This is a genomic window from Paenibacillus humicola (genome assembly GCF_028826105.1).
Taxonomy (GTDB): Bacteria; Bacillota; Bacilli; order Paenibacillales; family Paenibacillaceae; genus Paenibacillus_Z; species Paenibacillus_Z humicola.
The window spans coordinates 1,405,612-1,520,954 of sequence record NZ_JAQGPL010000001.1 but is presented as its reverse complement, the minus strand read 5'-3'; the positions used below and the strand labels follow the sequence as shown (position 1 = coordinate 1,520,954).

Below are 115,343 nucleotides of genomic sequence, written 5' to 3'. Positions count from 1 at the left end.
CCGCATTTTTTCCGATTCCGCCGATAACTGGGCCATTTTCGCCTCTTCCGCCAGCATCACGCGAGCGACGGCAATGGCGGCCAGCCCCCCCAGCGCTTCCAGCAGACGGCGGGTTTCCGGCGAAAGCGCGGCGTCCGCGCGGTCAAGCTTCACCGCCAATACGCCGTAAACCCGGTCCTCCGCAGCCATGGGCACGTAAAAGCCCGGCGTTTCCCGCAGCATGCCGGTGCCTTTCCCCGCCGGCTCTCCGTGCCGGTAAACCCATTTTGCAATAACGAGCTCCGATTCATCCAACCCCAAACCGGCAGAACCGGAGGAAGAGGCGGTCAGGGCCAGTTCCCCTTCGCGATCGGGCAAATATAAGGCTGTCTCCGCATGAACCATGCGCGAAACTTGAAGCGTTACGTTTTCCAGCAAGGAGCGGATGTCGGTAATGGCGCTCATTTGCCGGCTCAGCGCATAAAGGGCGGCCATATGGGCTTCTCTTCGCTTCGACAACCGCAGCTGCTGCTTCAATCGGGCGGCCAAGCTACCGGTCAGCGAGGCGACCGTCATAAACACGGCAAAGGAAATCAAATAGCGCAGATCGGAAACGGTGAAGCTCAAATAAGGCGGGACGAAGAAGAAGTCAAACGACAATACGCCCAGAAACGCCGCGTAAAAAGAAGGCCAGATCCCCCCAAAGACGGCGCTCAATAAAACCGGAATCAAATAAAGGAGCGAAATATTGACCAGATCGAACGTTTGCCCGAAAGGGTGAAGCAGAACGGTCAATGCGGCAATCAGCGCCGTGATCGAGAGATAGGGCTTCCAGGAAAAAAAAGCCGCCGCCTTTGCAGGCGCTTCCTCCTCCGGATTCGGCTCCGGATTCCCCTGCCCGGACGGAAGGCCGCCGCGCCGCGCGGACCCGCGCTTCTCATTCCTTGTTCCCACATGCATTCACATCCTGCGGTTGATCTGATCCTTCTATTATAGCGCAAGGTTCGGGTCGTAATCCGCAACAATCAAGACATCCCGATGCCGGGACAAGCGGATCAGCCGGGTAACGACGGAACCATTCCGCAGTTTTTCCCGGAAGCTCGGCTTCGATTGCCCGATGACCAGCTGCGTCGCTTCCAGTTCGTCGGCTTTCGAGGACAATATCCCGGCGATTTGCTTGGAGCGGCGGCCTTCATGGATCATGAAGGTTCCTCCCAGACGAGCGGTTAATCGCTCCAGCTCGTCGAGACGTTTCCGCAGCTCCTCCGTCATCGCGCCGATATGAACGTAATGGACGTACCAGGCGGCCTTCAGCCGATAGGCGGTCCGGAAGCCGCGGCGTATCAAGCGGTCGGCGTGAGGCGTCGCATTGACGCAAACGAATATCGTTTCCCTGCGCCGCCACGGGCCGCGAAGCGAGCTTTTCCGCTCCCACGATTCCAGGCGCTCATCGACGTCGTCGGCGATTTCCCGGAGGGCAAGCTCGCGCAGCGCGATCAGATTCCCTGTTTTAAAAAAATGATCGAGCGCTTGATCCACCTTCGGCAGGGCGTAGATTTTGCCCTCTTTCATTCTTTGCCGCAGCGCTTCCGGCGAGACGTCAATGAGCTGAACCTCGTCCGCCAAACGAAGGATGCTGTCGGGCACCGTTTCCCGGACGCGTATGCCCGTCATTTCTTCGACCGCATCGTTCAGGCTTTCTAGATGCTGAACGTTAACGGTCGTAATGACGTTTATCCCCGCGTCCAAAATTTCCAGCACGTCCTCGTAGCGTTTCCGGTTCCTGCTTCCGGGTACGTTCGTATGGGCCAGCTCGTCGATGAGCACGACTTCGGGACCGCTCCGTATCACCGCTTCAGTATCCATTTCCTCAAGCGTCACGCCTTGATACACGCGGCTTGCTCGCGGAATGATACGCAGCCCGCCGACTTGGGCGATCGTATCCGCACGATTGTGCGTTTCAAGCAATCCGATTCGGACATCGACCCCCTTCTTCAACAGATCGTTGCCTTCGCGAAGCATCGTATACGTTTTGCCCACGCCCGGTGCCGCTCCGATATAGACCTTGAATTTGCCTCTTGTGATCGTGCTGATCCTCTCGGCGACTTCCTGCTCGCTCAGACGGCGGTATTTTTCGAATTGCGCGCTTTCCCTGCTTTTCGCCGGCAAAATTCGTTCTCCTTCATGCTCCGCCCTGTCGGCGACGAGAAAAACATCGATATTTTTCGTTTTTTTCAAAATGCCGTTCACGACGGAGCCATGCAGCAGCTCCTGCCAGCCGGTATGTTTCGTGTGCCCCATCACCATTCGCGTCACGTTAAGCCGGACAGCATAGCGAACCAGCTCAGCCGGGATGTTCCTGCGGCTTCGAAGAGGCAGTTCTTCCAATTCGCAGCCGATTTTCCGGGTGAGCTTCATCATGCTTCGGCGAAAGGCCGACGCTTCTTTGGAGAGCGGTTTTTTCCGATTGCGAAAAATAACGACGATTAAATCCCCCCCGAGCCTTTTGGCGATTTGCTCGCCGCGGCGGATATAGATGGACCCGTTCCAGTGATATTGGGTGGATACGAGAATGCGCTCCGCGATGCCGGGCGGCCCGGCAATGCCCATCTCCACGCGATGCTCGTTCAAGGAGCCGTTCACGTCCCCCGCAACCAGCCGAAGCGCCAGCTCCCGCAGCACGCCTAAATTCCCCCGTTTGAAGACGGACGCTTCTTGATTGGCCTTGAATTGCCCTTCTGCAAGACGGTTTAAAATCGTTTCCGGCGTGACATCAATCAGGCGCACCTCGTCGGCCACCTCCAGCGTATCGGCGGGAACCGTCGCCCCGGCTTCGATCCCGGTCATCCTTTGAGCGATTTCCGTATAGCCTTCAAGTTCATAGACGTTTACCGTCGTAATGACGCTGATCTGATGTGACAGCAGGAATTTGATGTCGTCCAAACGCGTCGGAAATTTCGCATGGGGCCGGTTACGGTGCGCGAGTCCGTCGACGAGGACCACTTCAGGGTTTCGTTCCAACAGCGCATCTAGGTTCAAATCTTTGAATTCCGTGCCGCCATTCCGCCAATGGATGCTTGGCACGCGCTCCAAATCGCCGAGCTGCTCCACGGTCTCCGGCCGCTGCAGCGTGGAAACGGCGCAAATCACAACATCGATTCCCTGCTGTTTTAAGGCGTTCCCTTCACGGAGCATGTGGTACGTCTTGCCGGAGCCGCTGACCGGGCCGATATAGATTTTCAAGGTGCCGCGGTGCAGCTTGGAGATGGAATGAAGGATCTCCTCCGGCGTTTTCCTGCGAAAGTTTTCCATCGCGAGTCTCCTAAGGAAGCCGCTCCCGGACCTTAAGGAGCGGCTGTACAAAATTTATGGCTTGATCCGTTTCAACAACGCGATATTCAAGTCCAAAACATTGACGCGCGGCTCTCCGAATACGCCGAGCTGCCTGTTCCGGATGAGCGAGTCCGCCAGCTGCCGCAGCTGTTGTTCCGATAAGCCGGAAGCTTTGCTGATACGCGGAATTTGAGCCATGGCCCCCTCTGGCGATAAATCCGGATCGAATCCGGAGCCGGATGTCGTGACCAAATCGGCCGGAATATCGCTCAGCGCCGGATCTTCCTTCTTCAAGGCGGCGATTTGTTCGGCGATCCCTTTGACGTAATCGCTGCTGCCGACAGCCCGATTGGAGCCTGCCGAGGCCGCCGGGTCGTATTTCGCCGCGGACGCCCGGGGATGAAACAGCTTCGGCGACAGCGTGCTTTGCGCAAGCAATTCGGAGCCGATGACGGTACTCCCGGAGCGAACCAAGCTGCCGTCCGCTTGTCCCGGGAACAGAACTTGAGCAAAGCCGGTCGTCACGGCCGGATAAATCAGGCCGCATAGAATCATTAAGACGACGGATACGCGGATCGCGGTCAGAGTCGTTTTCAACCTGTATTCCCCTTTCTTCGATTACACGATATGCAGGCCGTGAAGCGCCATATCGATGATTTTAATCCCAATGAAAGGAACGATTACGCCGCCCATGCCATAAATAAGCACATTGCGGCCGAGCAGTCTGTCCGCCGACATCGCGCGGTATTTCACGCCTTTCATGGCGATCGGGATGAGCAGCGGAATAATGATCGCGTTGAAAATCAAAGCGGATAAAATCGCAGACTGCGGCGAGGCAAGGCGCATGATATTCAGCGATTGAAGCTGCGGCATCGCCACGATGAACATCGCGGGAATAATCGCAAAATATTTGGCGATGTCGTTGGCGATCGAGAATGTCGTCAGCGCGCCGCGGGTGATGAGCAGCTGCTTGCCGATCGAGACGACGGACAGCAGCTTGGTCGGGTCCGAATCGAGATCGATCATGTTGGCGGCTTCTTTGGCGGCCATCGTTCCCGAGTTCATGGCGAGTCCGACATCCGCCTGGGCCAGCGCCGGCGCATCGTTCGTCCCGTCGCCGGTCATGGCGACCAGCTTGCCCTCCTGCTGCTCCTTCTTGATCGCGGCGATTTTATCCTCCGGCTTCGCTTCCGCGATAAAGTCGTCGACGCCGGCCTCGAGCGCGATGGTCGCCGCCGTCAGCGGGTTGTCGCCCGTACACATGACGGTTTTGATCCCCATCGCCCTCAGTTCGTCGAACCGCTCCTTCAAACCGGATTTGACCGTATCTTTCAAGTAAATAACGCCATAGATCCGATTGTTCACGGCCACCGCAAGCGGGGTCCCGCCGGCTTTGGCAATGCGGCTCGCCATTTCCTCCAGATCGCCGGGAACTCTGCCGTCCATGGCGTTCGCATATTTGACGATCGCATCGACCGCTCCTTTGCGAATCGCGGTGCCGCCGGCAAGGTTCAGCCCGGACATCCGGGTTTCCGCGCTGAACTCGACGACCTCCGCGCCTTCATACTCCGCGGACGGCCATGTCGCGCCCTGCTTCTCCGCAAGCTCGACGATCGATCGCCCTTCCGGCGTTTCATCTTTGACCGATGCCTGCAGAGCGGCCAACGTCAATTCCTTTTCCGATATGCCCTTCACCGGGGTAAATTCGAACGCCATCCGGTTGCCGTACGTGATCGTTCCCGTTTTATCCAGGATAAGCGTGTCGATGTCGCCTGCGGCCTCGACGGCTTTGCCCGACATGGCAAGCACGTTGAACTGCGTCACCCGGTCCATCCCCGCAATGCCGATCGCGGACAGCAGGCCGCCGATCGTCGTCGGGATCAGGCATACGAGCAGCGCGATCAGGGTGGCTATATCCAGCCGGACACCCAGGTATCCGGCCATCGGGACCATCGTGATGATGACGAACAGGAAAATGAGCGTCAATACGGCGAGCAGCGTGGTCAAGGCGATCTCGTTCGGCGTCTTCTGCCGCTTCGCCCCTTCGACGAGCACAATCATCCGGTCAAGGAACGATTCGCCGGGATCGGTCACGACTTTCATCACGATATAATCGGAAGCGACTCTCGTCCCGCCCGTTACGGAAGAGAAATCGCCGCCTGCTTCCTTTATCACCGGAGCCGATTCGCCGGTAATCGCCGATTCGTCGATGGAAGCCAGACCTTCGACGATTTCGCCGTCGGTCGGGATCATTTCGCCGGTATCCACGCGGACGATATCGCCTTTTTTCAGCTGGGTCGACGACACGTGCTTATAGCTCCCGTCTTTTTGCACCAGCTTGGCCATCGTATCGGATTTGGTCTTGCGGAGCGTATCCGCCTGCGCTTTGCCGCGGCCTTCCGCAAGCGCCTCGGCGAAATTGCCGAACAGCACGGTAAAAAGCAAAATCAGGAATACGGCGATATTATAGCCCCTGCCTGCGCCCGATGCGCCAAAGAGGCTCGGATCGAAGGATAAGAGCAGCGTAATGAACGTTCCGACTTCGACGACAAACATCACCGGATTCTTCATCATGATGACCGGATTCAGCTTTTTGAACGCATCCAGCATCGCTTGAGCCACGATGTCTTTCGTCAGCGTTTGATGACGGACTGTAGTCATAGGGTTCCTCCCTCTTTATGAAAAGCGGCAATCAACGCGGCATGGCGAGTTGTTCGGCAATCGGTCCGAGCGCAAGAGACGGGAAAAACGTCAGCGCCCCGATTACGAGAATGATCATGAGGAGAATTCCCGTAAACAAGGGAGTGTTGGTTCTCAGCGTCCCTGTCGTTACCGGAACGATCCGTTTCGCCGCGAGCGACCCGGCGATGGCAAGCATGGCGATGATTGAGATATATCGGCCGGCCAGCATGACGAGTCCGATGCCGATATTGTAGAAGTTCGTATTGGCATTCAGGCCGGCAAAAGCGGAGCCGTTGTTCGCCGCGCCCGACGTGAAGGCATACAACACTTCGGATAAGCCGTGCGGCCCCGGATTGGAAATCGAAGCGATCGCTTCGGGGCGCAGGAGCGCAAGCGCAGTGGGCACGAGAATGATGACGGGATGAACAAGAAGCGCGATGGAAGCCAGCTTGATTTCCTTGCCCTCGATTTTTTTGCCGAGAAATTCCGGGGTTCGTCCCACCATGAGCCCGCAAATGAAGATGGACAGGATCAGATACAGCAGCCCGTTAAGCAGTCCGACGCCCTTGCCACCGAAGACGTTATTGAGCATCATTTCGGCCAAAGCCGTGAAACCGCCCATCGGCGTTAACGATTCATGCATGTTGTTTACCGAGCCCGTCGTCGCCGCGGTCGTCACCGCGGTAAACAAGGCGGATTCGGACAGGCCGAACCGCACTTCTTTGCCTTCCATATTGCCGTGAACGCCCATCGAGTCAAGAGCCGGTACGCCCCGGTACTCCGCAACGAATACGGTCGCCAGCATCGCCAGGAAAAGGATTCCCATCGCCGAGAAAAGCGCCCAGCCCTGCTTCTTGTTCTTGATCATCAGGCCGAATGCATACACGAGAGCGGTCGGCAGCAGCATCATGCAGACGATATGAACCAGATTCGTCAGCGGCGTCGGATTTTCGAACGGATGCGCCGCATTCGTGCCGAACCATCCCCCGCCGTTCGTTCCGAGATGTTTAATGGATTCCAGCGATGCCACGAGGCCTCTTGTGATCGTCTGCTTCGCTCCTTCCAAAGTGGTCGCGTCTACCGCGCCCTGGAAGGTTTGAGGAACCCCTTGGAACACGAGGAACAGCGCAACGAGAAAACTAAGCGGCAGGAAAATACGCGTAATCGAACGAACCAGATCCGCATAAAAGTTCCCCAGGTTATCCTGACGGCCGATCAGCCCCCGAATGAAAGCGACGGCCACGGCAAACCCGGTCGCCGCCGACGCGAACATCGGAAAGGTGACCGCCAGCATCTGGGACAAATAGGACAAGGCGTTTTCACCGCTGTAGGACTGCCAGTTCGTATTCGTAATAAAAGATGCGGCCGTGTTAAAAGCCTGCGCCGGCGGCATGTTCCCGATTCCGTCCGGATTGAGCGGCAAAAACTTTTGCAGCCTTAGGACGAGAAACATCAGGATGAACATGATGAAATTGGTCAGCAGCATCGCGCCCAAATACGCTTTCCAGCCCATCGCTTCGTTTTCGCGGACACCTATGGCACGGTAGATCACGCGCTCGGCAGGACCGAACACACGGTCCAAACCCGTTTTTTCATGGGCGAATACTTTTACAAGATAGATGCCTGCCGGCTTGACCAGCAGCATGATGATGATCAATGTAATTGCAACCTGCACGAATCCCATATTCATGCCAAGATATCCTCCTCAGGTAAAGTGCGGCGACGGTCGGCTGCATCAGAACTTTCCGGTTTAACGAGCACGAATCCGAGATATACGATCAGCGCAAGCGCAATGATCCCCATCACGACCATGGAACTTCCTCCTTAGGCCTTTTCGCAAAATTGGACGAATCCCCAGAAACCGAGGAAAAAGATGAGAAATAATAAAATCATGGTGAAATCGTTGACCATGCCATGACCGGCCTCCTTAAAAAACGACCGAAATAAATTCCGAGCTGTTCATGATTTACTCCTCCATGGCCCCAGTTCTCCGGTCCATTGGCATTCCGCATCGACTCCCCCTCCCTCGGCCCAATGAAATTCTAATACAGGCAGAAGTAAAAACGGCGTAAAGAAAAGGGCGCAAGGGGTAAATAAAACCTAAAAACGAGCCGGGACTTGCGACGATAACGGCCAATCGCCGGCCTCGCGCTTTAGCGTTTAAAACAAAACCGCCGAAAGCGGTCGCTTTCGGCGGTTTTGATTGAAGTTCCAATGCGCGGCAAAAAATACCCGCTTACGGAAAAGGAGAAATCGGTTTATTCGGCGTTCCCGGAGAAGGCTTCGGGCGCCGGAGTGATCGGAATGACGCGCGGTTACGGCTTGCCCGGGTGCTCCGGTTTGCCCGGATGATCCGGCTTGCCCGGGAACTTATAATCCTTCCACGGAGCGAGCGTTGCGTAGCCTCCGAAATAACGGTTATACGCGTTTTCGGCCTTCGCCCCTTGATCGTCGAACGGATCGTCGTTCAGGTAGGCGTCGGTTTCGGGCGGCATTTTCTTGCCGTAGAAATAATGATCCAGGTACTCGGCGGTCCGCTGCCGCTGCGGCGTGTCCTCGGCGTGCTCGCGGGTGGCGGCGAACGGACGGACGTTGAACTTCACCAGGTCGTCGGCGTCGTAGCCGAGCGTCTTGTACACGAACTTCGCGGCTTCCAGGCCCAGCGGATCGCTCTCCGCCCCGTCGCCGTAGTCGTTCACGGTGTTGTGCAGCACGATTGCTCTCGGCGCCAGCGTCGCCACCAGCTCATGCTGATCGAACGGGATGCGGTCGCCGTAGCCCCAGGCGCCGTCCAGGCGTTCATAGAAGCGGCCCGGCGTCAGGAAGCGGCGAAACAGCTCGGTGGTGCGGCCCGGATTGTGGCGGATCGTATCGCCCAGCATTTCGGTGCCGCTTGCGGTGCCCCAGCTGTATTGATGACCAATGTAGACATACCGGTACGGGGAGGGGCCGGTTGCGCCCGCCGCGCTCGGAATGCACACGTCGATCCGGTCGTCGAAGACGGCGGAAACGAAGGCGTATTTGCCATAAATGGAATGGCCCGTAACCGCCAGCTTGCCGGGATCGATCAGCTTGTTTACGCCTTTGCCGTATTTATTTCCCGATTTGGACAGCAGCTCCAGGGCGTCGATGGCCCGGGACGCTCCCCAGGCGGCGCCCATCTCGTTGCTGATCTCAAGCGGGTCGCCGTTGCGGGTGTACGGGAAAAACGTGCGGAACGTGCCGCTGCGGGCGCCCCACGGGTCGTTCCGGTCGTCCGTCGTAACGCTGGGCGGAACGGCCAGAACGGCATAGCCGGCATCCGAGTACTCGGGGATGAAGCCGCCGAAGCTCATGACGACCGGCACCGGCCCTTTATGGCCGGCCTTCCGCTTGGCCTCCTCCGTCGGAGGGTATAGCGTAAAGGTGATCGGAGCGGTCGTTTTGCCGTACGTCATGGAAACGGTAATGCCGAGCCCCGCGGGAGACGGCGGAACGATGTATCCGATTCCATCGACGAAGACGCCCGGACTAGCCGGAACCGGCGCAACGTCCGTAATCGACATTTTGTCCGGCGCGCCCGGCTTGTAGCCGTATTCGTAGAACTGGGCCAAATCCAAAATTTCGTCGCGGCGGCCGCCTTTGCGGAACCAGTCGCCTTTGCTTTTGACCTTGCTGCCGTCAAAATACGTCCACGGGTCGGGAAGCGTAAATTGGGACGGCAGGTCCATCGGGTCCGGATATTTGGTATCGGCCCAGCGCAGCGCGGCAATCGCGTCCTGCAGACGTTTGGCCGCTGCGTCGACGGCCGCTTGATCGGTGGAACCGACCGTCGCTTTGGCTGCCGCCAGCGCCGCATTCAGCTCCGATTCCGTCGCCGGGGTCCACACGCCTTTGACAAGTGAAGGCGATTCGACCCAGCGGATCGTGTTACGGAGCACCCAGTCGCTGAACTTGAACGGATCCGTACCGTTCCAGCCGGCGAGCATCACGGTGCCCCAGTCGACGGAGTGGTCCTGGCTGAGCGCCGTATACGCATTGTTGTCGTGGCTCCAGAACACGTAGCCGGTCCGGGATACGCCCTCGGCGGGCGAATCGCTGATCGCGACGTCGACGCCGAACTTGGTGCCGTTCTGGAGCTTCGCGCCTTCGATTTGCAGCGCCAGCTCGACATTGTAGCCGTCCGGCGTATCGGTCGCGGCATAGCTCTTGATCCGGTTCGTGTATTCGCGGTCCTGCGGGTAAGCATGAACAGACGAGTGATTGTTGACGGCCGTATTGAACTCGTACGTCAGGTTCCCGTTGGAGCTGACGGTGAAGATGCCGTCGTCGTCCTGGAATTTGTCGACCTTGTCGTTCCAGAAGTCCAGCATGAAGACCACGCTGTCGCGAATCGCGGGATTGTTGGCGTCGTCCTGCCTCAGACCCGTATCGGTTGCGGCGCTGCGCGACTTCGTTTTGTCGTGCACCTGGACCAGCAGGTAAAGCACCGGACCGTCCCAGACGGAGCGAAGCTCGCCGTATGTATCGGCCGCGAGGTCCGCGGTCGCGGCCGCGTTTTTCCCGTGCGCGATCCTCGAAGGCACGGCGGCGTCGTACGCGGCATCCGGCTTACCGTCCACAACGATGTCCTGGATCGTAAATTGCGAATTCAGCTGCTCCGACGGCATCGGTCCTGCCGGATCGGGCGCGAAATTCGATGCCGCCGTCGCCGTTCCGAACACCCCGAAGAGCATCAATGCGGCGGCGAACGGCACAATCCATCGTTTATACATGATTCAACCTCCCCATAAATGGCATACACCTTCATCGTAGAGGAGGAAGAACGACGTGAACATAAATAAAAGTAAGGGTTTCGTTAACAAAAGTTAGCAGTTGCAGCTTGTGCGCATGACAAAGCCTCCCCGCCCGCATTCAGGCGAGGAGGCTTGTAAGCGAACTTATTAAATCGGTAAACCCCGAAGACGAAGCCCGAAAACGCCGGGCACCTCTTCCGCCGGTTCACGGCTGAACTTAGGCGGCGGGATGGCCCGGCGTCTTACCACTCCGCGACCGTTCCGTCCTCGTTGCGCCAGACCGGGTTGTGCCAGTCGTGGCCTTTCTTCGCCAGCTCGCGGATTTTGTCTTCGTCCACTTCGATACCAAGCCCCGGACCTTCCGGAACGGCGACGAAGCCGCCCTCGTAGCGGAGGCTGCCCGCATCCTTCACATAATCGAGCAGATCTCCGTCCGCATTGTAATGGATGCCAAGGCTCTGCTCCTGGATGAACGCGTTCGGCGAGCATGCGTCGACCTGCAGGCAGGCCGCCAGCGCTACCGGTCCGAGCGGGCAGTGCGGCGCCAGCGCCACGTCGTAAGCCTCCGCCATCGCGGCGATCTTGCGCGTCTCGAGAATGCCGCCGGCATGGGAGACATCCGGCTGGATAATGTCCGCGACGCCCTGGTGCAGCAGCTCCTTGAAGCCCCATCGCGTATACATGCGCTCCCCGGTCGCAATCGGCGTCGAGGTGTGCCGCGCAATTTCCTTCAGCGCCTCGTTATTTTCCGGAAGCACCGGCTCTTCGATGAACATTAGCCGGTACGGCTCGAGCTCCTTGACGAGAATTTTGGCCATCGCCTTGTGCACCCGCCCGTGAAAATCGATGCCGATGCCGAAGGACGGCCCTCCCGTCTCCCTGACCGCCGCGACCCGCTCGATCACCTGCTGCACCTTGTCGAACGAATCGATGTAGTGAAGCTCCTCGGTGGCATTCATTTTGACGGCCGACACGCCGGAGGCGATCTGGCGCTTCACCGCGTCGCGCACGTCGGAGGGCCGGTCGCCGCCGATCCAGTTATAGACCTTGATTTTGTCGCGGCACGCGCCGCCGAGCAGCTCATATACCGGAGCGCCGTAAAACTTGCCTTTAATATCCCACAGCGCCTGCTCGATGCCCGAAATCGCACTCATCAGAATCGGGCCGCCGCGGTAAAAGCCGCCCCGGTACATGACCTGCCACAAATCCTCGATCCGCCGCGGATCTTTCCCGATCAGATCTTGCGACAGCTCCTCGACCGCCGCCGCAACCGTATCCGCTTTCCCTTCGACGATCGGCTCGCCCCAGCCGGAAAGCCCGTCGTCTGTCGTTATTTTCAGAAACAGCCATCTCGGTGGAACTTTAAACAATTCCAGCTTTGCGATTTTCATGACCCGCGAACGACTCCTTCATGCGTGAAAATGGTCCGGCGGCCGCGGCCTGCGCGCACCGCCCGAATAGCTAAAATATAGCACGGCTCCCCTTTCGGCTGAAGGGCCGTACCCTTTTTTTATGCACGGATGCGCGATTATTATAGAACGCTTTCATTGCGCCTTCGGGAGCTGAGCGACGCCGCCCGCCTCGCATGGTTCGGGCAGGCGAGCTAAGCCGCGGACGATTTGACTTTGCCCGCCGCGATTGCTGTAATGAAAGGTAAGATTTGCGATCGGAGGAGGACGCCTATGCGGCTTATCGACAACCGGGATATCCACGACCCCGCGCTCAATCTCGCCCTAGAGGAATACGCGCTGCGCAGCCTTCCGGCGGATAAAACCTATCTGCTTTTCTATGTCAACGAGCCGTCCATCATCATCGGCAAAAACCAGAATACGATGGAGGAAATCAACGACAGCTATGTTCGCAGCCGCGGCATACACGTCGTTCGCAGGCTGTCGGGCGGCGGCGCCGTCTATCACGACCTCGGCAATTTGAATTTCAGCTTCATCACGCAGGACGACGGCAGCTCCTTCCGCAATTTCGCGAAATTCACCCGGCCGGTCATCGAAGCGCTGCGGGGGCTCGGCGTTCAGGCGGAGCTGACCGGGCGCAACGACATTCAGGTCGGCGAGCGGAAAATTTCCGGCAATGCGCAGTTCAGCACAAAGGGGCGCATGTTCAGCCACGGCACGCTGCTGTTCGACTCGAAGATGGACAGCATCGCATCCGCCCTGCGGGTAAAGCCGATGAAAATCGAATCGAAAAGCACGAAATCGGTGCGCGCCCGCGTGGCGAACATTTCCGAATTTCTGGACCGGCCGATGACGATCGGCGAGTTCAAAAACGAGCTGCTGCGCGCGCTGTTCGGCTGCGAGCCGGAGGAGGCGCCCGTTTATCCGCTGACGGAACGGGACTGGGAAGCGGTGCGGCGGCTGGCGGACGAGCGCTACCGCAGCTGGGACTGGAACTACGGCCGTTCGCCGAAATCCAACGTTCAGCATGCGTGCAAGTTTCCCGCCGGGATCGTCGACGTCCGCCTCGATGTGGCGGGCGGCCGGATGACCGGCGTTAAAATTTACGGCGATTTCTTCGGTATCGCCGACACGGCCGAGCTGGAGGAGCTGCTGACCGGCGTTCGCTACGAAGAGGATGCGATCCGCAAAGCGCTCGCGGAGGTCGATTTGAACCGATACTTCGGCAGCCTGTCGGCGGACGAGTTCGCCGGGCTGCTTCTGCTGCGCGACTGACGGCCGCCGTGCCGGGCTTACGGAGCGCTGCGGCAGCCTTACGCTGCCGCGCCCGCGCCTTAACCTTTGGACGAACATGATGCTGACGCCGTCGCGCCCGCCTCGCCTTCGCAGGGACGAACATGATGCTGACGCCGTCGCGCCCGCCTCGCCTTTGCAGGGACGAACATGATGCTGACGCCGTCCGCCCGGCTGCGTCAGCCTCGGGTTCGTCCTTTTTTGCTGCGGGCGGGGACCGCTTGTCCGCGAGGCGTTATTTTTCTTCCCGCTGCGATGTCAACACTTTCTCACGCATACATATAATGGAGTACGAGAGAAGGAAAGGGGGCATGTACGTGGGATGCAAAACGCGTAAGGTTGCCGTGATCGGCACCGGCTTCGTCGGCTCGAGCTGCGCCTATTCGCTCGTCAATCAGTCGATCTGCGACGAGCTTGTGCTGATCGACCGGACGAAGGAGCGGAGCCTCGCGCATGCGCTCGATCTGTCGCATTGTTCGGATTTCACCCATTCGAGGACGAAGGTGACCGCGGGCGGGTACGAAGCTTGCGGCGACGCCGATATCGTCGTGCTGTGCGCCGGCACCAAGCCGAAGCCGGGCGGGACGCGGCTCGATCTGCTCGAAGGCACGGCGGACATTTATAAATCGGCCGTCCCGCAAATTATGGCGAGCGGCTTCGACGGCATTTTTGTTAATGCGGCCAATCCCGTCGACATCATCACGTATGCGGTATGGAAATGGTCCGGTTTGCCGCGCGGGCGCGTCGTCGGCACGGGCACGTCGATCGATTCGTCCCGGTTGAAGACGCTCCTCTGCGAGCATTTGCCCGTCGACCCGCGCAGCGTGCAGGGCTACGTGCTCGGCGAGCATGGCGAATCGCAGTTTCCGGCCTGGTCGCACGTGACGATCGGCGGCAAACCGGTCCTCGATATTTTGGCCCAGCACCCGCAGCGGTTCGGGCACCTGAAGCTGGAGGAAATCGAAGCAAAGACGCGGGATGCCGGCTGGGAAATCATGCAGCGCAAAGGTTCGACGTATTACGGCATCGCCAGCGCCATCGCCGCGATCGTCCGCTCGATCCTGAACGACGATCATAAAATAACAGCCGTTTCCGCCGTGCTGGACGGCGAATACGGCTGCAGGGACCTGTGCGCGGGCGTGCCCGCCATCCTGAACAGGCAGGGCGTTGCCGAGCTGGTCGAGCTGAACCTGACGCCGGATGAGCAGGAGCGGCTGGCCCGGTCGTTCGCCGTGCTGCGGGAAGCGGCCTCGCGGCTGAAGCTGTAGCTGTCCGGCCTTTTTCCCTTTCATCCAGGCCCGTTCTTCCATCACAATCCGACAACCGCAGCCTCGAACGATGCGGTTTTTTTCACTTTACGGTGGCTTGTTTTTCCCCTACAATAAATCGTAACACTTACTATTAAGAAGGAGCCATAAGCGGATGATCCATTCCATCTACCGGTGGAGCCTGAATGCGGCGACGCTCGGCGTCATCGCGCTGATCCTGCTGCTGCTGACCGGAACCAGGCTGGGCTCCATCGCCGTGCCGCTTCATATTTCCGGCGCGCAGTGGCAGAGCCTGAAAACGGTGTTCGTCAGCATTTTTCTGGAGGCGCTGCCCTTCATCCTGCTCGGCGTTTTCATTTCATCGCTGCTCCACCTGTATGTATCGGATGAGCTGCTGAGGCGGCTCGTCCCCCGCAATCCGCTGCTCGGCGTCGCGTTCGCCTGCCTGCTCGGCATCCTGCTTCCCGTATGCGAGTGCGGCATGATTCCGATCGTCCGGCGGCTGATCGGCAAAGGGATGCCGCCGTACATCGGCATTGCGTACATACTCGCCGCGCCGATCATCAACCCGGTCACCTTCGCGGCGACGTATATGGCGTTCCGCACTGACGAAGCGATGGTTTATTACCGGCTGGGGCTCGCCTTCGCCGTTGCCGCGGCCGTCGGCCTCGCACTGTACTATGTAGGCGGCCGGAACCCGCTGAAGGAGGACGCGGACGGCCAAGGGCACGCGCATGATGATGGGCATGATCACGCTTTTGTTCACGAACAAGTGCATAAGCATGGACAAGCTCGTAGTCACAAACGCGGGCATGCCCATGATCACCTTGATACCCATCGTCATGATCATCATCGTCACAGCCTGCGTCATGATCATCCTCACGACCATCATCACGATCATCCCCGCACCTTTTCGGGAAGGCTGCTTTCCGTGTTCAGCCACGCGTCGGACGAGTTTTTCGAAATGGGCAAATATTTGATGATCGGCGCCTGTCTGACGGCGGCGATTCAGACGTTCGTCAGCCGGCAGGAGCTCGTATCCTTGAGCGGCGGGGCTTTCGGCGCGCATCTGCTCATGATGGGCTTCGCTTTTATCATTTCCCTGTGCTCGACGTCGGACGCCTTCATCGCGGCATCATTCAGCGGTATTTTCCCCAAAGGAGCGCTGCTCGCGTTTCTCGTGTTCGGCCCGATGGTCGATTTCAAAAGCACGCTCATGATGCTGTCCGTCTTCCGCTCCCGGTTTGTGCTGAAGCTGATCGCGCTGATCGCGGTCGTCGTATTCGTCGGCTCGCTGGCCGCCGGCCAGCTGTGGTCGAATTCATAAGAACGGAGGTCCCGTTATGGAAGCTGTAATGAAAGCCCCTTCCGAACGAAGGATGACCGCCCATCATCTGCTGCGGGCGGTCATCCTGGGCGGCATCGCCTTCTACATTGTCCGGCTGCAAATCGCCGGCAGCCTGACGCTGTATATCGCACCGCGGATGTCCGGCTATGTCAAGCTGGCCGCAATGGCTCTTTACGTCGTGGCCGTCGTCCAGGTTTATCAGGCGTACCGCTCCCGGATCCGCCGGACGGACAACTGCGGCTGCGAGCATCTACCGCCGCGCTCGTTCGTCCGCAGCCTGCTCGTATACGGCCTGTTCGTCCTTCCGCTCGCCGCCGGCTTTCTGTCGCCGGACACGATGATCGGCAGTGCGATGGCCGCGCAGAAAGGGATTACGCTCAGCACCTCGCAAGCGATCAAGGAGAAGGAAAGCCGCACCGGCGGGGAGGCGGGAACAACCGCCTCTCCGGCGCAAACCGCCGCGGCCAAGCCGGGCGCGCCGCTCACCGGCGAGGCGAAGCTGAAGGCGATGTTCCCGGCTGACGAATATACGGGGGCGTATGCCAAATACGGCATTCAGCTGTACCAGCAGCCCATCGTCCGCGTGAAGGAAAAGGATTACATGGAGACGCTCCGGCACGCTTGGCAAAACGGAATACAAAGGCCAGCAGATCATGGTGCTGAAGGCGGAGAACGTGACGAGCATCAAGCCTGCCAAAGAACCGTATATTTACCCGGATTACAACTTCGGTTAATGCCGCAGATTACCATTTCGATGCGCCGGGCTTCGGACAGCCTTTATCCGCCAGCTTCGCCCGGACATGCACGATACAGCCGCAATACGCGCACGTCGTGCCGTATTGCAGCGAATCGCACGACAGGCAGGCCGCGAGCCGCTCCGCATACCGCTCGTCCGGCACCAGATCGAACGAGCCCGCTTCGATCGCAGCCAGCATACGCGCGATTTGCCGCTCGGTGACGCGGACGTCGGCCTGGCAGCCTTTACACGGCGCGGAAGCCGAAGATTCGGGGATGCCGCTCATCTTCGCGCGAAGCCTTAAGCCTTAATGGCCAACACGACGACGGACATCGGCGGCAGCGACGCGGAGAGACGGCTGCCCTGACCGGTCACGCTGCCGAACGGCGCCGGCTTCACCGCATCCGGCTTCTCGAACGTGTTGTGGGCGTCCATGGCGTCCGCCGTTAACACCGTTCCGTCCACGAAGCCGATTCCGCCTGTTCCGCGCAAATCGATCGCGACATCCGCCGAGCTGTCGTGGCTCAGGTTGCATAAGCTGACATGAATCGTGCCGTCCGCCGCCTTCGATGCGGAAGCGCTAATTTGCGGCAGAGCTCCCCCTTCGTCCTCCAGCATGTCGGTGCTGACATGGACGTCGAGCGCGGCCGCATCCTGATGCACCTTGAACATGTCGAAGACGTGATAGGTCGGCGTCAGCGCCATTTGTGCGCCTTCGGTCAATATCATCGCCTGCAGCACGTTGATCGTCTGCGCAATGTTCGCCATCCTCACCCGCTCGCAGTGCTTATGGAACAGGTTGAAGTTGATGCCCGCCACGACCGCGTCGCGGATCGTGTTTTGCTGGTACAGGAAGCCCGGATTCGTGCCCGGCTCGACGTTGTACCACGTCCCCCATTCGTCCACGATCAGGCCGACCCGCTTGTCCGGATCGTATTGGTCCATAATGGCGGAATGCTTCGTCAGCAGCTCCTCCATCCGGAGCGTCGCCTGAAGCGTCGAATACCATTCGGACACCGGGAAGCCGGTCGCCGCGCCTTTGTCCGCCCACGTTTTCGGCACCGTGTAATAGTGAAGGCTCAGGCCGTGCAACAGTTTGCCCGCCTGCCGCATGAGCACCTCGGTCCAATTGTAGTCGAAGCTGTTGGCCCCGCAGGCGATTTTGTAAATCTTGTTGCTGCCGTAATTGCGGACATACGTCTGGAACTGCCGGTACAGGTCGGCGTAAAATTCCGGCCGCATATTGCCGCCGCAGCCCCAGTTCTCGTTGCCGACGGCGAAATATTTCAGGCTCCAGGGCTTCTCCCGCCCGTTCTTCCGGCGCAGGTCCGCCATCGGCGATTCGCCGTCGAACGTCACGTATTCGACCCATTCGCTCATTTCCTGCACGGTACCGCTGCCGACGTTGCCGTTAATATACGGCTCCGCGCCGAGCATTTCGCACAGCATCAGAAATTCGTGCGTCCCGAAATGGTTGTTTTCCACCACGCCGCCCCAGTGGGTGTTGACCATCCGCTTGCGCTGCTCGCGCGGCCCGATGCCGTCCTTCCAGTGATATTCGTCGGCGAAGCAGCCTCCGGGCCAGCGCAGCACGGGAATACTCAGCTTTCGAAGCGCTTCCAATACGTCGTTGCGGATGCCGTTCGTATTCGGGATGGCCGAATCCTCCCCGACCCAAAGGCCCTCGTAAATGCAGCGGCCGAGATGCTCGGCGAAATGGCCGTAAATGTTGCGGTCAATCGTTCCCTTCTGTACATCCGCGTTAATGATAACGCCGTTTGCCATTCTGATGTTCCCTCCGATCGGATCTTCTATCACCTTGGATTAATAGTTCAATTAATTGATGTAACCTTTTATTAATCCTAAAAACATCATAGTTTGTCCGCCGCCGCCGTGCAACCCCTTTTTCGCCGGATCGGCGGAAACCGCGAGCCGAGGATCGTTATTTGCTATAATGGAACCAAAGCTTTAACGGCGTTCACATGCGAAGGAGGAGCGAAAGTGGCAAGCGACATTTCCTATACGACCGAGGAAATCGCCCAAATGCTGAAAATATCCAAGCTGACGGTGTACGATTTAATCAAAAAAGGCGAGCTTCCCTCCTATCGCGTCGGCAAGCAGATGCGCGTCGATGCCGCCGACCTGGAAGCATACAAGCGGCGGCACAAAAACGGTATGCCGGTACCGCCGGAGCCTGCTGCGCCGGCCGGCGAACAAAAGCAGCCGGCCGCTCCGGACCGGTCGGCCGAACGCCGGATCGTTATCACGGGGCAGGACATCAGCCTCGATATCTTGGCCAAGCATATGGAGAAAAGCGCACCCGGTACAAGGCCGCTGCGCGAATACGTCGGGAGCCTCGACAGCCTCGTCTCCATGTATCTCGGCAAAGCCGACATCGTCAGCACGCATCTGCTTGACGGCGATACCGGCGAATACAATATTCCCTATATCCGGAAGCTGCTGGTCGGACAGTCCTTTCTCGTCGCGAACCTGCTGTCCCGGCCGGCCGGAATTTACGTGCAGGAGGGCAACCCGCACCGCATCAAGGACTGGTCCGACCTGAGCAGGCCCGGCGTGCGCATCGTCAACCGCGAGCCGGGCTCCGGCGCGCGGGTGCTGCTCGACGAGCAGCTTCGGCTGCTGCGTATACCCGCCTCCGGGGTGAACGGATACGAGCGCACGGAAAACAATCATCTCGCGGTCGCGGGAAAGGTTGCCGCCGGCGAAGCCGACGCGGGCGTCGGCATCGAGAAGGCGGCGCGTTTCGTCGGGGGCGTCGAGTTTATCCCGCTCATCCAGGAACGGTACGATCTTGTGATGCTGAAGCGGCCCGATAACCGGTCCTGGATCGACGCCGTCCTGCGCATCCTGCGGTCGGAGGCGTTCCGGAACGAGCTGCGGCTCATGCACGGCTACGATCTGTCGCTGACCGGGGAAGTGCTGTTCGAAACGTGACCGGCGCTTAAGCCAGCCCGTTGAGTTCGGAACCGGGCCGGCCGCCGCCGTGATCGGGACAGGATCGTCTGCTGCTGCGCAGCATTGTTAGTCACGAGCATCCGGTAACATATTTTGTGCCGTTTACGCTAAATACCTTGAAGCCTCCGAATCCTCCGGTATATTTCGATTCCGTCATCTCCGGCTTCGACAGGCGTTCGTCGACCAGCTCCGGCCGGAGCGCTTCGGCAAGGATGCGGCCGTCAAAGCCGGTTTCCGTCCGAAGGCCGATCAAGTGACAGACCGTCGGGGCAATGTCGACGATCCCGCACGGGATATCGGACACGCGGCCTTGCTTGAAGCTCCCGCCTACGCCCAAACAGAATGCACGAACGTCGTACGGGCTTGCCGTGCCGTGCGAAGAACGAACGGAAGATGACGTAAGCCCCTGAATCGCGCCCTTAACGCCGAATTCGTTGGCCGATCCGGTCCATTTGGGCTGGATGGCAAGAAGCGGCGCGCGGTCGTGGGCAATCGGCCCGAGAAGCAGCTCCAGCGGCAGCACGCCGGGCAGTTCGCAATAGGCCGGGTCTCCCGCGAATACCGTATCGCACCACTCTTGTCCTTGCAGCCATTCAACGAGTGCGGCGGTGTCCTTGAACGACGGCGCTTGACCGGCAGCCGGAAACACGTAATGTCCGGTCGTGACGAAACGGTTTTCTGCCCCCAATTCGCGGCACGCCTTCTGTACGTGACTTTGCAGCGCCCCCTCGGCATGCAGCGTCGAATGGCCGTGATCGCTGATGAGGAACAGATCGAGCTGGTCGGCAAGACCTTCCTCTTCCGCGGCTTTTAATACATCCGCTACGCACCGGTCGACCAAACGAAGGGCTTCCTTGCTTTCCGGAGACCCGAGTCCGTAATCGTGCTGGCTCGAGTCCGGTTCGGACAGCCATAATACCATCGCTTGATTATCCGGATTTTTCAAATGGACATCGATCAGCGCCCGGACAGCCCACAGCGCGCGCTCTTTCTTCACCCTTGTCCGCTCTTCCGGAACCGGACCGAGCCGGCGGTGCAGCCGCTCCGTTTCGCCGACCCCGTACGAAGAGGAGGGATTGACGACCGTTTCCGGATGGTTCAAGTTCCAAAGGAGCGAAGCACCCGGCGAGCTGGAAGCGGCTACGGCAAGGCGTTTCCCATGCTTGTGCAGCCGGTCGCCAAGCGTCGGGAGGAGAATCAGCGGCTCGGATTTCATTCCCTGGAACGACAACAAATGCTTGTCGTTTCCCGTTTGGACAAAACCGTCCTCGCCGAAGCCGGGCACATATTTCAAATTGCTGACGACGCCGTGGCTGCCGGGATACACGCCGGTCGTCAGAGTCGTCATGCTGACCCGTGTTTCCGACGGGTAAGCGGCGTGGAACGAGGTGAACAGCGTGCCGCGTTTCATGAGCTCGGCATAAGTCGGCATCAGCTCGGGATCGACGGTGTCCGGCCTGAGGCCGTCCGTTCCGATAATGAGGACACGGCGGCGTTCCTCCTGCATCTTCATCCTATGGACCTCCATTCGTTTACATTGATTTTTGCGAGCCTTATCATCGCTTCTCCGTATCTCTCGGCTTTGAGCACGAACGGGAACCGGTCCAAACAAAGGCACAGGTCGAAATCTTCGGACGGGGCGGAAACGTCGCCGCGGACGTCCAGAAACTTCCCGGTTTTGCTATCGCTGCGCAAATAATGAACGATGGCTTCAAAATCGTTAGGTTTGCCTTCCAGTCCGTTCTTCACGTAATTTGCGAACAGCGTATCTTCGTCCGCCTCTTCCGCCGCTTCCCATCCCATGCAGACCAACGATACATGCTGCGGGTTTTTCATACGGATGTAATCGATGACGGCGCCCGCGTTGACGAAGCTTCCGGTAATAATTTCATCCGCGTGGACCGCGCTCACGATGCCTTGCGTGCCCGCGCTTGTCGTATGCACGACGGTCTTCCCGGTAAAATCGACGGATTTCACGGCGAACGGGGAATTGCCGTAATCGAAGCCGGGCTGAATCCGGCCTCCCCTTTCTCCCATCAGGATGAACCCGGGGTTTTCCTTCTTCAGCCGATAAGCGGTTTCGATGCTTCCGATCGGAAACAGATCCTTCACCCCGTTAGCCGTAACGTAGCAGGCAGCCGAAAAGGCCCGGAATACATCGATAATAACGGTTAAGCCCTTCGCCTGCCGAGCCCCCTCGACAAACTGATAAATGTTAATTTCCATTTGCTTTCCCAGTCCTCTCCGAGTCAAACACAGCTGATTTACTTCAAAAATGTTCTGACATTGTCTGCCGCTTCCTTCATCGCATCGGCCGCCGGCGTATTCGTCGTGACCGCTTTTTCCATCGCATTGTTCAGCTCGGTTTCAATCCGTTTCGTTGCCTCGAGCGAAGGGACCTCCTTGGCGTATTCCAACTGCTTCAAGGCAACCGTGAAATTCGGATTTTGTTTATAGTAATTCTGCATTTCCGGCGCTTCCTCCGCCGATTTGCGCACCGTCAAATAGCCCGTGTTTTGCGAGAAGAAAATCGTTTGTTCCTTGGACGTCATGAATTTGATAAATTTCCAGGCTGCATCCTGCTTCTCTTTCGGCGCTTTGGCCATAATCGCCAGGTTTGCGCCGCCCGTCGGGGTGGCATATGCGTTGAATTTCGGCAGGAACGCCGTGCCGAGTTCAAATTTCGCGTTTTTCTGCATGCTCGCGAGTCCGGCCGTACTGCTGATAAAGAATACGACCTGTCCGTTCAAAAAGCCGGTGTCCAGACTTTGACCCGCGCCGGAGCTGCTGGTGCTCGTTCCGCCGACCGGAGGCATCATCGTTTTGTCCTTGTTGACCATATCGACCCACAGCTGCAATCCTCGCGCCGCCTCGGGCTTGTCCAGCAGCACGGTCTTCATGTCGGGACCGAGGACATCGCCGCCTGCCGACCAGATCATGGAATAGTCATACCAGCCCGACATGCTCGCGGCAAAACCGAACCGCTCGATCTTTCCGTTTTTCGCGATCGTTGCCTTCTTCGCTGCAGCAGCGAGGTCGTCCCAGGTCGGGACCGGGTTTTCGGGATCCAATCCGAGCTGTTTCACAATATCTTTATTGTAATACAAAATCGGAGTGCTCCGGTTATAAGGAAGCGTATACTGCTTGCCGTTCAATGCGGTGTTGACGAGCAGACCTTTATTAAAATCATCGAAACGGATATCCGGGTCGTTCTTGATGTAGCCGTCCAAAGGCAGAAGGGCTCCGTTTGCGGCAAATCCGGGCCAGACGCGGGTGTTCAATTGGACGATATCCGGCACTTTTCCGGCTACGACGGCCGCCTGCAGCTTTTCTCCTGTCGTGTCGTAGCTTTGCTGGAATACGGGTTTGACGACAACTTCGGATTGCGATGAATTGAAGGCATCGATTTGTTTCTGAAGAACATCCCCGGAATCGCCTCCCATCGCGTGCCAAAACTCGATTTCGACGGGCGCGGCCGGCTTTCCGGACGAACCCGCTGCCGACGACGCGGTGCCGGAAGAACCGGTATCGGCCGGTTTGGCGCTTGAGCAGGCGGAAACGGTCATCATGGAGGCGACAAGCAAAAGCATCGATATCTTTTTCATGGTAAGCTCCTTTATCCTCGTTTTTGCGTTACCTTGCGAAGCCGCGGAATTTATTTCAAGCCTGTCGTGGCGATCCCTTGAACGATATTTTTCTGCACGAAAATGAACAGGACAATGAGCGGCGAGACGATCAGCGACGATGCGGCCATCACGACATTCCACTTCGTGCCCTGGCTTCCTCCCTCTTCCGACAGCATGCCGGACAGGCCGACCTGGATCGTCCTCAAATGCTCGTCGTTCGTAGCGATGAGCGGCCAGAAAAAATCGTTGTAGTGCCATATAAAGCTCAGCAATACGAAGGTGAGAATCGGAGATGTCGACAACGGAATCATGACGTGCCGGATGATTTGCAGATGATTGCAGCCCTCCAGCGTCGCCGCCTCCTCCAATTCCTTCGGAACTTGCAGGAAGGCTTGTCTCATCATGAAAATCGCGAAGGCGCTGGCGCAGAACGGAACGATCAACGCCCAGTACGTATTGAACAATCCCAGCTTGTTGATGATGAGAAAATTCGGTATAAACGTCACTTGAATCGGAACCATCATCGTGGCGAGCACCATCAAAAACATCGTTTGGCGGCCCTTGAACCTCATCCGGGCAAAAGCGTATGCCGCGAGAATGGAGGTGACGAGCTGAAAAACGGTGAGAAGAACCGTCATGGATACGCTGTTGAAAAAATATCGCCCGAACGGCGCGGCGTGCAGCGCGGCGGCATAATTCTGCCATTGAAAAGAAGCCGGAATGAACTGCGGCGGATTCACGAACACCTCGTCGAACGATTTCAATGAGGTGACGAGCATCCAAAAGAACGGAAGCGCCATAATGAGAGCAATCAGCAGCAGAAATCCGACGATTACCGAATGTTGCAGCCTCCGCATCCCGGTCATCCGTAATGCACCCACTTCTTGGAAACCGCCATTTGCAGCCAAGTGATGAGGAACAGGAAGAGAAACAGGAATACCGACACGGAGGAAGCGTAGCCCGCTTCAAAAAACTCGAAACCGAACTGATACAAATAATAGATGATCATGTTCGTGCTGTCCGCGGGTCCGCCGCCCGTCATCGTATACACCATGTCGAAATCCTGGAACGAAGCGAGGACGGCAACGATCACGACGAACAAAACGTATGGCGACAGCAAAGGCAGCGTAATGCGGAAGAAAAGGCTCCGCTCGGTCGAACCGTCGATGCGGGCCGCTTCGTACAAATCCTCGGGTATGTTTTGCATGCCGGCGATGAGCAGCACGGTGTAATACCCGACGACTTTCCAAATCTTCACGATGATGACGGAAATCATCGCCCAGCCCGGTTTGGTCAGCCAAGGAATTTGAGGCCCGCCGAACAATTCGGAGAACCAGTTGATCAAACCGAAATTTTGATCGAACATCCAGATCCATATGGTGCTGACCGCAACCATCGGCGTAATGTAAGGCATAAACACCAAGCTTCTGAAATAAGGCATCCCCTTGATTTTTTTATTCAGCAGCACCGCCAGGACCATGGCTGCGGCAATCGTAAATCCGACGGAGAAGACGCCGAACACCAATGTATTGCCGACGACCTTCCAAAATTTCGAGTCCGTCAGCATCTGGCGGTAATTGTCCAGCGCGACCCAATTATAATCGACCGAGATTAGATTCCAGTCGGTAAAACTGAGCGCAGCCGTCATGAGCAGCGGCAGCATCACGAAGACGATGAGAAACGCCATAGCCGGAAATACGAGTAAATAAGGTGTCAGCGATTTGATGTAGATTCTTTTTCCGGGCTGCAGGCGCTGCGTGAATTTGGCCGAAACGATCACGTTTCGGTTTACGGCAACCTGATCCTCCATATGTCCCAGGCTCCTTCCCTCCAAAATGTGTTCTTCTGGATTACGGTTTCAGTATAAAAAGCAATTATAAGCTTGAAGTTAACGCGATTTTAAAAATAAATTAATGTATTCAACACTTCTTAGGTATATTGTATAAATAATATCTATAGTACAGGGATGGTACCGGAATGTTTACGCTGCAGCAGTTGAAGATCCTCGTCTTGATCGAGGAACATAAGAAATTGACGATTGTCGCGGAACGTCTTGGCATCAAGCAGCCGTCCGTTACGTTTCATATGAAAAATTTGGAGCAGCAGACGGGGGCGCAGCTTTTTATTTATAAGCATCGCATGGTGCTGCTAACGGAGGAAGGAAAAGCGCTTCTGCACTATGCATCCCGCATTGTGGCCTGGGCCGAAGAAGCGGAGCAGGTGCTTTCCGGCTATGCGAAGTTCAAGCTTGGGAAAATCATTATTGGATCCAGCAATACGCCTGCGACCTATATATTGCCGAAGCTGCTCGGTAAAATGCGCGAAGCGTATCCCGACATGCAAATGGTGCTGCAGGTGAAGAATGCGCCGCAAATCGTGGATATGGCGAAAAAATTCGAAGTCGATTTCGGCATTGTGGCCGACAACAAAATCGACGACCCGGATCTCGTCGTTACCTCCTTGGAGGACGACGAGCTCGGTCTTGTTTTATATCCCGGACATCCGCTAGCCGATGCCGGGCGAATCGATCCGGAGAGCCTCCTTCGGAACGAGCATTGGATTTTGCGGGAGCAGGATTCGTCTTCCCGCCGCATGATGGACGCGTGGGCCGGCCAGTATCCGGCCGAACGAAAGACCGGCATCGAGCTTGGCACGACGGAAGCCATCAAACGCGCCGTTATGAACCGGCTCGGCATATCCATGCTGTCGCGGCTGGCCGTGAAAGACGAAGTGGAAAGCGGTCAATTGATCTATAAAAGTCTGGACTCGAAAACGCTGTCCCGGAGCATCTTTCTCATTTACAACAAAAATCGGTTTCTAACGCCAATCTCAAAGGAGTTCGTGGATATTTACCGTAACATGAGATGATGAGGCTCGCTGCAGTCCGCACATTAGCGAAGCGCAAAAATGAGGCTGTTTTCCCGGCCCGTTCCCTGCTACAATGAACCGGAGTGCAAATCTATTGTGCAGAAGCGAGGGATACGATGTTCGAACATCTGGTGCTGTTTCGATTCAACGACAGCCTGACGCCGGAGAAGCGTCAGGAGCTGCTGGACAAGCTGCTCTCCTTCAAAGGCCAAATTCCCGGCATTGTCGAGCTGAGCGCGGGCGTGAACGAAACCGAGGAAACGGACAACATCCGGGGCTATACGCTCGGGCTGCGCGTGACGTTCGAGGACCGCGAGGCGCTGCGCGCGTACGGTCCGCATCCGGTCCATCAGGAATTTGTCCGTTCGCTGGCCGGGCTGCTCGACAACGTTGTCGTCGCCGACTATCCGATTCGGTGACCGGGACGGCGGACGCCATCACAGGCGAGCTGCGGCTCGCCATAAACCCGAAAAACGCCGGGCTTTCGTCATACGACGAAAGCCCGGCGTTTCTTTAAGTATGTCCAAGGCGTCAAACGGCCGGACTTTCCAGGCGGCCGCCCAGCTCCTTCAAATATTCGACGACGTTCGCATGCTTGCGCATCGATTTCTCGTGCACCAGGTTGAGCTTGCCGTTATCCAGCTGACCGAACCGCTCGATCAGCTCCGGATTGTCGTGCGTCCAGTCGATCTGGCTCAAAACCTCCAGGCATGACGCCCAATCCGTATTATATTTGCCGCCGGCATACAAATAATCGTGCGCGTACAGCGCGATCGATTCCTGGATCACGCGGCTGGACGAAATGTACTGCGCCGTCCCCGGCTGCTCCGGCATATGCGGCAGCACCGCGTTGAAAAACTGGTGCATCAGCTCCACATGGCTTGTCATATCTCTGCGGATGCGGCGGGCCAGCTCGTAGGACGGGTTCATTTTACCCGTGTACAGCAGCGAAGCGATCGAATACATCCAGCTGAAGCACGTAAAATTTTTGTTGTAGGCCGTCAGGTTGTTGCGGCGTTCGATGCCGACCGTCTTCAGCAGCTCGTTATGGTCCGCCACCTGCTGAAGGACGATGTTCAGCGGATCGCTGCCGTCGAACGAATGGCCGAGCTCTTTGCTGACGAGCTGAACCTTGGAGTTGATATCGCCGAACAGCTGCTTTTCCTCTTCTTCGCCGAGCCCGACATACAGCTGCACGGACAGCTCGGTTTCGAGCAGGTCCAGACGGCGCGATTCCACCTGCGCCAGCAGCCCTTCGGTCTGCTCCAGCTCCTCCTGCAGATGCGTCTCCTCCGGATAACGCCGGACCTTCAGCTTCAGCCTTGCGGCTTCCCGCTCGTATTTCCGGGCTTCCTTCAGCAGCTGCTCGTTCGTATACCCGAGCGCCAGAATCCGGTGCTGGCCGTCCAGGATGCTCAGCTTCGAGCCGTGCTGCAGCACCAGATGACCGTCCGCCTTGGCCAGCAGGCTTACGTCGCGCAGCGACAGCGTAACCGGGCCGAAAAAGACATGGTCCAGCTCGCGTTCCTGCAAATAATTGGTGATTTTCCGTCGCTGTCCTCCGCTCAGCTTGCGCTGGACCATCGGATCGATCGTCGTATAGTTCAGCAAATCATGAACCCGCAGCGATACGGTGGCTAGCCCGAACCGCCCGCAGTACGGGTGAATCGTCATATTGAGCCTGAGTCCGTCCAATTCCATCATCAGCTGGCGTCCTCCTTATCCGAAATGAGAAACAGATGCTGGCTGTCGAAAAACTCGCGAATATACTGGTACGCTTTCATGATGCGGCTTCTTCGCGGAAGACGGTCCTTCTCGTCGTCCTTGTAGATTTGGCTCCAATCGACATGCGGCAAAATTTTCATGGCGTATTCGAGCGAATAGTTGTTGAACTGCAGCGTTTTGAACGCCTCTTCATGCAGGAACAGCGCCAGCGCGATCTGCAGGTTCTCCGACCAGCACAGCTGACCGCGGTCCGGCTCGGGCAAATAGCGCAGCATGGTCGTGAAGTAGAACACCGCCTGCTCCAAATGCTCGTCAAGCTCCTGCTCCGAATAGTGATAGCCGTTGTTCCGCGCCGCCGATTTGAGTCGTCCCTCGAACAGGGCGATCAGGATTTCGATCACAAGCGAATACGCGAAAATGTACTCGCCGCCCCGTCCCCGTTCCGAGAACATGTCGGTAGGCAGCCGGTCCATCACGTCGTGCTCCATGACGAGACGAGTCGCCATTATATGGTAGAACCGCCGCTGGTCGCGCAGCACGGCCAAATTGCCGCCGATTTTCCGCGGAAGCTTGTTGATGTCCGAGAACAGCTGGCGCTCCTGGCGCGCGTTGATGTCCAAATAAATCATGACGGACATCGGGAAATCGTACAGCTTGCGCAGCTTGAGCGTAATTTCCTCGACGCGGTCGTACTCCCGCCGGTCCTTCGCCCGCGCCATGTTGCCCTGAAGCGTTTCCATAACGCGGCGGAATGCGGCCAGCCGGTGCTGTCCGTCGACTACGTAGCATTTCTCGACGGGCGACAAATAATATTTTTCACCTGCGGTGTCGTACCGGCCCGCTCCGCGAGCGGACAGAATGACTCCGGGAAAATAAATGTTTTGGCCGTGGTCCAAATACAGCAGCACGTAATCCACGAGGCGGGACACGTTTTTCGGAATAAGCTGGCGCTGCACTTCCAGATCGATTTCATAGATCGAAAACAGCTTGCTCATCGGCAGCGTCGTCGACAGCGTCGATTGTCCGAACGTTCGCGCAAGTCTTCCGGGGACTTCCACGGAGGTGCCGGTCTGACTTGTCGAGAGCAAATCGGATAACGATTGTACGGGTTCCATCAGTAAACCTCCATTTTTGTTTTAATTTCAGAATATACGAATATTTCCATGTTCGCAATGTTGACGACTCGTTAATATCTATGTTTAACCGCTTTTCCACGATTCAATCGGCAGGATGAGAAAAATTTAAACCTTCGTTTCCCCCGGCAAAGCGTGGGTTCGAACGGTTTGGGGCATACTTGTCCGTGAAAGGAGCTGAAGCCGACATGACGGAGAAAAACGAGCCGAAGGCCGCGCCGGAGCACGAACCCGAGCAGCAGGAGAAGCAGGCCGTTGAAGGCGCGATTCCGGGCGTCGAGCCGGGAATCGATTTTATTTGGAACAGCGATCAGGATGAGTACACGGAGAAAAACGGGGATTAACGCGGAAGCGAAACGAAACTCGCCCGGCCGCCGGCCGGAATGGCCGTGCGCCGGGCGAGTTGCGCAGCGCGGATAGCGGGAACGCCGGACGATGCAAGGCGCTTATTTCACCCGCTCGCGGAGCGAAAACCAGCGGCGAATGCGCGGAAGGCCGGGTTCCCGGCGGCCGGACTCGCCTTCTCCTCTTATTTGAATCGAGAGGAACACATCCGTTATCCATTTCGATACGACCGCGACAAAGAGGAACGAGATCCATAACAGAACGACATTCATTCCCGCATACATTTCGAACAATCCGAAGGTGATCAGAGCGGGCTTGACCAGGAAAGCGAAAAACAGGCTGAGCGCCGCCGCATACCCGTAAAAATTTTTACCCCGGATCAGCGTCCATTGATAAACGTACATAAAGGCAACGGGCACGAGCGACGAATCGATTACGACGCTTTCCGGCATAAACGGAAAGAGGCGGTACGGATAAGCCCAGCGCCCGTAGTTCGTTCCGAGCAGATCGACGTACGTGTGCCAGACATGGATGTTGAAGCCGAAAAACCCGATCAGCAGCGCTCTTCTCCGGTCAAGAAAAAAGAACAATGCGACAAGCGGCAGCACGAACAGCAGTAGCAGCGTCCAGAACTGCCACGTTCCGGGATGGCTGTAGAGCATCCAGTAATCGTACGTGCGATTCGCGATTTCCACTTGCAGACGCCTGATTTTGTCGATGAGCTCGGATTGTCCGGGAGTCAATGGGATTCCACCTTCGGCATTCGGTTTGCTTGTTATTATTTCGCCGGCGGGGGCGGACTATTCAAATCCGCGGATAAACCAAAAGCCCCCTTCATCCGCTTCCCTGTTCAGGAAACGAATGCGAGAAGGCTCAGCAAGGTATACGATGAACATCAAATTTTTAACTCCCCAAGCTTGATCAGCTCGACAACCGCTTGCGAACGACCTTTGACGTTCAATTTCTGCATCACGTTGGAGATATGGTTACGGACGGTTTTTTCGCTGATAAACAGCTGTCCCGCAATATCTCTTGTCGTTTTGTCCTGAACCAGCAGTTCGAAGACTTCGCGCTCACGATGAGTTAGTAAAAACTTGCTCTTCTGGTCGCTACCCTTCAAGATTTGTCACCCCTCCTTGCTCGGGTTTTATATGGTATACAAGGTGAAGGGATACAGTCAAATTATAGTATGAAGGGGCGATTGCATCGGTGCGGTATCCATCAAAAATGGGCGGAATACGGCCATTTGCGGGCCAAATACGCAAATAACCGGCCGCCATGGGCCGGTTATCGGGGAAAGACGAATGAAGAAGGCCGTTCAGGAAACGATACGTTTAATGAGCCGCTCCGGACCGAGCCGGGAATACCCGCTCGACCATGGCGTTGAATTCGGCCACAAAGCCTTGAATCGGATGCCCGAGCCGAACGTCTTCCATATAGGACGTCATGCGGCTCATGAAGTCCGGATTGGCCGAAACATAGACGTTCTTGATTTGCGGGGCCATGCGCTGCACCTCGCGGGCGATTTTGTCCTTCAGCGCTCCGGCGACGTCGGCCGATTGGATTCTGTAGGTGCCCGGCAGACTTGCGCCGTAGTTTAACGGGTTCAAAATGCCCGGACGCTGGAACGCCTGATTCGTGCGGCTAAGCGGCGGTTGTTTGCCGTCGTTCTCCTTGCCGCCCTTCGTCCCTTCATTGAGCGAAACCGCAACGTACGCGTTGTTGTCCGTCAGCATGACATAGGCCCGGTTCACTTCTTTCATCGCCGCAATCCGGTCGGCGATTTCGTCGCTCATCTCGAGCCGGTAGTTGGCATGCGAACCGACGATGTTATTGCTGTTCAGCCTGCGGCCGTCGACCCGGTTCATTTCGTTCATCTGGTCGTCCGCGAACCGTTTGTTCAGGATCCGGTTGCCGTTGGCGTCAAAACGAACCCCCTGCTCCCGGATATTCCGGTTCCCCAGGTCCCCTTGTTTTTCCATGCAGCCGGATAACATCGTTCCGATGAGGGCGCCGGCTGCAAGCAACTTGAGCGTGCGCTGCATGTTGTAATCCTCCGTTTCGTCAAACTTGGCTGTCGGCCCGCTTATAGCGTTAGCCGACGGAGGCGCCGATATGCTGCCAAGTTTTATTCCGGATGCCCGCGCATGGGCTTTACAGGCATGGGCTTCCGGCAGAGCGCCCAAGGATGACGATGAAGGGAAGCTGCAGGCAAGCTCGCATTGTCAAACGGCAGTGGGCAATGGTCAAAGAAATTGGCCCGGCTGCAAAATCGGAACATCCACGCGAACGGTATCGGGGTATTTGATTCCCGCGCCCGTATTCAAGGCGACGACCCGCTCCTCCGCGCCGATCCATCCGTTCTCCCTCAGCAGCCTCGCAGCCGCAAACGTCGCCGCTCCTTCGGGACAGATAAACGCGCCTTCCATCCGGGCGGCTTTTCCCTGCTCCGCCAGCAGCGTTTCGTCGTCAATCGCGACCGCGCAGCCTTCGGTCTCATAGAGAGCCTGCAGCACGAGGAAATCGCCGAGCGCTTTCGGCACGTTGATGCCGAAGGCAACGGTCGAGGAATCCGGAAAAAATTCCGATTCGGTTCTTTTTTCCTCCCATGCCTTGACGATCGGTGCGCAGCCCTTCGCCTGCACGGCCACCAGACGGGGCAGCTTCCGGCTGCGGTCGATCCACCCCAGCGTCTGCAATTCCTTCAGCGCTTTAGAAATGCCGATGATGCCGACGCCGCCTCCTGTCGGATAAAGAATGACATCCGGAAGCTCCCATCCGAACTGCTCGGCGATTTCAAGCCCCATCGTTTTTTTGCCTTCGATCCGGTACGGTTCCTTTAACGTGGATGCATCGAATATTCCGCGGGCTGTCACGGCTTGTCCGACGATTTTGCCCGCATCGCTGATCAGCCCGTCCACCAGGAACAAATTCGCGCCGGATACCGCGCATTCGTTCCTTGTTATTTCCGGCGCGGCGACCGGCATGACGACGGTTGCCCGGATTCCGGCTCTGGCGGCATACAGCGCCCATGCGGCCCCGGCGTTGCCGTTCGTCGGCATCGCCAGCTCCCGAACGCCCAGCTCCTTCGCTTTGGATACGCCGACGGCAGCACCGCGGGCCTTGAACGTTCCCGTCGGGATGATGCCCTCATCCTTCATGAACAACCGCTCGATTCCCATATCCGCGCCTAAAAAAGGCATCGGCAGGAGCGGCGTCATCCCTTCGCCAAGGGTGACGACGTTCTCCGGACGCTCCACGGGAAGAAGCTCGTGATAACGCCACAAGTCGGGCGCACGACCCGACAAATCGCCGGGCTTCCACCGCGCGGCAAGCTGCTCCAAATCGTACTCCGCGAGCAAAGGGGAGCCGCACGCGCAAAGCTGCTGCCGCTGCCGGCTATTGTACACGGCATCGCATTTGGGGCAGCGCAAATGTGACAAATAGCTGTATTTCGCGATCACCTGCAAAACCTCCTATGTAAACGAAAAAGTAAGGTGCCTTTCTTTGGACGACATTCTGACAAGGACGAGTTTTGTTTATGCCAAGGATGGATGCTTCAAAAAAGAAGAACGCTGCGGATCGCGGCGGGGAAAAACACGGACACGCTGTTCAGGCTATGATTTTATTTTATTGTTACGTGACGGCCACCCGCTGTCAATAGCGGATCGTTAAGCCGTAAGGGTAAGCGTTTTCTATACTCGAATGGAATCATCTGTTACAATTTGCGGTATGTGATCCTTCATGCGATGTTGTTCGAAAGGCGGGGCTGAAACAAGATGGAACGGAAAACTTCATTCACCGTTGCGCTGGTGCAAATGAACTGCGAGAAGGGGGAGATTAGACAAAATCTCCAAACGATGCAGGACTATATTGCCGAGGCTCGCTCGAGGGGAGCGGATTTCGTCTGTTTTCCGGAAATGAATTTAACCGGATATATCGACCCCGTGAAGCAGCCGCATGCCGTAATTTCCATGGATCACGAAGCCGTGAAACAAGTCATTCGATACAGCGCTCTCCACTCGATTTGCGTGATCGCCGGTTTTGTGGAGCATAATCCGGGAGGCAAGCCGTATATTACCCAGTTTGTCGCCAATGACGGCGAGCTGCTTGGCTGTTACCGCAAGAAAACGATCAAAGAAGGCGAAGAGCAATGGTTCGATCCGGGCGCGCATCTGCCGGTCTTTTCCGCCCGCGGTCTGCGCTTCGGCATTTCCATCTGCGCGGACATCGACGACCCGGATATTTTTCGCGCATATGCCGAAAAAGGAGCTGCATTCATTTTTGAATGCGCCGCTCCCGGATTATACGGCGAACAGGAAACCCGGAACTGGTCGTCCGGCTTCAATTGGTGGAGAGACAAGTGCAGGGCTCAGCTTGGAGCGTATGCCGCCGAACAGGCCGTTTATATCGGCACGGCCACCCAGGCAGGCCGCACGGTCGACGAGGATTTTCCCGGCGGCGGCTATCTGTTTGATCCGCAAGGGACATGTGCGGCCGAGTCGGGGGACTGGGGCGCCGGCGTACTTTATGTTCAAGTCCGGATTTGAACGAGGGAGGCATTCGCATCCATGCGGGGCTATATCGCCGAGGCTCACGCAAGGGAAGCGGATTTTCGTCTGTTTCGGAACGTATCCGGCGCTCGCAGTGGGCCGGCTGATGCAAATCGTGTTCAATCTTTGGCTTTCGTTGGATAGAACCTGGTCAGGGGAGCCAAAAACAAAGCGGACAGCAGCGAGCTGTCCGCTATAATGGATCTTTTCCTTCGATAGTTAATCTACGTCGAACCGCTGCAGTTTCGTTTCGCCCCTTCCAGCAGCTGCCTTCGCATCCACGAATTGCGCACGAGCAGATCGCCGTCAGCGTCCAACTGCCCGTACAGCTCGCGTCTCAGCTCGGCGACGAGCTCCGTGTGCTCCGGCGCGCCGATCCGGTTCGTCAGCTCGGCAGGGTCGGCCTGCAGGTCGTACAGCTCGTCTGTATCCGTGCAGTTCCATATGTATTTCCAGCTCTTCGTGCGGATCATGCGCTGCGTGTACAGTCCGAACTGCTGGCCGTTGTAGGTGGACACGACCGACCGGCGCCAGCCGGCCGGCTCCTCATTTTCCGTCAGCAGCGGCAGCAGCGACCTTCCTTGCAAATTGCCGGGACCGGCGGCGGAGAGACCGGTCAGCTCCAGCACCGTCGGCGCCAGGTCGAGAAAATTGTAGACGAACGAATCGCTGACGCGTCCCGGTTTCCCGCCCGGCATCCGGATAATGAGCGGCACGCGCACGACGTCGTCGTACAAAATATAATGTTTATCCATCATGCGGTGGGACCCGCACATATCGCCGTGATCGGAGGTGAACACGACCACAGTGTCGTCCGCCGCCCCCAGACGGTCTAGGGCGTTCAGCACCTGTCCGACCGCTTCGTCCATCTGGCTGATTACGCCATAGTACCGGGCCACAACCGGCGCCCAATCCTCCCACGTGAACGACTCGATGCCCCAGCTGAGCAGCTGCTGGCTCTGAATATACGGCTTCCCTTCGAACGTTTCGCGGAAGCCGTCCCATTCCGGAACACCGGCCGGATCGTACATGGACGCAAAACGTCCCGCAGGCCGGCAGGGCAAATGCGGCTCGGGAAAATGAAGCGCAAGATGCCAGGGCCCGTCCCCGCGCTGCAGCTCCTCCAGCTTGGCAACCGCCCTGGCGGCCAGCCAGTGCGTACGACTGTCCGCAAGCGGGACCGGGTCCGGCTCGCCGAAATATCCGTTCGTATACACGACGTCCGGATAACGTTCCTTCGCAAATTTGGCGTAATCGGACTCGCCGACGACCGAATGATAGCCGTAAGCGGTGGCGTCGTGATCCGGATTCACGCCCCATTTTCCCAAATAAGCCGACCGGTACCCGTTCTCCGCAAGCGTCCGCGTCCAAGTGTAGGCATCCGGCGGGAGCGCCGCCACGGGCAGGGCGCCGCTGTAGTTCCACAGGGCGCCGAACGTCTCCGGCCTTCGTCCGTGGAGCAGCGATTGGCGCGCCGGACAGCAGACCGGGAGCACCGAATAAGCGTGGGTGAAGGCGGTGCCCTGTCCGGCCAGAGCGTCCAGGTTCGGCGTCCGCACCGGATATTTGCAGCTGAAGCCCACGCAGTCGAAGCGCAGCTGGTCAGCCGTGATCAGCAGCAGATTCGGCGGTCTTTTCTCCATCCGGCATTCCCCCTCCGTTATTTCACGTTCCGGCAGCTGCGGTATTCCCGCGGAGAAAAGCCCGTGTGCCGGACGAACAGCCTGCTGAAAAAGGACGGGTCGTCGTAGCCGACCATGCTTGCCACGGCGATGACTTTCTCATCCGAATCGCTGAGCAGCCGCTTGGCGCGCTCGATCCGGATGTCGTGCAGCAGATCGAACACGCTTTTTCCGTATTCCTCGCGCGTCAGCCGGTTGACCTGCCTCGTGCTGATATTGAACAGGCCGGACAGCGACTGCAGCGTTATTTTTTTATCGAAATTGCGTTCGAGATAGCCGTATATGCGCCGGGCGGTCATGAAGCGGTCCCGCTGATGCGGCGAGGATGGGGTTCGCTGATTTTGGACGACGGCGTAGTAGCGGGAGAGCAGCACGAGCAGCTCGATCATCTGCAGCCGGATGAGCGTGGCGTAGCCGACGCCCCGTTCCCCGATTTCCCGGATCATGCTCTCCAGCAGCGTAAGCACGGAGGCGGCCTCCTGCCCGTGCAGACGGAGGTGATGATTGAACCTCACGTCGTGGCCGAGAAACGGATGGACGTAAAAATAGTCGATCGATTCCGTAATGTTCAGCTCGCTGAGCAGCGCGTCCGGGATAAAAGAGGGCATAAACAGGCAGTTGACGATCTCCATCCGCTCGCCCGGTTTGACCGCATAGGCATGCGTTTCGCCCGGATTAATGATAAAGACGTTGCCCGCCTCGATGTCGTATCGGGCCCCCTGGAAAATATGGGTGCCGCTCCCCCGGACGACATACACGAGCTCGACGAACTCGTGCCCGTGTTCGGCCAGCGACCCCTGGTCCGTCCGGGTGATCCAGAACGGAAAGTCGTCCTTCATGTAATTCCGGCTGCCCAAAATGTGCTGCATCCGCTTTCACTCCCCCGAAAAGGAACCCGTCAAATTCTGATTCCGGACAATATGAAAGACGCCGGACCACCGCTAGCTGCGATGCAGCGCCGCCAAATCGAATCGCTCGCGCCGAGGGTCGGCGCTCCACGCCTCCCATGTCAGGCCGGCGGTCAAAAGAATCTGCTCGATCCGCCTGCGGAACGGCAGGCCGGCCGCCTTGAGCTGAAGCTTCATCGGGTCTTCCCGGCCCGCCAGTTTCCCGGCGACCCATTCCTCGAGCTCGCGCTCGAAGCGGGCGGCGACGTCCGGCAGCGCGTCCGCAAGATTCGCCGTTTCCTCCGGATCGGCATGCAGGTCGTACAGCTCGCACGGCGGCCGGCGAAACGGCCCGGCATCGTACGTGCGGATATATTTGTACCGCTCCGTCCGGATGCCGCGCGCCGCCTGCCAGGCGCATTCGCTCAGCATGATCCGCTCCTGCGTGCCGTTGCTCCGCCCGCCGATAGCGTCCCATAGGCTCCGCCCGTCGAGGCCTTCGGGCTCGCGAAGCTTCGCCGCGTCGATGCCGGGCGGCTGCTCGCTCCGGACGGCCTCCAAAATCGTCGGCAGCAGGTCGACCTGCTGCACGAAGCCCGGCACGCGCCTTCCGGCCGGAATCCGGCCCGGCCAGCGCATGATGAGGGGCACATGGACGGTCGGCTCATACAGGCCGCAGTGGTCCCAGTAAATCTCGTGCTCGGTCAGGCTTTCGCCGTGGTCGCCGAACAGGACGAGCAGCGTATCCTCCGCGATGCCGAGCCGCTCCAGGTGTTCGTCCAGTTCCTGCAGCCGGTCGTCCAGATACCGGATTTCGGCGTCGTACAGCGCGTCGTAATAGGCGCTGTCGGTGACCGGGCCGACCAGGTCGTAATGGTGGTGCTTGAAGAACGGATAAGCCGCATGATTGTAAGCCCGCTCCATGCTGCGGTTCGCCGGGTCGAACGGGTCCCGGCCGGCCGGGTAAAATTCCGGCACATACGAATCCGGCGGCAGGTACGGCGTATGCGCGTCCCAATAATGCAGAAACAGGAAGAAGGATTCGTCCTTGTGCTGCTCGATCCACGGCATCGCGAGGCTGTTGACCGTACGGCCGTCGATCCACCTTTTGCCGCCGGCGCTGTTGATGTAATACCGGTAGCCCCGGGCGAACCATTCCTTGAGCTGGTACAGATTGTCCACCGCCGCCGTCGTAAAGCCGGAAGCGCGCAGCAGATTCGGCAGCCACGGCGTATCCTTCGGCAGCGACGTCAGGCTCGAGCCGTGCGAGACGACGCCGGTCGTCAGGCCGATTTTTCCCGTAAAAATGCCGGTATGCGCCACCTCGGTCGGGATATCCGCCGCATATGCGCGTTCGAACAGTACGCCCCGGGAGGCGATCCGGTCCAAATAAGGGCTGGTCGGTTTTCCGTACCCATAACCGCTTAGACGGGATGCGCGCAGCGTATCGAGCGAGATGAGGATGATCTTCATTGCATTCGCACTCCTAATGAGCCGCCTGCATCGGCCGCGGACGGTCGTCAAGCCACTTCAGGATTTTACTGCAATTGCTCACGACGGAGTCGGCGTCCGTCGAGATCGTGATATCCGGGCGGACAGGCTCCTCGTAGGGATCGGATACGCCGGTAAAGTGCTTGATTTCCCCGCTTCGCGCTTTAGCATAGAGCCCTTTGACGTCCCGCTTCTCGCATTCCGGCAGCGGACAATTTACATATATTTCCGCATAATCCGGAATGACGCTGCGCGCGTAGGCTCTCATCTCCTCATACGGCGTAATGGCGGAGACGAGCACGACAACGCCGTTGCGGGAAAGCAGCTTCGACACGTACGCGATCCGCTTGATGTTCTCGAAGCGGTCCTCGCGGCTGAAGCCAAGCCCTTTGCAAATCGTTGCCCGCAGCTCGTCGCCGTCAAGCATCTCGACAAGCCGTCCCCGCGCTTTCAGCTCGGCCGCCACCGCTTTCGCCGTCGTCGTTTTGCCGGAGCCCGACAATCCCGTAAACCATAATACCGATCCCTGCTGTCTGTCCATGTTCGTACTTAACCTCCTGATTTTTCGGCGGCAGGTACCGTGATCGGGATCCCGCCGGATTCGTGCGATGCAATTGCCGCTTCAATCACTTCCTGGGCCGCGAGCGCGTCGGCGCCGGAGGCGTCGACCGCTTCGGGCGCGGCTCCCGCCTTGATCTGCTCGACGAATCGCCCGATGCGCTGCTCGAACGTATCGTTAAAGCCCTGCATGCCGCCGAACAGCGGGTTGCGGACGACCGTCAATTCGTCGGATTGATGCGGATAAAACGTCATGCTTTCATATACGTTGTCGATGACGATGCGGCCTTCGCTGCCGGCAACCTCGCAAAATTCGATCGGGTGCCGCATCGACATATCGTAGCTCCCGGTCAAATGCCCGACCGCGCCGGACGCAAACTCGACGTTGACGGATGCGGTCGACCATGACGCGCGCCCCGGCGCTTTGGTCATGAACGCCTGCACCCGTTTGATGTCGCCGCCGAAATAACGCATGACGTCGACCGAATGCGGGTGCAGCGCCCGCATATGCAGCCACTCCGTGTCCTCCTGCGCGTTGCGGATCGTCAGCCGCATATTGAGGAACAAAGGAGCGCCGAGCTTTCCTTCCTCGATGATCGCTTTCGCCTTGTAAGCCGCAGGGGCAAACCGGTGGTTCAGGTTGCACGCCAGCCGCACCCGCTTCTCCTTCGCGAAGGCGACCATCTGCCTTGCTTCCCCGATCCGGTTGGACAGGGGCTTCTCCACGAGCACGTCCTTGCCGGCGGCGATCGCGAGCATCGCGGGCTCGAAATGGTGGCTGCCCTTCTCGACCCCCGCCGTCGCCACCGCGACGGCGTCGATGTCCTCCCGTTCCAGCAGCTCCTGCAGGCTGGTGTACGCCGGAATGCCGTATTCGCTCCCGGCCGCTTCGGCCCGATCCGGCATCAAGTCGCATACGGCAGCAAGCTTCGTATCCGGATGCCGCGCATAGGCGCGGCAGTGGATTTTGCCGATATTGTTGACGCCGACCACCGCGAACCTGATCATGATTTGCCCGCCTTCTCCTTGGCCTGCAGCGCGCGGGCCGCGATGACGCCGCCGATGTGCAGCGAGTCGTAAGCTTCCTGGGACGATTGGAATACTTTCCCTTTCCCATGCCAGTTCAGGTTCGTGAATATCGGGTTCGTTCGTCCCGTCTCGCCTTCGCGCCTCGCGATATAATCTTCCATCCGCTTCGTCAGCAGCGCGACAACCTCCGGCTCCTGTTCCGCCAGATTGACGTTCTCTTCGGGGTCGCGGATCAGATTATACAGCTCGACCTCGGGCTTGAAATGGAAATCCGGCTCCAGCGCCCGGATCAGCTTCCACTCCGGCGTCCGCCAGCCGTGCTTGCGCATCCACGTACACTCCGTAATATAGAATTCGCTGACGCGGTCGTTTTCCCTGCCTTCCACCATCTTAATCAGGCTGCGCCCGTCATATGCCGTTTCCGTCTCGATTTCCAGCAGCTCGAGCACGGTCGGCATGACATCGGAAATGAGCGACACTTCCTTCACGCGCCTGCCGGAGGGAACGCGTCCGGGATATTTGAAAATAAGCGGCACGACCAGCGTGCAGTCGTACAGCCCGTGATGGTCGAAATAGCAGTCGTGCTCGTACAGCGTCTCCCCGTGATCGGACGTGACGACGACGAGCGTTTCTTCCTCCAGCCCAAGCGCGTCCAGCTTCGCCAAAATCGTCTGGATGCACGCGTCCATATACGCGACGGCTCCGTCGTACTGCGCCGTTACGTACTCGTGATCCGTCACCCCTTCGGGAATCCATGACTTCAGAAAATCGGCGAACGGCTTGAACCCGTAAACCGGGTCCATCGAACGGTTGTCCGGATCCTTTTCATTCCCGCCGTAAAAAGCCCGCTCATAAGGCGCAGGCGGCAGGTATGGCGAGTGCGGGTCCATATGGCGCAGGAACAGGAAGAACGGCTTGTCGTCCTTCGCCAGCCGTTCCAGCTCGGGAACGGCGACCTCGTTCAGCAGCAGCGCCTTGGGCGTGCGCCCCGTCTCGTCGGGAACCCAGGCTTCGTAATCCAGGTAGGTCTGGAAGCCGCGGGAGGAAGGATTCCCGGTGAAGCCGATGCAGGTCGTGTTATAGCCGTTCTCCTCCAGCACCTCGGCCAGCGTTTTGACATGGCCGCCAAGCGGCCCTTGGTGGCGGAGCGCCACCACGTCGGTGCCGAAGACGTCCATCCCCGTCAGCATGGACGCGTAGGCCGGCGTCGTCGGGATGCTCGGACTGAAATGCTGCTCGAACAGCACGCCTTCGCCCGCCAGCTTGTCAATGTGAGGCGTCGTCAGTCGCGGATAGCCGTAAGCGCTCATATGATCGCGGCGCAGGCTGTCGATGCCGAAGATCACAAGGTTCGGTTTCTTATTGGGCAAAACGGTAACCTCCTCAAAGTTTTTGCGATACTCCCAGAGTTACATCCTCGCGAGCAAAAACTCGCTTCGGAAGCACATGCTTCGTTTTTTGTGATACTTCACCGAGTTACATCCTCGCGAGCAAAAACTCGCTTCGGAAGCATACGCTTCGGCCTAACGGGCGTTCAGCTTTTTCAGGCAGGCGTTCAAATAGCCGTACGATTCCGCCGCCACGATCGACACCTGGGCGAGCGAATGCTCGGGTGACGCGCCGATCACTTCCAGCACGACCGGGCCGTCATAGCCGCCGGACGTAAGCGCCTGGCAGTAACCGAACAGGTCGATGTCGCCCCGTCCGCACGCCTGCAGCTCGATCGGCCCCGGGCCGTGCTCGCGGCCTTTGCAGTCGCGGATATGGATGTGCTTCACGCGGCTGAGCACTGCGGGCAGCGCTTCCTCCGCATTTTCGCCCGCGCGGTGGATATGGCTCGGATCCATGTCGATGCCGAACGAGCCGGACGGAATGGCTTCCATCGCCTTCAGCGTCGTCGGCGTGTTGTGGATGGCGTTGCCGACATGGGCTTTCACGCACAGCGTGACGCCGAACGAAGCCGCTTTGTCCGCCATGCGCGCAAGCGTTTCGATGGAGTTGCTCAGGTCCTCTTCAATGCCCATTTTACCTCCGGGACCGACGTTGATCACCGGAATGCCGATTTCGGCGGCGGCTTCGAACGCCGGCAGCAGACGTTCCTCCTTCAGCGAGGCGACCTCGGCGGACAGGAACGACAGCCCGTTCTCCTCCGCGATGGCGCGAAGCTCGTTCTTCTGCTCCTTCCAGCGGCTTAAGTCGAGGTGCTCGCACATGCCCTGGATGGCGGCGATTTCGACGCCGTCGTAACCGCACAAGGCGATTTGCTTTGCGGCGGTGGCAAAATCGAAGTGCCTGAACAGCACGGAATTAACGCCCAATTTGATCATTACAATTCATCCTTTCCGGATCTGGCTCTGCAGAATGTAAATTCGGGTGACAGCTTTGCGGACAAAGTCACGGTCGTCAGCTTCGCTTATCGCATGAAATGCGGATCGCCGTGCAGCGGAGGCAGCGGATTCGGCCGGACCACTTCGCCGCCCCGCTCGTACGATTCCTGAACGGCATGCACATATTCGAGAACGGCCAGCGCGTCGCGTCCGCTTGCGCGCAGCTGGTCAGGGGACACCTTGCCGCTCACGTCCTCCAGGAACGCATGCAGCCGGTTATTGAACGTCCGGCCGAAATTGTTCGTGCCGTAGTCGGTCACTTCCGGCTCGGGCTGGACGCTGATGGCGGCGATACCCTTCTCCGCTTTCCAGAACGAAACCTTCTCGACGCAGTTTTCGATGCAGAACGTGCCCTTCGAGCCTGCCACTTCCATGCTCCACCAGCCGCCGAGGCCGTATACCGCGTCGCCCCGCTGGCTCAGCAGGTAGCCGACGCCGCCGTTTGCGAATTTGACGTGAATGCTGTTGATCGAGACCATCACATCGCCTGCGCTGCGCCGGAAGCCCGGCCGGTCGGAGAACGTCTGGATGTGCGTAATATCGCCGCAGAAGTGCCGCATGACGCTGAACGGATGCGTCAAGAAAGCCCGCATATGAAAGTACGGGTGACCTTTGATTTTCAGCGAGCCCGCCGCAGCGTAATTCGCTTCCCCGCCGTTGAAGCCCATTTTTGCCAAGCAATAGACCAGCTCGCCGATCTGGCCGTTATCCATATACTGCTTTGCCTTCTCGGCCGGCGCCGTGAAATAGTGGTTCAGGTTGCAGCCGAGGTACACCTTCTTCTTCTCCGCGGACACGACGAGCTCCCTCGCCTCGCGGACGTCGTTGCACAACGGCTTTTCCACGAGCACGTGCTTGCCGGCCGCGACCGCTTCCATTGCCGGCTCGAAATGCCAGCTGCCGTTGTCGATCCCTCCCGTCGTCACGTCGACGACCTCGAGGTCCGGCTCGTTCTCCAGCATGTCCTTCAGGCTGTAATACGCCTTCACGCCGTGCTTCTCCGCCGCCGCATCGGCGCGCTCCTTGACGACATCGCATACCGCGACCAGCTCCGCCAGGTTGTCTTCCTTGTAGCAGTTTGCATGGTTGTTTCCGATTCCGTTCATGCCGACAATGCCGATTTTAACCGCCATACCGAGCATCCGCTCCTTTTCGACTCTAAAATTGTAACCGCTTCCTAATAACCATCATAACGGGCACGGAAGCCGGATTCATGGCCGATCGGGACAAAAACCGCTCCGATCGGGACAGGAAAAGCGGCGAAGCGGCCTCCCGCAAAGCGGAAACCGCCCGGCCGCCCGCTCCGGTCAGCCTTTGACCGCGCCGGCCGTCATTCCCGATACGATCCGCTTGTTGAAGAAAATAAACAGGATCAGCATCGGCAGCGAGATCAGCACGATATCGGCGAACAACAAATTCCACGACGTCGTGAACTGGCTCATGAAGTTGTAAAGCGTCAGCTGAACCGTCGCGTTCCCCGCTCCCGGGAAAAAATAAAGCGGGTTGACGAAATCGTTGAACACGTTGATCGATTCCAGGACGATGATCGTCGACGTCACCGGCTTCAGCAGCGGAAAAACGATGCTGTAGAACAGCCGGACGCCGCCGCAGCCGTCGATCAGCGCACTTTCGTCGATTTCGCGCGGGAGCGTGGCCGAGAACGCTTTATACAAAATCGCCGCGAACGGAAAATGCAGCGCCGCCTCGATCAAGGTGATGCCCGCCAGCGTTTTAAACAGCTTCAGCAGGTCGAGCACCCAGATCGTCGGCACGATCGCCGGCGGGATCATCAGCCCGGCCAGCACGAGAAAGTTCAGGAAGGAGGAGCCCCGGCCCCCTTCCCGGCGCTGCAGCACGAACCCGGCCAGGGAGCTGACGGCGATAAGCAGCCCGATGGACAGGATCGTCAGCAGCAGACTGTTGCGGAACGCCTCGAGCAGCATGTAATCCGAAGCCTGGAGCACGGAAACGTAGTTGTCCACAATGTGAAAGGAGCTCGGCCAGGCCATGCTCATATCCGCTGCATCCGTCTTGTTTTTCACCGAATTGATCAGGACAAAATAGAACGGAATCCAGAAAATGACCGTGCTGAGCAGCAGCGAAACCGCCCCGACCGCCCAGCGCTTCGCGCCGGCGCTGAAGCGGCCGCTTTCGCTTGCGCTCATCGCCCCGCTTACGCTTGTGCTTGTGCTTGCGCTCATAGATGCACCTCGCTTCTCGCCAAATACTTGTACAACGGAAACGCCAGCAGCGACACGCCGATGAACAGGATGACGTTGCCCGCCGTCGCCAGGCCGTAGAAGCCGGCTTGATACTGCTTGTAAATGATCGACGCGATCAGGTCGGTCGTGAACCCCGGCCCGCCTTTGGTCATCGCCCAAATCAGGTCGAAGGAGCGCAGCCCCCCGATAAACGACAGAATGATGACGGAGTTCATCGCCGGGCGGCTGAGCGGCACCGTAATGTTCCAGAACGCATTGCGCGCGCTGCCGCCGTCGATTTTCAGCGCCTCGTAATACTCCGGCGAGATGGCCGAAATGCCGGCGATATAAATGACGGTGGCGATGCCGACGCCCTTCCAGACGTCGACGAACGCAACCGACAGCAGCGCGATTTTCGTATTGCCGAGCCAGTCGGGACCGGTGATGCCGATCGCCGCCAGACTCGTATTGATGATCCCCTGCGACGGATGCATCATCATGGAGAAGGCGATCCCGACCGCAATCGTGCTGAGCAGCGTGGGAAAGAACACGACGGAGCGCAGGTAGTTTTTGAACGGAACCCGCGACGACAGGTAAGCGCCCAGAAAAAGGCCGAGCACCACTTTAAACACGCACGTCACGACGGCGTAAATCAGCGTATTGCGAAAGCCGATATTCAGCGATGTTTCCGAGAAGAAGGTCCGATAGTTGTCGAAGCCGATAAAATCCCAGTCCGTCAGCGTCCACCGCGTCATGCTGAAAAACAGCGACAGCACCGTCGGCAGCAGGTAGAACACGAAATAAATGAGAAACGCCGGGAGCAGAAACCAATACGAATACGTTTTTACCGTTAATCGGATCATCTTGGATCACCAGCCCGGGAGGTTGAGCTGCTGTGCCTGCTTCTCGACGTCTTTATCGTAATCGGAGGCGCCTTTGGCTGCAGGCGTGATGCCGCTGCCGACGGCAACCGTGATGTTCTCCAGGTTCGGCCCTTTGACCGGGGAGACGAATTCGAGCGCCGGCGCCGTTTTGCCCTGGTCGAAATACGGCTGCATTTCCTTGACTGCCGCGTACGCGTCGTCGGGAAGCTTCACGTTTTTGATGACGAACGGACCGTCCGCCTTCAATTTGCCGGACAAGGCCGCCTGTCCCTCCGGCGAGACGAAATATTCGACCCATTTCTTCGCCGCGTCGACCTTTTTGCCGTTCTTGTTGATGTACAGGCCGTTCGGCATCCAGACCGTCAGGCCGTTGATGTCCGGGCTGTCGCTCGGCTCCGGGAAAATGCCGATGTCGTTGATTTTATCGGGGAAGTTCTGATAGATTTCATCCAGCGCCGACGTCAGCATCGGATACTGCACGCCCGTCCCTTCCGCAAGCATTTTCAGGCCGTTGTCGTAGGTCGTAGCCAGAAAATCCTTGTTCATATAGCCGCCCTTGTACACCTCCTCGAGCTTCTGGAAGCCGCGCAGCGCAGCCGGCGTCGTGGCGTATTTCGCTTTGTTCGCCGTATAGTTTTTGGCGAAATCCGGGTCTTGGGCCTGGATATTGTAATAATCGGCGAGCACGAAGAGCTGCGAGGTCCACGTGTCCTTGTAGGTGGCGATCACCGCCGTTTTGCCCGCCGCCTTGATCTTGGCGTTGTTCGCCATAAATTCGGCCCACGTCTTCGGAATCGTCAGGCCAAGCTCCTTGTACACTTTCTTGTTGTACATGATGCCGCCCGCGCGGGTCGAGCCGGTCGGAACGCCGTACACCTTGCCGTCCGAGGTCACCGTCTGTTTAAACGAATCCAAAATGTCGGCCATATACGGCTCGTTAGTCAAGTCGACGAAATTTTGCGACGGGTTGAGAGCCTGAAACAGCGAGCCGGTATTATAGGCGAGAATGTCCGCCATATCGCCGGTCGCCAGACGCGTCTTGACCAGGTTGTCGCCTTCCGCGCCGTCCGGCTTAATGTCCCATTCTACGGAGATGTTCAGCTTTTTCTCGGCTTCCGCCGCCACCGCCTTCATCGCGTCCAGGAGGGTGCCGGTGCTGCCGACCATGATCGAGATCGTTTCTTTCTTAGGAGCGTTGGAAGGCGCCGAGCCGTCCGTACCGGAGGCTCCGTTTCCGCCGCCGCCGTTCCCGGTTCCTCCGCCGCAGCCGGCAAGCATCGCAAGCACCAGCAGAAGAGCCGCAGCGAACGCCGTATAACGTTTCGTTTTTTTCATGATTGCATCCTCCTAAAAGTTTTGTGGAGCTTATGCTTCGCTGAATAACTTCGCAGCAAAACTGGCTTCGGAAGCATTCACTTAATTTTTGTGGAGCTTACGCTTCTCTGAATAACTTCGCAGCAAAACTGGCTTCGGAAGCATCAACTTAAGTTTTGTGGAGAAAAAGCTACTCTGAATCACTTCGCAGCAAAACTTGCTTCGGAAGCATTCACTTAAGTTTTGTGGAGCTTACGCTTCGTTGATCGCATACCGGTGTATGCGCTTGCACAAAACCGGCCGCATGTCCAAAAGGCCCGGGTTCCCTTTGGTTCAATTCCGATTGTATCGCGGGGAATTAAGGCGCGACACCTGCGTTTTTGCCTTTTTATGGGGGGTGAATTTTCCTTTTTACCGGTTCGGGTGCATACGCTTGGCGTACGCGATGGGCGGCTCTCCCGTTATTTTCTTGAACAGCTGGCTGAAATGCTTCACATCCTCGTAGCCGACAAGCCGGCTCACATCGGACAAGCGCGCGCTTCCTTCGGCAAGCAGCTCCTTCGCTTTCTCGATCCGGTAGCGGATCAGATAATCGGAGAACGTGCAGCCTGTCTGGGATTTGAACAGGCGCGACAGGTAGCCGAGGCTGACATGATGATCCGCCGCAAACTGCTGAATGGACAGCTCGTGCTGGTAGCCCGCGTGAATCCAGTTCCGCATGACGGGAATGAGCCCCTTAGGGCTCAGGTCCGTCAATTGGGCGGCGGACAATAAGCCGACTACGCGCTCTTTCAGCCATTCCGCCAATTCGTCGAAGCCGGACAGCCGCGAAAGCGCCTTCAAGTCTTCCTGCAGCTTGCCGATATCGATCTCCGTCCGGGACGAGGAGCCCAAATTGTACTTGAGCGAATAAAATAAATCGGTCACGAACAAAGCCAGCTGCCGGGACGTAATCTCCCTGCTCCGGAGCTCCTGAACGATCCGGCCGAGCATGTCGCCGCTTTTTGACAAATCGCCCTGCTTCAGGTGCGTTTGCAGGATGCGGACCTTGTCCCATACGGCGGACAAATCGGCTTGGCGCTGCTGCCCCCCGGGCGGAATCAGCGTCGGCCGGCCGAAAAACATTCTCTCCTCGATCGACTTATTAAGCGCAGCGAAGCACCGGTGCGGGTCTTCCCGCTCGGGCTTGAGCGCATAAGCCAGATGAAGGATCAGTCCCCGCCGGACCAGATGATCGAACAGCACGGCAAAAGCAGCGCCTATTTTCTCCATATCGCGCAGGCCGCCTCCGCCCGGAACGAGAACGGCTTTACGCCGTGCATCGATGCTGACGCAGTGCGCGGTAATCCCCTGCAGCTCGTCCCCGATCCAGCCGGCGATTTCCTGGTTTGCGATACCCGCTTCGTTCCAGCCCCGCTCCCCGGCCCCGTTTCCCGCTTGCAGAACGGCCATTGCATGGGCGCCGCCAAAAATTTCAGCCGCCTCTTCGTCTCCGGGCGGCGCCGAGGCGAGCAGCATTTGGGCGACCGCCCAGCACCTTCGCTCCTCCTGCCGCTTCGATTCGCGCGCGATCTTGTCGATTGCCTTATCCACCGCCTGATACAGCACGTCCTTGCGCACGGGCTTCAGCAAATACTCGAAAGCGCCGATTTTCATGCCCTGCTGGGCGTAGGAGAACTGGTCGTGCACGCTCAAAATGATCGACTTGACCGCCGGTTCGAGACGGATCAGCTCGCCGATCAGCTCAAGCCCGTCCATGCCGGGCATATTAATGTCCGTCACCACGAGATGAGGCCTCACCGACCGGGCCATTGCCAGCGCATCCTCCGCGCAGCCGAACGTATAAACCGCGTGCTCGGGCGCATAAACGACGAACAATGCATCCAGCTCCGCCAGTGCCCAAGGCTCGTCCTCTACGATAAAAATGTTCATGCCGTGTCCTCCCCATGTTCATGTTCCGCCGTCAGACAGGGAATCGTCAGCCGCACCGACGTTCCCCGGCCCGGACCGCTTTCGATCGCGATGCCGCATTCCTCGCCGTAAAACAGCCGGATCCGCTGTCCGATATTGCGGAGCCCGATTCCGTGCGCTTCGTCATCCTCCGGACTGCTGCGGGACGACTGCAGATCCCGGCGCAGCGTAAACAGCCGGTCGTCCGTCATCCCCTGACCGTTGTCGGCGACCTCGATCGTCAGGCGGCCGCCCTCTCTGCGGGCGGACAGCGCGACGATGCCGTCCGCCTTCATTTTCGCGAAGCCGTGAGCCACCGCGTTCTCGACCAGCGGCTGGATCGTCAGCTTCAGCACGGGTACGCGCATCAGCTCCTCCGGTACGTCGCAGCGGTATTCGAAGCGGCTGCCGAACCGGTGCTGCTGGATTTTCATATAGTTCGCGATATGATCGAGCTCCGCCTGAAGAGGCACCGGCTGATGCAGCTGATGCATGCTGTATTTGAACAGCTCCGCGAGCGCCTCGGACATCTCGGCCACCTCCTCGATTCCCCTGACCCGGCTGATCGATTTCATAATGTTCAAAGTGTTGTACAGAAAATGCGGATTGATCTGGGCTTGAAGCGCGGCCAGCTGGGCGTTCTTCTCGGCCAGCTTGGACTCGTACGCCTCGCGGATAAGACGCGAAATACTGTCGAGCATGTTGTTGTAAATGCGGGTCAGACGGCCGATTTCGTCGCTGCTGCGCACCGTCACCCGCTGGCTTAAATCGCCATGCTCTACGCGGATCATTTTCTTCATCAGGTAGCGGAGCGGAAGGGTAATTTGGTGCGAAAGCAAATAGGAGACGACGGCGATCAGCGCCATCGCGAGCAGACCGACGAGCATGAGAATGTAGCGCAGGCTCTTTTGCTGGGAAAGCAGCACGTCGTCCGGAATGAGAATGATCGTGTTCCATTTCGTGTAATCCGATTTGGCGAACGTATAGATATACCGCTTGCCCTGCCAGATCAGATCGCCCGACCGGCTATTCTTTCGGAAAATGGAAGGCTCAGGCCCGGTGCCGGAGCTTCCCGTCAGCACGTCTTTGTTGTCGTAAACGATATCCCCGTCCCCGGTCTCGATGAAAACCCGCATATGCTGCTCGACTTCGTTGCTGTCCGCATGCACGAGCATGTCCCGGATGACGTTGACGTTGATGTTGATTTTCATGTAGGCGATGACGTCCCGGTACGGAATCCGGTTAATGTTCCGGACGAAGGAGATGACATTCGCCTTGTGGCCGTCCCCCGTGTCCTCCTCCGTTACCGGAAGGAGCAGAAACTTGCTGCCGCCCATCGTGCCGGCGCCTTTATACCACGGCTCGCTCGACAGGCTGTAGCTCACTTTGGGACCGTTCGCCTTGGAGATATAATACACATTGTTGTCCAGCGTAAACACATAGAGGCTTTGCAATTGCGGCCGGGGCTGCAAATACGTGAACAGACGGCTGTTGATGGAAAGCTCGATCTCATTCTGCTCGGTGTCGTCGCGGCTGCGATAATGGTCGAGCAGGCCCTGCTGGATGACCGGATCGCCGAAGACGGAAACGGACAGCTTCTCCGTATCCTGGATGTACAGCTCGAGCGTCCGGCTGAACTGCCGGGTGATCGTATCGGAGAGGGAAAACGTCTGGCTTCGGATATCGCTTACGGACTTGTAATAAAAGATGAGGCATGTCAACAAAACGAGGAACAGCGAAACGGCGGAAAAGGCAATAAACATCTTCGTCTTCAGCATGTAATGCTTCCATGCTCGCATACCTGCTCACTCCGCATCCATTGATATGGTTTGCCCGGTTCGGTGGTCTGCTCAGCTGATGTCATATGTCTTATATAGTTATTTCACCTTCAGGGCTCCATTCCTGCCGAACGCGAAAAAGGCGGGCCGGAGCCCGCCGCAAAACGGTTATTCGCTATAAATAAATACCTGATATGGAAGATTGAGGTTTGCTACCCAAGCATGAATAGGCGCTTATGGCTTTTTCTGGTTGTCGTACGCCTTCTGATATATTCCGAGGTAGCGGGAGAGATTCAGGCCGTCGAAGCCTTTCACGTAATTGTTCCACTCCGAATCAGTCAGCTTCTTCGCGCCGGTAATGAACTGCGCCATGTTCGAGCGCACGTAGTCGTTGATCTGCGTGCGGAGCTGGTTCGCTTCTTTCGCATCGCCGGCTTCCATGAATATGGTGAGCGGGAACGTCTCCGCCGGCTGCCGGTTCTCGTAGTTTTTGGCCGTCTCGAGATAGAGCCGGTATTCGTAGCCGACCTGCGTGAGCGGGTCGTCGGGTACCGCCCACGATTCGCGGATCGCCCGGGTTCTGCGCGTAATCCCCATTTGGTCCCACGTATCGTTCAGAGTCGAGCCGATGTTCCAGTATTCGGGCTTGATGCTGTATTTGGCCGGATTGCCGTGCACGTCCTTTTGTCCCGGCTTGGCTTTCTCCCAATATTTTCCTTCCAGCCCGTATTCGTTGATAATGGCGAACTCCTCGGAGTACATATAGTCGGCCATTTTGATCGCGGCGATTTGCTCCTCCTCGGTCGCCTTGTTCGAAATGGCGAACTGCCCGTTGCCGTATGCCTTGTAATATCCCGCATACGCGACGCCCTCAGGGCCCTTAAGAGGCGGTACGGTGATGTATTCCTTATGTCTGTTCTGCCCATCCGCCAGACTGAAGTACATGCCGATATGCCCGGCGCTCACGCTGCCCGAGACGTTATCGCCCGACTTGTTGCCGAGCTGCGCCATCTGGTCGGGCGTCTGCGTGAACGCCTCTTTGTCGATCAGCCCTTCGCTGTATAGTTTGTTAATGTATTCCAGTCCCTGACGCCATTCCGGCTGATTGGCGGCGAGCTGCACCTTGCCGTCCTTCATGAAGAAGAAGTCCTCGTCGTTGTCGTAGATGAACGAGTTCATCAGGAAGTTGGAAGGCAGGCTGTGCCAGCCGTTGAACGCGCCGTTCAGCGGAATTTCGTCCGGATTGCCGTTGCCGTTCGGATCCTGCGTCTTGAACGCTTTCAGCACGTTGTAATACTCTTCGGTCGTCGTCGGCACTTCGAGGTTCAGCTTTTTCAGCCATTCCTTGTCGATCCACAGCTTCTGCGAATACCAGCAGTGGAAGCAGTCGTTAATATGCGGCAGCGCGTAAATATTGCCGTCCGGTGCGGTGATCGCCGCCTTCAGATCGGCATCTTCGGCAAACGCTTTCTTGATTTCGGTGCCGTATTTGTCGATCAGGTCGTTCAGCGGAATAAGTATGCCCTGCCTGCCGTAGTCGATTTGCTCGGCCTGCGTGAAATTGCCGGACAGGAAGACCGCCGGGTAGTCGCCGCTCGCCATCATCAGCTTTTTCTTATCGTCCGCATTGGCCGACGGAGCGGCGTCAAACTTGAATTTGATGTTCAGCTTCTTCTCGACGTACTGCGTCACCGCATTCGTATTAATGTCCTCGATACGCGGCGACAGCGACAGGAACGTCGGGAGTGTAACGGGCTGATCCCCGGCCTGCTCACCGGCATTCGCTCCCGTTCCTTCTTCGCTGCCGCCCCCGCCTCCCCCGCTGCAGGCGGTTGCCGCCAGCACGAGCGCCAGGATGAAAGCGAATGCGGCCCAGCGGAATTGTTTTCTCACATCGGACTCCTCCTTGGTATGAATCGATCGAATCGGATTGCCGTTCTGCCTGCCGTTTGCCATTGCCGGTCAGCCTTTCAGCGAGCCGATCATGATGCCCTGGACGAAATATTTTTGCACGAACGGGTAAATCGCCAGCACCGGCACCGTGGCCACGACGATGAGCGAAAATTTGAGCAGGTCCCGGAGCCCCTGCATCGCCGCCATTTTGTTCGCGTCCACCATCATGCTTGCGTCGATCGAATTCAGGATCAGAATGTTGCGCAAAATGATCTGCAGCGGAAACAGGTCCGGCGACTTCAGGTAGATGAGCGCATCGAAATACGCGTTCCAGTGACCGACCGCATACATCAGGACAAGCACCGCCAGAATCGGCTTGGACAGCGGAAGCACGACCCTCCACAGGAAGCCGAGGTCGCTGCAGCCGTCGAGCTCCGCCGCTTCCCCGAGCTCTTTCGGGATGTTCGACTGGAAGAAGGTACGGGCGATAATGACCTGCCACACCGCAAGCGCGACCGGCAGCATCATCGCCCACCTCGTGTCGATCAGGCCCAGCTTTTTGACCGTCAGGTAAGTGGGAATAAGCCCTCCGCTGAACATCATCGTAATGACGAGGATCACCATGATCAGACTGCGGCCGTAAAAGGTGCTTTTGGACAGCGGATAGGCGAGCATGACGGTCAGGCACACATTGATCAGCACGCCGAAAAACGTATAAAAGATCGAATTGGCATAGCCCGTCACTACCTGCGGATTGTCAAAAATCGCCTTGTAGCCGGCCAGGCTCGGCTCCACCGGAAGCAGCCATACCCGGCCGCTGATGACGGCCTGCGGCGAGCTGAACGACGAGCTTAAAATATAGACAAGCGGATACAGGACGCTGAGCAGCACGATCGTCAGGAAGGCATACACCAACAGCAGGAAGACCCGGTCGCCCGGCGGTTCTTTGATCGCTGACGCTCTAAACACCCGATTCCCTCCTTTCCGTCACCATAGACTGTTCTCCGAGACGCGTCTCGCGATATAATTCACCGTCAGCAGCAGCGTGAGATTGATGACCGAGTTGAACAGATCGACGGCGGCCGAGAAGCTGAAATTCGCGCCCAAGAGGCCGATTTTGTATACATAGGTGGAAATGACCTCGGACGTGCTCGTATTGAGCGGATTTTGCATCAAGTAAATTTTCTCGAAGCCGACGTTCATCATTTGCCCGATGTTCAGGATAAGCAGGATCGTCGCCGCCGGCATGATGCCCGGTATGTCGATATGGAGCACCTTCTGAAACCGGGAAGCGCCGTCCACCTTGGCCGCTTCGTACAAATCCGGATTTACGCCGGCGAGCGCCGCCAGGTAGATGACCGCGCCGTAGCCGATGCCCTGCCAGACATTGGACCAAACGAAGATGCTGCGAAAATAGTGCGGGACGCCCATGAAGTTAATCGACTCCATGCCGAGGCTCCGGACGATCAAATCGATAAAGCCGAGCCGCGGAGAGAGGAACAGAATAATCATCGACACCATGACGACGGTCGATATGAAATACGGTGCGAACGTCACCATTTGCACCGTTTTCTTGAATCTCGCGCTTCGCACCTCGTTCAGGGCGAGCGCGAGCACGATCGGCGCCGGAAACCCGATCGCGAGCGAATACAGGCTGATCAGCAGCGTGTTTTTGATGAGCAGCCAGAAGTTCGGCGTCTGGACGAAGTCGGCGAAGTTTTTCATCCCGACCCAGTCGCTGCCGGAAAATCCTTTGATCGGGCTGAAATCGCGAAACGCGATCTGCGCGCCGTACATCGGCACGTACTTGAATATGACGATGTACGCAAGCGGCAGCAGAACAAGCAAATACAGCTGCCAGTGGCGCTTCATTTTCCGCGCGGGGCCTCGAAGCGGCAGCGGTTTGATTTTCGCCCTGCGATTCAGCTTCCCGCTTTCCAGCATGCCCGTCGATTCCATCGTGACCGTTTCACATCCTTTCCAAATTGTGGTGGCGCAGCGGATTCGGCATTACGATAGCGGACCTCCGGCAGGCGGGTCAACGGACAGTATTCCGGCGGCCGCTCAATTTTCCGGGAACGATCCGTTTTCGTCCGCCGCCCGCATCGCTCACTTTTCCGCCGGCGCACAAAATTCCGCCGCCCGTCCGCCTGTTCGAACGGCCTGCCATGGCTTAAAAAGGCGCTTTTCAAAACCGGTAAAACGGTTGGGCGATTGAACCTGAATTTCTATCCCGGGGACAAAAACCCAGTCATTCTGCGCGTCAGCACATAGGTTATAAAAGATCCATGACGTTAGGAGGTGCATGTCGAATGTCCGGATACGTTGGAGGAGCATTTACAAGCTCAGGTGTAATCCTGGTACTCTTTATCTTATTGGTCATCGTTCTTTGCAGCTGCATGAAAGGCTTTTATTAAAGGACGAAGCGGCTGCGAGGCATCGGAATTAATCGGCGAATTGCGTTGGAACCGGGTTCCGTGCTGCAGAAACGCCCAATAACAGGTGTCTCGGGGACAGATACCCAATCCATCCCGCGCGTCCGCACATAGCTTATAAAAAGATCCATGACGTCAGGAGGTGCATGTCATTGTCGGGTAACGTTGGAGGAGCTTTCACCAGCACGGGGTCGATCCTGGTCCTTTTCATTTTGCTCGTTATCGTTCTTTGCGGCTGCATGAAAGGTTTCTATTAATACGACAACCGTTAATACGACAACCGTATTGCGGCTGCACCGAAAATTCTTAAATCCTCCCATGAATGGATTTCGGCGCAAAAGAACTTGATTTCGAACAAACAAAAACGACCCGTACGCAACACGGGTCGTTTTTGTTTGTTCGTTGCTCGGCTAGGTCCGGTAACGGTCATACGCCTTCTGATAAATCGCGATGTACCGGTCCAGCTTGAGCCCCCGGAATCCGGCAGCGTAAGCATCCCAATCCCGATCGATCGACTTGGCTCCGGTAATGAACTGCACCATGTTCGATTCAATGTAGTCATTGATCTGCACCCGGAGCCGGGCAGCCTCCGATGCATCGGCGGGATCGACGTAAAGATCGGCGGGAAGCACCTCCTTCGGCTCCTTGCCCATATAATTCTTCTCGGTTTCGAGATACAGACGGTGCTCGTAGCCCTCCTGAGAATAGAGATCTTCCGGCACCGCCCAAGATTCCCGCAAATCCCGGTCGCGGTAAAGGATGCCCATCTGGCTCCAGCTCTGGTTTTGCGTCCACTGGCCCCAATAACCGGGCAGCAGCTTGTATTTCGCCGGCCGGCCGTGCTCGTCGACTTCCCCCGGGCCGCCTCGTCGCCACCACAGATTTTCCGGCCCGAACTCATTGCGGATCGCCGCGTCCTCCGTATACAGGAAGTCCGCCAGACGGATGGCTGCAGCCGCTTCGGCCTCCGTCGCTTTGTCCGTGATGGCGAACTGGCCGTTTCCGACCCCTCTGAAATAGCCGGCCGCCTGATAACCGTGCGGGCCGATTAACGGCGGAATCGTGACGTAGTCCTTGTTCCGCTCGTCGTCCTCGCCGCTGAATGCCATCCGGATATGCCCCATCGTCGCGCTCCCCAGGACGTTCGCGTCCTTATTGTTCGCCAGCTGAATCAATCCGCTCAGCGTCTGAGTGAAGGCGGACGGGTCGATCAGCCCTTCGAGGTACAGCTTATGGATATAGGCAAGCCCCTCTCTCCATTCGGGCTGATTCGCCGCCAGACGGACCCGGCCGTTCTGAACGGCAAAATACGAGTCGTCCGTGTTATAAATGAACGCGCTCATCAGAAAGCCGGTAATTTTGCTGTGCCACGCATCGGTTGCCCCGGTCAGCGGAATTTCGTCGGCAGCCCCGTTTCCGTTCGGATCCATCGTCTTGAACGCCTTCAAAACCCGGTAAAATTGTTCGGTCGTCCGCGGAGGGTCCAGATGCAGCTTCTTCAGCCACGCCGCATTGATCCACAGCTTCTGGGCATACCAGCAGTGGAAGCATTCGTTCACCGACGGGAGGGAATAAATGTGGCCGTCCGGCGCCGTGATCGCGCGCCGAAGCTCGGGGTGCTGCTCGAACAGCCGCCCGATTTGACCGCCGTCGCGTTCGATCAGGTCCTCCAGCGGCCGGAGCTTGCCCTGCATCCCGTACCGGATTTGTTCGTCGGGGCTCAGATCGCCGCTCAGGAGCACCGCCGGATAATCGTCGCTCGCGAACATCATCTGCTTCCGTTCCTTCAGCGCGGAAAGGCTCGCAATGTCGAACTCGAATTTCAGGTTCAGCTTCCGTTCCACGTAGCCGGTAAACCAGTTCGATGCCACATCCTCCATTTCAACCGGCGGCGAAACGAAGACCGGCAGCACCGTTCGTTTGCCGGCAAGCAGCGAAACGTCCTGCGGAGCCGCCGGACCTAGCGCCGCCCATCCCCCTCCCGGCTGCGGCCGTAACGCCAGAAATCCCGCTGCCGTCAGCAGCGCAGCGGCCAGAACGACGCCTATGGTCCATAATTGTATTGGTTTCAAAAGGCTCACTCCTCAAAGTTTTGCGTCAGCAAAACTCGCTCCGAAAGCATATGCTTAAGTTTTGCGTCAGCAAAACTCGCTTCGAAAGCGGTCTATCCGGTCTCCCCGATCTCGTGGCGCTTGCGGAAATCGACGGGCGATTCGCCGGTCACCTTGCGAAACACCCGTCTGAACGTCGCCGCATTGACGTAGCCGACGCTTTCGCCGATCTGCTGAATCGACACGGGCTCCGCAAGCAGCCGCTCCTTTGCATGCCGGATCCGGACGCTCGCCAAAAAATCGAGAAAATTCTCGCCGGTCTCCTCTTTAAACAGCTGGCTCAAATATTTCGCTCCGACGGAAAACCGCTCGCTGAGAAAATCGAGCGACAGCCCGGGATTCGCGTATTCCCGCTCGATATACGCCCTGACGTCCTTCATCAGCCGGTGATACGGCCGGTCTTCCCGCAGCTCGGCCAAACGGCCCGCCTGATCCTCCAGAACGGACCGGAAGCCCGCCTGCAATTGCTCGAGCGTATCGAACTCCTCCGCCCTCCGCTTTAAAGCCGGCAGCGCATGCGCCGTCCAGCTCTCGTAGTCGCTTTTGGCCATTTGCGACAATTGAAGATCCAGATGGGCGATCAAATAATGGATCAGCCGGGCAATTTCGTTTTTGGAAAGCCGGCTGTCCCGGATGCCCGCGAATAAAGCTTCGAAGCTTTCGTGCCAGCCGCCGTCGCGAAGCCTGAACTGCTGGGCGAGCTTATGCACGCTTCTCAGATGGGTGCCCGATTCGCCGTGACCGATCGTCCGGGTCTCGCCAAAGGTGATGACCCGGTTGCCGCCCAGCGCCGCTTTGAACGTCAGCGCCTCCTGTGCTTCCTTATATGACGCCGCCGCCCCTTGCGGCGAATTCGCCGTCTCTCCGATGCCCACCGTGACCGTAAACGCAAGGTTGCGGTCCACCCAGGCCGCATATTGACAGCAGACCGCTTCAAGATCGGGGGCCGTCTCGCTCATGAAGGCGATGGCCGTCAATTGCAGCGGCGATGTCCATTCCAGCCAGACGGGAATGGACGCATGTTCCCGGATCATCTCGCTGGCGACGCTGGCCAGCACGAATTTGAACAGCTCCCGGTCGCGGGGCGAAAACCGGATAAACGCCGGACGGTCAATTTCAATGATCAGCGCCTTCACGCCGCTGTGGGCGGGAAAGATCCGCCGATCCGCGTCCGCCCCGGCTGCCGGATCGCTGCGGAGCAGCTCGCTGAAGAAGCTTTTCTCCCGGTACGCCGCGAAATGTTCGATCGCCGATTCGATAAACGCGAATTCGTCGGCCGCCACCCGGCCCAGCGCGGGCTTGTCATGAAACAGCTTGTCGTTCAGACGGAGAACGACATCCTCAAGCGGCTTATAATTTTTCCGGGTGATATACACGATGGACGCGACGCCGCCGAGAAACACAAGGATGCCCAAAATCGGCCAGACGCCCGATAAAACGGAGATGGCACCGACGATCCGGCCGTTCGGCACGCCGATTTCGATTCTCCAGCCGGTATAAGGCGACGTCTGGCTCGTGAGCACCTCCTTTTTGCCCGCAGCCGGGTCGCGGGTGAACAGCGGATGGCCGCTGCGGTCGTAGACATTAACGAACGCCGTTTTGTCGTCGTACATGGACAGGATCAAATCGCGCAGCGAATCGACGCTGATGTTGACGACGAACAGTCCTTTCGTATCCTGGCCGAGCGGGACGGAATGAACGATGCTGACGACTTCCTTTTTGTTCTGGTAAGCATATTCCCGGTACGCCCGGACGTCGCTCCAGGGGGAATTCGCGCCGCTCGTTTCCGCCCGGCGGATAAACGGATCATCCTCGAACTCTTCCATATGCTTGATCACATTGCCGTTAAAGACGGAACGGTCGCCGTAACGGACCAGATAGAACGAGTCAATGAGCGGAATTTCCTGCCGAAGCTCCGTCAATCGTTTGATGACCTGGTAGTTCAGAAAAACGTCGCGGCTGTCCGTCTCGTCGAAAAAATCGAGCAGCTGCCGGTTATTCAGAATTTCGTTCAAAATCAAGTGGTCGGCGGATTTGAGCGAGACGTCCAGCGACTGCAGCAGCTGCCCGGCAAAGACGCGGCTGGACTGGCGGGTATTCCGGTTGTTCTGCTCCACGAGCGTCTGAAAGAACATAAAAAACAGGAAGGAGAAAATGATGAAGAAGATCGGGATATACGACCATATCATCCTGCGGAGCCACGTTTTGTTCAAATGTATCATTCCTTTTCAGGAATTTGCTTCTTTTACATTGAAAACGCATTCAAGAAGAGATGGACGGGGAAATCGTTCGGTCGTTCTGACTTCTAATCTTATCCGTTCGGCAGGGGACCGGCATATGAACAGGACTCATTTTTATTTATACAGAATTAACAATGTCCGGCGGCCTGTCCGGGCCGGTCGGGGCGTGAAGCCTCCGTCGAAACGGCCGTATGCCTGTAGGCAAGGATGCTAAAGGGAACTTTGAAGTAACCGGGTAACAAAAAAGTGCATACTTCCCTATTTGGATTGCTGCGTGCATAATGAACGTTGTACTTAAAAAAATAAAGTAAAGGAAGATGCACGATGGCAAATGTATTGTTCGTTAAAGCAAACGACCGCCCGGCGGAGCAAGCGGTAAGCGTCCGCTTATACAACAGCTTCCTGGCGAGCTATAAAGAGGCGAATCCCGGGGACGTCATCACCGAGCTGGATCTGTTCAACGTCGAGCTGCCCTATTACGGCAACACCGCACTGACCGGCATGTATAAGCGGAGCCAAGGCTGGGAAGAGACCGCGGAAGAGAAGAAAGCCGCCGACCTTGTAACCAAATATTTGGACCAGTTTCTTGCGGCGGATAAAGTCGTGCTCGCATTCCCGCTGTGGAACTTCACCATTCCCGCCCCGCTGAGCACGTATATTTCGTACCTGACGCAAGCGGGCAAAACGTTCAAATACTCCTCCGAAGGCCCGCAAGGCCTGGCAGGAGACAAAAAAGTGATGCTGCTTACCGCGCGCGGCAGCGATTATACGCCGGATTACATGCAATCGATGGAAATGGCGCTGAACTATGTGAAAAACATAATCGGCTTCTGGGGCATCAAACAGCCGGAAACCATTGTCATCGAGGGCCATGCCCAGTATCAGGACCGCGCCGCGGAGCTGATCGAGAACGGCCTGAAGGCGGCGGCCGAAGCCGGATCGAAATTTTAAGCCTTGTTCATTCATGGCTGCAAATAGGTCCGTCTTTGCCTGCAAAACGGAAAACAGCCGCGGCGCCAAGCCGCGGCCGTTCGTGCTGCCATGAAGGCTGAAGCCGGCCTCCTGGCGAGCGTCAGCCCGATGCCTGCCTGTCTTCACTTTTTAACCGTATATGCTCCGCATGCGCGATTCCCCATTCGTGAATTTGGTTAATAATCGGCTTTAACGTTTGCCCGTATTCGGTCAGCGAATATTCCACCTTCGGCGGCACGACCGGGTAGACGGTCCGCTGCACAATATCCTGCTCTTCCAGTTCCCGCAGCTGCGCCGTCAGCATCTTCTTCGTAATGTCGGGGATGTAGCGCTGCAGCTCGCTGAATCGTTTGGTCCCGTCGAAAAGATAAAACAGAATCGGCATTTTCCATTTGCCGACGATCACTTCAAGCGCTCGATCGACCCCGCACGAACCGTAACTGTTTTGTTCCATTTGCATGAAACTCCTTTCAAGGTTTCCAAAAGGGTACTAGGCGATTTAAAAGTACCTACTTTCAAGAATAATACCACGGATTCATAATAGCAATAAATTAAAACCATTCCAGGGAGTGAGTGTCATGACCATCCTATCCGCCGTGCTTCAAAGCCTGCTGATTCTGGCGTTCCTCTTTGCGGGCAGCAGCAAGCTTGCGGGAGTCAAGCATCAGGTCGAATCGTTCGCGCATTTGGGATTGCCGCAATGGTTTCGCGTCGTCACCGGCCTCGTCCAATATATCGGCGTCGCCGCACTCGTCATCGGCTTTTGGCATCCGGGGATGGCCGCCTGGGCGGGGATCTGGCTCGGCATTACGATGCTGCTCGCATGCGCCGCCCACTTCAAAGCGGGCGATTCGGCCCTCAGAGCAGTACCGGCGTTCGTGCTTGCGGTCATCGCCGTCGTTCTCGTATGTCTGAACGCCGGCGATGTGGGGCATCCGTTTAGCTGAGACATTTTGAGCGCCGGTTCGTCAAGCCCGTCACTCGGCCGAATGCCCGAAACGCTGCAGAAACTGCGCAATCTCCGCCTTGTCCGGCATGGAAGCCTGCGCTCCCGGTTTTGTTACGGCCAGCGCGGCGGCGGCCGACGCTATACGCAGGCTCTGCCGGACGTCATGGCCTTCGGCGAGCGCCGCGGCATAGACGCCGATAAACGTATCGCCCGCCGCCGTCGTATCGACGGGATTTACCCGGAATGCGGGCGAATCGATCCGGACGCCGCCGCGTTCCTTGTACAGTGCGCCCTGCACGCCCAGCGTCACAAGGGCGGCCCGTGCGCCCTGCCCGATCCACCAATCCGCCGCCTGTTCCGCCTCCTCCAAATTCGATACCGGAAATCCGGTAATCCATTCGGCTTCCGTCTCGTTGGCAATCACCGTATCGATATACGGATAGTATTCCGGCTCGAGCTTCATGGCGGGAGCGGTATTGTAGAAAACTTTCGCCCCTGCGGCATGCCCCCGGCGAATCGCGGCTGCGTTCGTTTCCCGGGGGATTTCGTTTTGCAGCAGCACGTATTTCGCCCCGGGAATGCCGGAGAGCGCCTGCTCGACATCCGCCGGCGTCAGCAAATCGTTCGCGCCGCCCGTCAGCACGATTATATTTTCGCCGCCGGCATCGACCGTGATCGAAGCCATCCCGGATACGGCTTCCTTTTGCAGGACGCTTCCGGTTTCGACGCCTCTCTGCGCCAAGGACGCCAGAAGCGGCTCGCGGAACGCGTCGTTTCCGACCGTGCCGATCATCGCGACCGCACCGCCGGCCATGGCGGCGGCCGCGGCCTGGTTGGCGCCTTTGCCGCCGGGGCTGAACCCGGTGCCGAGCCCCTTCACCGTCTCGCCCGGCGCGGGATGACGGCCGACGCGCGTAACGATATCCATATTCAGACTGCCGATGACGACGATTTCAGCCGCGCAACTGCCTTTTTTTCGCTCAAGTGCCATAGGTGAACCTCCATGTTCAGTTTGCCCGGATCGTCAAGGCTGCAGCAGCACTTTGATGACGGATGGGTCCCGCGCCTCGATCATGCCGAGCGCCTCGCCGTACCGCTCCAGCGGCAGCCGGTGCGTAATCAGCTCCGTGACATGCCGGGGGTTCGTCTCCATCCAGCGGACGACCGTATCCCAGACGCCCGGACTGCTGAGCGAGCCCTGCAGCCGCATATCGAGCTCGATGATTTTGTTGGCTTCGATGCGCGGCAGCTGCTCCCCGTACGTGCCGAGCAGGCACACATTGCAGCCCGGCGCCGCCACCGCAAACAGCCGCTCCAGCGCCTCGCCGCTTCCCGAAGCTTCCACGATCGCCGTAAACAGCTCGCCGCCGGTCACCTCTTTCGCTTTCGCGACATAATCGTCCCGGCTGAGGTCGATCACGTCATCGGCGCCCAGCTTGAGCCCGAGGGCCAGACGGTTTTGCTGAAAACCGACCAGCACCACCTTGCGCACGCCCATATGCTTCGCCGCCGCTGCCGTAAGCAGGCCGATAGTGCCCGGTCCGATCACGGCGAGCGTATCGCCGGGCTTGATTCCCATCCGCTGCAGGCCGCGGAATGCGACCGCCGACGGCTCGATCAGACACGCCTGATCGTACGAGATGGAGGCGCCGAATTTATGCAGGGCGTAAGCGGGAAAAGCCATCCATTCGCACGCCGCGCCGTCCTTGCCGAAAATGCCGTTCTCCGCCAGGTTCAGGCAGAGGTTGTAGGCGCCGCTCCGGCAGCGGGAGCATGTGCCGCAGTTCATCGTCGTCTCGCCCACGACGCGGTCGCCGACCGCATAACCGCTGACGCCTTCGCCAACCTCGACGATTTCGCCCGACCATTCGTGTCCCGGCGTGATCGGGAAGGTCGCTTTTTTAATATGCCCCCGGTACATTTCCACGTCCGTTCCGCAAATCCCGATCCGGTGAATTTTGACGATTACCTGGCCGGGCCGGCATACGGGACGTTCGACTTTCTTGTAGGAAAGCTTGCCTGGCGCTTCGAATACGATCGCGTTCATTTGGCCGCTGCTGGACATGCTGGGCATCGCTCCTTTTTTTCGCTAAATTGGCTTCCGTTATTCCTATATTAGGCCCGCAACCAGGATCGGGCAAGTTCCGATGGTCGCGAATGCGAGCGGCTGGGTATCCATACAAACGGAAACATGACAAAGCCGCCCCCCTTCCGTAACGGAAGAAGGACGGCTGCAGCGGTTCGTTATTTCTCCCAAGCCTCGATCAGCATTTGAGCGTGGCCGGCAAGACTCTGCCGGGCATCCGCGGCCGCATACCGCTGGTTTGCGGGCTTGTTCAGCTCGTCCACATATTTCTCCATAAACTGGACGGCCTTCTTCTTCGAGCCTTTCTCCCATTGATGCTGCGCCTGGCTTAAGGCGTTCGCGAGCTGCGCGGCAAGCGGGCCTTTAAGCGCGCCGGAAGTCTCGAATCCTTGCATTAGGTTCTCCAGCACGGCCGCATCCATCGTTACGGCGACATGCGCGGTTACCGTGCCGTATGCGGAGACGCCTTTTACCGTGAAGGAACCAAGCTTCGCATACGCATCCGGCGGTACGGCGTCCCAGGTGACCGGCGTTTGCTGTATCGCGCCGCTGGTCGTATCCAAAGCGTCAACCGCAGCGGGCAGCGCAGGCGCTTCGTAAAGCCGGGTCGATACGTACTCGCTGCTCTTCTGGATGTGATCGCTGAACGCCGCATGGAATACCCGCGTCGAATCGTTTGCCTGATAATACGAGGTCTTGCCGATTCTCGTGAACATGGACTGCGAGATCGCCGGCTCCCATACGAGCACGGTCGAGCATGCATGATTAATCGTGTCGTTGCAGGCGCGAAGGACGTCCTTCATAAAATCCGCCTGTCCCTGAACGGTGTACGGATATTCGGAATTCGCCGGAGCGGTTCCGGACGCCGGGAAGGCGGTTTCCGCCACCGTAAGCTCGTAGCCCGGGAATTCCGACGCAAAAGCGTGCAAATAATCGTTTAGATCCGCGATCGTGCCGTGCCACTCCGGGTAATACGAGATGGCCATAATATCGAAGTTATTGTGATAATCCCGCTGAAGCCGCGTCGTCAGCTGACGCCAAAATTCCAGCGTTTTGTCCAATCGGCCCGCATCGACGATGACGTGGATCTGCGTTTTGGAATTCGGCGAAGCGGCTTTGGCGGCGCGCAGCCCCGCATCGACCAGCGCCGTGTACCGGTCCCATGCGGCATTATATGCCGCCTGCTTCGCCGGATCGTCCGAGCCCCAGTCCTCCCAGAGCAGCTCGCCGCCCGGCTGCGAATAAAAGGACGGATCGTTTTTCGCATAGGCCGGTTCATTGCCTGTCGGAATCTTTTCGTTGCCCCAAAGCATGCCGTTGATCGTCTCGTTGCCGACCTGTACGTAAGACGGAACGACGCCGGCTTTTACATCGCTATCCGTTACCTTGTACGTAAAATCGTAAACCGCCTGGACGAGAGCTTTGAAGTCGAGATCCTTCCACGCTTTCGGCTTGATCTGCTTTCCGGGGTCGGCCCAGCTGTCGGAATAATGGAAGTCCAAGCCGACCTTCATGCCGAGGCTGTTCGCATAAACCGACTTGTTCAGCGTATCCTGCGGATTCATGCTGCCGTCCGTAAAGTCGACCGGACTACCGGTATTCTCGTTGCGCGGATCGTTCCAGATCCGGAAGCGGACGGAGGACATGCCCGTTTCATGCATCGTGCCGATCATATGCCCGTCGGAGGAAGGCGCATTCGTATCGTTCCGCGTCGTATAAATCCGGTTCGGATAAGAGGTATCGTACGACATGTCGGCGCCGACCGTCAGCCCGTCCTTCAGCATGACATTATCCGCACGTATTTCCGATACGCCGGCGACCGCCCCGCTTGATACGCCGAGCAGCGTCGCCTTCAAGTAGCGGAGATCCGGAACGCCGTTCTTGATCAGAACGTCTTCGCCGCCGAGCACGGCGTTCTTGGCATGGTCCGACAGCGTTACCCAGCTGCTTCCATCCGCAGATCCCTCGAGCTTATAGTTGTATTTGCCGTCCGGGGACGGAAACGCGATCTCCACCTTGCGCATCCCCGGATAAGTGCCTCCAAGATCGAGCTTGATCCAGCTTTTGCCCGAAACGGAACCGGCGTCCCAATACGTGCTTTCATTCTGATCGACCGCCAAAGAGGCGCGTCCGGTGCCGGCCTCGGCTGTCACCCAGCTCTTCGAAGCCAAATTCGTCTCGGCCGGCGTAATCGTCGCGCTGCCGTTATAAGCCGAGACGGGCAGGGCATAGAGAGGGCCAGTCAGCGCAGCGGCAGCCGCGAGCAGTCTGCTTGTCCGCTTCAGCAATGTCCATTTTCCCATGTGCAATCTACCTCCCGATTGGATGTGGCATATTCCATGTTGAAACGCATTCTGTCAGACTCCGCCGCCCCCCCTTTCGTATGAAGCGCTTTCATATGAGAATACGATTACTATAAACGTTTCGGGCGGCGCGATGTATAACAATGTTCCTTTGAAAATAGCAATATTTGAAACTTGCTGGCCCCGCTCACGTTTCGCCGGACGCGCCGCTGTTTCGAACGTGCAGCAGGCGATATTTCTTCGGCGTCAGCCCTTCTCTTTTCCGAAACGCGGATATGAAATAACTGACGTCGTTGAAGCCGGTGCGGATCGCCAGCTGCTTCAGCGGCATGTCGGGATTTTGAATCAGCATTTCCTTCGCTTTCCAAATGCGCAGCCGGATCAGAAAGGAATACGGGCTGATCCCGAACGTTTCCTGAAACAGCCGGTTCAGGTACTGCTCGGAAACATGCAGCCGGCCGGCCATATCCTTCAGCGTAATATCTTCGGCGTAGACCGTCTCCAGCCATTCCACGAGCCGCCGCACTTTGTCGTAAAAATGCGACAGCGACGGCTGATTGTGCGTCTTGCCGTATTTTCTCAGGTTGATGAGAAACTGATATAAATACGCGGACAGATCGAGCTTCGAAAACTCGGAATCCGTGTCGATCTTGATCAGCATTTCTTCAATGACGGAGGCAAACGGCAAATCGCTCAGATCGGTGTACAGAGACGAAACGTTCAGCCTCAGCGAATCGAGAATCGAGACGGCGGACGCTCCCCCGAACGTGACGTAGACGGTGGACCATTTCGGTCCGGACGTAAAATACGAGTGCGGCGTATACGGCTTGAGAAAAATCCCTCTGCCCTTCGATAATAGATACTCCTGTCCGTTAAACGAAAACCGCCCTTCCCCCTCGAGCGTCTGCAGCCAGTGATAATACGGATAACCGCCGGTCCGGACAAAATCCTGCTCCTGCGGATTATAGCCGATGCTCTCCACGAAGAGCGGCAGCGACTCCTCCACCGTGATATATTCGTACCGCATTTTTTGATCGAAATCCCGCATCTTTTGATTCCCCTGTTTCAGCCGGAATGGTTACTTCAGATCATTTCTGCGCCGCCCGGAATCTTCCTTCCGTCCGCCGAATTTACAATCTTCGCACAATTTTGCATGCAAACCATCAAACCGATTGCGCCCATGCTTCGTTTTCTTAACCAAACCGACTACAACAAGGAAGGGTGTGTAAATCATGTTTTTACACTTTCTGAGGGAAAATCGTTACGCCTCCTGCCTGCTTGCCGTTCTCCGGATTTATCTCGGCATCGAATGGTTCATCTCGGGATGGGGGAAATTGACGGGCAGCTTCGACGCCAGCGGCTTCCTGAAAAGCGCGGTGACCAAAGCGGCCGGAGAAAATCCGTCCGTTCAATCCTGGTGGGCGGGGTTTCTGCACGGCTTCGCCATTCCTCAGGCCGGGCTGTTCAACGTCCTCATTCCATGGGGCGAAACGCTGGTCGGTCTGGGCCTTATATTGGGCGTTTTCTCGACGACGGCCGCGTTAATGGGCGCCGTCCTGAACATGTCGTATATGCTTTCCGGATCCAGCGGGGCAAACCCGCAAATGGTGCTGATCGAATTTTTTCTTCTCGTCGCCGGCTCGAATGCGGCCCGCATCGGTTTCGACCACTGGCTCCTCCCCTGGCTCACCCAGCTGCTTCCGCTGCGCAGTTCAAAAAAAATATCGACATAAAAAAGCCGGGGGAACATCCCCGGTTTTTTTCATGCTCGTCATTGAAAAATCCGACGGAGTAAATATCTTCATGAAGGGGTATCCTATTCCAATCCGAATTCCGGCTTGAAAGAAGAGGATTACGTCATGGGTATCGGCAGCAGCATTGCAGAAAACGAGCAACAATTAAAAACGATCTTCCGGCATTGCGAGGATATCGTTTTTCGTGAAATAACGATACACGGCCAAACCCGGCTGCTGCTCGTTTACGCGGACGGGATGATCGATTCGAACCTCGTCTCTTCGAATATCGTGCGGCCGCTGCTCTTTAAGGGGCTGCCCCTCGGTCTCGGGACGATCGACAGCATCGCCCAAATGCTTTCGCTGGAGCTTGTTCCCGTTTTGAACATCGTCAGGCTGACCGATTTTCAGCAAATCGCCGAGCGAATTTTGAAGGGCAGCGCCGCGCTGTTTGCCGATGGAGAGAACGCCGCCCTCCTGGCCGACGTCACGAAATTCGAGACTCGGGGCGTCGAAGAATCGGTGAACGAAGCGGCGCTCCGGGGATCCAGGGAAAGCTTTACGGAAAATTTACAGACGAACACGACGCTGCTGCGCAGGATTTTAGCCACGCCGGAGCTGAAAATGGAATCGCTGCAGCTCGGCACGCTGACGAAAACCGATGTCGTGATCGCCTATATCGAAGGAAAGGTGTCGGCATCCCTGCTGGATGAAGTGCGAACGCGGGTTAAACGCATCCGAATGGAGGGCATACTGGATTCCGGGTACATTGAAGAATCGATTGAAGACATGAACTTCTCCCCGTTCCCGCAAATGCTGAGCACCGAGCGGCCCGACGTGACGGCCGCCGGTTTAATGGAGGGGAAAGTGGCGATCTTGGCAGGCGGCACGCCGTTTGTCCTGATCGTTCCGATGACGTTCTGGGACGGACTGCAGGCGCCGGACGATTATTACGAACGATTTTTGTATGTCACGCTGAACCGGTGGGTCCGGTATATATTCGCCGTCTTCTCGCTTCTGTTCTCTTCCATCTATATTGCGCTGACCGCCTTTCATCCGGAGATGGTTCCTCCGGTGCTGATGCTCAGCATTACCGCGCTGCGGGAGCGGGCGCCGTTTCCGACCGTGATCGAGGTGTTCCTGATGGAGATTGTTTTCGAAGGCCTGCGGGAAGCGGGCATCCGGCTGCCCAGGCAGATCGGCCCGCTCGTCAGCATTGTCGGGGCGCTGGTCATCGGGGAGGCCGCGGTCCGCGCCGGCATCATATCCGCTCCCATCGTCATCGTCGTTTCGGCCGCAGGCATTGCGTCGTTCGTCATTCCGCGGTACCGGTTCGGATTCCCGCTCCGGATGATTCGGTTTCCGATGATGATCCTTGCCGGAAGCTTCGGCTTGTTCGGCGTTGCGATGGGACTCATTACGGTTCTCATTCACCTGATTCACCTTAGTCCGTTCGGCATGCCTTATCTGTCCCCGATCGCGCCCCAGAGGACCGGCAAGCTGAAAAAAGTGCTTGTGCGTTGGCCGCACAAGGCAGCCTCCAAGCGTAACGCCGGACGAAAGGCGGGACCCGCATGAAGCGGACGATCATGCTGATCGCCCTGCTGCTGCTGGCAGCCGGAACGGCCGGCTGCTGGAACCTTCGCGAGCCGAACGAGCTCGCCTTCATTCTCGGCGCGGGGATCGATTTGACAAAGGACGGCCGATTCGAGATCAGCTCCCAAATCGCGATTCCCGCGGGTATCCAAGGCGGCTCGGACGGGGGAGGCGGCTCGGACAAAAAAAGCTTCTATGTCGCAAGCGCGACCGGTAAAAACATTATGGATGCCGGTCAGAACATGCAGATCAAGCTGTCGCGCACGCTGTTTTACGCGCACCGGCAGACCATCCTCATCGGGCAGCGCATGGCAGAGCGCGGGATCAGCAACTATCTCGACATGTTCGTCCGAAATCCGAAATCGGAAATGCGCTCCTTGATTCTGGTCGTCAAAGGCGGTCAAGCGAAAGATGCCCTTGAAATCGAACCGATATTCGATCCTTATATCAGCATGACATTTAGCCGCGTACAGCAATCGGTCGGCTACAAGCCTTACTATTACCGGCAGTTTCTGGCGGATGCCTTAAGCGAAGGGAACGATCCGCTTGTGCCGGCGGTTGCGTTGATGCCTTCGCGCCGGTATGTCAATTCCGGCTCCGCCATCTTGAAGAAGAATGACAATTTGAAGCTGAAGGGTTTCCTGAACGAGATGGAAACGTTTCAGGCCTATTGGATGAAGGGGAGACAAAAGAGCTTCATCTTCACTTCGTTCGTTCCGCAAGGAAAAGGAGAAGTGAGCCTGAAGATGGAGTCGTTAACCCGGCAAATCCGGATCCGTCCGGGCAAGCCGATGCGGGTCGCCGTCCGTCTCCGCGGGTCGGGCACGGTTGTCGAAAACAATTCGTCCCTGAATCCGTCCAAGGCCCCCGATCTGAAGCTCATCGACCGGCATTTCGGCCAAGCGGTTGAGACCTCGGTCCGGGAGCTGATCGATAAGGCGCAGAAGCGGTACAAGACGGATTTTCTCGGCTTCGGCGAGTATGTTCACCGGCAGCATCCGCTTCAATGGAAAACGATGAAACGTAATTGGGACCGCACGTTTCCCGAGCTGCAGGTGTCGGTACAAGTCGAACTGAACGTGAAGGATCCGGGTCAAACCAATTCGAATTTGACGAATACGCCGTAAGGCAGACGGTTTAGGAGTGGAGCTTGTGAAGCTGACGGGATTCCAAATTTTTTGGATCATAACGACGGTCGAAGTGGTCATGGCGGTTTGGCTGCGCATTTCGCCGGCAATCCAGCAATCGGGGCAGGACGCCTGGCTTTCCATGCTTGCCGGCGGGCTGGCCGGCGCCGCCATTACTTTTCTTGTCGTTCGCTTAAGCGTCCTGCACCCCGGCGAGACTTTGGCCGCCTTCAGCCAAAAGCTGCTCGGCAAATGGGGAGGAAGAATCATCCTGCTCCCTTATTTCACGGCCTGGTACATCCTTGCCGGGGACGTGCTGCGCTCCTTTGCCGATTTCATCCACTTGATTCTGCTGGACAAGACGCCCGTCTGGGTCATTATGCTTCTGATGACGGGGGCGATGATTTACTTGACGTATAATTGCGGGATCAAAGGAATCGCCCGATTTTGCGAAATTGCCGGCCCGGTTACGTTATTGACGCTGCTCTTAAGCTTCGCTTTAAATATGGGCATCATGGACTGGAAGCACATTCTGCCCGTCTATTGGGATTCCGGCTGGCAGCGGATTATGTCCGGGGCCTATGCGCCCGCTTCCTTCTTCGGAGAGTCGTTCCTGCTGCTCAGTCTCATTGCGCATATGAAAAATCCGAGTCAGGCGCTTTCGAGGTCCATGCTCGGCATAGCCGTTACCGTCATCACGGTTGCGGCCGCTACGGTCATGGTGCTGACGGTGTTCGGACCGCACGTGGCGGCGAAGCTTCGATTCCCCTATTTCATGCTCGTCCGGTCGATTAATATTTTGAATTTCATCCAGAATGTCGATATCTTCGTCATTTTCATTTGGGTATTCGGCGTATTTGCCAAAATTTGCTTTTATTTGTTTCTTACAAGCTCCGAAATGGCGCTTTGCATCCGCGTGAAGGATTGGCGGAAAATCATCTGGTTCAGCACGCCGGTCATTTTCCTGATTGCGCTTCTTATCCCGAAAGAATTGACCATCGAAAAGCTCCAGGCGCTGTGGAGATGGATCGTCATTCCCGTCTGCGGCATCGCCATTCCGCTGCTGCTGTGGATCGTGACGGCCGCGAAAAAGAAGGCGGCGCGGGCCTGACCCGCATCCCGCCTTCAGCCCCGCTCCACCCGTTCCGGGTGCGTATACACGTTAAGCGAATCGTTCCGGACGAATCCGACGGCCGTTATGCCCAGGTCGTCCGCAAGCTGAAGCGCAAGCTCCGTCGGAGCGGATTTGGACACGACGACCCCGCACCCGATTTTCGCCGCCTTCAGCAAAATTTCCGACGATATCCGGCCGCTGAACACGATGATTTTGTCGGACAGCGGGACTTGATGCCGGAGGCAGTGACCGTAAATTTTATCCAGCGCATTATGCCGCCCGATATCCATGCGCGACAGCAGAATCCCGTTCCGGTCGCACAGCGCCGCATTGTGGACGCCCCCAGTGTTGCGGAACGTCTCCGCCGAGCCGTGTAGCTCGGCCATGAGCCTGAAGCAGTCCTGCGCGGATAACGTGACCTGGATATCGGTTAAGGGCTTCGTCGCGGCGTCGTTCATAAAATAGAAGCCCTGCCTGCTTTTTCCGCAGCACGATCCGATGTACCGCTTCGAATGAAAATCCCGGTAATACGCATTCATGGCGCGGGTTGAGATATGGATAAACCCTTCCTCTTCGTCGAGCCCGATCTGCTCGATATCGGCGAACGTACGGATCACCCCTTCGGAAGCCAGAAATCCCGCCGCCAGATCCTCCATATGCTCCGGGGTGCACACCAGGGTAGCAAATTCCTCTCCATTAATCGTGATCGTGACGGGATATTCCGTGACGACCGTATCCTGAACGTCCTCCATTCGGTCCCGGTCATAACGGACGACCCGGCGGGTCACCTCGATCGGCAGCGTCATAAGCCCCTACCTCCTTCGCGTCTTCGCGAGCCCTGTAACGAATCCGGCAACGATCACATTGTCGGCAAACCTCGCGCGTTTGTCAATCCGCCCGATGCCGGTCGGCGCTTTTTTCGGATGGTTTGCGCCCGGCAGGCATGACAGCGGCCTTGAAATTAACCGCTTTCAGCGTTATGATAATTTTAATTGACGCTCCACCGCAAATACGCGTATTCGAACCGGACGCCGTATTTCGGTGGAGCTTTTTGATGGATGAATCCCAAACCGAGAGGAGATTGTCCTGTGGCCGAACCCGTCATCCGTCTTACGATCGATCGCAAGGAAGTCGAAATCCGCAAAGGCTCCACCATTCTGGACGCCATTCATCAGCTTTCGATCCCTCATCCCGAAATGTGCTACGTGCCCGAGGTCGATCCGATCCGGACCTGCGATACGTGCATCGTCGAAGCGGGCGGCGAACTGGTGCGCGCCTGTTCGACGGCCGCCGAGGACGGCATGCGGATCGAACTGGCTTCCCCGCGAGCGCAAGCGGCCCGAACCGAAGCGATGGACCGCCTGCTGGAAAATCATCTGCTCTACTGTACGGTATGCGACAACAACAACGGCGATTGCAAGCTGCACAATACCGCCGAGCTGATGGAAATCGAGCATCAGCAGCGCCCTTACCTGCCGAAGACGGACGCCTCCGGGGTGGACATGTCCCACCCGTTCTACCGTTACGATCCAAACCAGTGCCTCGCCTGCGGCCAATGCGTCGAGGTGTGCCAAAATCTGCAGGTGAACGAAACGCTTTCCATCGACTGGGAAGCGGAACGCCCGCGTGTCATCTGGGACGACGGCGCGGCCATTAACGAATCCTCCTGCGTAAGCTGCGGCCAATGCGTCACCGTATGCCCGTGCAACGCCTTGATGGAGAAATCGATGCTGGGCGAGGCGGGCTTTATGAGCGGCATCCGGAAGGATCTGCTGGACCCGATGATCGATCTGATCAAGGAAGTGGAGCCCGGCTACAGCGGCATTTTCGCCGTTTCCGAGATGGAAGCCGCGATGCGGGAGACGCGCACGAACAAAACGAAGACGGTTTGCACGTTTTGCGGGGTCGGCTGCACCTTCGAGGTATGGACCAAGGACCGCAAGATTTTAAAGGTCCAGCCGACCTCGGACGGGCCCGTCAACGGGATCTCCACCTGCGTCAAAGGCAAATTCGGCTGGGATTTCGTGAACAGCGAGCAGCGGCTGACGAAGCCGCTCATCCGCCGCGGCGACCACTTTGAAGAGGCGACGTGGGAGGAGGCGTTCGAGCTCATGGCCAGCCGTCTCGGCGATATCCGGGAAACCTTCGGCGGCGATGCGATCGGCTTCATTTCTTCGTCCAAATGCACCAATGAAGAGAATTACTTGATGCAGAAGCTGGCTCGTCAGGTGTTCGGAACAAACAACGTCGACAACTGCTCGCGCTACTGCCAGTCTCCCGCATCCTGGGGGCTCCGGGAAACGGGCGGCATCGGCGCCGACACCGGCACGATCCGGGATATCGCATCGGCCGGGCTCGTCATTCTGGTCGGCTGCGCGCCGGCCGAAGGGCACCCCGTGCTTGCCTCGCGCATTAAGCGGTCGCACAAGCTGCACGGGCAGAAGCTCATTGCGGTCGATCTGCGCCGTCACGAGATGGCGGACCGCGCCGATCTGTTCATCCGTCCGAAGCAGGGAACGGATTATGTCTGGCTGTCCGCCGTTGCGAAGTACATCATCGATCAAGGATGGCACGACGCCTCGTTTATCCGCGAGCATGTCCATTTCTTTCCGGAATACGTGAAGCTGCTGGAGCCATACACGCTCGAATTTGCGGAGCGGGAAACGGGCATCCCGAAGGAGACGCTGATCCGGGTCGCCGCCATGATTCGCGAAGCCGACGGGACGGCGATCTGCTGGGGCATGGGCGTGACGCAGAACGTTGCGGGGTCCCACACCTCCGCCGCCATCGCCAACCTGCTGCTGGTAACGGGCAACTTCATGCGCCCGGGCGCCGGCGCGTATCCGCTGCGCGGACACAACAACGTGCAGGGGGCGGCGGACATGGGGACGATGCCGGATATTTTCCCGGGGTACCAGCCGGTAACCGATCCCGAGGTGCGGGCCAAATTCGAGCGGGCATACGGCGTATCCATTCCCGGCGAGCGCGGTCTCAACAACATTGAAATGCTGGCGGCCGTCGGCAGAGGCGAGCTCAAAGCGATGTACATTTGCGGCGAAGAGATGGCCTGGGTCGACGCCGACGCGAACCATACGCAGGAGATGCTGGAGCGGCTCGATTTTCTCGTCGTGCAGGATATTTTCCTAAGCAAAACCGCGCAGTTCGCGGATATCATCCTGCCCGCGTCACCGTCGCTCGAGAAGGAAGGGACGTTTACCAATACGGAGCGGCGCGTGCAGCGCTTGTACCGGGTGATGGAGCCGCTGGGAGACAGCAAGCCCGACTGGTGGATTTTCACGCAGTTTGCGCGGCGCATGGGCTTCGACTGGAGCTACGGCCATCCGGGCGACATTTTCGGCGAGATGGCGTCGCTGACGCCGTTTTTCTCGACTTGCAGCTATGACGTCCTGGAAGGCTGGAACAGCTTCCATTGGGGCTCGCCGGACGGCACCGACACGCCGCTGCTGCACCGGAACGGCTTCCATTTCCCGGACGGGAAAGCCCGGCTGGCGCTGCTTGAGTATGTCCCGCCCGCGCAGTTCCCGGACGAGTTCGATTTGACGCTGGACAACGGCCGTCTGCTGGAGCAGTTTCACGAGGGAAATTTGACCGCGAAATCCGGCGGGATTCAAGTGAAGCTGCCGGACGTGTTTGTCGAGGTTTCTCCTCAGCTCGCCGCGGAACGCGGGGTCAAGGACGGCTCGCTCGTCCGGCTCGAATCGCCGTACGGCGCCATCAAGCTGCGCGCCGTCGTCACCGACCGCATGCGGGGCAAAGACATCTATGTGCCGATGCACTCGGTCAGCCATGAATCCGCCGTCAACCTGCTTACCGGCGGCGCGGTCGACGTGAAGACGCACACGCCGGCCTTCAAGCAAATGAAGGTCCGCATGCAGGTGCTGCGGGCGGAAGGAAGCAGCCCGCTGCCGCCCGCCAGCCCGCGCAACAAGAAACGCCATCCGCAAAACGGCGTGGAAGCGCACCGCAAATGGAGCCGTCCCGATTATAAACCGCTTGTCGACCGGGAAGAAGGAGGAGAGCGCCTTGGCCAAGCCGATTACGTCCGTTAAAACGCCTGTTCCGACCGAGGAGGAGCAGCGTAAGCAGGCGCTGGAGCAGCTTTCCGCCGACGTCGCGGAAAGCGGCGAGCCGCTTCATGCGGCGCTTGCCCTCTTGCGCGAGCTGAACGACGGCGGCGTGCTCGAAGCCGCGCTGGCGATGCTCCGGGCCAAGGAGAAGATCGCGGAGATCGCGCTTGGCCAGGCGTCCCGCAAGCCGGTCACCAATACGATCAATCATGTGATGGGAGCGGCCGGCGCGATGTCCGAGCTGGATCCCGAGCTGACGAAGAAGCTGCTCGGCAGCATCGTATCGGGCATGGAGCATGCCGAGGAGCAGCTGCAGGCGGAGCGCAGGATCGGCCTCTGGGATTTGATGAAGGCGCTCAGCGACCCCGACATTAACCGGGCGGTCGGCTTCGGCCTTCATTTTTTGAAAGGGATGGGCCAAAGCCTGGGCAAATGACCGGCTGACTGCCCGAAAACCAAATGCGGCAGCTCCGGGGAGAGTTCACCCTGAAGCTGCCGCATTTTTTGCCGTGCCGTACCCTTATTCGGAAGCCAGGTACCGCTCGCAATCGATCGCCGCCGCGCATCCGGAGCCGGTCGCCGTCAGCAGATGGCCGTAGCGGCTGTCCTGCGCTTCGCCGCAGGCGAATACCCCGGCAATCTCCGTCTCCGACGTGCCGGGCTTCACGAGCAAATAGCCCCGGCTGTCCGTCGGCAGCTGCCCGCCGAGGAACTGGGTGTTCGGCGCTTTGCCGATGGCGACGAAAATGCCGTCCGCCGGAACCGTTTCCTCCTCGCCGGTCTCGTTGTTGCTCACCTTCAAGCCGGCGATGCCGCGTTCGACCGGCAGCACCTCAAGCGGCGTCCGGTTAAGCAGCAGGCTGACCTTCGGATGATGCAGCACCTTTTCCTGGAACGTCTGCGACGCGCGCAGCACGCCGCGCCGGTGCACGATCGTCACTTCGGACGCATAGCGGGTCAAATATTCGGCTTCTTCCATCGCGGAATCGCCGCCGCCGACCACGATCACTTTTTTGCCCCGGAAGAAAAATCCGTTGCACGGCGCGCAGGTGCTGATCCGTAGTCCGCGCTCCTGCTCCTCTCCCGGAATGCCGAGATATTTGGCCGTCGAACCCGTCGCGATAATGAGCGATTCCGTCCGAAGGATATCCCCGCCCTGCACAACGGTATAGGGACGCTTGGACAAGTCCACGGAAGTGACCGTTCCGAGCCGAAAACGCGCGCCGAGCAGCTCGGCCTGCCTAAACATATTGTCGAGCAGCGCCGGGCCTTCGATCCCCTGCGGAACGCCGGGAAAATATTCGACGTCGATCGTCGTCATGACATGACTGCTCGGATTCGGCCCTTTGATGACGAGCGGCTCCAGGCCGGCTCTGGCCAAATAAATGGAGGCGGTCAGTCCCGCGACGCCTCCGCCGATAATGATGCATTTATGGACCATGCGATTTGCCTCCCTGTCGCGCTTGCGTTCATTCTCTCCATTTTGACATTTCGACTCGAAGCATGTCAACATTGCATAAAGCCGCCCGGCTGACTTAAGCTTTCGTGCTTGCGGAGCTTGACCGCTGGATACGCTATTCCCCATGAGGCTGTCCCGTTGGATATTTGGAAGCTGGACCAATCGGACAACCCGCCCAGTGACGTGCTCACGCGGAAAAAGAGGATTTCCATGATCTCAGACTAAATAAAATAAGACTCGAAATCACCTGCGATTGGACGGGACTTCATGAAAACAAATGCCGCACGCATACTGGATCAAGCAAACATCAAATATCGCATCTTGACCTATCATCTCCCGCAGGAGCAATTTTCGGCGGAACGCGCGGCGGCTCTGATGCAGGTACCGCCGGACATCGTGTTTAAGACGCTCGTCTTGAAGGGGGACCGGACCGGGCCGTTTGCGGCCTGCATTCCTTCCCCCGCGGAACTGGATTTGAAAGCGATCGCCCGGATCAGCGGGAATAAAACGGCCGATCTGCTGCCGCTCAAAGACGTTCTGCCGGTAACCGGCTATATGCGGGGCAGCGTTTCTCCGATCGGGATGAAAAAGAAACTCCAGGCCTATTTCCACGATTCGCTGCTGTCGCATGACGAAATCGGGATTAGCGGCGGCAAGGCCGGCGTGGAAATTTTGTTGAAGCCGGAGGACCTCATAAGCGTCACGCAGGCCGTCGTTCATCCGATCATCAAGCGATAGACACCAAAAAAGGGGATTTTCCCGAAGCCGATTAACCGGCTTGGGAGAAGCCCCCGTCACTCCGTCCGATGTATACGCAAACCCGGTAAATCAAGCTGCCGGCATAAAGCTCAAGCCTTCAAAGTTCAAGCCTTCAAAGCCCGAGCTTCTTCTCCAGTGCAAGTAAATAGTCCAGGCTGGCGGCCAAGCTGTCCAGCGGACTGCCCGGGCAGTAATCCTGTTCGACCGCGAACCATTCCACACCGCTCTCCATGCCCCAACGGATAATCGGGACGAAATCGATCGTGCCGGAGCCGATTTCGGCGAAATACTGCCGTTCGTCGGCGGTCATGTCCTTCAGATGCAGGATCGGCATCCGGTTCGCATAATTTCGGATGAACGTGAGCGGATCTTGTCCGGCCTTTTTCACCCAGTACGTATCGATTTCCGCGTATATCGACGGATCGTCCAGCACATATTCAAGGGCGAATTTGCCCTCGACGGCCGTATGGAATTCAAAATCGTGATTATGATACCCGACCCTGAAACCCGCTCCTTCCACCTTTGCGGCAACGTCGAGCAGATCGCGCTTTACGCTCGCGTAGCCTTCCGGATTTTGCAGGCCGTCCGGCAGCGAGTGGCAGATAAAATCCTTCGTTTCGAAAAGCCGGGCTTCCTCGAGCACGCGATCCAGATCGTGCTTCATCCGTTCCAGCCCGACGTGCATACCGGCGGTCTTCATGCCGGTTTCTTTCAGAATGGCCGCGATATCGCGCGCCGGATTGCCGTGCAGCCCGTCGATTTGGACGGCCGCCCAGCCCATCCGGGCCAGCTCGCGCAGCACGGCCTCGAAATCCTTCTTCGCTTCATTGCGTAGGGTATACAGCTGCGCTGCCAGTTGATGCCGGAGCATTATACGACCGCCTCCTTTTTTAAATCCAGCCATTCCGCTTCCGCCTCGGAAAGCGAAAGATTCATCGCTTCAATCGAAGACCCGAGCTCTTCAGGACTGCGCGGCCCGATGATCGCGCACGTCGGAAACGGCTGATTCAGCACGTACGCGAGCGCAATTTGGATCGGCGAAACCCGCTTCCTCTCCGCCAGCACCACGGCGCGCCGATACCGCTCCCAGTTACCGTCGCTGTAATAGACGCGCGCCATTTCCTCGTCTGACCGGTCGCCCGGCGCAAACTGCCCGGAGAAAAATCCCCCCGCCTGGGAGGACCAGGACAGCAGCGGCAGCCCGCTCTCCGCGTGCCAGGCGCACATGGCCTCGTCCGCGGAAACGCAGCCCGGCCAGCGCGGCTCGTTAGGCTTTGCGAGACTCAAATTCGGGCTGTTGAAGGCAAAGCCCGCGAGGCCGCGGGCCGCCGCGTATTCGTTTGCCTCGCGGATACGCGCGAGCGACCAGTTCGAGGCGCCGAAAGCCCGAATCCGATTCGCCTCCAAATGCGCGTTCAGCTCTTCAAGAATCGGCCCGACCTCGACGGCCGGATCGTCGCGGTGCAGCGCGTATAAATCGACGTAATCGGTCCCGAGCCGCTCCAGGCTCTCCGTCAAGTCTTGGCGGATCGCCTGCGGATTGACCCGCGGTCCGGGGCTGCCGTCGTCATGATGCGCGCCCTTGGTCATAATGACGACTTTCTCCCGCAGCTTATGCTCCGCGATCCACTCGCCGAGCAGCCGCTCCCTGCCCCGGTACTGATGCGCGGTATCGAAGGCGTTCCCGCCGGCGTTTATAAAAGCCTCCAGCATAAGCCGCTGCGGCTCTTCCATTTTCCGCAAATCGCCGGTCCCCATGATGAGCCGGGAAATCGGTTTATCCACGCCTTGAAGCTGCAGGTACTGCATCGTTATTTCCCCCTTTCCCAGGCGGATCGCGCCGCTTCCCCGGGGACTTCCGTCCCGCCCCGGTGCCGGTGAAGAAAAGCATGCAGCTGCCGGAGATCCGGCGCTGCCGTGCTGCCGCCGTACGCGCCGACGGATAATGCGCCGCAGGCATTGCCGTATTCGAGACACGCCTCGGGATCCCGCCCCTCGATGAACCCGTACAAGTAACCGGCATTGAAGGCGTCCCCCGCGCCCGTCGTATCGACGGCTTCGACCTTGTGTCCCGGCCGCCGGACGATGAGGCCGTCTTTCATGGCGGCGGCGCCGTCCGCCCCGAGCTTGACGACGATATGCCGGCCGTATTGCGCCATATGGCGCAGGGCGTCGTCGACGTCGCTGCAGCCGGTATAATGAAGCGCTTCCGTCTCGTTCATCAGAAAGACGTCGATATGCCGCATCAGCTCGAAAATACCGCCGTACCATTCGCCGGAATCGTCCCATCCCACATCGCAGGAGAGGGTCGCGCCTTTTCGCTTCAGCGCTTTGATCATCCTCAGGTACGGCTCGTGATTTTCCCTTCCCCGATAGCCCGTCACGTGAACGTGCCGTCCCCGGGCGATTTCATCCGGACTGAGACGGTCAAGGTCCAGCTCCAAATTCGAGCCGGCATACGAAATAAAGGACCGGTCCGTATCGGGATTAAACGCGATCGAGATCCCGGTCGGATGAACGCCGCTTGCCTGAATCAGACTGGTATCGATACCATATGCAGCAAATTGTTCCCGGATAAAGCGTCCCAGGCTGTCGCTGCCGAGCACGCCCTTAAAGGCGACGGCAAGTCCGAGCCTGGCGAGGGACAGCGCGAATAAAGCCGCTCCCCCGCCTACGTGCATCGTCATCCGATCGACAAAGACTTCCTCGCCGGGCTGCGGAAACCGGCCGTATCCGGCGACGACCAGATCGATATTGGCGTCGCCGACGACAACCGCGTCAAATTTGTTCACGTCTCTCTCCCTCTTCCACTCCGCATGTTGGGCTAAGTTCGTCCGATGTATTTGCAGCTGTCGCGCTCGACCAATTTGTGCCGCAGAATGATATCCTGCCCTGGCGCATCCTCCCGGCCGTCAATGAGCGCGATCAGCGCCTTGACCGTCGTCTCGCCCATTTCCCGAATCGGCTGCTCCATCGAGGACAGACGCGGCCGTACCTGATCGGCCAGCCAGCTTCCGTCGAAACCGATCATCGATATATCGTCCGGAACTTTAAGTCCCAGGTCGTGTACGCAGTTCATCGCCCCTACCGCCATATCGTCGCTGGCGGCAAATACAGCTGTGGGGCGGGATTCGGCGGCCATCAATTCCTTCATGAGATCGTAGCCGCTTTGCGTTTTGTAATCGCCGAAGCGGATCCGTTCGCCGTCGAACCTTATGCCGCTGTCTTCAAGCGCGTTGCTGTAGCCGACAAAACGGTTCTGTCCGGACGTCACGTCCCGCATGTCGCCGCCGATGAACGCGATGCGCTCGTGTCCGAGCCCGACAAGGTAACGGGTCGCTTCGTAGGCCGCCGCGTAGTCGTCGATAATGACTGAAACAAACTTTTGATTCGCCGGCTTGACGCTGGAGAAAATTAAGGGAATGTCCAGTTTGTGGATCATCTCCCGGATTTCGTCGTTCATCTTCTCGTGCATGATGATGATGCCGTCGACGCGCATTTCCTGAAAAACGTTCAAATATTTCAGCTCTTTGTCCGTATCCTCGACGATATTGCAGACGAGCAGATTGTAGCCGCTCAGGCTCGCCGTTTTCTCGATGCTGCTCAGAATCGTGGAATAGAAGCTCGAGGTCACGTCCGGAACGATCACCCCGATCAGATTCGTTTTTCGCCGCACCAGACTTCTGGCGATGCGGCTGGGCGTATACCCCAGCTCCTCGATCGCCCGGTTGACCCGGTCTTTCAAATCGTCCTTCACGTATTTCTCGCCGTTCAACACCCGCGAGACCGTGGTCACGGATACGCCGGCTTTCGCCGCGACGTCCTTGATTTTCGGCGCCATGTGTGCTCCCTCCGCCTCCCGAAAACAATTTCAACGCATGCGGATTCGTCAGCTTTTTACCGCTCCCTCCATAATCCCCGCGATAAACTGCCTGCTGACGAGCAGGAACATGACGATCAGAGGAACGGTAGCCATAAGCGTTCCGGTCATTACCATGGAATAATCCGCCGTATGAACTGATTTTAACTGCTGCAGCGCCAACATTAAAGTAAATTTGGAAGAATCGTTCAGCACGATGAGCGGCCACAAATAATCCTCCCACGTGCCCATAAACGTCGTAATGGCCAGAAACGCAAGGGCAGGCCTCAGAATCGGCAGCGCGACCCGCCAATATTGGCCGAATTTGCTGCAGCCGTCGATGCGCGCGGCCTCGAGCAGCTCGTCATGGATGGACAGCGCGTACTGCCGGACCCAGAAAATGCCGAACGCCGTCGCGATGCTCGGCGCGATCAGCGCTTTGTAGCTGCCTACCCAGCCGAACGTTTTCACGATGATGAACTGCGGAACGAGCAGCATTTGCCCCGGGATCATCATCGTCCCGATCAGAAGGAAAAACAGCGCCTTCGAGCCCGGGAACCTGAATTTGGCGAACGTAAATCCCGTCAGCGAGTTGAAAAACAGCTGCAGCGTCGTGCTGACCACGGTGACGAACAGCGTATTCAGGAACGCCCGGATAAAATTGCTGTTCTCCAGCACATGGTTCACGTTCACCAGGAAATAACCGCCGAAGGTCAGCTTCGGAGGAAAAGCGAAGATCGCGCTCGTCTCGTTCGTGGACATGACCGCCAGCCAGTAGAACGGAAAGACGGATAACAAAACGCCGATCAACAAAATCGCGTGCAGCGCGATCCTTTTGGTCTGATTTCCAATGCCCACCCGGTTCACCTCGTTTATCTAATCGTCCGATCGGTTGAAGAACTTCCAGTTGATGATCGACAGCAGGCCGATGATGACGAACAGCACCCACGAAACCGCCGCCGCATAACCGTAATGCTGGTAATTGAAGCCTTCGCGGAACATATAGAGCACGATCGTGTCCGTCCCCGGGTACGGCGACTGGGTTCCGGCCAGCACCTGAGGCTCCGTGAAAATCTGAAACCCTCCGATGGTCGACATCATGACGGTGAACAAAATGATCGGCTTCAGCAGGGGCAGGGAAATCCGGAAAAACGTCTGCGCCGTCGTCGCCCCGTCGATGACCGCCGCTTCGTACAAATCCCGCGGAATGCGCTGCAGGCCGGCCAAATAAATGATGGCGTTATAGCCCATGTACCGCCAACCGATCATCGCCGCGATCGCGGTCCGGGAACCGAAGCTCGAGCTGAACCAGTCGATCCGGGGCAAGCCGATTTTTTGCAGCAGGAAATTGATGAGCCCGTATTCGCTGCCGAACAGCGACTGGAAGATGATGACGACCGCCACCATCGACGTAATGTTCGGCAGAAAATAGGCGATCCGGAAAAAGCCCTTGTATTTCACGATCGTCATGTTGATCAGGAACGCCACCACCAGCGCGCATATGAGCTGGGGAGCGTTGCCCAAAATCCAGAGGGCGATATTGTTCACGAGCGCCTGCCAGAAGGTCGGGTCGGTGAACATGTACGTGAAATTGCCGAAGCCGACGTACGTCATCTCCCCGATGCCGTCCCATTTTTGAACGGAGAGGTACATCGAGAAGAAGATCGGAAACACGGAAAAGATCAGGAACAACAAATAAAACGGCGAAATAAACAGATACAGCGCCCTGCTTTTGTAAATCTCCTTCAATAGGCCTCCCATAGGATTCCTCCGTTAACGGGATGAGGCCGGCCCCGCCCGCCTCATCCGTGGTTTAGTCCCTCGATCAGTGGGAAAGCTGCCGCTGGATTTTCGTCTGCGCGTCTTTCCAGGCCTTCTCCGGATCCTGCTTCTTGTCTACCGCCACAAGCGCGTCGGTGATCGCCGTCCGAACCATGTCGTCACGCGGGTCGACATGCGCCACTTTGACGTCCTTCGCCGCCGCGGCGAATACTTCGCTCAAATCCTGATTGCCGAAAAATTCGTTTTTGTTGACCATTTCCGGCTTCGTATACACTTCCGGCGTCGACGGATAGTTGCCGAATTCCTTGTAAGCCGTCACGAGGTTTTCGGGGCTCACGAGGAATTTAATGACCTCGTACGCTTCCTTCGGGTGCTTCGTCGACTTCAGCGCGCCGAAGAACGAGCCGCCTTGATTGCCTACGCCGCCCGGCGGATACGCGATGTTCCATTTCCCCTTCGTGCCCGGTGCCGCACTTATCAAATCGCCAACGGCCCAGGAGGCGCCGGTAAAGGAAGAAATTTTGCCGTTGTTGATCGCCGCGTTTTTCTCGGTGTCGTTCGTATACGGGAACGTCACGCCCGCTTGATACGCTTTCACCGCCAGATCGTAAGCGCCCTTGACGACCGCTTGATCGCCGATGTAGCTGCCCTTCTCGTCGAAGTAAGCCTGGCTGCTCTGGCCCATGGCGGTATTGAAAATATCGGCGAGGTTGCCCGTGGTCGAGCCGGTCGCGTCCTTCACTTTCTTCAGCACATTCAAGTAATCGTCCCAGGTCTTCACCTGATTGGCGATGTCCGCCGGCGTGCTCGGAACGCCCGCCTTCTGGAACAGGTCCGTACGGTAATACAAGACGACGGGAGCGACGTCGATCGGCAGTCCGATCAAATATTGATCGTCGGGCGTCGCAGCCATTTTCCATTTCCAATCCAGGTACTGGGACTGAATATCCCGCGCTCCCTGATCGTACAGATTCACAAAGTTGTCTTTATACGTCAGCATCGAGGTCACCCAGCTGTCCATGGCGACGATATCCGGTCCGTCCCCGCCGCCGACCAGCGTTGCCTTCAATTTGGTTAAGTAGTCGTCTCCGGACGGAAGCTTCTCCGCCTGCAGGTCGATGTTCGGGAATTTCGTTTTGGCCGCTTCGATGGTGGAATCGGAAATCGCGCCGTTCCAGTACCACAGCTTGAGCGTAATCTTCCCGGCGGTTCCGCCTTGGCCTGCATTTGAACCTTGGTTTGCATTCGAGCTGCCGGCCGAGCCGGTATCGGTCTGCTTATTCGAGCTGCAGGCGGATAAAACAAGCAGGATGCAGACGGCCAGCAAAATGGCGGAAAAACCTTTGGACTTCAATTTCATGGCTTTCGATTCCCCCCGATTGAAAAAATTTTTCGAGAATTCTGATAAAACCGCTTACAGGTCGAAACAATCGGTTCTTTCCCACCGCCCTTCGGCCATTCAAACGCATGCTCTCCTGTTTCTGGTATCGATACCAGAAACGGCTCAAAAAGAAATCTGGTATCGATACCAGATTAAGGGCTAATTCCCTATGGTATCGTTTTCAGATCGATGGATTCAGTATAAACGCATCCTCTTTTTTTGACAACAACATTTTTCCGACGATCGGCGTCAGGTCCTCTCCGGACGTGTAAAAATGGAAAAGGATCGCGCTGCCGAGCGCCCGTTCCGGGTGCTCGGCTCGCGATCCTTTTGTGCCGTCAACTTCCGGCTCCCCGTACTAAGGGAAATCGCCGCTCAACGCCGGTTCGGCGCTTAATAAATCGTCCGGCCGCTCACGTCCTCGATGCCCGACTTGCGCCAGAAGTACGTATTGATGATATCGCGCCACTCCTTCGCGTGCTCCGCCTGCTCGGCCAGCCGCTCGCGCACCCCGGCGTGACGGCCCTCATCCACCTTGCCGCGCAGCGAATCCCATGCCGCAAGCAGGCCGGCCGCCTCCTCGGCGCCTTCGAAATGCGCGTCGTAAATATGCTGGATGACCGTTTTGCCCGACTTCAGCACATGCGTGTACGGCACATGGTGGAAGAAGAGCAGCAGCTCATCCGGGCATTCGGCCAGCGATTCATAGAATCCCGCATGCGGCTCGTGATACTGCGCCGTATAGCCGGTCCCCGTCGCGGCGGTCCGGTCGACGCCGATGCCGCGGCAGTCGGAAAAGTGATACGTTCCCCATTTGGAATATTCATAGCCGTCCACGTTCGGGCCGTAGTGGTGGTTCGGGTTCACCATCCAGCCGACGCCGAGCGGCGCCGTGTAGCTCTCATAGATGCTCCAGGAGCGCAGCAGCATGCCGGCGATGACGTCCTCGGTCTCCTTGTCCGCCGCGAACGTCATGCAAATCCATTCGCGCGCGATCTCCTCCGAGGTCAGCGAAGGATTCCAGGCGAGCCGGCCGAAGCCGTAGAAATTCGCCTGCGCCAGCAGATGGCCGGTCCAGTTCTCGTCGTCCCCGACGTTCGACACCGCCGCAAAGCCGCCGAGCGGCCGGTTAAACAGCGCGCCGCTTGCCGCTTCCGCCACCGTCGAGCCCTCGCCCCTGGCGTGCGTATCGAAGTCGAGCACTTCCTTCCACTGCGGGACGAGGTAGCACAGGTGCTTTTGCTGGCCGGTATATTCCTGCGTAATTTGCAGCTCCAGCACCTGATTCGTCTCCATCAGTCCGCCGAACAGCGGGGAAACCGGCTCGCGCACCTGGAAATCCATCGGTCCGTTCTTGATCTGCAGGATGACATTGGGCATAAACTTCCCGTCAAGCGGCTTGAAGTGATCGTACGCCGCTCTTGCCCGGTCCGTCGACCGGTCGCGCCAGTCCTGCAGGCAGTTGTACACGAAGCAGCGCCAGATGACGATCCCGCCGTGCGGCTCAAGCGCCTCGGCCAGCATGTTCGCTCCGTCGGCATGGTCCCTGCCGTAGGTAAACGGTCCCGGGCGGAACTCCGAATCCGCTTTGACGAGGAAGCCGCCGAAATCCGGGATACAGCGGTAAATGCCGGACGCCGTCTCCCGCCACCATTTCTTCACGTCCGGATCAAGCGGGTCCGCGCTGTCCAATCCGCCGATCTGGATCGGAGCGGCAAAGTTGACGCTCAGGAACAGCCGGATGCCGTAAGCCCGGAACACGTCCGCGATCTGTTTCACCTTCGGCAAATACGCGCCTGTAACGAGCAGCGTTTCGTGTTGATGCACGTTCACGTTATTGATCGAGACGGCGTTCAGGCCGGCCGATGCCAGCAGCCGGGCATAATCGCGGATACGTGTCAGGTCCTCCGTCATTTCATTGTCCCGGTAAAAGAACGATCTGCCGGCGTAGCCCCGTTCGATGCTGCCGTCCATGTTATCCCAGTGGTTTATCATGCGCAGCCCGTTTTTCGGGCTTTCCGTTACCGCCAGCTTATCCGGATCCGCTCCCTGCTGCAGCAGCCGGATGAAATGGAACACTCCGTACAGCGCCCCGCGGTCCGTCTTCCCGGCAATGGCGATGCAGCCTGCGCCGCCGCCGTCCGGCAGCGAGCGAATGACGTATCCCTCTTCGCCGAGCGACTCTACCGTCTGCGGATCCGCGGCGGCATCGACCGCGCCCAGCCCGCCGCCGAACGTCCCGATGGCGACGAAGCGCCTGCCGGACGTCTCACTGCTCACAAGTGGCGCTGTGCCCGTCATGCCTTCCAGCGCCGCCGTCAGCTCCTCTACAGCCGCACGGATGACTTCCGACTGCCCGGCGGCCGTCACGATTTCGCCGCACACGGACGCATACGTATCCCGCAGCTTCCCGTCCTCGAGACGCGCATACCGCAGCCAGCATTCGTAGCCGGTTTCCGCTTGCCATTCCTTCATTCCCTATTCCTCCCTGCGACGAGCAAGGCCGCATTCCATGCGGCCTGTCGTTCAACTCGCTTTTCCTGCTAACTAATATAACTAGTCATACCAAGCTTATTATAAGCCTGGGGAGCCGCCGGTTCAACGGCGGGTTTTCTTATTCAGCGGCAGGGTACACTTTCCAAAGCTGGGCATAGGATAGCCATATATTCTTTTCATGGAGGTTAACGAACGTGTACGTACATTTCAACGACGGTCCGTATCCGGTCTACACGAATGTTCAGCCGGCCGGAAGCGGTCCGCTCCCGAACTATTCCGTATCAGATGCCCTGCTTGCCGGTACCAAAAGAGAAGCGTCCTTGATGGATTTGTACCGCCGATTAGCCGATAAGGCCCCGGACCAAAAGCATAAGGAGCTTATTTTGCAGGCATTGGCGCTCAAAAATATCCATTTCAATCAATTTGCCAGCCTATACCGGGCGCTTACCGGAATCGAGCCGATTTACGAGACCGATCCCATCGCTTTTGACGGCTACGAGGACGGACTGAGAATCGCTCGCGAAGCAGGTCTTGAAGGGTGGGAGCAGTACCGGGGTTACGGCGACCGGATCCCTTATCCGCCGATTCGACAAGTCTTTTTGTACGCATCGAGCGGGGAACAGGAAAATGCGATGCGGCTTGGTTCATTAGACCGCATCGTACTCAAAGACTACGGTCCGGATCCGTTTGTGGTCAATATCGAGGAAGCTGCTGAAACGAACAATACGTACCGCACCGCTTTATGGACGGGGAATCATCTCCAGGTCACCGTTATGAGCATCGGCGTCGGCGACGACATCGGACTCGAGGTTCATCCGGATACGGACCAGTTCATCCGGATTGAAGAGGGGCAGGGGTTCGTTCAGATGGGCGACAGCCGGGACCGGCTCGATTTTCAAGCACAGGCTTATGAAGACTACGCGATCATGATCCCCGCCGGAAAGTGGCATAATGTAACAAACACGGGCAATCAACCGCTTAAGGTTTACGTGATTTATGCGCCGCCCGAGCACCCGCGCGGCACCGTTCATCCCACCAAAGCGGACGCCATGGCTTCCGAAGCCGCTCACTGACTGAAAGTCAAGCCAGAACTTGGCGGCGGCTTCGGGCCGCCGCGGATACGATTGAAGCGACAATCAAGAGGCCGGCCGCCGACGGCCGGCCTTACGCTCGTGCACATGAGGAAAAATTTATGGAATCTTAACTTCGTTCCCGTACCGGCCTCTTTGTATAATTAAGGTGCTTACACCAAAAAAATCAAGGAGTGAAACCGGAATCATGAAGTGGATGAAACGGGCCTCATGGATTTTTCTTGCCATCATCGCCCTAACGGGCACCATAAGTTTTGTGCAGGGCGCGGCGTACGCGGCAAATGAAGGCGGCCCGCTGAAGTCCGCCCAAGCGATCGCATCGAACAGCGGAACGGCAGCCGTTGAAAGGGGCATCATCGGTCACGCCGCGGGCTCGCTTCCGGCCAAGTTCCAGTCCGCGTCCGGCAGCGGCTACAATGTGAATCCCGAGTCGGATGCCGCAGCGGCGGGGGATATGAAAGCCGGAAGCGGTCGGGTTCCGCAGCTTCCGGACGGGACAGGCAAGAAGGTGCTGTTCGACAATACGCACGGCCAAACCGCGGGCGCGGCCGACTGGGTCATCGACGGCGGATTTTCCGACTTCGCGGACGGGCTGCGGGCCGCCGGCTTCACCGTGGATCAGCTCGACCGAACCGTACCGTACACGTTCGGCGAACAGGCCGTGACGTACGACAAGCTAAGGGGTTACGACGTATTCATCATCGGAGAAGCCAATATTCCGTACAAAAAATCCGAGCAGGACGCGATGCTTCAATATGTTCGGAACGGCGGCAGCATTTTCTTCATTGCCGACCATTACAATTCGGATCGCAACAAAAACCGCTGGGACGCTTCCGAAGTGATGAACGGCTACCGCCGCGGCGGATGGGATAACCCGGAGAAAGGCATGTCGGCGGAGGAAGCGGCGTCGCCGGCCATGCAGGGCGTACAGAGCTCCGATTGGCTTGCGGACAACTTCGGCGTCCGCTTCCGCTATAACGCGCTCGGCGACGTCGACAACATGACCGACGTCGTGGCGCCGGATCAGGCGTTCGGCATTACGGCCGGCGTCGGCTCGGTCGCCATGCATGCCGGCTCGACGCTGGCGATTCTCGATTCGGCGAAAGCGAAGGGGATCGTCTACCCGCCGGCAGGCGTGGCGCCCTGGGCGAACGCGGTCGACAGCGGCGTGTATGACGGCGGAGGCCGCGCGGAAGGGCCGTTCGCGGCCGTCGCCAAGGTCGGCGCGGGCAAAGCCGCCTTCATCGGCGACTCCTCGCCGGTCGAAGACGCGACGCCGAAATATTTGCGCGAGGACAACGGCGCGAAGAAAACGACCTACGACGGCTTCAAAGGCGAAGCCGACGATGCGGTTTTCCTTACCCGTACCGTCGAATGGCTTGCCGATCACGAAAGCTACACGAGCCTGAGCGAGGTGCCCGGGCTTCAGCTGGACGCGCCAACCGCCCTCCTGCCGAGCGAAGACCCGACGCAGTCGACCGAGCCGCAGCCCGAGCCGTGGGCCGCGCCGGATCCCGGCTACAAATGGTACGATCCGTCCACCTTCAAGCCCGGCTCGTACGGCTCGACGCAGCAGCCTCCGGTTCAAGCGTTGTACAAGCTCGTGCACCAGAGCGTGCTGCCGAATGCCCAGCCGTTCCAAATCCGCGTCACGACGGACAATCTGCTGCCCGGCCAGACGGTTACGGGTCTCAGAGCGGGCATTTACCTGGACGGCGGGACACAGATCGCCAAATTCCAAAACGATGACGGCTCCTGGCCGTCTGCCTACGGCTACAGCGCGGATTTCTCGCTGACCGCCGACGGCTCCGGCCACGCCTACAAAGATTTGAACGTTCAGATCAATCCGTCCGCGTCCGGTCCGGCCAATCTGCGGCTGAAGGCCGGCAGCAGCAACGCGGTGACCGAAGCGGTGCAGACTGCCGACGTTCCGGCCGAGCCGCTGCCACCGGACCATCCGACGGTGCCGGAAACGGCGCCGATTGCCGCAGCGCGGCAGGCCGCGGACGGCAGTCTGGTTACGGTTGAAGGCGTAGTGACGTCGGAGCCCGGCCTATTCGGCGGCCAAGGCTTCTATCTCCAGGACGATACGGCCGGCATTTACGTCTACCAGACGCAGGCCGGCTTCCATGCCGGGGATTGGGTGACGGTCAGCGCCCTGAAGACGCTTTACAATACGGAGGCGGAGCTCAGCGATCCCGTCGTGCTGGAGAAAACCGGCACCGCCAGCCTGCCCGCACCGGCGGCGGTCCAGTCGATTAGCGACGCTAACCAGGGCGAGCTGGTGCGTCTCGAATCCGTTGTTATCGGGAACTATACGACGACAGCCCCGGCCGGCTCCTTCGAATTCGATGCGGCAGGCGGCGCGGCGTCGACGCATGTGCGGATCGACGGCAGGACGGGAATCGATTACGAAACGTTCCGGAGCGCTTTTCCCGAAGGGAGCCGGGTCAATATAACAGGCATCGCTTCGATTTTCGGCGGCGTTTACCAGCTAAAGCCGCTGGCCTTGGCGGACGTCGCGCCGGCCGACAGCGAAGCGCCGACGACATTCGTGCAGACGAACGGCCCAGCCGGCGAAGGCGTTTATAATCGCGGCAACGTCACGCTGACGTTCACAGCCCGGGATAACCCCGCATCCGGCGGCTCCGGCGTGGCGAGAACGGAATACAGCTTAAACGGCGGCGGTTGGACCGCCGTGCAGGGCCCGGTCACGATTACGGACGAAGGCCGAAACGAGGTCCGATTCCGTTCGGCAGATGCGGCAGGGAACGTCGAAGATGCGCAGTCCGTTCAAATCTGGATCGATAAAACCGCCCCCTCGATCGGCGGTCCGGACGACGCCGCATTCTTGCAGACGGATGCGGAGATCCCCGTGAGCGAAAGCGCGGCGGACGGCTTCAGCGGCGTGCGGACGGTCAGCTATACGCTCGACGGCGCGCCCATCGCTTCGATTGTAGCGATCGACCCGCTTGCGCTGTCCGCCGGACCGCACACGCTCGTCGTGACGGCGGAGGACAACGCCGGCAATACGTCGGCGAAGACGGTCCGCCTGACCGTGGGCATGGATATCGGCCACCTGGACGAGCTGATCGGCATCGGCGAAAGCAAGGGCCGGTTTGCCGATCACGGGGCGGCGCAGAGCCTGCTTGCGAAGGTGAATCAGCTGCAGCATTCGCCGAAAGACGCGGACAGCAGACTCGTCCGTCTGGCGGACAGCATCGGGCGGGACGCCGGCAAACGAATCGATGCCGATTTTGCGCAGCTGTTACTCGGGGATATCGCATATATCCGGAAAACCGGGACCGAATAATCGGCAGCGTCCTGTAACTAATTCGCCCATCGCCCGGCTCTACAGCCGTGCGATGGACGATTGTGTTATCCTGCGATTTCCCGCTGCAAATACCGGACCGGCCTCTATCCGCATCGTTTGAAGTCCGCCGGGTATCCGACGATTCCACAAGTTAAAGCCCGTGCTGCAGCCGTTCAACCGAAACGGTTCGCGCGCCGTGAGTATGCGCGAAGGCATCAAGCGCCTGTTCGACATCGGCCCGAAGACGGTCGTCATATTCGACGCCCGGGTCGATCTGCAGCAATTGAACGGTTAAATGGCTTTGCTTGCCGTCCAGTCTGGGGTCCATGCGGCCGATCAAGCGGTCGCCGGCCAAAATCGGCATCGCATAATACCCGTATTTGCGCTTGACCGCAGGTGTATAAATTTCCCAGCGATATTCGAAATCAAACAGATCTTCAAGCCTTTTGCGGCACCACAGTACATTATCCAGAGGCGGCAGGAAGGAGACCGGCGCCGCTCCTTCCTCATGAACGGCAAGCTCTGCGGCCTCGCTCGCGTGAATGGCAAGTCGGACCTCGTCCGAAGCCAATATATAATAAGGCTGTTTCACGCCTTCGACTTCGACGGGCAGCACTTCTCCGGCCTGCACATAACGGTCGACCGCTTCCCTGCGCGCCTTGGCATTTAAACGCTGCCAGCCGAAACGCGGATCGCCCGGCTCGAATACCCGGTAAGCGCGAAAATATTTGCGCATCAGCGAATCCAGCGCCTCCTCCGGCGCGATACATTCGGCCGCCAGCCGAAGCTCCTCCGGCACGCTGCGCCGGGTGAGATCGAACAGGCGATGATTGCCCGCTCTGCCGACGATTCGGATCTCGGCGGCATCCGTCAACAGGTTCAGCGCATGGGACGTCGCTTTCGTTCTCGCGCCCGCGTTGTCCCAGTAGCCGTGTACCCGCTCATCGGATACGAACGATTTGGCCGGAAGCGGCCCTTCCTGTTCCAGCTTCTCCAGCACTTGGTCCACAACCGGCCGGAGCTCATCAAGCTGCGGCTTGATTTGCTGCCGCATCCGTTCGCGGACCGGTTCGAATATCGGATAGTCCGCCATCGGAATCGCACATGCCGCATTCGCGAAGTATTCGAAAACCTCGCGCTCCCGAAGCAGCTCGTTCAGAATGGCGGGCTCATAGCCGTTCAATCTGGCCGACAGCGCCAAATGCTGGTTCGGACACACCGCGGAAACCGGGTCAATTTGAACGCATTCCAGCCGCCCGATCGCTTCCCGGACGCACGCTTTCATCCCTTTTCCGTCGTCCGCGCTTTCTCCCCGGGGGCTGAGCAGGAGCTGCTTTTCCAACAACAACCGGCGAAGCGCCCGCTTCGTCGTCCGTATCGCTTTCATCCCTAACCTCCAAAGCTATTTCGGATTGCATACCATATTTAATTGCTGCAAATGGGACTGCCGATGATTGACGGCCTCAACGGGCCCCGCAAAATGGCGGATTCGTTCCGTCCAATCGATAGGGTACGGAATAAAGGCGGTTTTGCCGCCGCCAGCCGGTCTTCATCCATCGTTCATCCCTCCCTCTCCAATTGTAGCATTCCAACCTTTCGAACGGCGCGCGAAATATCGGCAGCGGGCACGGATTCGAGGCAGCTCGTCGTGAATGAAGCCCGGTCCAAAGCCGGGCACGCGTTCGGCACCATCTCTACCGGCCATACGGCGGTAACAGCCACTCTAGCCGTGACGAAGATTAGGCCATGATGCGAAATCTCTCGGCTTATAAGAAAAAAAGCGGCTTTCGTCCTGAATCCCGTGGACTGAAGCCGCTGCATGTATGATTGTAAAATGGTAATGCCGTATTCCCGCCTGCCTGTCCGTATTACTTGGAATTCGGACCGTATTTACGGTGCGGTTTGGGAAATCCGCAGGACGTGCCGTCTTTGTGCACCACTTCCTCTTCCCAGGGCAAGCGATACTGCCCCTTTACCAGATCCTGCATATACGTATAAGGACAGTCCCCCGCACCGCCTTCTACCGCGACATAACCGCGGTGCCCGAATTGGTAAATATTGTTTTCCACTCCCCATATGCGGCGTGCCTCGCGAACGAGCTGGGGACGCAATTCGGCGGTAATGATCTCATCCGGCCTTCCGCTGCCCATGACCAAAGGAACGCCGTCGAAGTTTACGAACATGCCTTCGCCCATGGAATCGAACGTGCCGTCCGAGCCGCTCATGCAAACGGAAGCCGTATACATTAAATTGCAAAAAGCATTCGCCTGATTGGTGATGTGCCAGGAGTGGCGGATCGGAGCCGTATACCCGGCCGTACGAATCATAATATCCGCGCCTTTATAGGCGCATTCCCTGGCCATTTCGGGGAACATGCCGTCATGGCATATAATGAGCGCAAGCTTGCTTCCGTTTGGCCCGTCGCAAACCGGTATGCCGACATCGCCGGGCTCCCATGGTTCAACGGGAATCCATGGATGCAGCTTGCGGTAATAGAGCTGCACTTCTCCGCGATCGTCCAAAATAATCCCCGTATTATACGGGTTTCCGTTCGGGTTATATTCCATAATCGAAAAACAGCCCCAAATCCGATGCGTTCGGCACGCTTCCCGGAATGCTTCCACCTCCGGCCCGTCCATCCTGCACATGATCTCGGGATTCATATCCATGGACAACCCGTGCAGGGAATATTCAGGAAAAACAACAAGGTCCATCGTGGACATATTGCGCCGCGCTTTGCCTACCATTTCGCAAATCCGCTTTGTCTGAGCGGAAAGGTCCGCTTTGGTCTTCACATCGGGCAGCTGCAGCTGAACCAATCCGATTACGACCCCATCCGGCGATTTGTTTAAGCCTCCAAGTCCACTCATCTCTAAAATCCTCCTTTTCGTAACCGAAACACGTCTTGCTTACGGCGCCGTTCCGCTTCAACTATACCACTTCCATACTAAAAAGACGGCATCGAAACGCGTATCGCCTTCATGATTTCCGGCGCGCCGGGAGTGTCGCTATGGACGCAGATCGAGCCGATGCCGGCGTAGTCCGGGTCCGTCAGCATTGCGGTTACACGCAAGGCGATGTCCGCCGGCGATCCGATCTCTTCATGCGTCCACCCGAACATCTTCACCTCTCCGGACGCATACGGCCTGTCGGCGAAATATTCGCCAACCACGCGAATGCCGAGACGCGACGCGCTCGCCGCCGTATGGCACCCGGGCAAAGTGTACACGCAAAGCGAAGGATTAAAGGCATGGACGGCTTCGGCGAAGGCGTCGGATAGCGCCTCGTCCTCGGACGCCATCATATAGAGGGCGCCGTGGAGCTTCACATGCTCAAGCGTCATCCCTTCCGCGCGAAGGAAGGCTTCGATCGCCCCAAGCTGATAGAGCGAAATGTCATGAATTTCTTCCGGCGATATCTGCATATACCTTCGACCGAAGCCGACCCGGTCGGGCAGTCCGATATGCGCGCCTACCCGAACGCCGTGACGCTTGGCAAGAGCAACCGTCTCGCGCATGACGCGAGGGTCGCCTCCGTGGAAGCCGCAGGCGATATTGGCGGAGGTGATCAGCGGCATCATCTCTTGGTCGGCCCCGTACCGGTAAACGCCGAAGCTCTCCCCCATATCGCAGTTCAAATCCATTGCGGCGCTCACAATACCGGTTCTTTTCTAGGCGGCTGCTGCCGCTCGTAATCGTAGGCGAACCGGAGAAGCTCCGCTTCCGCGAACGGCTTGCCGACCAATTCGAAGCCAACGGGGAGATGACCGGCGAATCCCGCCGGAACGGACATCGCCGGAAGCCCGGACTGCGAAGCAATGACCGTATTCGTCGGAAAGGTCAGGCATGTCCACTTCCGGGTATACAGCTCCTCGCGCGTCGGCGGCAGCACTTGGACGGTCGGATAAAGCAGGAAATCCACTTCGTTGTCCAGCATCAGATGGACGATCGCGCGCCGGAACTCCTCTTGGCGCACACGCATGCGGTAATAATGCTCGTCGCTTGCCGGGTCCTCCGGCCCCCCGTCGATATCGTGGAACAGGTCGTTCATCGGGTGAAACAGCTGCCCGTCGTAGATTTCCTTGAAGCTTTGAACCGGTGCATTCGGACGGTTCGACAAGAACCGGTTGATGTCCTTTTTCGACTGCATCGTGTAAAGGGACGTATCCTTGATCCAATCGCTCAAATCCGGGATTTCCAAGCCTTCCGCGACCGCAACGCCCTGCGCTTTCAGCCAAGCGACGACTGCACGAATCCGTTCGTTCACGGGCGCGCAATCCGGATCATGGTCGGGACCGAACGCGCTGGCGAGAACTCCGACGCGATACTGCCGCATGCCGGCTCCTTCGAGCGAGGATTCATACCGCCCCGCGTCGGAGGTGTAAGCCGCTGCCGTCGTAAACGCGTCGTCCCGGTCGAAGCCGGCGAGAACATCCATCAGCTTCGCGGCATCCCGAACCGTTCGGGTAATCGGACCGGCCGTATCCTGGAAATGAACGAGCGGGGAAAAGCCGTTCCGGCTTATTAAGCCAGTCGTGGGACGAAGGCCGTATAAATGATTAAAGGATGAAGGCAGTCGAATCGAGCCGCCCGTATCCTCTCCGATCCCGATCAAGCCGAAATTCGCGGCGATGCCGGCGCTGGTGCCGGCGCTCGAGCCGCCGGCTTCGCGGTCAGGATCGTAAGGATTTTTCGTATGATCCGTTACGGAGGAGAACGAAAACCATCCGGCCGCAAAATCGCACATGCTGGTCTTCGCCAAAACGAACGCGCCGGCTTCTTTCAATCGCCTGACGAGCGAAGCGTCCTGCTCCGGGACGTATTCCGCGAACGCGATCGATCCGAACGTCGTGCGGATGCCTGCCGTTTCGGCCTGATCCTTCACGAGTACGGGCACTCCGTGAAGCGGGCCTTTAAGCTCCCCTGTCTCCTCGAAATAGGCATCCAGTGCCTGCGCTTCTTCCAGCGCCCGGGGATTTACCGTTACGATCGCTTGTATGCGAGGCCCCTGATTGTTGAGCGCCTCGATTCGTTCCAGATACCAGCTTGCCAGCTCGGCACCGGTGACGGTTTTTGCCTTCAACGCTTCGTGGAACGATTGAACGGTGGCTTCCATGAATGTAAACGAGCTCAATCTACCAACTCCCCTGTCGATGTCAATTACGTGTCGGGTATGCTAGAATGTCAGTACTGAATCTTCTTGGCGGGAGAGACGCGTTGGCAGACGCGCCTCTCGCCTCCTCCGTTATCTTTTTGCCGCTACCGATTTAGGCGCGGCGACGGACGCTTTCTTGGAAATCAGCCAATACGAAACGGCGGATACGACGATTCCGCAAACTGCGGTGGACATACCGGGGAGCTGGTAATTGACGACCAGCGCGACAGCGGACCCGATTCCCCACGCAAGGAACGGCTGGTAACGAACATCGGCGTCGATGGCAGTCGACGACCTGCGGGTAACCAGCTGATCGATGATGATAATGGTACCGATCGGGGGCACGATCACGCCAAGAAGATTCAGCCAGTTCACGAAGAAATTCCAGATGCCGAGCACGGCGGCCAATATCCCGATAATGCCAAGGATGATCGTCATCGTGCGCATTTTGGTCCCCGTAATATGCGACCAGCCGACGGCTCCGTTATACAGGCAGTGCGAGCAGACCGAACCGAGATTCACGAAAAGGAACAGCACCGCGATCCAGGCCATCACCCCGCCTTTCTCGACGATGATGCCGAATACATCGCCTGAACCGGTCGTCGTCGCCGCTGCAATGACACCTCCGACGAGCATGGCGATCAGGTTCGCTACGGGGAATGCGGCGAACGTCGCGATCACGGCGTGCTTCCGATTTTTCGCCCAGCGGGTAAAATCGGCCGTCATCGTGCCGGAATCGGCGAATAAAGCGAAGACGAGCGTGACGGCGACCCAAAACGCCAGCGGAGTATTCGGATTGCCGGCATAGCTCGCAATGGCTTTGCCGTTCCCCAGCGCCTCCACGGTCGAGTAAATGCCAAGAATGAGGAACAGCGGCGCCGATATGATTCCGATAATGGACAACGCTTTAATTCCAAGCAGCGTGAGCAGCAGGTACAAAACGCCCGCCAGCACCACAATGAACACTTGACTGACGTTGAAGGCGCCGCTCATACTGACGCCGGTTAACCCCGTCTGCACGGCGAACCATCCGATGACGAGCGTAGAAAGCAGCGCCGAAGAAACGATGTACCCTTTCCGCCCAAACGTCTTCGAGGCTTGCAGCGAGAAATTATTCCCGTCCTTCGCCCCGATGACGCTCAATAATGCGACATAAGCGAACAGCAAAATGTTGCCGAGAACCACCGCAAGAATACCGCGTGTAAACCCGAGCCCGTTTACGACCGTAGCGCCGGTAACCGCACCGGTAATGATCATCGGAAAGCCCACCCAAATGGACGTGACGGACATCAATGATTTCCGTTTATCAAGGGGAACCGAAGAATGCTCGTACTCGCTCTCAAAAAGCTCATTTTGACTCATGACGTACCCACCTCCGCTTTTTTTACCGCCTATTGCACATCAAACCCCGCTTGCTCTTGAGCTTCATGTCATGGCGCTCACCTCTTTTACGGAATTTTATTCGGGTTTGGACAAAGCCTTGGAAACGACGTCGCAGGTATAATTCAGATGGTCGGTAATTTTGTTCACAAGCAAGGGCAGATCGCGCTGCCGTATAATCGCCAAAATTTCGCGGTGCTGAACCTGTGCCTCCTGAAAATCCGCCACCGTTGACGAATAGATCGTCATGTAAGGCTCCACTTTATCCCATACATTTTTGATCAGCTCAAGCAGATGGGAGGATTTCGAGCATTCGTAAAATCGCAGGTGAAAAAGCTTGTTCAGCTTTCGCCATTCCTTCACATCGATGTTCGGGTTCGCCATCGTTTCGAGGATCTCTTCCAGCACGCCGATGTCGTCGTTTGTGATCCTCTCGAGAGACCAGCCCGCAGCGAGGACCTCCAATTGCCGTCGAATCGCGAAAATTTGTTTGACTTCCTCAACCGAAAGCTCGTTCACGGTGACGCTCCGGCGTTCGAATCGAATGAAGCCTTCCGCTTGCAGCTTGCGCAAAGCCTCCCGCACCGGCATTGTACTGACACCGAACGACGCGGCCAGCGTACGAATCGAAATTTTTTTCCCGGGCGGAATCGCCCCCAAAGTAATGCGCTGTCTCAGGCGTTCGTACACCTCGTCGTTCACCGACGATACTTCAATCAGGTCGCTCAATCTTCCACCTCAAAAAATGTGATATGTGATCACAACTAAGATATAGGGCCATTATGGCAAGTTCAAGACTGTGTGTCAATGCTAAATTGTTAGAATATATAACATGTATGTATGTATTCGCTTAAGTAGACGCCATTTTCTCTCGATACCTAACATGTATATAACGCAAAAAAGCCGCCTAAGCAGCGGCTTTGAAAATCGGTCCTTTCTCCCATTATTTATAGACCCTATTTGATTTTGGCGTAGCCCTGAATCCGCTTGTACATTGTTTTATCTTTCAACGCGTTAAAAATCGTCCGATCAGGCTGCGTATTAATTTCAAGAATCCACGGCTTCATCTTGGCATCGATCGCGATGTCGACTCCGAAAGCCCGTTTGCTCCGATAGCTTTTCCCAAGGACACGGCTTGCTTCCCGTCCCAATTCTTCCATTCTTCGAATATATTTTGTTTTGGCGTTTCCTTTCAGATGAGACGACAGCAGCGTGCCGATGGGCAGAGGAGTGCCCCCGGAGTGAAAATTCGTTACGATTTTTTTCGGCCTCCCCAATCGTCCGACAATCCCGGTCGGGACCAGGACTCGCTTCCTGTTTTTTTGCACCATAACCCGGATATCGAATGCCCGATTGTTATGCTTCAGCAAATCGATGCCTCTCTGAACGAGATATTTATTTTTTCGCATGACGGTATGAATGGCCCCGTATAAAGTGTCTATTGAACTGAAATTTCTCGCGGATACCCCGTTTCTTAACGTATACCCTTTTTTCGTTTTCGTAATTTTATAAATCCCGTGTCCTCCGGTGCCTTCGTCAGGCTTCAAATAAAGGGATTCATATCGTCCGATCATGGTTTTCAGATTGGATTTCGTAGCCGCTCGCGTGTCGGGGAGATAAGCTTTTATCGAATGAAACCGGTTCATAAAACGGTATTTTCCAAGCTTGCCCATTTTGTACTTAACCTTTTTCAAATTATCACCCTCCTGCATCTTCGCCAAATTAATATATGAGTAGATTAGAAGGGGTGGTACAGGCGATCGTTGAATTTCATTCCATAAAGGCAAGGCCTCAGCGGCATCAGAAACCGTAAATCGTCATGCCTCCTTATAAAGTGTCTGTCCCGCCAAGCACGTTCAACGTTTATCGGATCATGGTATGCACCATCGATGCCATCTCTAAAAATGTCAAGTTCTATTACACCTCTATTGAATTAATAATGAAAACGGCATGTTTCCGCTGTATATTTCTTTTCTTGACAAACGATTCCATTCTATTATACGCTCCGTATGTAAGGTATACTAACACGAGGAGATGGTTCTGCTTGTACTTAACCGGTAAAAGTAAGCGGATGGTGAACATGTTGTCGGTGCCCGTGCTGATCTGCACGCTCCTGGGTAACGCCCTGCCTGCATTCGCGCTGGATGCAAACGGCATGATCAGCGATGCTTCGACTACGACGGCAGCGCTCAACGACTTGAAGGCCGTCGTGCGCGAAGCGAGGAGCGTGAATTTGAAGAATTATCCGGCTGTATATGCGGATCAAGTGAAGTATGCCTTGTCTTTGGCCCAGTCGGTAACCCCCCGCGACACGGTCGACACGATTAACGAGATCCGGCTGACCCTGCGCGTCGCGCTCGATACGCTTACGATCGATTTGGAGAAAGCCACGATCGCGGATATGCAGGCGATGGTGAAGGCGAAGAAGCTTACATACGAGCAGTTGGTCAACATGTATTTAGCCCGGATTGATTTGTATAACTCGCACACCGTCCAATTAAACGCCGTCGCCATCGTAAATCCGAATGCGATCAAGCTGGCCAAGGAAAGCGATGCGACGGTTAAAGCGGATCCGTCCAAAGCCGCAGGCATGTTCGGCATTCCCGTTCTCATCAAAGACAATATCGGCACGGCCGGGGCCGACGGCATGCCCACGACGGCAGGCTCCATCGCATTGGCGAATAATTACCCGGTCAAGGATTCGTTCCTGGCGAGCCGGTTGAAGGAATCGGGCGCCATCATTTTAGGCAAAACGAATCTGTCCGAATTCGCAAACTTCATCGCCCAGGGCATGAAAAGCGGGTACTCCACCCTGCACGGCCAGGTGCTGAACCCCTATTTGCCCGGCGTGCTCGACGTTTCCGGCTCTTCCTCCGGTTCAGGCGCAGGCGGCGCGGCGGCGCTGGCCGCGATCACCATCGGCACGGAAACCTCCGGCTCCATCCTTTCTCCGTCCACCAATAACTCTTTGGTCGGCTTGAAGCCAACTGTCGGACTCGTCAGCCGGAACGGCATCATTCCCCTTTCGCACAGCCAGGATACGGCCGGACCGATGGGGCGCAGCGTATCCGATGTGGCCGCCCTGCTTACGGCCATGCAAGGGTACGACCCGGACGATCAGCATATCAATATGGGCGTCGACAATGAGATCCAGGTGGATCAATCGTATCTGGACGCGCATATGGAGAACTATACCGATTTTCTGAAGAAAGACGGCCTGAAAGGCAAGGTTCTCGGCGTATACAGCATTCCGGACAAGGACAAGCAGCCGGACCTTTATGCCGCGTTCCAGAACGTCATTCAAGTTCTCCAAAATCAAGGAGCAACCATCGTCTACGGCTCGGGCGGAGGCGGCATGTCGAGTGAACTGCCTTCGGCTCCGGCATCGAGGGTGCTGTATTACGATTTCAAGCAGGATATTGAACATTACCTGGAATCCCAGCAAAAGCCTATCGTGGCGAGCGACGGCAAAACGGTGATCAAGAGTCTGCAGGATATTATCGATTACAACAGCGCACACCCGGATATATTAAAATACGGTCAGAGCATTTTGCAGCAATGCGTCGCTTACGATATGACGCCGGGTTCACCGGATTATGAAACCTATCTCGCCCAACGGGCCGCCGATATCCAGTATTCCAGAAAGAACGGCATCAACTATCTGCTGGATAAATACAAGCTGGATGCGCTGATCGGGCTGAACGGCGCAACAACCGGCATCGCCGCCAAAGCGGGCTACCCAAGCATAACGGTACCGGCCGGCTATCGCACAGCCGAAGGAAGCAACGGCCAGCCGATTAATCTGCAAATTACGGGCGATGCCTTCACCGAAGACCAGCTCATTCAGATGGGGTATGCTTTCGAGCAGGCCACAAAAGCCCGGATTGCTCCGGGAATGGCCGTTAAAACCCGGCTCAAGTCGCTGATCGACGATGCCGCGGCGCTTCATGCAGGCGGTAAAGAGTACGACGCAGCGCTGACGGTTTATTCCAGCAACTTCTCGACCCAGCAAGAAGTGGATCATGCCGCCAATGCTTTATATGCCGCGCTGTACGATTCGTTCGACAAGCAATGGAAGGATCTGTTCAAGGGCAAAGACAAGTGATCTTTGCCTCCGCTTTCCAATAAGCGGACCGTAAGCCGCTGAAGACAAAAAGCGTCCGGCCGCACGTCAATCGTGCCGGCCGGACGCCTTTTGTTGTTTATGAAAATTAATGCTGCATTTCCTCAACCGTCGTTTGGATGATAATCCGAAGAGCCTTCAGCATCGTCTCATCCGATAACGTCGGCAAAAACGGATTGGCCGCCGCCATTTCCGTTGAAGCCGGAAAATGAACGAAGCCCGCGACCGTAGGTAAACCGTTTTGATGGATATAGTCTAATACCCCATACATCGTGTTGTTGCAAATAAAAGTTCCCGCCGTATTGGAAATATAGGCCGGCACCTTTTCTTCTATTAACCGGTTCACAATTTTGCGGACCGGCAGCCGTGTAAAGATCGCATCCGGACCGTCCGGTCGAATCGGTTCATCCGTCGGCCTGACTCCTTTATTATCGGCGAAGGGAGCATCCGCCGCGGTATCCTTTACATTGACGGCAACCCGCTCCGGAGTCACGGACGTTCTTCCGCCGTATAACCCGCAGGAAATGACGGCATCCGGCCGGAAAGCCTCGATTTCTTGAATCAGCCTTTCTGCGCATTCATCGTAATTGACCGGCAGCAATACCGTCTTCAGCTCCACGCCGGAGAAATGCTCGCTTGCGATCGATTGAATCATGTTTTCCGTTGGATTGACGGCATCCCCGCCAAACGCTTCGAATCCTGAAACCAACACTTTCATTTCAGCCTCTCCTCTCTAAAACCGGTAAACCAAGAAGTACATCAGCAGGATATTAATGACCAAAAGAGGGATTCCAATCGGGATTTGCGCTTTAATGACCGCGTTTCGATCCTTTAAATCGAGCAGCATGGCCGGAACAATATTAAAATTGGCGGCCATTGGCGTCATTAACGTTCCGCAATATCCGGCAAACATGCCGATCGCGGCCATAATCGCCGGATTCCCGCCATGCATATGAACGATAAGCGGAAGACCGATCCCTCCGGTGATGACGGCAAACGCTGCAAAAGCATTGCCCATGATCATGGTAAAGAGAGCCATTCCGATACAATAAGCGGCGACCGAGACAAACGCATATTGGGTCGGAAGAACGTCGCCGACCATTTTAGAGACGACGTCCCCCACGCCGGCCTGCGCAAAGATCGACCCGAGCGCCGATAGCATTTGCGGCAGTATCATCGACCAGCCGACGACCTCCATGAGCTTGCTGCCTTCGTTGATCGGGACGGAATAGGAAGCCTTTGTTAACGATTTGGCCACAAACAAGGCGATGATCGCGCTCAGTCCGAGCGCAATAAGGGTAACCATTTCCGGATCGACCAGGTTAAAATGGCCGAAATGGATTTTATTCAGCGTAAAGCTGCCGATCACCGTTATGATCGGGATCAACAATGCCGGAAGAAATATTTTCCCTTTGATCCTCGCAGCGTGCGCTTCGCGTTCTTCCTGAGGATGCTCCTTCTCGGGAGAAGCCTTCACTTTACCAAGCGCGGCGATAATCACCATGACGAGAACGAGATAACCGGTCAACAAATTGGGCATTACCTTGCCGAATATAAGCGTTACGGCGAAAAGGCCCCAAAATAACGCCGAGCCGACCCGGCTGGGATGCTCCGGATTCCGGGCGATCCGAAACGCGACAAAAGCTACGATAATGCCGACCAGATAATAGATATAATCAATCGTGATCAGATTGGTCACAGCGTCATCCCTCCGGAAGCGGTCAAGTCCGGATTCGTTTCCGGCTGAGGAGCTTGCTTTTTGGTCATTTCCCGCTCAATCCGCTTATCCAGCCGCCGCAGCCTGTGCCAGGATAAAAGGTAAACGGCAATGGCTGTCGGAAGCCCCCAAAGGGCCATATCCCATACGCCTACATGCAAGCCGGAGGAATCGAAGAACCCTTTCATCAAGAGAATCGCTCCGGTTGCAATGAAAATATCTTCGCCAAAAAAGAAGCCCACGTTTTCCATTGCGGCCGAATGGGCTTTAATATCGTTGCTCAGATGCTCCGGGATCAGGCCGTATTTCGCCACCGCAGCCCCTTCGGCCATCGGCGCGACGATCGGGCGCACGGTCTGGGGGTGCCCGCCGATATTAAGACCTAAGGCCGACGACCATTCCCTGATAAACAAATACCAAAGCATCACCTTTCCGGCACTAACGCCTTTTGTTTTTCGGATTAAAGCTTCCGCACGTTCCTTTAACCCGTAGCGCTCCAGCAGTCCGATGACCGGTATCGTCAGCACGATGGGAATCGTCATATACCGGTTCGTCGTAAATGCTTCGCCGAATTTCGTCATAATATCGTTAAAAGAAAGCCCGGCAATAAGTCCCGTTACAATACCGCCCGCCATAACGACAAGCAAAGTATTAAAACGGAATGCAAATCCTAAAGCGACAACTAAAATACCGATCAATTTAATCACCATTACACCTGCCTCTTTTTATTATCTAACATAACAATAGTATATTATATAACATGATTCTTCAATATAGTTTACATATGAATCAGCAATAAATCTTTCAATGCGTCGTTTTGTTATTTATTAGCTACTATAACTTAAAATGTTAACAACTGTAATCATGATGCAGCCGGTTTCAGCGGTTTACAACTTGTTTACAACTTGGAGATCGTTTCTTGTACCTTTTCATCTATCATAAATTAAGAAGAGAATAGCTGCGAGGTATTGATATGGAGAACATCATCATAATTGAAGACGACCCGGCGATTTCCGATCTGATCCGGCTGAATCTCGAATTGGCCGGGCACAATTGCCGGCAGGCTTATAGCGGGCAGGAAGCGCTAAGCGTGTTCACGGATTTTTCGCCCGATTTGGCGCTGCTAGATATCACGCTCCCCGACATGGAGGGGTACAAGCTGTTGGAACGGCTCAAGCAGAGCGAAGTGCCGGTCATTTTTCTGACGGCCCGAAACGCCCTTGCCGATAAAGTAAAAGGACTGAAAATGGGGGCCGACGACTATATCGTCAAGCCTTTCGAAGCCATGGAGCTGCTTGCCAGAATCGAAGCGGTGCTTCGCCGTTACGGCAGGAAAAGCGATCGAGTGGAGTGCGGAGGCCTCGAGATTTACCTGCAGGAGCGCACGGTCAAGCGGGATGGCGTCCCCGTCGAACTGACGATGAAGGAATACGAGCTGCTCCTTCTTCTCCTCCATAACCGGAACAAGGCCCTGTCCCGGGAAAAAATTTTGGAGCTCGTTTGGGACTACGAGTACAGTGGAGAGACGAGGACCGTAGATATTCATATTCAAAAGATACGCAAAAAACTGGGATGGGAAGACCGAATCAAAACCGTCTACAAGTTCGGTTACCGGCTTGAGGTATCCCCATGAAGCTCTGGCAAAAGGTTTTTTGGGGTACCTTCCTCCTGTTTGAGGTGCTGTTCAATGCGTCCTCTTTTTACCTGATCCAGCATAATTTTAATCAGAATTTAATCAGGGAAGTCGATCGGGGATTAACGAACCAGCAGCTTTTAACCGCGCAAATCGAAAATGAATGGTCGTATATTAACAATTTGAACCAACTGTTGAATGCCGCAAAAGAAGATGCCGGCGATTTTTTGCAGCACAATGCATCGAAGTATTTGAAATCCTTCGATCCGAGCAGCGTTTTTATAGACATTAAGGACGATCGCGATCAAACGGTATTTTCGAATTTCTCCGAAACGATTGACGGCCCGAGACCCGAGCTTGAGGTAAAAAATCCCGCCGACAGAAAATATATCATTCGCAGCATCGGCCGCAAGAGCGAATTGTTTGTCGCCGGCATGCTCACCTTGAGCGGCCGCGGCTTCAAGCTCGCGTACATCCTGGATTTAACGGACATTTACGCGGATAAGAACGCGCAGATCCGAGCTTTTATCAAGATCAATATCGTCATCACCGTCGTCCTTGCAGCCGGCCTTTACGGCCTGATTTGGTATCTCACACGCTCTGTCCGCATGCTCACCAGATCCGCGCAGACGATAGCTTCGGGCCGGTATTCGCATCGCGTCAACGTGTTATCTAAGGACGAGATCGGCCTGCTGTCGGAGCAGTTCAACAAAATGGCCGAGGCGATCGAGGAAAAAGTCCAAGCATTGGAGACGGCCGCCGGGAACAGGCAGCGGTTTATTCATTATTTGACACATGAATTAAAGACGCCGCTTACTTCGATTATCGGCTACGCCGATTTGCTCCGAACGACGGCATTTAACGAAGAAGTGTTTTACAAATCCCTCCATTATATTTACAGCGAAGGAAAACGGCTGGAAAGTCTTGCTTTTAAGCTCATGGACCTCATCCTCGTCGAAAATATTCAGCCCCGCATGACCGTGCTGGACATACGGCCGATTTTCGAAGAGACCGCACAATTGATGAGACTTCAGCTGGAAAAGGCGCAGGTAAGTCTGTCCATGTCTGTGGAAGCCGCGAAGCTGCCGATGGAGAGCGATTTGGTCCAAATTATGTGCACCAATTTGATCGACAATTCCATTAAAGCTTCGAATACCGGGAGCGGGATCGGCTTCCGCGGGTACCGGACGGAGGACTCCCGGTATGTCATCGAAGTGCAGGACGAGGGAATCGGGATTCCCGAGCAGGATATTCCGAACGTGTTCGAGCCGTTTTTTACGGCGAATCCGTCCCGTTCGCAGTCGAATCGCGGCGCCGGATTGGGTCTTGCGATTTGCTCGGAGATCGTCCGGCTTCATGCGGGAGAGCTGGATATTCAGAGCCGCCTGAACGAAGGAACCGTTATCCGAGTCATCCTTCCCGGATCATACAACTCCTTTACAACCTGCCGATAGTTATGAAATAAGCTGCTTTTATAATGAAATGGCAAGCCGGAACCGCGCATTCCGGCCGCAAATCATAAATCGGAGGGAAAAACATGAAGCTCCTCGAAGCAGTCAAAAGCAAAAAAATAGCGGGAACGTTTCTGGCGTCGGCGCTCGTTATCGGAAGTCTTGGCACCATTTCCGCATTCGCGGCGAATGGGAGCGACGCCATTCCGAAAAATACGGTCATGACGGCGTCCGCTCCGACTGACGCGTCGGCTGCAGCATCGGACAAAGCCGAAGGAACGATCGAATACGGCAAGGCCGTTTATTCGAGAACCGATGGCAGCCAGAACTTCACATTGGAGCATTGGTATAATCCGCAAACGAAGGATTACAGAACGGATGTCATCGATTATTCAGCCGATCATCGTTTTTTGGGCTATCGAAGCACCTACTATCTTAACGGCCGCAGCGAGATGGTCGTCATTCAACGGGACCAAAACGGCAATCCCGTAAGCGGAAAAATGCTCAAGCGAACGGATGATCCAAAGCCATTCGAACCGTTGGATCAAAAAAATCTCGATTTTAGCGCCGTAAAGGAAAATTACGAAGCCAGCTATTGGACTTCCGTCGGCACCGAGCAAACGCCCGATGGGAAAACAGTGAATAAGATCATGGACAGCTATCAGTCCTACATCGATGACAACACGCAAGCCAATATGCAGTACATCGTGTATCTCGATCCGAAATCCGGTTTTCCGGTCAAGGAAGAGCTTTATGAGGATTCTAGCGGCACCTTCAAGCTGTTCAGCACCGATACGGACGAATATCAATATGTTTCGGATGACGGATCCATCTTCAATATTGGCGGAATAACGCTTACCCCGGTTAAAAGTTCCGCCGAGTTGATTGCAAAAAAATAGGTTTTCGGATCAAGCTTAAAATTTACGATCGTCAAATAGCCCCCGCCTGCAGGCGGGGGCTGTTTAGACAGACTGGAATAACCGAGAGAGATTTTGAGAAGCCGCAGATATTACTTGGCGTTTTGCCGCAGATCATGCAATGGAAGCTGTAGAAATCGGCTTCATTCCATAAAAATTTTAATACTCCCCTTTAATGACAAAATAGGAGCCCCGAATCGTTCCGGCCAGTTTGGACTTCTGCCGCGCAAACTTAAACTTCCCTAATTCCGTTGGGACTTCCATCCCCTCGGAAAGCTTAAAGCCGACGGCCCGTTTCTTCGGGTCATCAACGGTATACAAGACATTGACTCCAAGACCGTCCTCATAAAAGACGAAGGTCCATTTAATATTTTCCACTTGAAGACACGCCGTTTCTAAAGGTTTGGCCGCAAACTCAATGCCGCGTTCTTCCTTCAAAATTCGGTTCACATAATCGATGGTCTCCTGGCTCTCGCCGGCCGGCACGACCGTAAATTCCTGCTTGTATTTGTTCATGAAGTAACGGGCTTCATTCGCCCGCAAACCGGCAAGCGCTTCAGCAACCGGTGAAGACTCTAAACCGACCGTGGACACATTTTTGAAATCGACGAGATAGGACATTTTCATTCATCTCTCCTTCTACCTTTTGATATCCTCGCAACAGGAATTTACAGAATACGGTTACTGCTCCAGCACCTTCTCCAGATCGCCGCACCATTTGCTCCAGCCAAATTTCGCTCCGCCCAAGGCTTGAGCGTTTGAAATACCGCTTTGATCGAGATGCAGGTTAACTCGGCCATCCCCTAAATCCTTCAGCGTCCAGGTAATCGTATGCTTCTCCCCGCCGCTCGCCCACGTATAGGACACCCGGTCCGGCGCGTCTACAATAAGCACTTCGCCGTCAATAATCCCGTCCCAATATTCGTTCGGCTTGGTGCGGAACTGAAAACGGTGTCCGACGACGGGCTTAAAATCATTTTCCATCGCCTCACCGGTATGGATGTTGGACATCCATTTGGCAAGCTTGCCGGAATCGGTTAAGGCGAACCAAAGCTTCTCGATCGACGTCGTGAACTGAAAATCCATCGTTAACGTTAAACTCATTCTTCTTCCTCCTCCAAAAATTGGGTTAAGCGCTGCATATTTGTACTCCAAAACTTGCGATAGAATGCCACCCAATCTTGAATTTCCCGGAGTGGAGCGGCGTTCAGCCTAAATCGCGTTTCTCGGCCGACTTTTCGGTCAAGGACCAGCCCGGCCTCTTTCAGAATGGTCAAATGCTTGGATACCGCTGTACGTCCCATTTGGAACTGGGCCGTTAACTGATGAAGAGGTACTTCCTCTGCCTCGGCTAACAGACGAATCAGCCGGCGCCGAGTGGGGTCTGCAATGGCATCAAACACATCCCGTAACGGATTGTTCTCGATCACAGCACCCCCTCCCAAATGTTGAATTTTTGCAAAAGAACATGAGCGGATTTCATGACGTTTAACGACAATCGCAGTCCTTACCCGAAACTGGAATTGTACTCACTTTGAGAAAGGACACTATTTGGTGACGGTTTAATTATAGGACACCATTAAGTGTCATGTCAACTGCATTTTTAAACCCGCATGAAAATTGACGCTCAAGCCGTATCTCTCGCCGTTCCGGTCACTTGAACGCCAAAAAATCTCCGGGGGCTCACGCCTTCCGGAGATTTTTCATTTACGATAACAAACGGTCAACGGAGGCAAACTCGAGTTTGAGGCGCCTTGCCTCTATGCGCTTGATCAGTTGGTCGGTTCAGGCACCTGCTCCGAAATTTCCGCCGGGTACGTGAACCGGTAGCGGCCCGAGCCAATTTCCAGACGGATGCCGCCGTCCGCCGTCTCTTCGGTACGGTAAATTCCCGCTGCTGCATTCACGCTTGTGCCACTTTCCAGCAGCAGACGGCGGGAGGCAGCCGGCAAAACGACGGATGCCGTCGTATTCGGCGGGATGGCGACCGTCAGCTCCATCCCTTCATCCGTTCTCGACCACCCGGCTTCAATCGCGCCGTACAGCGATTGATAGGAAGCTTTGGCATAGGAGAGGCGCGGGTCGATTTGCGGCTCGATATGGATATGCTTATAGCCCGGTTTTTCCGGGTCGGTGTTGATCCCCGTAACCGTCCGGTACATCCAATCGCCGATCGAGCCGTACGCGTAGTGATTGAAGGAGTTCATGTCGGCGCTCCAGAAGGACCCGTCTTCCTTGATGCCGTCCCAATGCTCCCAAATCGTCGTCGCCCCTTTCTTCACCTGATCGAGCCAGGAAGGGAAATCCTGCTGAAGCAGCAGTTCATACGCGAGATCCGTTCGGCCGAAGCGGCTGAGCACGAGACAGATATAGGGCGTGCCGACGAAGCCGGTCGTCAGATGGTTTTTATTTTTTTTCAAAAGCTCTTCCAGCGCGGTCACGGTCCGGGGAACGTCCCGCTCCTCGAGCAGATCGAACATCAGGGCCAGCACCTGCGCGGTCTGCGTCGGGGAGGCGATCCGGCCGTTCGGCGTTACATATTCCCGGCGGAAATCGTCCAGAATGCGCGCGTGCAGCCTGCGGTACCGGGCAGCGTCCTCCTCTTTGCCCAGCAGCTCCGCCGTTTTCACGACGAGGCCGGTCGAGTGCACATAATAAGCCGCCGCCACCAGGTCTTCCGGCGTTGCCCCGCGGTAGCTGCCCTGCTTCGCGTCGAGCGCCAGCCAGTCGCCGATTTGCGGCTGCTTGCCCCAGTCCGCGCCTTCTTCGCCGTGGCTGCGCATATATTCGACCCAGCGCACCATGCTGTCGTACATCTCCGCCAAAATCCGCGTATCGCCGTAGCATTCGTACAGCGCCCACGGCACGATCGTGACCGCGTCCCCCCAGGCGGCCATCGCCCGCGGCTTCGGAAGCACGTGCGGAATATAATTCGGGATGGCGCCGTTCTCCATCTGCTCGGCTTTCATGTCCAGCAGCCATTTGGTGAAAAAAGAGGCGGTGTTCATATTAAAGCATGCGGTCCGCGCGAACACTTGGGCGTCCCCCGTCCAGCCCATCCGTTCGTCCCGCTGCGGGCAGTCCGTGGGCACATCGACGAAGTTGCCCTTCTGTCCCCATAAAATGTTCATCTGCAGCCGGTTGACCAGCGGCTCCGAGCATTCGAAACGGCCGCTTTGCTCCATATCCGAATGAATGACGACGCCTTCGAAGCACTCCGGCTTCACCTCGCCGGGATATGCCGCGACGCGCACGTACCGGAAGCCCTGAAACGAGAAACGGGGCTCGAACGTCTCGTCGCCTTCCCCCCGCAGCACGTAACGGTTCCGCTGCTTGGCGCCGCGAAGATTGTCCGCGTAGAAATTTCCGTCTTTGTCCAGCACCTCGGCGTGCTCCAGCACAATCTCCGCACCCGCCGGCCCTTTGGCGCGCACACGGATAAATCCGACCATGTTCTGTCCCATATCGAGCACCGTATCGCCGGCAGGCGTACGCAGCAGCTCGACCGGCCGCAGCAGCTCCTGTACCCGCACCGGCTCGTTCACCTGCGCGACCAGCCGTCTTTTATCCGCCTCGATGCGCTCCGCCGGCTTCCAGCCGCTGTCGTCGAACCCGGGCAGGTCCCAGCCGGGCTGCAGCAGCCGGGCGTCCGTCTGCTCGCCCGCATACATCTCCGAAGCGACGATTTCGCTTTGCGACCGCTTCCAAGACTCGTCGGTGGCGATCCGCTCCTCGCGTCCGTCCCGGTAGCGGATCCGGATTTCCGCCAGCAGAGCGCTGCGGTTCCCGTAAATGCTGCGCTGGTGGTCCCAGCTGAAGCTGCCCCGGTACCAGCCTTCGCCGACCAATGCGCCCGCGGCATTGTCCCCTTCCCTCAGCTGCGCCGTAATATCGTAGGTCTGGTACTGCAGCCGGTTGGTATAGGACGTCCAGCCCGGCGTCAAGAGATCGCCGCCAACCTTGCTGCCGTTCAGCCTCAGCTCGTACAGTCCGAGCGCCGTCACGTACACGGTCGCCCGTTCGACCGCCCCGCTGACCTGAAAAGTCTTGCGGAACAGCGGGACAGGCTCCGCCTGCGAGCCGTCGCCTTCCGCCTCGCACCCGATAAAGTCCCCGGTCCATTCCCCCGCTTCCAGCAGTCCCGTTTCCCAGAAGGCAGGCTCGCTCCATTCGCTCTCCCGGCCCGCTTCATCCCGGATCATCACCCGGACATGATACCGGGTGCAGGAGCGAAGCGGCTCGCCCGCATACTCGACCTGCTGGGAGCGGCCGCTCTCCGCCCAGCCCGAATCCCAGACAAGCCGTCCGAAGCCCGGGTCTTCCTCGGCGGTCTGAATCCGGTAAGCGGTTTGCATCACGCCTCTCCGGCTGCCGAACAGCTTCCAGCCGAGCCGCGGATTCGCGATGTCGATGCCGACCGGGTTCCTTTTATACTCGCAGCGAATATCGCCGACGCCGACAAGCTCAAGATCAGTACGCCGCTCGGCCGTTTGCCCGTCTTGTTTCATTAGAAATAACCACCTTTCGGATGGATGAAATCGGACTTTCTTCCAGATTACCCCTTCACCGCTCCCAGCACAATGCCTTTGGTGAAATACTTTTGCAGGAACGGGTACATGAGCAGAATCGGCACCATGCCGCTGAATATTTGCGCCGACTGCAGCGTCACGCCGTTCACTTCGGCATAGCTCGCCGCCTGGTCGAGACTCGTGATGTCCTGATTTTGAATCACCGTATACAAATACGTCTGCAGCGGATAAAGCTTGCTGTCGTTCATATAGATCAGGCCGTCGTACCAGGAATTCCAATGCCCGACGAAGCTGAACAGCACGATCGTCGCGATGACGGGCTTCGACAGCGGAAGAATGAGCCTCCGCCAGCACATCCAGTAGCTTGCGCCGTCGATAAACGCCGCCTCTTCAATTTCCTTCGGCAGCATTTTAATGAAATTCATAACCAGGATGACGCTGAAAATGGGGACCGCGCCGGGCAGCACGAGCGCCCAAAGCGTATTGAGCAGGTGCAAATTTTTGACCAGCATGTACGTCGGTACGAGTCCGGCGTTGAACAGCATGACGAATACGAGCAGCCACACATACAAATTCCGCCCCGGCAATTCCTTCGCCGTCTTGGACAGCGGGTAGCCCATCAGGGCTGTCAGTGCGGCATTGACCGCGACCCCGACCACGGTTCGCTCGATCGAGACGCCGAAGGAGGTGATGAAGGGCGCTCTGGAAAACACCGCCGCATAGGCTTGAAACGTAAAATCGACCGGCCAGACGACCACCCGGTTAGCGGCCGCCGGACCCGCGCTGCTGAGCGAAACGGCCAAAATATGCAGCACCGGAAATACGCACAGCGCGCCTGCGCAGGCAAGGAACAAATAATTGACGCAGGTGAACAGCCGGCCGGCGTTCATTCTGCTTGCGATCGCAAACCCGTTCGTCCTGTCGGCCGCAGCCGTTTGTTTCATCCCGTTCATCTCCTAGAAAATCGAATAATCCGAGTATCGTTTGGCCAGCCGGTAGCCGATGACGATCAAGATGAAGCCGACGACCGATTTCAGCAGGCCGATCGCCGTGCCCAGGCTGTAATTGGCGTCCGTGAAGGCAAGCCGGTAGACGTAGGTGTCGATAATGTCCGCCCTCGAATAAACAAGCGGGTTATACAAATTGAATACCTGATCGAAGCCGGCGTCGAGGATGCTGCCGAGACTTAAGGTCAGCACGAGCAGAATGACCGGCGCAAGCCCCGGCAGCGTAATGTGAACGATCTGCTTGAACCGGTTCGCCCCGTCCATGACGGCCGATTCGTAAAGCGATTCGTCGATCCCGGTAATGGCCGCCAAATAAATAATGGTGGAGTAGCCGAAGTTTTTCCACACGTCCGTAGCGATCAGCATCTTGATAAAATAATGGGTATCTCCCATAAAATAGATCGGCTTCACGCCGAACAAGCCCAGAAACTGATTGATGATCCCGCTTTGGGAAAAAAGATCGATGAAGATCCCCGACAGAATGACCCACGACAGAAAATGCGGCAAATAGATCAAGGTTTGAACGGTGCGCTTGAAGACGGCTCTGCGCACTTCGTTCAGCAATATCGCAACCAGAATCGGGAACGGAAAATTGAATATAATTTTCAGCACCGCGATGTACAGCGTGTTCCAAAAAATCTGATACGAATCGGGCAGCTCGATCATATACCGGAACGTCTCGAGGCCGATCCATTCGGAGCCGAAAATGCCTTTGCTCGGTATGAAATCCTTGAAGGCCAGCACGAGCCCCGGCAGAGGACCGTATAGAAAAAGGAACACAAGGAGCATCCCGGGCACCATCATCAGGTGCAGCTGCCACGTTTTCGACATGCGCGCTCCATTCACAAGCTACACCGCCTTTGCAAGAGGAAGGGGGAACGTGCGGCTCCCCCTTCGATTTTGGTCATATCGGGCCTTCCTTACGACTTACCGTTGTCGAAATCGCTCATTTCCTCGGCGATTTTGGTGCCGCCAAGCTTGTTGTAGCGGTCGGCAAACGCATTAAATTCGCTGACCGGCTTGGCTCCCATAATAAAGGCGATGTACGATTCCAGCTTCTCTTTGTTCAAAATCGATTCCGTCCTCGTCAGCGTGGGGGTCGGCGGCCCGCTGTAATCGGAATATCGGACCTTCGGATATTCGGCCTTGAAGTAGCCTTCCAAATAAACCTTCTTCCACGCCCAGCCTTCGACGCCCGGCTGGAACATGCGGACATAGTCCGCCCGTTTCGCGGAAGGCCCGTTCTTGTCTCCCGCCTCGAAGTCCTTCTTGAACTCCGGTCCCCAGTTGATGTTGCCGGCCAGCTGCATCGGCATCCAGTTATTCAGCCCTTTGTTGGCATATTTGGGGTCTTTGGCGGTCGCTTCATACGTTTTCTGGAAGACGGTCGGACCGTTCTTCACGAGCCACGGCGCGCCGTAGCCGTCCGTCACGTAGTTCATCATCGTCACGAGCGCCTCCGGGTGCGCAAAGCCTTTTTTAACGTACAGCCAGCCGTACGCGTTCAGCGGAGTGCCCGGCACGAAATCGCCTTTGCCCGCCGCAGCCGGCACCGAAAACGGCACCCAGTCCGCCTTCGGATTATTTCGGACCGAATCGCGGATATCGCCAAGCGGCGAGTAGAAATAACCGAAAAACAGGCCCAGCTTGCCCGCTGCGATATTTTCGCTCTCCTTCTTGTCGTCCTTGATCGCAAATTCCTTGTCGATCGCACCGATCTTATACAGCTCGCTGAGCTGTTCGAAGACGGGGATCGCCCCCGGGTCGGTCGAGCCGTTCATGTAATGGCCGTCTTTGTCCTTGATCCACATGTTCGCCTGCGAGACCGACGTATCCGGATAAACGCCGTAGGCATTCATCATAAAGTTGAGGCCCGTCAGATCCTTATCCAGATACAAGCCGAGCGTATCGTTCTTGCCATTGCCGTCGGGGTCCTCCGTAGTAAACGCTTTCGCCATCGCAAAGACGTCCTCCATCGTTTTCGGCGCGCTCAGCTTCAGCTTATCCATCCAGTCCTTGCGCACCCACAGCACCGGGGTATAATCGTAAATGGTCGTCGGGTCGGGCAGCGCGTAAATTTTACCGTCCCGCATCGCCGGCGCAAACAGCTTCTTGTCGTTCTGCTCCAGCACCTGCTTCAAGTTAGCCGAAGCGTACTTATTGTACGCATCCGTCAAATCCTCGACCATGTCGCCCCGGATCAGCTGGTTCAGCTTCGTTTGATTGACGTAAGCGAAATCGGGAATGTCTTTGCTCGTAATCGCCAGCTGCAGCTTATCCTCCCTGGCGCCCGGCGTCGTCGTAATTTTCGCGGTGACGTTAATGCCCATCGTGTCGAGAAACAGCTGGTGCATCGGATTGTTCTCGAAGCTCTCGCCGTCGGGAAACTTGCCGCCTTCCGTCGACGTATCCGCCGAAAATATCGTGCTCATTGT

The 115,343-nt window shown here is 57.2% G+C and carries 95 protein-coding genes and 2 pseudogenes (2 of these 97 only partly in view); 26 read left to right on the top strand and 71 right to left on the bottom strand.

What is annotated here, in order from left to right; genetic code table 11:
• The 8 genes from PD282_RS07115 to dgoD form a co-directional block, all read right to left on the bottom strand.
• Nucleotides 1-933, bottom strand: the 5' portion of a protein-coding gene (locus PD282_RS07115; RefSeq protein WP_274649652.1) for an ATP-binding protein. 705 nt of this gene lie to the left of the window's left edge; the window shows 933 of its 1,638 coding nt (coding positions 1-933); the start codon lies at nt 931-933; its stop codon lies beyond the left edge, outside the window.
• A 36-nt stretch (nt 934-969) separates the two neighbouring features.
• Nucleotides 970-3,291, bottom strand: coding sequence for a histidine kinase (locus PD282_RS07110; protein ID WP_274649651.1), 2,322 nt, complete (start codon nt 3,289-3,291; stop codon nt 970-972).
• 54 nt (nt 3,292-3,345) lie between these two features.
• Nucleotides 3,346-3,909, bottom strand: coding sequence for a potassium-transporting ATPase subunit KdpC (gene kdpC / locus PD282_RS07105; RefSeq protein WP_274649650.1), 564 nt, complete (start codon nt 3,907-3,909; stop codon nt 3,346-3,348).
• A 21-nt stretch (nt 3,910-3,930) separates the two neighbouring features.
• Nucleotides 3,931-5,973, bottom strand: a complete 2,043-nt coding sequence (gene kdpB, locus PD282_RS07100; RefSeq protein WP_274649649.1) for a potassium-transporting ATPase subunit KdpB — start codon at nt 5,971-5,973, stop codon at nt 3,931-3,933.
• Nucleotides 5,974-6,004: 31 nt separating this feature from the next.
• The gene (gene kdpA / locus PD282_RS07095; protein ID WP_274655078.1) at nt 6,005-7,678 is read right to left on the bottom strand and encodes a potassium-transporting ATPase subunit KdpA; all 1,674 of its coding nucleotides are present in this window, start codon (nt 7,676-7,678) and stop codon (nt 6,005-6,007) included.
• Between the two features lie 2 nt (nt 7,679-7,680).
• On the bottom strand, nt 7,681-7,806 hold the full coding sequence (locus PD282_RS07090; protein ID WP_274649648.1) for a potassium-transporting ATPase subunit F: 126 nt from the start codon (nt 7,804-7,806) through the stop codon (nt 7,681-7,683).
• A gap of 503 nt (nt 7,807-8,309) precedes the next feature.
• Nucleotides 8,310-10,748 (bottom strand): glucuronyl esterase domain-containing protein, encoded by a 2,439-nt coding sequence (locus PD282_RS07085; RefSeq protein ID WP_274649647.1) that lies wholly within the window; start codon nt 10,746-10,748, stop codon nt 8,310-8,312.
• A 263-nt stretch (nt 10,749-11,011) separates the two neighbouring features.
• Nucleotides 11,012-12,160: a galactonate dehydratase gene (gene dgoD / locus PD282_RS07080; RefSeq protein WP_274649646.1), complete on the bottom strand. Its 1,149-nt coding sequence runs from the start codon at nt 12,158-12,160 to the stop codon at nt 11,012-11,014.
• A gap of 291 nt (nt 12,161-12,451) precedes the next feature.
• Here dgoD and PD282_RS07075 point away from each other — a divergent pair, with 291 nt between their 5' ends.
• From PD282_RS07075 to PD282_RS27565, 4 genes and pseudogenes are all read left to right on the top strand, one after another.
• Nucleotides 12,452-13,453 (top strand): lipoate--protein ligase, encoded by a 1,002-nt coding sequence (locus PD282_RS07075; RefSeq protein ID WP_274649645.1) that lies wholly within the window; start codon nt 12,452-12,454, stop codon nt 13,451-13,453.
• A gap of 329 nt (nt 13,454-13,782) precedes the next feature.
• Nucleotides 13,783-14,739: an L-lactate dehydrogenase gene (locus PD282_RS07070; protein WP_274649644.1), complete on the top strand. Its 957-nt coding sequence runs from the start codon at nt 13,783-13,785 to the stop codon at nt 14,737-14,739.
• Nucleotides 14,740-14,893: 154 nt separating this feature from the next.
• Nucleotides 14,894-16,066 carry a permease gene (locus tag PD282_RS07065; protein ID WP_274649643.1) on the top strand — a complete coding sequence of 391 codons (1,173 nt, stop codon included), beginning with the start codon at nt 14,894-14,896 and terminating at the stop codon, nt 16,064-16,066.
• Between the two features lie 16 nt (nt 16,067-16,082).
• Nucleotides 16,083-16,448: pseudogene (locus PD282_RS27565) on the top strand (DUF1980 domain-containing protein); the annotation flags it as partial.
• A gap of 382 nt (nt 16,449-16,830) precedes the next feature.
• On the opposite strand, the gene PD282_RS27560 reads toward PD282_RS27565, so the two are convergent.
• Both PD282_RS27560 and PD282_RS07050 read right to left on the bottom strand, forming a co-directional pair.
• Nucleotides 16,831-17,022, bottom strand: a complete 192-nt coding sequence (locus PD282_RS27560; RefSeq protein WP_476703964.1) for a DUF6171 family protein — start codon at nt 17,020-17,022, stop codon at nt 16,831-16,833.
• A gap of 101 nt (nt 17,023-17,123) precedes the next feature.
• Entirely contained in the window at nt 17,124-18,608 is a 1,485-nt protein-coding gene (locus PD282_RS07050; protein ID WP_274649641.1) for an alpha-N-arabinofuranosidase, read from the bottom strand.
• 216 nt (nt 18,609-18,824) lie between these two features.
• Between PD282_RS07050 and PD282_RS07045 the strand changes: the two genes are divergently transcribed.
• Nucleotides 18,825-19,778 carry a helix-turn-helix transcriptional regulator gene (locus tag PD282_RS07045; protein WP_274649640.1) on the top strand — a complete coding sequence of 318 codons (954 nt, stop codon included), beginning with the start codon at nt 18,825-18,827 and terminating at the stop codon, nt 19,776-19,778.
• A 91-nt stretch (nt 19,779-19,869) separates the two neighbouring features.
• Here PD282_RS07045 and PD282_RS07040 read toward each other — a convergent pair whose 3' ends face one another.
• The 5 genes from PD282_RS07040 to PD282_RS07020 are packed head-to-tail and all read right to left on the bottom strand — an operon-like array spanning nt 19,870 to nt 25,235.
• The gene (locus PD282_RS07040) at nt 19,870-21,312 is read right to left on the bottom strand and encodes an alkaline phosphatase family protein (RefSeq protein ID WP_274649639.1); all 1,443 of its coding nucleotides are present in this window, start codon (nt 21,310-21,312) and stop codon (nt 19,870-19,872) included.
• Nucleotides 21,309-22,025: a 2-phosphosulfolactate phosphatase gene (locus PD282_RS07035; protein WP_274649638.1), complete on the bottom strand. Its 717-nt coding sequence runs from the start codon at nt 22,023-22,025 to the stop codon at nt 21,309-21,311. The genes PD282_RS07040 and PD282_RS07035 overlap by 4 nt, the downstream gene beginning before the upstream one ends.
• 38 nt (nt 22,026-22,063) lie before the next feature.
• A complete protein-coding gene (locus PD282_RS07030) occupies nt 22,064-23,404 on the bottom strand; it encodes an ABC transporter substrate-binding protein (protein WP_274649637.1) in 1,341 nt (446 codons plus the stop codon).
• A 50-nt stretch (nt 23,405-23,454) separates the two neighbouring features.
• Entirely contained in the window at nt 23,455-24,282 is an 828-nt protein-coding gene (locus PD282_RS07025) for a carbohydrate ABC transporter permease (RefSeq protein ID WP_274649636.1), read from the bottom strand.
• 5 nt (nt 24,283-24,287) lie between these two features.
• Entirely contained in the window at nt 24,288-25,235 is a 948-nt protein-coding gene (locus tag PD282_RS07020; RefSeq protein ID WP_274649635.1) for a carbohydrate ABC transporter permease, read from the bottom strand.
• Nucleotides 25,236-25,402: 167 nt separating this feature from the next.
• On the opposite strand from PD282_RS07020, the gene PD282_RS07015 reads away from it, so the two are divergent.
• On the top strand, nt 25,403-26,293 hold the full coding sequence (locus PD282_RS07015; protein WP_274649634.1) for a LysR substrate-binding domain-containing protein: 891 nt from the start codon (nt 25,403-25,405) through the stop codon (nt 26,291-26,293).
• Between the two features lie 116 nt (nt 26,294-26,409).
• Nucleotides 26,410-26,712, top strand: a complete 303-nt coding sequence (locus PD282_RS07010) for a Dabb family protein (protein ID WP_274649633.1) — start codon at nt 26,410-26,412, stop codon at nt 26,710-26,712.
• Between the two features lie 112 nt (nt 26,713-26,824).
• On the opposite strand, the gene PD282_RS07005 is transcribed toward PD282_RS07010, so the two are convergent.
• A complete protein-coding gene (locus PD282_RS07005; protein ID WP_274649632.1) occupies nt 26,825-27,997 on the bottom strand; it encodes a DNA sulfur modification protein DndB in 1,173 nt (390 codons plus the stop codon).
• A complete protein-coding gene (locus PD282_RS07000) occupies nt 27,997-29,133 on the bottom strand; it encodes a DNA sulfur modification protein DndB (protein WP_274649631.1) in 1,137 nt (378 codons plus the stop codon). The genes PD282_RS07005 and PD282_RS07000 overlap by 1 nt, the downstream gene beginning before the upstream one ends.
• 206 nt (nt 29,134-29,339) lie before the next feature.
• Here PD282_RS07000 and PD282_RS06995 point away from each other — a divergent pair, with 206 nt between their 5' ends.
• Nucleotides 29,340-29,495 (top strand): hypothetical protein, encoded by a 156-nt coding sequence (locus PD282_RS06995; protein ID WP_274649630.1) that lies wholly within the window; start codon nt 29,340-29,342, stop codon nt 29,493-29,495.
• A gap of 102 nt (nt 29,496-29,597) precedes the next feature.
• Here the strand turns inward: PD282_RS06995 and PD282_RS06990 are convergent, their stop codons facing one another.
• The 4 genes from PD282_RS06990 to PD282_RS06975 all read right to left on the bottom strand — a co-directional run bounded on the left by PD282_RS06990 (nt 29,598) and on the right by PD282_RS06975 (nt 32,960).
• Nucleotides 29,598-30,239, bottom strand: coding sequence for a CBO0543 family protein (locus PD282_RS06990; RefSeq protein ID WP_274649629.1), 642 nt, complete (start codon nt 30,237-30,239; stop codon nt 29,598-29,600).
• Nucleotides 30,240-30,391: 152 nt separating this feature from the next.
• A complete protein-coding gene (locus tag PD282_RS06985) occupies nt 30,392-30,616 on the bottom strand; it encodes a helix-turn-helix domain-containing protein (protein ID WP_274649628.1) in 225 nt (74 codons plus the stop codon).
• A 214-nt stretch (nt 30,617-30,830) separates the two neighbouring features.
• Complete coding sequence (locus PD282_RS06980; RefSeq protein WP_274649627.1) at nt 30,831-31,541, bottom strand: YhcN/YlaJ family sporulation lipoprotein; 711 nt, start codon at nt 31,539-31,541, stop codon at nt 30,831-30,833.
• 201 nt (nt 31,542-31,742) lie between these two features.
• Nucleotides 31,743-32,960, bottom strand: a complete 1,218-nt coding sequence (locus PD282_RS06975) for a threonine synthase (RefSeq protein WP_420832276.1) — start codon at nt 32,958-32,960, stop codon at nt 31,743-31,745.
• 315 nt (nt 32,961-33,275) lie between these two features.
• Here PD282_RS06975 and PD282_RS06970 point away from each other — a divergent pair, with 315 nt between their 5' ends.
• Nucleotides 33,276-34,046: a carbon-nitrogen hydrolase family protein gene (locus tag PD282_RS06970; RefSeq protein ID WP_274649626.1), complete on the top strand. Its 771-nt coding sequence runs from the start codon at nt 33,276-33,278 to the stop codon at nt 34,044-34,046.
• 227 nt (nt 34,047-34,273) lie between these two features.
• On the opposite strand, the gene PD282_RS06965 is transcribed toward PD282_RS06970, so the two are convergent.
• The 16 genes from PD282_RS06965 to PD282_RS06890 form a co-directional block, all read right to left on the bottom strand.
• Complete coding sequence (locus tag PD282_RS06965; RefSeq protein WP_274649625.1) at nt 34,274-35,692, bottom strand: sulfatase family protein; 1,419 nt, start codon at nt 35,690-35,692, stop codon at nt 34,274-34,276.
• Between the two features lie 17 nt (nt 35,693-35,709).
• Nucleotides 35,710-36,600, bottom strand: coding sequence for an AraC family transcriptional regulator (locus PD282_RS06960; RefSeq protein ID WP_274649624.1), 891 nt, complete (start codon nt 36,598-36,600; stop codon nt 35,710-35,712).
• Nucleotides 36,601-36,672: 72 nt separating this feature from the next.
• Complete coding sequence (locus PD282_RS06955; RefSeq protein WP_274649623.1) at nt 36,673-38,091, bottom strand: sulfatase family protein; 1,419 nt, start codon at nt 38,089-38,091, stop codon at nt 36,673-36,675.
• Between the two features lie 13 nt (nt 38,092-38,104).
• On the bottom strand, nt 38,105-38,650 hold the full coding sequence (cysC, locus tag PD282_RS06950) for an adenylyl-sulfate kinase (protein WP_274649622.1): 546 nt from the start codon (nt 38,648-38,650) through the stop codon (nt 38,105-38,107).
• An 8-nt stretch (nt 38,651-38,658) separates the two neighbouring features.
• Nucleotides 38,659-39,675 (bottom strand): Gfo/Idh/MocA family protein, encoded by a 1,017-nt coding sequence (locus PD282_RS06945; protein ID WP_274649621.1) that lies wholly within the window; start codon nt 39,673-39,675, stop codon nt 38,659-38,661.
• Nucleotides 39,672-41,066: a sulfatase family protein gene (locus PD282_RS06940; RefSeq protein WP_274649620.1), complete on the bottom strand. Its 1,395-nt coding sequence runs from the start codon at nt 41,064-41,066 to the stop codon at nt 39,672-39,674. The genes PD282_RS06945 and PD282_RS06940 overlap by 4 nt, the downstream gene beginning before the upstream one ends.
• Before the next feature lie 153 nt (nt 41,067-41,219).
• On the bottom strand, nt 41,220-42,023 hold the full coding sequence (locus tag PD282_RS06935; protein ID WP_274649619.1) for a sugar phosphate isomerase/epimerase family protein: 804 nt from the start codon (nt 42,021-42,023) through the stop codon (nt 41,220-41,222).
• A gap of 86 nt (nt 42,024-42,109) precedes the next feature.
• Nucleotides 42,110-43,216, bottom strand: coding sequence for a Gfo/Idh/MocA family protein (locus PD282_RS06930; RefSeq protein WP_274649618.1), 1,107 nt, complete (start codon nt 43,214-43,216; stop codon nt 42,110-42,112).
• 174 nt (nt 43,217-43,390) lie between these two features.
• Nucleotides 43,391-44,284, bottom strand: coding sequence for a carbohydrate ABC transporter permease (locus PD282_RS06925; protein WP_274649617.1), 894 nt, complete (start codon nt 44,282-44,284; stop codon nt 43,391-43,393).
• A complete protein-coding gene (locus PD282_RS06920) occupies nt 44,281-45,147 on the bottom strand; it encodes a carbohydrate ABC transporter permease (RefSeq protein WP_274649616.1) in 867 nt (288 codons plus the stop codon). The genes PD282_RS06925 and PD282_RS06920 overlap by 4 nt, the downstream gene beginning before the upstream one ends.
• A gap of 6 nt (nt 45,148-45,153) precedes the next feature.
• Nucleotides 45,154-46,503 (bottom strand): ABC transporter substrate-binding protein, encoded by a 1,350-nt coding sequence (locus tag PD282_RS06915; RefSeq protein WP_274649615.1) that lies wholly within the window; start codon nt 46,501-46,503, stop codon nt 45,154-45,156.
• Nucleotides 46,504-46,893: 390 nt separating this feature from the next.
• A complete protein-coding gene (locus PD282_RS06910) occupies nt 46,894-48,414 on the bottom strand; it encodes a response regulator transcription factor (protein WP_274649614.1) in 1,521 nt (506 codons plus the stop codon).
• Nucleotides 48,411-50,231 (bottom strand): cache domain-containing sensor histidine kinase, encoded by a 1,821-nt coding sequence (locus tag PD282_RS06905; protein WP_274649613.1) that lies wholly within the window; start codon nt 50,229-50,231, stop codon nt 48,411-48,413. Before PD282_RS06905 ends, PD282_RS06910 begins: the two co-directional genes overlap by 4 nt.
• 213 nt (nt 50,232-50,444) lie before the next feature.
• A complete protein-coding gene (locus PD282_RS06900; protein ID WP_274649612.1) occupies nt 50,445-52,103 on the bottom strand; it encodes a type 2 periplasmic-binding domain-containing protein in 1,659 nt (552 codons plus the stop codon).
• Nucleotides 52,104-52,172: 69 nt separating this feature from the next.
• Nucleotides 52,173-53,072 carry a carbohydrate ABC transporter permease gene (locus tag PD282_RS06895; RefSeq protein ID WP_274649611.1) on the bottom strand — a complete coding sequence of 300 codons (900 nt, stop codon included), beginning with the start codon at nt 53,070-53,072 and terminating at the stop codon, nt 52,173-52,175.
• Between the two features lie 18 nt (nt 53,073-53,090).
• Nucleotides 53,091-53,975 (bottom strand): ABC transporter permease, encoded by an 885-nt coding sequence (locus PD282_RS06890; protein WP_274655074.1) that lies wholly within the window; start codon nt 53,973-53,975, stop codon nt 53,091-53,093.
• Between the two features lie 440 nt (nt 53,976-54,415).
• On the opposite strand from PD282_RS06890, the gene PD282_RS06885 reads away from it, so the two are divergent.
• Both PD282_RS06885 and PD282_RS06880 read left to right on the top strand, forming a co-directional pair.
• Nucleotides 54,416-54,520 carry a YjcZ family sporulation protein gene (locus PD282_RS06885; protein ID WP_274649610.1) on the top strand — a complete coding sequence of 35 codons (105 nt, stop codon included), beginning with the start codon at nt 54,416-54,418 and terminating at the stop codon, nt 54,518-54,520.
• A gap of 164 nt (nt 54,521-54,684) precedes the next feature.
• Nucleotides 54,685-54,795, top strand: a complete 111-nt coding sequence (locus PD282_RS06880; protein ID WP_274649609.1) for a YjcZ family sporulation protein — start codon at nt 54,685-54,687, stop codon at nt 54,793-54,795.
• A 153-nt stretch (nt 54,796-54,948) separates the two neighbouring features.
• Here PD282_RS06880 and PD282_RS06875 read toward each other — a convergent pair whose 3' ends face one another.
• The gene (locus PD282_RS06875) at nt 54,949-56,610 is read right to left on the bottom strand and encodes a type 2 periplasmic-binding domain-containing protein (protein ID WP_274649608.1); all 1,662 of its coding nucleotides are present in this window, start codon (nt 56,608-56,610) and stop codon (nt 54,949-54,951) included.
• 92 nt (nt 56,611-56,702) lie between these two features.
• The gene (locus PD282_RS06870; protein WP_274649607.1) at nt 56,703-58,862 is read right to left on the bottom strand and encodes a helix-turn-helix domain-containing protein; all 2,160 of its coding nucleotides are present in this window, start codon (nt 58,860-58,862) and stop codon (nt 56,703-56,705) included.
• Between the two features lie 348 nt (nt 58,863-59,210).
• Between PD282_RS06870 and PD282_RS06865 the strand changes: the two are divergent.
• Nucleotides 59,211-59,840 (top strand): annotated as a pseudogene (locus PD282_RS06865) (FMN-dependent NADH-azoreductase); the annotation flags it as partial.
• A gap of 121 nt (nt 59,841-59,961) precedes the next feature.
• On the opposite strand, the gene PD282_RS06860 reads toward PD282_RS06865, so the two are convergent.
• Nucleotides 59,962-60,315: a winged helix-turn-helix transcriptional regulator gene (locus PD282_RS06860; RefSeq protein ID WP_274649605.1), complete on the bottom strand. Its 354-nt coding sequence runs from the start codon at nt 60,313-60,315 to the stop codon at nt 59,962-59,964.
• Between the two features lie 124 nt (nt 60,316-60,439).
• Between PD282_RS06860 and PD282_RS06855 the strand changes: the two genes are divergently transcribed.
• Nucleotides 60,440-60,808: a DoxX family protein gene (locus tag PD282_RS06855; protein ID WP_274649604.1), complete on the top strand. Its 369-nt coding sequence runs from the start codon at nt 60,440-60,442 to the stop codon at nt 60,806-60,808.
• A 30-nt stretch (nt 60,809-60,838) separates the two neighbouring features.
• On the opposite strand, the gene rbsK is transcribed toward PD282_RS06855, so the two are convergent.
• The 4 genes from rbsK to PD282_RS06835 form a co-directional block, all read right to left on the bottom strand.
• A complete protein-coding gene (gene rbsK / locus PD282_RS06850) occupies nt 60,839-61,801 on the bottom strand; it encodes a ribokinase (protein WP_274649603.1) in 963 nt (320 codons plus the stop codon).
• Nucleotides 61,802-61,834: 33 nt separating this feature from the next.
• Nucleotides 61,835-62,875, bottom strand: a complete 1,041-nt coding sequence (locus tag PD282_RS06845; RefSeq protein WP_274649602.1) for a zinc-dependent alcohol dehydrogenase — start codon at nt 62,873-62,875, stop codon at nt 61,835-61,837.
• A 179-nt stretch (nt 62,876-63,054) separates the two neighbouring features.
• Complete coding sequence (locus PD282_RS06840) at nt 63,055-65,199, bottom strand: glycosyl hydrolase 53 family protein (RefSeq protein WP_274649601.1); 2,145 nt, start codon at nt 65,197-65,199, stop codon at nt 63,055-63,057.
• A gap of 187 nt (nt 65,200-65,386) precedes the next feature.
• Nucleotides 65,387-66,247: an AraC family transcriptional regulator gene (locus PD282_RS06835; RefSeq protein WP_274649600.1), complete on the bottom strand. Its 861-nt coding sequence runs from the start codon at nt 66,245-66,247 to the stop codon at nt 65,387-65,389.
• Nucleotides 66,248-66,431: 184 nt separating this feature from the next.
• Between PD282_RS06835 and PD282_RS06830 the strand changes: the two genes are divergently transcribed.
• The 4 genes from PD282_RS06830 (at nt 66,432) to PD282_RS06815 (ending at nt 70,766) form a co-directional block, all read left to right on the top strand.
• A complete protein-coding gene (locus PD282_RS06830) occupies nt 66,432-66,932 on the top strand; it encodes a DoxX family protein (RefSeq protein ID WP_274649599.1) in 501 nt (166 codons plus the stop codon).
• A 126-nt stretch (nt 66,933-67,058) separates the two neighbouring features.
• A complete protein-coding gene (locus PD282_RS06825; RefSeq protein ID WP_274649598.1) occupies nt 67,059-68,510 on the top strand; it encodes a spore germination protein in 1,452 nt (483 codons plus the stop codon).
• Complete coding sequence (locus PD282_RS06820) at nt 68,507-69,655, top strand: Ger(x)C family spore germination protein (protein WP_274649597.1); 1,149 nt, start codon at nt 68,507-68,509, stop codon at nt 69,653-69,655. Before PD282_RS06825 ends, PD282_RS06820 begins: the two co-directional genes overlap by 4 nt.
• A 25-nt stretch (nt 69,656-69,680) precedes the next feature.
• Nucleotides 69,681-70,766: a GerAB/ArcD/ProY family transporter gene (locus PD282_RS06815; RefSeq protein WP_274649596.1), complete on the top strand. Its 1,086-nt coding sequence runs from the start codon at nt 69,681-69,683 to the stop codon at nt 70,764-70,766.
• 14 nt (nt 70,767-70,780) lie between these two features.
• Here the strand turns inward: PD282_RS06815 and fdhD are convergent, their stop codons facing one another.
• Nucleotides 70,781-71,575, bottom strand: a complete 795-nt coding sequence (fdhD, locus tag PD282_RS06810) for a formate dehydrogenase accessory sulfurtransferase FdhD (RefSeq protein ID WP_274649595.1) — start codon at nt 71,573-71,575, stop codon at nt 70,781-70,783.
• 282 nt (nt 71,576-71,857) lie between these two features.
• On the opposite strand from fdhD, the gene fdhF reads away from it, so the two are divergent.
• Both fdhF and PD282_RS06800 read left to right on the top strand, forming a co-directional pair.
• Entirely contained in the window at nt 71,858-74,839 is a 2,982-nt protein-coding gene (gene fdhF / locus PD282_RS06805) for a formate dehydrogenase subunit alpha (protein WP_274649594.1), read from the top strand.
• Nucleotides 74,814-75,293, top strand: coding sequence for a helical membrane plugin domain-containing protein (locus PD282_RS06800; protein ID WP_274649593.1), 480 nt, complete (start codon nt 74,814-74,816; stop codon nt 75,291-75,293). The genes fdhF and PD282_RS06800 overlap by 26 nt, the downstream gene beginning before the upstream one ends.
• 84 nt (nt 75,294-75,377) lie before the next feature.
• On the opposite strand, the gene PD282_RS06795 is transcribed toward PD282_RS06800, so the two are convergent.
• The gene (locus tag PD282_RS06795) at nt 75,378-76,298 is read right to left on the bottom strand and encodes an NAD(P)/FAD-dependent oxidoreductase (protein WP_274649592.1); all 921 of its coding nucleotides are present in this window, start codon (nt 76,296-76,298) and stop codon (nt 75,378-75,380) included.
• Nucleotides 76,299-76,583: 285 nt separating this feature from the next.
• Between PD282_RS06795 and ybaK the strand changes: the two genes are divergently transcribed.
• Entirely contained in the window at nt 76,584-77,054 is a 471-nt protein-coding gene (ybaK, locus tag PD282_RS06790; protein WP_274649591.1) for a Cys-tRNA(Pro) deacylase, read from the top strand.
• Between the two features lie 133 nt (nt 77,055-77,187).
• Here ybaK and PD282_RS06785 read toward each other — a convergent pair whose 3' ends face one another.
• The 8 genes from PD282_RS06785 to PD282_RS06750 all read right to left on the bottom strand — a co-directional run bounded on the left by PD282_RS06785 (nt 77,188) and on the right by PD282_RS06750 (nt 86,572).
• The gene (locus PD282_RS06785; RefSeq protein WP_274649590.1) at nt 77,188-77,946 is read right to left on the bottom strand and encodes a sugar phosphate isomerase/epimerase family protein; all 759 of its coding nucleotides are present in this window, start codon (nt 77,944-77,946) and stop codon (nt 77,188-77,190) included.
• The gene (locus PD282_RS06780; protein WP_274649589.1) at nt 77,946-78,884 is read right to left on the bottom strand and encodes an aldo/keto reductase; all 939 of its coding nucleotides are present in this window, start codon (nt 78,882-78,884) and stop codon (nt 77,946-77,948) included. Before PD282_RS06780 ends, PD282_RS06785 begins: the two co-directional genes overlap by 1 nt.
• Nucleotides 78,885-78,886: 2 nt before the next feature.
• Entirely contained in the window at nt 78,887-79,867 is a 981-nt protein-coding gene (locus PD282_RS06775; RefSeq protein ID WP_274649588.1) for a carbohydrate kinase family protein, read from the bottom strand.
• Nucleotides 79,868-79,899: 32 nt separating this feature from the next.
• A complete protein-coding gene (locus PD282_RS06770) occupies nt 79,900-80,916 on the bottom strand; it encodes a LacI family DNA-binding transcriptional regulator (protein ID WP_274649587.1) in 1,017 nt (338 codons plus the stop codon).
• Nucleotides 80,917-80,964: 48 nt separating this feature from the next.
• Nucleotides 80,965-81,792 carry a carbohydrate ABC transporter permease gene (locus tag PD282_RS06765; RefSeq protein WP_274649586.1) on the bottom strand — a complete coding sequence of 276 codons (828 nt, stop codon included), beginning with the start codon at nt 81,790-81,792 and terminating at the stop codon, nt 80,965-80,967.
• Nucleotides 81,793-81,810: 18 nt separating this feature from the next.
• Nucleotides 81,811-82,695 (bottom strand): carbohydrate ABC transporter permease, encoded by an 885-nt coding sequence (locus PD282_RS06760; RefSeq protein ID WP_274649585.1) that lies wholly within the window; start codon nt 82,693-82,695, stop codon nt 81,811-81,813.
• A gap of 64 nt (nt 82,696-82,759) precedes the next feature.
• Nucleotides 82,760-84,076: an ABC transporter substrate-binding protein gene (locus PD282_RS06755; RefSeq protein WP_274649584.1), complete on the bottom strand. Its 1,317-nt coding sequence runs from the start codon at nt 84,074-84,076 to the stop codon at nt 82,760-82,762.
• A gap of 414 nt (nt 84,077-84,490) precedes the next feature.
• Nucleotides 84,491-86,572 carry an alpha-glucuronidase family glycosyl hydrolase gene (locus PD282_RS06750; protein ID WP_274649583.1) on the bottom strand — a complete coding sequence of 694 codons (2,082 nt, stop codon included), beginning with the start codon at nt 86,570-86,572 and terminating at the stop codon, nt 84,491-84,493.
• 215 nt (nt 86,573-86,787) lie between these two features.
• Here PD282_RS06750 and PD282_RS06745 point away from each other — a divergent pair, with 215 nt between their 5' ends.
• Both PD282_RS06745 and PD282_RS06740 read left to right on the top strand, forming a co-directional pair.
• Entirely contained in the window at nt 86,788-87,666 is an 879-nt protein-coding gene (locus PD282_RS06745; protein WP_274649582.1) for a cupin domain-containing protein, read from the top strand.
• A gap of 205 nt (nt 87,667-87,871) precedes the next feature.
• Nucleotides 87,872-90,997 carry an OmpL47-type beta-barrel domain-containing protein gene (locus PD282_RS06740; RefSeq protein ID WP_274649581.1) on the top strand — a complete coding sequence of 1,042 codons (3,126 nt, stop codon included), beginning with the start codon at nt 87,872-87,874 and terminating at the stop codon, nt 90,995-90,997.
• 151 nt (nt 90,998-91,148) lie between these two features.
• On the opposite strand, the gene PD282_RS06735 is transcribed toward PD282_RS06740, so the two are convergent.
• From PD282_RS06735 to PD282_RS06705, 7 genes are all read right to left on the bottom strand, one after another.
• Nucleotides 91,149-92,384 carry a winged helix-turn-helix domain-containing protein gene (locus PD282_RS06735; RefSeq protein ID WP_274649580.1) on the bottom strand — a complete coding sequence of 412 codons (1,236 nt, stop codon included), beginning with the start codon at nt 92,382-92,384 and terminating at the stop codon, nt 91,149-91,151.
• 481 nt (nt 92,385-92,865) lie between these two features.
• A complete protein-coding gene (locus PD282_RS06730; RefSeq protein ID WP_274649579.1) occupies nt 92,866-93,867 on the bottom strand; it encodes a formamidase in 1,002 nt (333 codons plus the stop codon).
• A gap of 77 nt (nt 93,868-93,944) precedes the next feature.
• Complete coding sequence (locus PD282_RS06725; protein ID WP_274649578.1) at nt 93,945-94,652, bottom strand: 5-oxoprolinase subunit PxpA; 708 nt, start codon at nt 94,650-94,652, stop codon at nt 93,945-93,947.
• Nucleotides 94,649-96,130 carry an amidase gene (locus PD282_RS06720; RefSeq protein WP_274649577.1) on the bottom strand — a complete coding sequence of 494 codons (1,482 nt, stop codon included), beginning with the start codon at nt 96,128-96,130 and terminating at the stop codon, nt 94,649-94,651. Before PD282_RS06720 ends, PD282_RS06725 begins: the two co-directional genes overlap by 4 nt.
• A 111-nt stretch (nt 96,131-96,241) precedes the next feature.
• A complete protein-coding gene (locus PD282_RS06715; protein WP_274649576.1) occupies nt 96,242-97,513 on the bottom strand; it encodes a cytosine permease in 1,272 nt (423 codons plus the stop codon).
• 96 nt (nt 97,514-97,609) lie between these two features.
• On the bottom strand, nt 97,610-98,260 hold the full coding sequence (locus PD282_RS06710; RefSeq protein ID WP_274649575.1) for a GntR family transcriptional regulator: 651 nt from the start codon (nt 98,258-98,260) through the stop codon (nt 97,610-97,612).
• 227 nt (nt 98,261-98,487) lie between these two features.
• Nucleotides 98,488-99,225: a YheC/YheD family protein gene (locus tag PD282_RS06705; RefSeq protein WP_274649574.1), complete on the bottom strand. Its 738-nt coding sequence runs from the start codon at nt 99,223-99,225 to the stop codon at nt 98,488-98,490.
• A 386-nt stretch (nt 99,226-99,611) separates the two neighbouring features.
• Between PD282_RS06705 and PD282_RS06700 the strand changes: the two genes are divergently transcribed.
• Entirely contained in the window at nt 99,612-101,636 is a 2,025-nt protein-coding gene (locus PD282_RS06700; protein WP_274649573.1) for an amidase family protein, read from the top strand.
• A gap of 106 nt (nt 101,637-101,742) precedes the next feature.
• On the opposite strand, the gene PD282_RS06695 is transcribed toward PD282_RS06700, so the two are convergent.
• Genes PD282_RS06695 through PD282_RS06685 form a run of 3 tightly spaced genes read right to left on the bottom strand, consistent with a single transcriptional unit; the run spans nt 101,743 to nt 104,078 of the window.
• Nucleotides 101,743-102,372, bottom strand: coding sequence for a pyroglutamyl-peptidase I (locus PD282_RS06695; RefSeq protein WP_274649572.1), 630 nt, complete (start codon nt 102,370-102,372; stop codon nt 101,743-101,745).
• A gap of 15 nt (nt 102,373-102,387) precedes the next feature.
• The gene (locus PD282_RS06690) at nt 102,388-103,353 is read right to left on the bottom strand and encodes a DUF979 domain-containing protein (protein ID WP_274649571.1); all 966 of its coding nucleotides are present in this window, start codon (nt 103,351-103,353) and stop codon (nt 102,388-102,390) included.
• Nucleotides 103,350-104,078 carry a DUF969 domain-containing protein gene (locus tag PD282_RS06685; RefSeq protein ID WP_274655072.1) on the bottom strand — a complete coding sequence of 243 codons (729 nt, stop codon included), beginning with the start codon at nt 104,076-104,078 and terminating at the stop codon, nt 103,350-103,352. The genes PD282_RS06690 and PD282_RS06685 overlap by 4 nt, the downstream gene beginning before the upstream one ends.
• A gap of 266 nt (nt 104,079-104,344) precedes the next feature.
• On the opposite strand from PD282_RS06685, the gene PD282_RS06680 reads away from it, so the two are divergent.
• The 3 genes from PD282_RS06680 (at nt 104,345) to PD282_RS06670 (ending at nt 107,354) form a co-directional block, all read left to right on the top strand.
• On the top strand, nt 104,345-105,004 hold the full coding sequence (locus tag PD282_RS06680; RefSeq protein WP_274649570.1) for a response regulator transcription factor: 660 nt from the start codon (nt 104,345-104,347) through the stop codon (nt 105,002-105,004).
• On the top strand, nt 105,001-106,458 hold the full coding sequence (locus tag PD282_RS06675; RefSeq protein ID WP_274649569.1) for a sensor histidine kinase: 1,458 nt from the start codon (nt 105,001-105,003) through the stop codon (nt 106,456-106,458). The genes PD282_RS06680 and PD282_RS06675 overlap by 4 nt, the downstream gene beginning before the upstream one ends.
• Before the next feature lie 83 nt (nt 106,459-106,541).
• Nucleotides 106,542-107,354: a hypothetical protein gene (locus PD282_RS06670; protein ID WP_274649568.1), complete on the top strand. Its 813-nt coding sequence runs from the start codon at nt 106,542-106,544 to the stop codon at nt 107,352-107,354.
• A gap of 177 nt (nt 107,355-107,531) precedes the next feature.
• Here PD282_RS06670 and PD282_RS06665 read toward each other — a convergent pair whose 3' ends face one another.
• The 7 genes from PD282_RS06665 to PD282_RS06635 all read right to left on the bottom strand — a co-directional run.
• Nucleotides 107,532-107,993: a phage tail protein gene (locus PD282_RS06665; protein ID WP_274649567.1), complete on the bottom strand. Its 462-nt coding sequence runs from the start codon at nt 107,991-107,993 to the stop codon at nt 107,532-107,534.
• A 60-nt stretch (nt 107,994-108,053) separates the two neighbouring features.
• Nucleotides 108,054-108,476 (bottom strand): SRPBCC family protein, encoded by a 423-nt coding sequence (locus PD282_RS06660; protein ID WP_274649566.1) that lies wholly within the window; start codon nt 108,474-108,476, stop codon nt 108,054-108,056.
• Nucleotides 108,473-108,802 carry an ArsR/SmtB family transcription factor gene (locus PD282_RS06655; protein ID WP_274649565.1) on the bottom strand — a complete coding sequence of 110 codons (330 nt, stop codon included), beginning with the start codon at nt 108,800-108,802 and terminating at the stop codon, nt 108,473-108,475. Before PD282_RS06655 ends, PD282_RS06660 begins: the two co-directional genes overlap by 4 nt.
• 342 nt (nt 108,803-109,144) lie before the next feature.
• Nucleotides 109,145-111,880, bottom strand: coding sequence for an alpha-L-rhamnosidase (locus PD282_RS06650; RefSeq protein ID WP_274649564.1), 2,736 nt, complete (start codon nt 111,878-111,880; stop codon nt 109,145-109,147).
• 47 nt (nt 111,881-111,927) lie between these two features.
• Nucleotides 111,928-112,845 carry a carbohydrate ABC transporter permease gene (locus PD282_RS06645; RefSeq protein WP_274649563.1) on the bottom strand — a complete coding sequence of 306 codons (918 nt, stop codon included), beginning with the start codon at nt 112,843-112,845 and terminating at the stop codon, nt 111,928-111,930.
• 12 nt (nt 112,846-112,857) lie between these two features.
• Entirely contained in the window at nt 112,858-113,754 is an 897-nt protein-coding gene (locus PD282_RS06640) for an ABC transporter permease (RefSeq protein WP_274649562.1), read from the bottom strand.
• A gap of 74 nt (nt 113,755-113,828) precedes the next feature.
• Nucleotides 113,829-115,343, bottom strand: the 3' portion of a protein-coding gene (locus PD282_RS06635; RefSeq protein ID WP_274649561.1) for a type 2 periplasmic-binding domain-containing protein. It continues 183 nt past the right edge of the window; the window shows 1,515 of its 1,698 coding nt (coding positions 184-1,698); its start codon lies off the right edge, out of view; its stop codon occupies nt 113,829-113,831.

Bases quoted from the DNA above. Each gene is read 5' to 3' on its own strand.
- PD282_RS07110 (WP_274649651.1), bottom strand. From the start codon at position 3,291: ATGGAAAACTTTCGCAGGAAAACGCCGGAGGAGATCCTTCATTCCATC.
- kdpB (WP_274649649.1), bottom strand. From the start codon at position 5,973: ATGACTACAGTCCGTCATCAAACGCTGACGAAAGACATCGTGGCTCAA.
- kdpA (WP_274655078.1), bottom strand. From the start codon at position 7,678: ATGGGATTCGTGCAGGTTGCAATTACATTGATCATCATCATGCTGCTG.
- PD282_RS07090 (WP_274649648.1), bottom strand. From the start codon at position 7,806: ATGGTCGTGATGGGGATCATTGCGCTTGCGCTGATCGTATATCTCGGA.
- PD282_RS07085 (WP_274649647.1), bottom strand. From the start codon at position 10,748: ATGTATAAACGATGGATTGTGCCGTTCGCCGCCGCATTGATGCTCTTC.
- dgoD (WP_274649646.1), bottom strand. From the start codon at position 12,160: ATGAAAATCGCAAAGCTGGAATTGTTTAAAGTTCCACCGAGATGGCTG.
- PD282_RS07075 (WP_274649645.1), top strand. From the start codon at position 12,452: ATGCGGCTTATCGACAACCGGGATATCCACGACCCCGCGCTCAATCTC.
- PD282_RS07070 (WP_274649644.1), top strand. From the start codon at position 13,783: ATGTACGTGGGATGCAAAACGCGTAAGGTTGCCGTGATCGGCACCGGC.
- PD282_RS07065 (WP_274649643.1), top strand. From the start codon at position 14,894: ATGATCCATTCCATCTACCGGTGGAGCCTGAATGCGGCGACGCTCGGC.
- PD282_RS27560 (WP_476703964.1), bottom strand. From the start codon at position 17,022: ATGCTGGCTGCGATCGAAGCGGGCTCGTTCGATCTGGTGCCGGACGAG.
- PD282_RS07050 (WP_274649641.1), bottom strand. From the start codon at position 18,608: ATGGCAAACGGCGTTATCATTAACGCGGATGTACAGAAGGGAACGATT.
- PD282_RS07040 (WP_274649639.1), bottom strand. From the start codon at position 21,312: ATGAAGATGCAGGAGGAACGCCGCCGTGTCCTCATTATCGGAACGGAC.
- PD282_RS07035 (WP_274649638.1), bottom strand. From the start codon at position 22,025: ATGGAAATTAACATTTATCAGTTTGTCGAGGGGGCTCGGCAGGCGAAG.
- PD282_RS07030 (WP_274649637.1), bottom strand. From the start codon at position 23,404: ATGAAAAAGATATCGATGCTTTTGCTTGTCGCCTCCATGATGACCGTT.
- PD282_RS07025 (WP_274649636.1), bottom strand. From the start codon at position 24,282: ATGCGGAGGCTGCAACATTCGGTAATCGTCGGATTTCTGCTGCTGATT.
- PD282_RS07020 (WP_274649635.1), bottom strand. From the start codon at position 25,235: ATGGAGGATCAGGTTGCCGTAAACCGAAACGTGATCGTTTCGGCCAAA.
- PD282_RS07015 (WP_274649634.1), top strand. From the start codon at position 25,403: ATGTTTACGCTGCAGCAGTTGAAGATCCTCGTCTTGATCGAGGAACAT.
- PD282_RS07010 (WP_274649633.1), top strand. From the start codon at position 26,410: ATGTTCGAACATCTGGTGCTGTTTCGATTCAACGACAGCCTGACGCCG.
- PD282_RS07005 (WP_274649632.1), bottom strand. From the start codon at position 27,997: ATGATGGAATTGGACGGACTCAGGCTCAATATGACGATTCACCCGTAC.
- PD282_RS07000 (WP_274649631.1), bottom strand. From the start codon at position 29,133: ATGGAACCCGTACAATCGTTATCCGATTTGCTCTCGACAAGTCAGACC.
- PD282_RS06995 (WP_274649630.1), top strand. From the start codon at position 29,340: ATGACGGAGAAAAACGAGCCGAAGGCCGCGCCGGAGCACGAACCCGAG.
- PD282_RS06980 (WP_274649627.1), bottom strand. From the start codon at position 31,541: ATGCAGCGCACGCTCAAGTTGCTTGCAGCCGGCGCCCTCATCGGAACG.
- PD282_RS06970 (WP_274649626.1), top strand. From the start codon at position 33,276: ATGGAACGGAAAACTTCATTCACCGTTGCGCTGGTGCAAATGAACTGC.
- PD282_RS06965 (WP_274649625.1), bottom strand. From the start codon at position 35,692: ATGGAGAAAAGACCGCCGAATCTGCTGCTGATCACGGCTGACCAGCTG.
- PD282_RS06960 (WP_274649624.1), bottom strand. From the start codon at position 36,600: ATGCAGCACATTTTGGGCAGCCGGAATTACATGAAGGACGACTTTCCG.
- PD282_RS06955 (WP_274649623.1), bottom strand. From the start codon at position 38,091: ATGAAGATCATCCTCATCTCGCTCGATACGCTGCGCGCATCCCGTCTA.
- cysC (WP_274649622.1), bottom strand. From the start codon at position 38,650: ATGGACAGACAGCAGGGATCGGTATTATGGTTTACGGGATTGTCGGGC.
- PD282_RS06945 (WP_274649621.1), bottom strand. From the start codon at position 39,675: ATGATCAGGTTCGCGGTGGTCGGCGTCAACAATATCGGCAAAATCCAC.
- PD282_RS06935 (WP_274649619.1), bottom strand. From the start codon at position 42,023: ATGATCAAATTGGGCGTTAATTCCGTGCTGTTCAGGCACTTCGATTTT.
- PD282_RS06930 (WP_274649618.1), bottom strand. From the start codon at position 43,216: ATGGCGGTTAAAATCGGCATTGTCGGCATGAACGGAATCGGAAACAAC.
- PD282_RS06925 (WP_274649617.1), bottom strand. From the start codon at position 44,284: ATGAGCGCAAGCACAAGCACAAGCGTAAGCGGGGCGATGAGCGCAAGC.
- PD282_RS06920 (WP_274649616.1), bottom strand. From the start codon at position 45,147: ATGATCCGATTAACGGTAAAAACGTATTCGTATTGGTTTCTGCTCCCG.
- PD282_RS06915 (WP_274649615.1), bottom strand. From the start codon at position 46,503: ATGAAAAAAACGAAACGTTATACGGCGTTCGCTGCGGCTCTTCTGCTG.
- PD282_RS06910 (WP_274649614.1), bottom strand. From the start codon at position 48,414: ATGAACATTTTTATCGTAGAGGACGAGCCTTGGGCACTGGCGGAGCTG.
- PD282_RS06905 (WP_274649613.1), bottom strand. From the start codon at position 50,231: ATGCGAGCATGGAAGCATTACATGCTGAAGACGAAGATGTTTATTGCC.
- PD282_RS06890 (WP_274655074.1), bottom strand. From the start codon at position 53,975: ATGAAGCGCCACTGGCAGCTGTATTTGCTTGTTCTGCTGCCGCTTGCG.
- PD282_RS06885 (WP_274649610.1), top strand. From the start codon at position 54,416: ATGTCCGGATACGTTGGAGGAGCATTTACAAGCTCAGGTGTAATCCTG.
- PD282_RS06880 (WP_274649609.1), top strand. From the start codon at position 54,685: ATGTCATTGTCGGGTAACGTTGGAGGAGCTTTCACCAGCACGGGGTCG.
- PD282_RS06860 (WP_274649605.1), bottom strand. From the start codon at position 60,315: ATGGAACAAAACAGTTACGGTTCGTGCGGGGTCGATCGAGCGCTTGAA.
- PD282_RS06855 (WP_274649604.1), top strand. From the start codon at position 60,440: ATGACCATCCTATCCGCCGTGCTTCAAAGCCTGCTGATTCTGGCGTTC.
- rbsK (WP_274649603.1), bottom strand. From the start codon at position 61,801: ATGGCACTTGAGCGAAAAAAAGGCAGTTGCGCGGCTGAAATCGTCGTC.
- PD282_RS06845 (WP_274649602.1), bottom strand. From the start codon at position 62,875: ATGTCCAGCAGCGGCCAAATGAACGCGATCGTATTCGAAGCGCCAGGC.
- PD282_RS06840 (WP_274649601.1), bottom strand. From the start codon at position 65,199: ATGGGAAAATGGACATTGCTGAAGCGGACAAGCAGACTGCTCGCGGCT.
- PD282_RS06835 (WP_274649600.1), bottom strand. From the start codon at position 66,247: ATGCGGGATTTCGATCAAAAAATGCGGTACGAATATATCACGGTGGAG.
- PD282_RS06830 (WP_274649599.1), top strand. From the start codon at position 66,432: ATGTTTTTACACTTTCTGAGGGAAAATCGTTACGCCTCCTGCCTGCTT.
- PD282_RS06825 (WP_274649598.1), top strand. From the start codon at position 67,059: ATGGGTATCGGCAGCAGCATTGCAGAAAACGAGCAACAATTAAAAACG.
- PD282_RS06820 (WP_274649597.1), top strand. From the start codon at position 68,507: ATGAAGCGGACGATCATGCTGATCGCCCTGCTGCTGCTGGCAGCCGGA.
- fdhD (WP_274649595.1), bottom strand. From the start codon at position 71,575: ATGACGCTGCCGATCGAGGTGACCCGCCGGGTCGTCCGTTATGACCGG.
- PD282_RS06795 (WP_274649592.1), bottom strand. From the start codon at position 76,298: ATGGTCCATAAATGCATCATTATCGGCGGAGGCGTCGCGGGACTGACC.
- ybaK (WP_274649591.1), top strand. From the start codon at position 76,584: ATGAAAACAAATGCCGCACGCATACTGGATCAAGCAAACATCAAATAT.
- PD282_RS06785 (WP_274649590.1), bottom strand. From the start codon at position 77,946: ATGCTCCGGCATCAACTGGCAGCGCAGCTGTATACCCTACGCAATGAA.
- PD282_RS06780 (WP_274649589.1), bottom strand. From the start codon at position 78,884: ATGCAGTACCTGCAGCTTCAAGGCGTGGATAAACCGATTTCCCGGCTC.
- PD282_RS06770 (WP_274649587.1), bottom strand. From the start codon at position 80,916: ATGGCGCCGAAAATCAAGGACGTCGCGGCGAAAGCCGGCGTATCCGTG.
- PD282_RS06760 (WP_274649585.1), bottom strand. From the start codon at position 82,695: ATGGGAGGCCTATTGAAGGAGATTTACAAAAGCAGGGCGCTGTATCTG.
- PD282_RS06755 (WP_274649584.1), bottom strand. From the start codon at position 84,076: ATGAAATTGAAGTCCAAAGGTTTTTCCGCCATTTTGCTGGCCGTCTGC.
- PD282_RS06750 (WP_274649583.1), bottom strand. From the start codon at position 86,572: ATGAAGGAATGGCAAGCGGAAACCGGCTACGAATGCTGGCTGCGGTAT.
- PD282_RS06740 (WP_274649581.1), top strand. From the start codon at position 87,872: ATGAAGTGGATGAAACGGGCCTCATGGATTTTTCTTGCCATCATCGCC.
- PD282_RS06735 (WP_274649580.1), bottom strand. From the start codon at position 92,384: ATGAAAGCGATACGGACGACGAAGCGGGCGCTTCGCCGGTTGTTGTTG.
- PD282_RS06730 (WP_274649579.1), bottom strand. From the start codon at position 93,867: ATGAGTGGACTTGGAGGCTTAAACAAATCGCCGGATGGGGTCGTAATC.
- PD282_RS06715 (WP_274649576.1), bottom strand. From the start codon at position 97,513: ATGAGTCAAAATGAGCTTTTTGAGAGCGAGTACGAGCATTCTTCGGTT.
- PD282_RS06700 (WP_274649573.1), top strand. From the start codon at position 99,612: ATGTTGTCGGTGCCCGTGCTGATCTGCACGCTCCTGGGTAACGCCCTG.
- PD282_RS06695 (WP_274649572.1), bottom strand. From the start codon at position 102,372: ATGAAAGTGTTGGTTTCAGGATTCGAAGCGTTTGGCGGGGATGCCGTC.
- PD282_RS06680 (WP_274649570.1), top strand. From the start codon at position 104,345: ATGGAGAACATCATCATAATTGAAGACGACCCGGCGATTTCCGATCTG.
- PD282_RS06675 (WP_274649569.1), top strand. From the start codon at position 105,001: ATGAAGCTCTGGCAAAAGGTTTTTTGGGGTACCTTCCTCCTGTTTGAG.
- PD282_RS06670 (WP_274649568.1), top strand. From the start codon at position 106,542: ATGAAGCTCCTCGAAGCAGTCAAAAGCAAAAAAATAGCGGGAACGTTT.
- PD282_RS06665 (WP_274649567.1), bottom strand. From the start codon at position 107,993: ATGTCCTATCTCGTCGATTTCAAAAATGTGTCCACGGTCGGTTTAGAG.
- PD282_RS06660 (WP_274649566.1), bottom strand. From the start codon at position 108,476: ATGAGTTTAACGTTAACGATGGATTTTCAGTTCACGACGTCGATCGAG.
- PD282_RS06650 (WP_274649564.1), bottom strand. From the start codon at position 111,880: ATGAAACAAGACGGGCAAACGGCCGAGCGGCGTACTGATCTTGAGCTT.
- PD282_RS06645 (WP_274649563.1), bottom strand. From the start codon at position 112,845: ATGAAACAAACGGCTGCGGCCGACAGGACGAACGGGTTTGCGATCGCA.